The organism is Sphingobium sp. LSP13-1-1.1 (assembly GCF_040676415.1).
Lineage (GTDB): Bacteria > Pseudomonadota > Alphaproteobacteria > Sphingomonadales > Sphingomonadaceae > Sphingobium.
The window spans coordinates 1-105,742 of record NZ_JBEGHU010000006.1; the positions used below are offsets into that span (position 1 = coordinate 1).

At 64.3% G+C, this 105,742-nt stretch carries 105 protein-coding genes, 1 tRNA gene and 2 pseudogenes; 56 read left to right on the forward strand and 52 right to left on the reverse strand.

Annotated elements, in window-relative coordinates:
• Positions 1 to 158 precede the first annotated feature (158 nt).
• From MRBLSP13_RS05365 to MRBLSP13_RS05400, 8 genes and pseudogenes are all read right to left on the reverse strand, one after another.
• Positions 159 to 401: pseudogene (locus MRBLSP13_RS05365) on the reverse strand (YkvA family protein); the annotation flags it as partial.
• A gap of 92 nt (positions 402 to 493) precedes the next feature.
• Positions 494 to 772, reverse strand: a complete 279-nt coding sequence (locus tag MRBLSP13_RS05370; RefSeq protein ID WP_363738199.1) for a hypothetical protein — start codon at positions 770 to 772, stop codon at positions 494 to 496.
• Positions 773 to 855: 83 nt separating this feature from the next.
• Entirely contained in the window at positions 856 to 1,344 is a 489-nt protein-coding gene (locus MRBLSP13_RS05375; RefSeq protein ID WP_363738197.1) for a hypothetical protein, read from the reverse strand.
• Positions 1,345 to 1,424: 80 nt separating this feature from the next.
• On the reverse strand, positions 1,425 to 1,901 hold the full coding sequence (locus tag MRBLSP13_RS05380) for a hypothetical protein (protein WP_363738195.1): 477 nt from the start codon (positions 1,899 to 1,901) through the stop codon (positions 1,425 to 1,427).
• A 195-nt stretch (positions 1,902 to 2,096) separates the two neighbouring features.
• Positions 2,097 to 2,324 (reverse strand): excisionase family DNA-binding protein, encoded by a 228-nt coding sequence (locus tag MRBLSP13_RS05385; protein ID WP_363753185.1) that lies wholly within the window; start codon positions 2,322 to 2,324, stop codon positions 2,097 to 2,099.
• A complete protein-coding gene (locus tag MRBLSP13_RS05390; RefSeq protein WP_363753188.1) occupies positions 2,321 to 2,740 on the reverse strand; it encodes a hypothetical protein in 420 nt (139 codons plus the stop codon). The genes MRBLSP13_RS05385 and MRBLSP13_RS05390 overlap by 4 nt, the downstream gene beginning before the upstream one ends.
• 150 nt (positions 2,741 to 2,890) lie before the next feature.
• Positions 2,891 to 4,951, reverse strand: coding sequence for a relaxase/mobilization nuclease RlxS (rlxS, locus tag MRBLSP13_RS05395; RefSeq protein ID WP_363738190.1), 2,061 nt, complete (start codon positions 4,949 to 4,951; stop codon positions 2,891 to 2,893).
• Positions 4,952 to 5,468: 517 nt separating this feature from the next.
• A pseudogene (locus MRBLSP13_RS05400) lies at positions 5,469 to 6,543 on the reverse strand (IS110 family transposase).
• Positions 6,544 to 6,726: 183 nt separating this feature from the next.
• On the opposite strand from MRBLSP13_RS05400, the gene MRBLSP13_RS05405 reads away from it, so the two are divergent.
• Positions 6,727 to 7,089 (forward strand): hypothetical protein, encoded by a 363-nt coding sequence (locus MRBLSP13_RS05405; protein ID WP_363738188.1) that lies wholly within the window; start codon positions 6,727 to 6,729, stop codon positions 7,087 to 7,089.
• 49 nt (positions 7,090 to 7,138) lie between these two features.
• Here MRBLSP13_RS05405 and MRBLSP13_RS05410 read toward each other — a convergent pair whose 3' ends face one another.
• From MRBLSP13_RS05410 to MRBLSP13_RS05430, 5 genes are all read right to left on the reverse strand, one after another.
• Positions 7,139 to 8,050 carry a HEPN domain-containing protein gene (locus tag MRBLSP13_RS05410; RefSeq protein ID WP_363738187.1) on the reverse strand — a complete coding sequence of 304 codons (912 nt, stop codon included), beginning with the start codon at positions 8,048 to 8,050 and terminating at the stop codon, positions 7,139 to 7,141.
• 90 nt (positions 8,051 to 8,140) lie between these two features.
• Entirely contained in the window at positions 8,141 to 8,386 is a 246-nt protein-coding gene (locus MRBLSP13_RS05415; RefSeq protein ID WP_363738185.1) for a sigma-70 region 4 domain-containing protein, read from the reverse strand.
• A 59-nt stretch (positions 8,387 to 8,445) separates the two neighbouring features.
• Positions 8,446 to 10,206: a ParB/RepB/Spo0J family partition protein gene (locus MRBLSP13_RS05420; protein WP_363738183.1), complete on the reverse strand. Its 1,761-nt coding sequence runs from the start codon at positions 10,204 to 10,206 to the stop codon at positions 8,446 to 8,448.
• Between the two features lie 582 nt (positions 10,207 to 10,788).
• The gene (locus tag MRBLSP13_RS05425) at positions 10,789 to 11,172 is read right to left on the reverse strand and encodes a TPM domain-containing protein (protein ID WP_363738181.1); all 384 of its coding nucleotides are present in this window, start codon (positions 11,170 to 11,172) and stop codon (positions 10,789 to 10,791) included.
• A gap of 334 nt (positions 11,173 to 11,506) precedes the next feature.
• Positions 11,507 to 13,732: a copper-transporting P-type ATPase gene (locus tag MRBLSP13_RS05430; protein ID WP_363753191.1), complete on the reverse strand. Its 2,226-nt coding sequence runs from the start codon at positions 13,730 to 13,732 to the stop codon at positions 11,507 to 11,509.
• Between the two features lie 50 nt (positions 13,733 to 13,782).
• Between MRBLSP13_RS05430 and MRBLSP13_RS05435 the strand changes: the two genes are divergently transcribed.
• From MRBLSP13_RS05435 to MRBLSP13_RS05485, 11 genes are all read left to right on the forward strand, one after another.
• Positions 13,783 to 14,079 carry a metal-sensitive transcriptional regulator gene (locus tag MRBLSP13_RS05435; protein WP_363753194.1) on the forward strand — a complete coding sequence of 99 codons (297 nt, stop codon included), beginning with the start codon at positions 13,783 to 13,785 and terminating at the stop codon, positions 14,077 to 14,079.
• 165 nt (positions 14,080 to 14,244) lie between these two features.
• Entirely contained in the window at positions 14,245 to 14,880 is a 636-nt protein-coding gene (locus MRBLSP13_RS05440; protein ID WP_363753196.1) for a hypothetical protein, read from the forward strand.
• Between the two features lie 543 nt (positions 14,881 to 15,423).
• Positions 15,424 to 17,901, forward strand: coding sequence for a TonB-dependent receptor (locus MRBLSP13_RS05445; RefSeq protein ID WP_363753198.1), 2,478 nt, complete (start codon positions 15,424 to 15,426; stop codon positions 17,899 to 17,901).
• Between the two features lie 80 nt (positions 17,902 to 17,981).
• The gene (locus MRBLSP13_RS05450) at positions 17,982 to 19,397 is read left to right on the forward strand and encodes an MFS transporter (protein WP_363753200.1); all 1,416 of its coding nucleotides are present in this window, start codon (positions 17,982 to 17,984) and stop codon (positions 19,395 to 19,397) included.
• A 22-nt stretch (positions 19,398 to 19,419) separates the two neighbouring features.
• Complete coding sequence (locus MRBLSP13_RS05455) at positions 19,420 to 20,565, forward strand: alpha/beta hydrolase family protein (RefSeq protein WP_363738171.1); 1,146 nt, start codon at positions 19,420 to 19,422, stop codon at positions 20,563 to 20,565.
• Positions 20,562 to 20,870, forward strand: coding sequence for a hypothetical protein (locus MRBLSP13_RS05460; protein ID WP_363738170.1), 309 nt, complete (start codon positions 20,562 to 20,564; stop codon positions 20,868 to 20,870). Before MRBLSP13_RS05455 ends, MRBLSP13_RS05460 begins: the two co-directional genes overlap by 4 nt.
• Positions 20,863 to 21,687, forward strand: coding sequence for a 2,3-dihydroxyphenylpropionate 1,2-dioxygenase (locus MRBLSP13_RS05465; RefSeq protein ID WP_363738168.1), 825 nt, complete (start codon positions 20,863 to 20,865; stop codon positions 21,685 to 21,687). The genes MRBLSP13_RS05460 and MRBLSP13_RS05465 overlap by 8 nt, the downstream gene beginning before the upstream one ends.
• On the forward strand, positions 21,684 to 22,463 hold the full coding sequence (locus MRBLSP13_RS05470) for an alpha/beta fold hydrolase (RefSeq protein WP_363753203.1): 780 nt from the start codon (positions 21,684 to 21,686) through the stop codon (positions 22,461 to 22,463). Before MRBLSP13_RS05465 ends, MRBLSP13_RS05470 begins: the two co-directional genes overlap by 4 nt.
• Positions 22,464 to 22,467: 4 nt before the next feature.
• Entirely contained in the window at positions 22,468 to 23,598 is a 1,131-nt protein-coding gene (locus MRBLSP13_RS05475) for an FAD-dependent oxidoreductase (RefSeq protein WP_363753206.1), read from the forward strand.
• The gene (locus MRBLSP13_RS05480; protein ID WP_363753209.1) at positions 23,598 to 24,257 is read left to right on the forward strand and encodes an aspartate/glutamate racemase family protein; all 660 of its coding nucleotides are present in this window, start codon (positions 23,598 to 23,600) and stop codon (positions 24,255 to 24,257) included. The genes MRBLSP13_RS05475 and MRBLSP13_RS05480 overlap by 1 nt, the downstream gene beginning before the upstream one ends.
• A 63-nt stretch (positions 24,258 to 24,320) precedes the next feature.
• Positions 24,321 to 25,304 carry a helix-turn-helix domain-containing protein gene (locus tag MRBLSP13_RS05485; protein WP_363753212.1) on the forward strand — a complete coding sequence of 328 codons (984 nt, stop codon included), beginning with the start codon at positions 24,321 to 24,323 and terminating at the stop codon, positions 25,302 to 25,304.
• Between the two features lie 150 nt (positions 25,305 to 25,454).
• On the opposite strand, the gene MRBLSP13_RS05490 is transcribed toward MRBLSP13_RS05485, so the two are convergent.
• A complete protein-coding gene (locus tag MRBLSP13_RS05490; RefSeq protein ID WP_363753215.1) occupies positions 25,455 to 26,150 on the reverse strand; it encodes a TetR/AcrR family transcriptional regulator in 696 nt (231 codons plus the stop codon).
• 107 nt (positions 26,151 to 26,257) lie between these two features.
• Between MRBLSP13_RS05490 and MRBLSP13_RS05495 the strand changes: the two genes are divergently transcribed.
• The 6 genes from MRBLSP13_RS05495 (at position 26,258) to MRBLSP13_RS05520 (ending at position 32,379) form a co-directional block, all read left to right on the forward strand.
• Positions 26,258 to 28,639 (forward strand): xanthine dehydrogenase family protein molybdopterin-binding subunit, encoded by a 2,382-nt coding sequence (locus MRBLSP13_RS05495; RefSeq protein WP_363753218.1) that lies wholly within the window; start codon positions 26,258 to 26,260, stop codon positions 28,637 to 28,639.
• The gene (locus tag MRBLSP13_RS05500; RefSeq protein ID WP_363738155.1) at positions 28,636 to 29,295 is read left to right on the forward strand and encodes an SRPBCC family protein; all 660 of its coding nucleotides are present in this window, start codon (positions 28,636 to 28,638) and stop codon (positions 29,293 to 29,295) included. The genes MRBLSP13_RS05495 and MRBLSP13_RS05500 overlap by 4 nt, the downstream gene beginning before the upstream one ends.
• A gap of 2 nt (positions 29,296 to 29,297) precedes the next feature.
• Positions 29,298 to 29,771, forward strand: a complete 474-nt coding sequence (locus MRBLSP13_RS05505; protein ID WP_363738153.1) for a (2Fe-2S)-binding protein — start codon at positions 29,298 to 29,300, stop codon at positions 29,769 to 29,771.
• Positions 29,768 to 30,580: an FAD binding domain-containing protein gene (locus MRBLSP13_RS05510; RefSeq protein ID WP_363738151.1), complete on the forward strand. Its 813-nt coding sequence runs from the start codon at positions 29,768 to 29,770 to the stop codon at positions 30,578 to 30,580. The genes MRBLSP13_RS05505 and MRBLSP13_RS05510 overlap by 4 nt, the downstream gene beginning before the upstream one ends.
• Complete coding sequence (locus MRBLSP13_RS05515) at positions 30,570 to 31,358, forward strand: SDR family NAD(P)-dependent oxidoreductase (RefSeq protein ID WP_363753221.1); 789 nt, start codon at positions 30,570 to 30,572, stop codon at positions 31,356 to 31,358. Before MRBLSP13_RS05510 ends, MRBLSP13_RS05515 begins: the two co-directional genes overlap by 11 nt.
• Positions 31,359 to 31,419: 61 nt before the next feature.
• Entirely contained in the window at positions 31,420 to 32,379 is a 960-nt protein-coding gene (locus tag MRBLSP13_RS05520; protein ID WP_363738149.1) for an XdhC family protein, read from the forward strand.
• 179 nt (positions 32,380 to 32,558) lie between these two features.
• Here the strand turns inward: MRBLSP13_RS05520 and MRBLSP13_RS05525 are convergent, their stop codons facing one another.
• Positions 32,559 to 33,701: a tyrosine-type recombinase/integrase gene (locus MRBLSP13_RS05525; protein ID WP_363753224.1), complete on the reverse strand. Its 1,143-nt coding sequence runs from the start codon at positions 33,699 to 33,701 to the stop codon at positions 32,559 to 32,561.
• A gap of 144 nt (positions 33,702 to 33,845) precedes the next feature.
• A tRNA-Ser gene (locus tag MRBLSP13_RS05530) sits at positions 33,846 to 33,935 on the reverse strand.
• 122 nt (positions 33,936 to 34,057) lie between these two features.
• Here MRBLSP13_RS05530 and hspQ point away from each other — a divergent pair.
• From hspQ to MRBLSP13_RS05545, 3 genes are all read left to right on the forward strand, one after another.
• Positions 34,058 to 34,429 carry a heat shock protein HspQ gene (hspQ, locus tag MRBLSP13_RS05535; RefSeq protein ID WP_133653889.1) on the forward strand — a complete coding sequence of 124 codons (372 nt, stop codon included), beginning with the start codon at positions 34,058 to 34,060 and terminating at the stop codon, positions 34,427 to 34,429.
• On the forward strand, positions 34,386 to 35,159 hold the full coding sequence (locus tag MRBLSP13_RS05540) for a GDSL-type esterase/lipase family protein (RefSeq protein ID WP_363738146.1): 774 nt from the start codon (positions 34,386 to 34,388) through the stop codon (positions 35,157 to 35,159). Before hspQ ends, MRBLSP13_RS05540 begins: the two co-directional genes overlap by 44 nt.
• Positions 35,160 to 35,278: 119 nt before the next feature.
• Entirely contained in the window at positions 35,279 to 37,222 is a 1,944-nt protein-coding gene (locus MRBLSP13_RS05545; RefSeq protein WP_414714698.1) for an OPT family oligopeptide transporter, read from the forward strand.
• Positions 37,223 to 37,309: 87 nt separating this feature from the next.
• Here MRBLSP13_RS05545 and MRBLSP13_RS05550 read toward each other — a convergent pair whose 3' ends face one another.
• The gene (locus MRBLSP13_RS05550) at positions 37,310 to 40,075 is read right to left on the reverse strand and encodes a TonB-dependent receptor (RefSeq protein WP_363753230.1); all 2,766 of its coding nucleotides are present in this window, start codon (positions 40,073 to 40,075) and stop codon (positions 37,310 to 37,312) included.
• Between the two features lie 179 nt (positions 40,076 to 40,254).
• Here MRBLSP13_RS05550 and MRBLSP13_RS05555 point away from each other — a divergent pair, with 179 nt between their 5' ends.
• Positions 40,255 to 41,328, forward strand: a complete 1,074-nt coding sequence (locus MRBLSP13_RS05555) for a phytase (protein ID WP_363753233.1) — start codon at positions 40,255 to 40,257, stop codon at positions 41,326 to 41,328.
• Between the two features lie 41 nt (positions 41,329 to 41,369).
• Here the strand turns inward: MRBLSP13_RS05555 and MRBLSP13_RS05560 are convergent, their stop codons facing one another.
• Both MRBLSP13_RS05560 and queF read right to left on the reverse strand, forming a co-directional pair.
• Positions 41,370 to 44,045: a M1 family metallopeptidase gene (locus tag MRBLSP13_RS05560; protein ID WP_363753236.1), complete on the reverse strand. Its 2,676-nt coding sequence runs from the start codon at positions 44,043 to 44,045 to the stop codon at positions 41,370 to 41,372.
• Positions 44,046 to 44,252: 207 nt separating this feature from the next.
• Positions 44,253 to 44,711 (reverse strand): preQ(1) synthase, encoded by a 459-nt coding sequence (queF, locus tag MRBLSP13_RS05565; protein WP_363753239.1) that lies wholly within the window; start codon positions 44,709 to 44,711, stop codon positions 44,253 to 44,255.
• Between the two features lie 101 nt (positions 44,712 to 44,812).
• Here queF and MRBLSP13_RS05570 point away from each other — a divergent pair, with 101 nt between their 5' ends.
• The 13 genes from MRBLSP13_RS05570 to MRBLSP13_RS05630 all read left to right on the forward strand — a co-directional run bounded on the left by MRBLSP13_RS05570 (position 44,813) and on the right by MRBLSP13_RS05630 (position 55,958).
• Positions 44,813 to 46,072, forward strand: coding sequence for a hypothetical protein (locus tag MRBLSP13_RS05570; protein ID WP_363753242.1), 1,260 nt, complete (start codon positions 44,813 to 44,815; stop codon positions 46,070 to 46,072).
• A 143-nt stretch (positions 46,073 to 46,215) separates the two neighbouring features.
• Positions 46,216 to 47,064 carry a 3-mercaptopyruvate sulfurtransferase gene (sseA, locus tag MRBLSP13_RS05575; RefSeq protein ID WP_363753245.1) on the forward strand — a complete coding sequence of 283 codons (849 nt, stop codon included), beginning with the start codon at positions 46,216 to 46,218 and terminating at the stop codon, positions 47,062 to 47,064.
• Entirely contained in the window at positions 47,061 to 48,284 is a 1,224-nt protein-coding gene (gene metC / locus MRBLSP13_RS05580; protein ID WP_363753248.1) for a cystathionine beta-lyase, read from the forward strand. Before sseA ends, metC begins: the two co-directional genes overlap by 4 nt.
• Positions 48,281 to 49,540, forward strand: coding sequence for a mechanosensitive ion channel family protein (locus tag MRBLSP13_RS05585; RefSeq protein ID WP_363738132.1), 1,260 nt, complete (start codon positions 48,281 to 48,283; stop codon positions 49,538 to 49,540). Before metC ends, MRBLSP13_RS05585 begins: the two co-directional genes overlap by 4 nt.
• A gap of 252 nt (positions 49,541 to 49,792) precedes the next feature.
• Positions 49,793 to 50,551, forward strand: a complete 759-nt coding sequence (locus MRBLSP13_RS05590; RefSeq protein ID WP_363738130.1) for a TorF family putative porin — start codon at positions 49,793 to 49,795, stop codon at positions 50,549 to 50,551.
• A gap of 99 nt (positions 50,552 to 50,650) precedes the next feature.
• Positions 50,651 to 51,160, forward strand: a complete 510-nt coding sequence (locus tag MRBLSP13_RS05595) for a beta-carotene hydroxylase (RefSeq protein ID WP_363738128.1) — start codon at positions 50,651 to 50,653, stop codon at positions 51,158 to 51,160.
• Between the two features lie 92 nt (positions 51,161 to 51,252).
• Positions 51,253 to 51,924, forward strand: a complete 672-nt coding sequence (locus MRBLSP13_RS05600) for a queuosine precursor transporter (protein WP_133653902.1) — start codon at positions 51,253 to 51,255, stop codon at positions 51,922 to 51,924.
• Between the two features lie 25 nt (positions 51,925 to 51,949).
• Entirely contained in the window at positions 51,950 to 52,867 is a 918-nt protein-coding gene (gene argB, locus MRBLSP13_RS05605; protein WP_363753251.1) for an acetylglutamate kinase, read from the forward strand.
• Between the two features lie 241 nt (positions 52,868 to 53,108).
• Positions 53,109 to 53,399 (forward strand): YggT family protein, encoded by a 291-nt coding sequence (locus MRBLSP13_RS05610; protein WP_007688568.1) that lies wholly within the window; start codon positions 53,109 to 53,111, stop codon positions 53,397 to 53,399.
• Positions 53,396 to 53,731, forward strand: coding sequence for a DUF167 family protein (locus MRBLSP13_RS05615; RefSeq protein ID WP_363753254.1), 336 nt, complete (start codon positions 53,396 to 53,398; stop codon positions 53,729 to 53,731). Before MRBLSP13_RS05610 ends, MRBLSP13_RS05615 begins: the two co-directional genes overlap by 4 nt.
• Before the next feature lie 48 nt (positions 53,732 to 53,779).
• Positions 53,780 to 54,673: a bifunctional methylenetetrahydrofolate dehydrogenase/methenyltetrahydrofolate cyclohydrolase FolD gene (gene folD / locus MRBLSP13_RS05620; protein WP_133653905.1), complete on the forward strand. Its 894-nt coding sequence runs from the start codon at positions 53,780 to 53,782 to the stop codon at positions 54,671 to 54,673.
• Positions 54,670 to 55,344 (forward strand): hypothetical protein, encoded by a 675-nt coding sequence (locus tag MRBLSP13_RS05625; protein ID WP_363753257.1) that lies wholly within the window; start codon positions 54,670 to 54,672, stop codon positions 55,342 to 55,344. The genes folD and MRBLSP13_RS05625 overlap by 4 nt, the downstream gene beginning before the upstream one ends.
• Positions 55,341 to 55,958: a MarC family protein gene (locus tag MRBLSP13_RS05630; protein ID WP_363738120.1), complete on the forward strand. Its 618-nt coding sequence runs from the start codon at positions 55,341 to 55,343 to the stop codon at positions 55,956 to 55,958. The genes MRBLSP13_RS05625 and MRBLSP13_RS05630 overlap by 4 nt, the downstream gene beginning before the upstream one ends.
• A gap of 87 nt (positions 55,959 to 56,045) precedes the next feature.
• Here the strand turns inward: MRBLSP13_RS05630 and MRBLSP13_RS05635 are convergent, their stop codons facing one another.
• The 10 genes from MRBLSP13_RS05635 to coxB all read right to left on the reverse strand — a co-directional run bounded on the left by MRBLSP13_RS05635 (position 56,046) and on the right by coxB (position 64,787).
• Positions 56,046 to 56,927, reverse strand: a complete 882-nt coding sequence (locus MRBLSP13_RS05635; protein WP_363753260.1) for a class I SAM-dependent methyltransferase — start codon at positions 56,925 to 56,927, stop codon at positions 56,046 to 56,048.
• Position 56,928: 1 nt separating this feature from the next.
• Positions 56,929 to 58,329, reverse strand: coding sequence for a threonine synthase (gene thrC, locus MRBLSP13_RS05640; RefSeq protein WP_133653909.1), 1,401 nt, complete (start codon positions 58,327 to 58,329; stop codon positions 56,929 to 56,931).
• A 44-nt stretch (positions 58,330 to 58,373) separates the two neighbouring features.
• Positions 58,374 to 59,000 (reverse strand): SURF1 family protein, encoded by a 627-nt coding sequence (locus MRBLSP13_RS05645; protein WP_363753262.1) that lies wholly within the window; start codon positions 58,998 to 59,000, stop codon positions 58,374 to 58,376.
• Positions 58,997 to 59,407, reverse strand: coding sequence for a DUF983 domain-containing protein (locus MRBLSP13_RS05650; RefSeq protein WP_133653911.1), 411 nt, complete (start codon positions 59,405 to 59,407; stop codon positions 58,997 to 58,999). The genes MRBLSP13_RS05645 and MRBLSP13_RS05650 overlap by 4 nt, the downstream gene beginning before the upstream one ends.
• A 72-nt stretch (positions 59,408 to 59,479) precedes the next feature.
• Positions 59,480 to 60,310, reverse strand: a complete 831-nt coding sequence (locus MRBLSP13_RS05655) for a cytochrome c oxidase subunit 3 (RefSeq protein ID WP_363738115.1) — start codon at positions 60,308 to 60,310, stop codon at positions 59,480 to 59,482.
• Positions 60,311 to 60,346: 36 nt separating this feature from the next.
• On the reverse strand, positions 60,347 to 60,922 hold the full coding sequence (locus MRBLSP13_RS05660) for a cytochrome c oxidase assembly protein (RefSeq protein WP_363753265.1): 576 nt from the start codon (positions 60,920 to 60,922) through the stop codon (positions 60,347 to 60,349).
• A complete protein-coding gene (locus tag MRBLSP13_RS05665; protein WP_363738112.1) occupies positions 60,922 to 61,053 on the reverse strand; it encodes a hypothetical protein in 132 nt (43 codons plus the stop codon). The genes MRBLSP13_RS05660 and MRBLSP13_RS05665 overlap by 1 nt, the downstream gene beginning before the upstream one ends.
• Complete coding sequence (locus tag MRBLSP13_RS05670) at positions 61,050 to 61,970, reverse strand: heme o synthase (protein ID WP_363753268.1); 921 nt, start codon at positions 61,968 to 61,970, stop codon at positions 61,050 to 61,052. Before MRBLSP13_RS05670 ends, MRBLSP13_RS05665 begins: the two co-directional genes overlap by 4 nt.
• 117 nt (positions 61,971 to 62,087) lie before the next feature.
• The gene (gene ctaD / locus MRBLSP13_RS05675; RefSeq protein ID WP_363738108.1) at positions 62,088 to 63,755 is read right to left on the reverse strand and encodes a cytochrome c oxidase subunit I; all 1,668 of its coding nucleotides are present in this window, start codon (positions 63,753 to 63,755) and stop codon (positions 62,088 to 62,090) included.
• An 18-nt stretch (positions 63,756 to 63,773) separates the two neighbouring features.
• The gene (gene coxB / locus MRBLSP13_RS05680) at positions 63,774 to 64,787 is read right to left on the reverse strand and encodes a cytochrome c oxidase subunit II (RefSeq protein WP_363753271.1); all 1,014 of its coding nucleotides are present in this window, start codon (positions 64,785 to 64,787) and stop codon (positions 63,774 to 63,776) included.
• Between the two features lie 288 nt (positions 64,788 to 65,075).
• Between coxB and pyrE the strand changes: the two genes are divergently transcribed.
• From pyrE to MRBLSP13_RS05710, 6 genes are all read left to right on the forward strand, one after another.
• Positions 65,076 to 65,657, forward strand: a complete 582-nt coding sequence (gene pyrE / locus MRBLSP13_RS05685; RefSeq protein WP_363753348.1) for an orotate phosphoribosyltransferase — start codon at positions 65,076 to 65,078, stop codon at positions 65,655 to 65,657.
• A 2-nt stretch (positions 65,658 to 65,659) separates the two neighbouring features.
• Positions 65,660 to 66,397, forward strand: coding sequence for a pyridoxine 5'-phosphate synthase (locus tag MRBLSP13_RS05690; RefSeq protein ID WP_363753274.1), 738 nt, complete (start codon positions 65,660 to 65,662; stop codon positions 66,395 to 66,397).
• On the forward strand, positions 66,394 to 66,795 hold the full coding sequence (acpS, locus tag MRBLSP13_RS05695) for a holo-ACP synthase (RefSeq protein ID WP_363753277.1): 402 nt from the start codon (positions 66,394 to 66,396) through the stop codon (positions 66,793 to 66,795). Before MRBLSP13_RS05690 ends, acpS begins: the two co-directional genes overlap by 4 nt.
• Positions 66,796 to 66,826: 31 nt before the next feature.
• A complete protein-coding gene (gene lepB, locus MRBLSP13_RS05700; protein WP_363738100.1) occupies positions 66,827 to 67,717 on the forward strand; it encodes a signal peptidase I in 891 nt (296 codons plus the stop codon).
• Between the two features lie 21 nt (positions 67,718 to 67,738).
• Positions 67,739 to 68,821: an AI-2E family transporter gene (locus tag MRBLSP13_RS05705; protein ID WP_208108099.1), complete on the forward strand. Its 1,083-nt coding sequence runs from the start codon at positions 67,739 to 67,741 to the stop codon at positions 68,819 to 68,821.
• 233 nt (positions 68,822 to 69,054) lie between these two features.
• Entirely contained in the window at positions 69,055 to 69,954 is a 900-nt protein-coding gene (locus MRBLSP13_RS05710) for a dienelactone hydrolase family protein (RefSeq protein WP_363753280.1), read from the forward strand.
• 22 nt (positions 69,955 to 69,976) lie between these two features.
• Here the strand turns inward: MRBLSP13_RS05710 and MRBLSP13_RS05715 are convergent, their stop codons facing one another.
• Complete coding sequence (locus MRBLSP13_RS05715; protein WP_363753283.1) at positions 69,977 to 70,513, reverse strand: peroxiredoxin; 537 nt, start codon at positions 70,511 to 70,513, stop codon at positions 69,977 to 69,979.
• Between the two features lie 203 nt (positions 70,514 to 70,716).
• Between MRBLSP13_RS05715 and MRBLSP13_RS05720 the strand changes: the two genes are divergently transcribed.
• The 4 genes from MRBLSP13_RS05720 (at position 70,717) to MRBLSP13_RS05735 (ending at position 73,807) form a co-directional block, all read left to right on the forward strand.
• On the forward strand, positions 70,717 to 71,259 hold the full coding sequence (locus MRBLSP13_RS05720) for a hypothetical protein (RefSeq protein WP_363753286.1): 543 nt from the start codon (positions 70,717 to 70,719) through the stop codon (positions 71,257 to 71,259).
• An 83-nt stretch (positions 71,260 to 71,342) separates the two neighbouring features.
• A complete protein-coding gene (gene recF / locus MRBLSP13_RS05725) occupies positions 71,343 to 72,410 on the forward strand; it encodes a DNA replication/repair protein RecF (protein ID WP_363753289.1) in 1,068 nt (355 codons plus the stop codon).
• A 105-nt stretch (positions 72,411 to 72,515) separates the two neighbouring features.
• Complete coding sequence (locus tag MRBLSP13_RS05730; protein WP_363753292.1) at positions 72,516 to 73,046, forward strand: CHAP domain-containing protein; 531 nt, start codon at positions 72,516 to 72,518, stop codon at positions 73,044 to 73,046.
• Positions 73,047 to 73,120: 74 nt separating this feature from the next.
• Complete coding sequence (locus MRBLSP13_RS05735; protein WP_363738088.1) at positions 73,121 to 73,807, forward strand: CHAP domain-containing protein; 687 nt, start codon at positions 73,121 to 73,123, stop codon at positions 73,805 to 73,807.
• Positions 73,808 to 73,892: 85 nt separating this feature from the next.
• Here the strand turns inward: MRBLSP13_RS05735 and MRBLSP13_RS05740 are convergent, their stop codons facing one another.
• From MRBLSP13_RS05740 to dapA, 9 genes are all read right to left on the reverse strand, one after another.
• A complete protein-coding gene (locus tag MRBLSP13_RS05740; protein ID WP_133653925.1) occupies positions 73,893 to 74,168 on the reverse strand; it encodes a DUF3297 family protein in 276 nt (91 codons plus the stop codon).
• Positions 74,169 to 74,199: 31 nt separating this feature from the next.
• Positions 74,200 to 75,057, reverse strand: a complete 858-nt coding sequence (locus MRBLSP13_RS05745) for a S1 family peptidase (protein WP_363738086.1) — start codon at positions 75,055 to 75,057, stop codon at positions 74,200 to 74,202.
• Between the two features lie 3 nt (positions 75,058 to 75,060).
• The gene (locus tag MRBLSP13_RS05750; protein ID WP_133653927.1) at positions 75,061 to 75,483 is read right to left on the reverse strand and encodes a DUF350 domain-containing protein; all 423 of its coding nucleotides are present in this window, start codon (positions 75,481 to 75,483) and stop codon (positions 75,061 to 75,063) included.
• A 428-nt stretch (positions 75,484 to 75,911) separates the two neighbouring features.
• On the reverse strand, positions 75,912 to 76,985 hold the full coding sequence (recA, locus tag MRBLSP13_RS05755; RefSeq protein WP_363738085.1) for a recombinase RecA: 1,074 nt from the start codon (positions 76,983 to 76,985) through the stop codon (positions 75,912 to 75,914).
• Positions 76,986 to 77,084: 99 nt separating this feature from the next.
• A complete protein-coding gene (locus MRBLSP13_RS05760) occupies positions 77,085 to 77,444 on the reverse strand; it encodes a response regulator (RefSeq protein ID WP_363738083.1) in 360 nt (119 codons plus the stop codon).
• A 91-nt stretch (positions 77,445 to 77,535) separates the two neighbouring features.
• Complete coding sequence (locus MRBLSP13_RS05765; RefSeq protein ID WP_363753295.1) at positions 77,536 to 79,962, reverse strand: hybrid sensor histidine kinase/response regulator; 2,427 nt, start codon at positions 79,960 to 79,962, stop codon at positions 77,536 to 77,538.
• 48 nt (positions 79,963 to 80,010) lie between these two features.
• Positions 80,011 to 80,601, reverse strand: a complete 591-nt coding sequence (locus MRBLSP13_RS05770; protein ID WP_363753298.1) for a DUF2062 domain-containing protein — start codon at positions 80,599 to 80,601, stop codon at positions 80,011 to 80,013.
• A gap of 17 nt (positions 80,602 to 80,618) precedes the next feature.
• Complete coding sequence (gene smpB, locus MRBLSP13_RS05775) at positions 80,619 to 81,101, reverse strand: SsrA-binding protein SmpB (RefSeq protein WP_007683053.1); 483 nt, start codon at positions 81,099 to 81,101, stop codon at positions 80,619 to 80,621.
• A 43-nt stretch (positions 81,102 to 81,144) separates the two neighbouring features.
• Positions 81,145 to 82,023, reverse strand: coding sequence for a 4-hydroxy-tetrahydrodipicolinate synthase (dapA, locus tag MRBLSP13_RS05780; protein ID WP_363753301.1), 879 nt, complete (start codon positions 82,021 to 82,023; stop codon positions 81,145 to 81,147).
• A 169-nt stretch (positions 82,024 to 82,192) separates the two neighbouring features.
• On the opposite strand from dapA, the gene MRBLSP13_RS05785 reads away from it, so the two are divergent.
• Together MRBLSP13_RS05785 and greB are read left to right on the forward strand one after the other, a co-directional pair.
• The gene (locus tag MRBLSP13_RS05785) at positions 82,193 to 84,229 is read left to right on the forward strand and encodes a lytic transglycosylase domain-containing protein (RefSeq protein WP_363753304.1); all 2,037 of its coding nucleotides are present in this window, start codon (positions 82,193 to 82,195) and stop codon (positions 84,227 to 84,229) included.
• 62 nt (positions 84,230 to 84,291) lie between these two features.
• A complete protein-coding gene (gene greB / locus MRBLSP13_RS05790) occupies positions 84,292 to 84,777 on the forward strand; it encodes a transcription elongation factor GreB (protein WP_363738077.1) in 486 nt (161 codons plus the stop codon).
• Between the two features lie 45 nt (positions 84,778 to 84,822).
• Here greB and MRBLSP13_RS05795 read toward each other — a convergent pair whose 3' ends face one another.
• The 5 genes from MRBLSP13_RS05795 to aspS all read right to left on the reverse strand — a co-directional run bounded on the left by MRBLSP13_RS05795 (position 84,823) and on the right by aspS (position 90,527).
• Positions 84,823 to 85,008, reverse strand: a complete 186-nt coding sequence (locus MRBLSP13_RS05795; protein ID WP_133653934.1) for a hypothetical protein — start codon at positions 85,006 to 85,008, stop codon at positions 84,823 to 84,825.
• Positions 85,009 to 85,075: 67 nt separating this feature from the next.
• Entirely contained in the window at positions 85,076 to 86,389 is a 1,314-nt protein-coding gene (locus tag MRBLSP13_RS05800) for a methyl-accepting chemotaxis protein (RefSeq protein WP_363753351.1), read from the reverse strand.
• Positions 86,390 to 86,475: 86 nt separating this feature from the next.
• A complete protein-coding gene (locus MRBLSP13_RS05805) occupies positions 86,476 to 87,258 on the reverse strand; it encodes a polyphosphate kinase 2 family protein (RefSeq protein ID WP_363753307.1) in 783 nt (260 codons plus the stop codon).
• Positions 87,255 to 88,634, reverse strand: a complete 1,380-nt coding sequence (locus MRBLSP13_RS05810; protein ID WP_363753310.1) for an APC family permease — start codon at positions 88,632 to 88,634, stop codon at positions 87,255 to 87,257. The genes MRBLSP13_RS05805 and MRBLSP13_RS05810 overlap by 4 nt, the downstream gene beginning before the upstream one ends.
• 108 nt (positions 88,635 to 88,742) lie before the next feature.
• Complete coding sequence (gene aspS, locus MRBLSP13_RS05815; RefSeq protein ID WP_363753313.1) at positions 88,743 to 90,527, reverse strand: aspartate--tRNA ligase; 1,785 nt, start codon at positions 90,525 to 90,527, stop codon at positions 88,743 to 88,745.
• A gap of 128 nt (positions 90,528 to 90,655) precedes the next feature.
• Between aspS and rnd the strand changes: the two genes are divergently transcribed.
• The 3 genes from rnd (at position 90,656) to MRBLSP13_RS05830 (ending at position 92,859) form a co-directional block, all read left to right on the forward strand.
• The gene (rnd, locus tag MRBLSP13_RS05820; protein ID WP_133653938.1) at positions 90,656 to 91,822 is read left to right on the forward strand and encodes a ribonuclease D; all 1,167 of its coding nucleotides are present in this window, start codon (positions 90,656 to 90,658) and stop codon (positions 91,820 to 91,822) included.
• A gap of 12 nt (positions 91,823 to 91,834) precedes the next feature.
• Positions 91,835 to 92,131, forward strand: a complete 297-nt coding sequence (locus tag MRBLSP13_RS05825; protein WP_363753316.1) for an I78 family peptidase inhibitor — start codon at positions 91,835 to 91,837, stop codon at positions 92,129 to 92,131.
• Between the two features lie 338 nt (positions 92,132 to 92,469).
• Positions 92,470 to 92,859, forward strand: coding sequence for a DUF1801 domain-containing protein (locus tag MRBLSP13_RS05830; RefSeq protein ID WP_363753319.1), 390 nt, complete (start codon positions 92,470 to 92,472; stop codon positions 92,857 to 92,859).
• Positions 92,860 to 92,942: 83 nt separating this feature from the next.
• Here MRBLSP13_RS05830 and MRBLSP13_RS05835 read toward each other — a convergent pair whose 3' ends face one another.
• The 3 genes from MRBLSP13_RS05835 to lepA form a co-directional block, all read right to left on the reverse strand.
• On the reverse strand, positions 92,943 to 93,626 hold the full coding sequence (locus MRBLSP13_RS05835) for a hypothetical protein (protein WP_363738237.1): 684 nt from the start codon (positions 93,624 to 93,626) through the stop codon (positions 92,943 to 92,945).
• 173 nt (positions 93,627 to 93,799) lie between these two features.
• Positions 93,800 to 94,186: a PH domain-containing protein gene (locus MRBLSP13_RS05840; RefSeq protein WP_044660367.1), complete on the reverse strand. Its 387-nt coding sequence runs from the start codon at positions 94,184 to 94,186 to the stop codon at positions 93,800 to 93,802.
• A 104-nt stretch (positions 94,187 to 94,290) separates the two neighbouring features.
• Positions 94,291 to 96,096, reverse strand: coding sequence for a translation elongation factor 4 (gene lepA, locus MRBLSP13_RS05845; protein WP_363738065.1), 1,806 nt, complete (start codon positions 96,094 to 96,096; stop codon positions 94,291 to 94,293).
• A 188-nt stretch (positions 96,097 to 96,284) separates the two neighbouring features.
• On the opposite strand from lepA, the gene MRBLSP13_RS05850 reads away from it, so the two are divergent.
• Positions 96,285 to 97,055, forward strand: coding sequence for a CsgG/HfaB family protein (locus tag MRBLSP13_RS05850; protein ID WP_133653964.1), 771 nt, complete (start codon positions 96,285 to 96,287; stop codon positions 97,053 to 97,055).
• A 124-nt stretch (positions 97,056 to 97,179) separates the two neighbouring features.
• On the opposite strand, the gene MRBLSP13_RS05855 is transcribed toward MRBLSP13_RS05850, so the two are convergent.
• Positions 97,180 to 97,632 (reverse strand): DUF6456 domain-containing protein, encoded by a 453-nt coding sequence (locus MRBLSP13_RS05855; RefSeq protein ID WP_363753321.1) that lies wholly within the window; start codon positions 97,630 to 97,632, stop codon positions 97,180 to 97,182.
• 95 nt (positions 97,633 to 97,727) lie between these two features.
• On the opposite strand from MRBLSP13_RS05855, the gene MRBLSP13_RS05860 reads away from it, so the two are divergent.
• The 3 genes from MRBLSP13_RS05860 to modA all read left to right on the forward strand — a co-directional run bounded on the left by MRBLSP13_RS05860 (position 97,728) and on the right by modA (position 100,474).
• Positions 97,728 to 98,291, forward strand: a complete 564-nt coding sequence (locus MRBLSP13_RS05860; RefSeq protein WP_133653944.1) for a helix-turn-helix domain-containing protein — start codon at positions 97,728 to 97,730, stop codon at positions 98,289 to 98,291.
• 130 nt (positions 98,292 to 98,421) lie between these two features.
• Positions 98,422 to 99,597, forward strand: coding sequence for a glycosyltransferase (locus tag MRBLSP13_RS05865; RefSeq protein ID WP_363753324.1), 1,176 nt, complete (start codon positions 98,422 to 98,424; stop codon positions 99,595 to 99,597).
• A 103-nt stretch (positions 99,598 to 99,700) separates the two neighbouring features.
• Positions 99,701 to 100,474, forward strand: a complete 774-nt coding sequence (gene modA, locus MRBLSP13_RS05870; protein ID WP_363753327.1) for a molybdate ABC transporter substrate-binding protein — start codon at positions 99,701 to 99,703, stop codon at positions 100,472 to 100,474.
• A 38-nt stretch (positions 100,475 to 100,512) separates the two neighbouring features.
• Here modA and MRBLSP13_RS05875 read toward each other — a convergent pair whose 3' ends face one another.
• On the reverse strand, positions 100,513 to 101,259 hold the full coding sequence (locus MRBLSP13_RS05875) for an HAD-IIB family hydrolase (RefSeq protein WP_363753330.1): 747 nt from the start codon (positions 101,257 to 101,259) through the stop codon (positions 100,513 to 100,515).
• Positions 101,260 to 101,381: 122 nt separating this feature from the next.
• Between MRBLSP13_RS05875 and modB the strand changes: the two genes are divergently transcribed.
• Complete coding sequence (gene modB / locus MRBLSP13_RS05880) at positions 101,382 to 102,080, forward strand: molybdate ABC transporter permease subunit (RefSeq protein ID WP_363753333.1); 699 nt, start codon at positions 101,382 to 101,384, stop codon at positions 102,078 to 102,080.
• Complete coding sequence (locus MRBLSP13_RS05885; RefSeq protein WP_363753336.1) at positions 102,070 to 102,678, forward strand: ATP-binding cassette domain-containing protein; 609 nt, start codon at positions 102,070 to 102,072, stop codon at positions 102,676 to 102,678. Before modB ends, MRBLSP13_RS05885 begins: the two co-directional genes overlap by 11 nt.
• Positions 102,679 to 102,720: 42 nt before the next feature.
• Here MRBLSP13_RS05885 and MRBLSP13_RS05890 read toward each other — a convergent pair whose 3' ends face one another.
• The 3 genes from MRBLSP13_RS05890 to MRBLSP13_RS05900 all read right to left on the reverse strand — a co-directional run.
• Positions 102,721 to 104,358 (reverse strand): beta-3-deoxy-D-manno-oct-2-ulosonic acid transferase, encoded by a 1,638-nt coding sequence (locus tag MRBLSP13_RS05890; RefSeq protein WP_363753339.1) that lies wholly within the window; start codon positions 104,356 to 104,358, stop codon positions 102,721 to 102,723.
• Between the two features lie 269 nt (positions 104,359 to 104,627).
• Positions 104,628 to 105,068 carry an HIT family protein gene (locus tag MRBLSP13_RS05895; protein ID WP_363753342.1) on the reverse strand — a complete coding sequence of 147 codons (441 nt, stop codon included), beginning with the start codon at positions 105,066 to 105,068 and terminating at the stop codon, positions 104,628 to 104,630.
• 108 nt (positions 105,069 to 105,176) lie between these two features.
• Positions 105,177 to 105,742: 3-oxoacid CoA-transferase subunit B (locus tag MRBLSP13_RS05900; RefSeq protein ID WP_363753345.1), on the reverse strand; the 566-nt coding region annotated here is incomplete at its 5' end.

Here is a 105,742-nt window from a genome sequence, read left to right on the forward strand (position 1 = left end):
GTGATAGCCGCCCAGCGGGATGGATGCTCGGCTTCTTGGTCCAGCACCAGGCGGACTGCCCGCTCGCGCACCTCCGGTGCAAACTTGTTCGTTGTCTTGCTCATCTTAGACCCTACCTCTCAGGAGTTAGGGCCTCCGGCAATCCCGGGGCGGTTCATACGGAGGTCGGCCATGACATCATCAGGGATAAGCTTGATCGCAGCCAAAATTCCCAACGGCACGATCAGCAGGTCGTCAAGATAGCCGAGTATCGGGATGAAATCTGGTATGAGGTCGATAGGCGACAGCGCATATGCAGCTACGGCCGCCGCGAGCACTTTGGCATACCATGGCACACGTGGATCGCGCGGAGCCAGCCAAAGGGCAATGACGTCACGCTTAATGTCACGCGCCCATTTCCTCAGCCATGCTATCCGTTCCTTTTTCATGGAACCATCATGAGCGCCCATGCAAATGTCTGCAAATGGTCGATCTTGCTCGGGCCGTTGTGGGATCAGCGGCTTGTCTCGATCCGCTTTCGATAGAGGGCATCAGGCGCTTTCGCAGCCTCGATCCGAATGCGGCGATGACGTATGCCGACTAAGAGCGGGACGCCGATGAGCAAGATACCCACGACAGCTTCGATCACCGATGGCAGCCATCCCGCAATGAGCGCACTGCCATAAACCAGCGCGAAAAATCCAAACCACATAAAAGCGGCAAGGTCTGTGAGAAGCATGGGCTTGCGCCCTTGATAGCGCATATATGCAAACCGCCAGAATGCAGCCTTCATGCTTCCTCGCATCAACTCCTGTCGTCTTGTGTCGGCTCTTGGGGCACGGCGCAATAGGAAAGAGCATCTGATTCTGGTCGGGGTCAGCCCCAGCCACTATCCTCCAGCAGTTCCTTGCGCTCATCGTCGGCAAGCATTGCCATCCGGCCGAGGCTCATGCGGCCTTTACCGAAGGCCAAGACGGCAATGATGCTGTCTATTAATTCGGCTTCTGCTGCTCCCGGTAGCTCTTTCAATGCGAGCCTTTGCAGTTTCTGCCAAGCCGCTTCGTAATCTTCCAGCAGCCAATCAGGCAAACTCGGACTATTCGGGTTGAGACGCGCCTCTTCGATCGTTGCTGCGATGGCGTAGGTATTCCAGTCGGGAACGGACCGCGCTTCATGCACTTCCGCGAGCAGCGGCACAGCCGCGTATGATGCCTCCCCTACGTCGCCTTGATGATGCAGTTCCTGCCAAAGCTCATCCCAAGCGGCCTTAGCATCGCCTTCTCGCAGTTTGCCAATCGCGTTGCGCGGGTCGTAGGGTGTTCGATAGCCGCCGCACAGTCCTGCCCACTTTTTCTCATTCGCCATTCCTAGCTCCCGGCAATGACCCGTGCGAATGGCAAGTTTAAGGCGCATCGGTGCATATCGCTACCGCCTTCTTGTGGTCGCTATCGGGCATAGGGCTGGCCCCTCCAAGGCATCCACCAAAACCAGATCGGTGGTGAAGCTCCCTTTTGATTGGGACCGAACGCAAAATCCCCTTTTCCGTTCTGAACATCGGTTAACGCGGTCAGGATGTCGTCGCACCGTTCCTCTCCCACAAACAGCTCTAAGCGGTCGTTCGTCACCTGCAACTGAAGGTCAGAAAAGGACGGGTCAAAAATGATCCGAAGCTTTTCGAAATCATCGTTCTTCGGATCGCCATAGCCCGGCACGGAGGAAATCGATGGTGTCGGCCGACGAAGCTTGATGGTCCTATGAACTGCCTCAGCAGCGGATCGCATGTATGTGAGCAATTCAACTAATGCGCCGCACGCGGCCGGTTCGGCTGAAAAGTGCCACCCCTTATGAGAACTTCGGGAGGCCGAGTAGCGCCAGACAAAAACCTGTCCGCGCATCTGCCAGTTCGCGACATCCTCGTTCATTCGACCATCCTAGCAGGCATCACAAGCGTCCGCTATCGGCGCACGTCGCGTCCTCGCTCAATGGCAAAAAGTGGTCGACGGCCGACCGTCTGCTTTTCTCACGCCTGAACCTGAATGAATGACCGCTTCCAGGAAACAAAAATTTCCGGTTGGACGGGGACAAGTGGCGCATTTCTGTCGGACGGCTTTTTCAAATCAGCGCTCCTCTAGACGGCGTACCAATGCCTTGATCCCTTCGACCGGGACCAGCGTAGCGCTGCCAAGCTTGAGCGTCCGGATCTCCCCCTCAGCAATGAGTTCATAGAATTTGCTGCGCCTGATCGCCAGCATCCGGCAGGCATCGGGAACACGCACGGTGATCGGTTCGATCCTGTCCTGCGATGGAAGGTCGGTATCCTTGAACGGTCGATGCTCACGGCTCATTGCAGACTCCTCAGCTTCCGGGTGGTGGGATCGTCGGTGGCCGGAGCGGCGCTGCCCGCAAACCGATCGGCAATCTCGTCGATGAGCTGGGCGAACAGCTTGGCCCCTGCGGCCTGCGCCGCTTCATTGACCGGGTGCATGGCGCCAGTGACGAGCTGATGCCGGACCATCCGCGCCAGCACCTCCCAGACCAGCGCCTGGTTCCGCCTGAGCCAGTCGGTGTTGCGCTCGATTTTGGTCAGGCGAATGCCAATGGCCTCGTCGGACTTCGGCGCCTGCCGCCGGTTGAACCAGGCATTGAGCGCCTCGACCAGGATTTCCGACCGCGCCCGGCCCGAACTTGTCGCCAGATGCTCGAGCCGCCTGCTCATCTCCTCGGGCAGGAACAGTTGGTGCCGGGTCTTGTAGCTCTTCATCGGGCGCTTGCCTGTTTGGGATGTCCGGTGGCAGCGGACCAGCCCAGCGCAAGGGGGAACACAGGAGCGATCCGCTGCCATGGATGATTATGGCCGTCCGGCCCCTGTCTGGACATGGGGCAGATAGGGGCAAATCGGCCCGGTTCGGCCCTACATGCCGCCGATACTGGGACCGCCGCGACCCCGGCCGATGGTCCAACTGATCGGCCGGTCCTCGCGCATCAGCCCGGAAAGCTGCTTGCCCACATGGCGGTCCAGCTCGTCACGCCAGGGGACAAGCGTGAACTCATGGCTGCGCTCAATCAGCGCGAACCGGCCGGATGTCATGTCGATCCGTCGCCTGAGTGTCCCCTCCACCCGTTCGCCCGGCACCGTCTCGGCAAAGGGCAGGCCCATTTCCTTCGAGAGTTGCCCGGCCACGGTCCGCACCTCACGCTCGCGCAAGATGCGCAGCAGATTGCGGCGATAGATGACCTCGTCCCCCTGCCGTTCGGCCAGTTGCTGATCGACCAGCCATTGCTGGCGCAGCGCCAGCGCCTTGCGCACCTCCTGCCCATAGCCGCTGTTGGCAATGGCGGTCTTGTCGGTTGCCGTCAGCTCCCGGTCAAGCCAGGTAGCGGCCTGAACGCCAGTCTGCTGGAGGATCGGCGCTGAGGACAACATTTCGATCTTTACCGGCTCGGCCCGCAGCTTGCGCTGCTCATGGGCGCGAACGGTGTCGAGATGATCAGGCCCGATATTCCATGTCCCGTCGGCTTCGCGCTCCGGCTTGCCGGTTGCCTTGCGGATGGCCTCCAGCCGCCGGACATGGGTTTCGACAAATGCCTCGCTGGCATCGGGATCATGATTGAGGTGAATGCCCAGGCTGTAGCGTCCGGCGTTCGCTTCGGCGATCCGGGCGACCGTGCGATCGACGCTGCGCGGTTCTGCTTGTCTGGGTGTCAGGCTCACCATGCCGCCGACCGGCGTGGGTTCGGCGCTGGTCCCGACATCGACATAATGGCTCCGCCCGTCGATGCCGTCGACAATGAGATAGCGGCGCTCATGATCGTCATCGGCGGCGCCCCGTTTCATGACCTTGCCGATGATGGGACCCGTGACCTGCTCGGGCGCCGGATCGATGCCATGCACGACATAGCGGCCGGGATTGATCCGGGCTGCTTCCTTCTCCCGCGTCATCTCCCGATGCATGAGGCGGATGATATCGCCACGCATCCCCATGTCGGTCAGGGTCTTTTCCATCTGCGGGGCCAGCGACCAGGAAAGCGGTCCGGTGGGCTCCGCCAGTTCCATCCGCTCCAGCACCCGCGCCCTGGCGACGAGCAATTGCTGCTGGCCCGCATCGATGCCTTGCAGCCCCTCCATCCGGCGCAGGTCGATGACATGGTTTTTTGCTTGGGCCAGCATCATCCGGTCGAGCCGGGTGAGGCGTTCGGCCTGCACCTCCTGTTCGAGTTGCTGGCGCACCTCGATCTCGCTTTGTGGGCCCAGGGCCCGGGTCATGATCTCCGATGCCCGATAGCGGATGCCATGGGCGATATAGTCGCCCGCTATGTTGAGCGTCTTGCCGTCTTCGGTCACGCCCCGGATCAGGATATGGCTATGGGGATGGCCGGTATCGAAATGATCGACCGCCACCCAGTCGAGAGTCGTGCCCAGATCCTCTTCCATTTTCGCCATCAGATCGCGGGTGAAATCGCGCAGCGTATCGAAGGCGGGGCCGTCCTCCGGCGCGACGATCAGGCGGAACTGATGACGGTCATCCAGACCCCGTTCGGCAAAGGCCCGAGAGTCGGCCTCGTCGGCGAAGGTCGAGTAAAAGCGTCCCGGTTCGCCTTCACGGCTGACGCCATCGCGTTCGAGATAGCGCAGGTGCGTCCCCACGGCGCCGGCTTTGCCGGCCAGCTTCACCACCCGCGCTTTCACCGTCACGCGCCGGGGCCGCACGCGCATGCCGCTGCCCCGGTCGAAGGACCAGCCCGAACCGCGTGTCACGGCGGCCGCGATCCGCGCGCCGCGGCCGCGCGCATTGAAGCGGCCGGTACGAGGACCAGAACCAACACCAGCATCACCTAACCGACGCGGATTGCCGCCGCGCCGGGCGACCTGCTTCATGATCTCCGAGCGCAGCTTCGGTGCTTGCGGTGGGCGGGCGCTGTCGCGCCGCGAACGCCCGACGCGGGGCTCGAAGCTATCGTCATCCTGTGCCATCCTGGAGGATATGGCGAGAAACGCCCCAAGGCCTCAAATATCTCGCGCAAAAGCCCAGCTTCGCTGCGGCTTTGCGAGCAAACAGTGTCGGTTTTCCATCTCTCAGGAGACAGGCCGTCTCCAGCAAAAAGGATGTGCAGACAGGGGCTTGGCCGGGCAAATGCGACGAAGCGTTCCGGCCTTTATCTTGCTTTACTAATCGGGCATGGCACTGGGTGGATTTTTACGCCTGTTCTTCTCACATACTACGAGTCTCCGGGGACTGTAAATATAGTCCCTGTGCGTTCACTGTCGTCCGCGGGCGTATCTCTCACAGGCTTCATGCGTTACTTCGTGCTCAACACGTCGGCCGGCACATGCTCTCGTTCGTGTGAACCGGGCAGTCCAAGCATATACAGCGCTCTCACCCTGGCGGGGGAAGCAGGCAAGATGGCGGACATACCCCGTTCTGCGGCCCTGTGAGGGGCACTTCCCGCGCGCGGGAACGGGTTGGTTTAACGTGTGACGGAATCCTCCTTCAGTAGCTCAGCAACAGGCCGGTTTCGGGGTCGCACTGGCGCTTCTCGGTGATTTTGGCGCCGGATTTCCATTCGAACTCACCGCCGTCGATCCAGACGCGATGAAGGATCACCGCCAGCTTGCGAGCGACCGCGACGATCGCGCACATCAGGCTCGTTCGCTTCGCGATCCGCATGCCCCAGGCCTTGAGCGCGGAGTAGCGTTTGACCCGCATCAGCAGCGCGGCAGCGGCCTCGCACAGGGCTCCGCGCATGTTCACATCGCCCATTTTCGAGACGTGTCCGTTCCAGTCGATCGTCCCCGACTGGTGGCGCCTGGGCGTCAGTCCGAAGTGCGCGCCAACGTTGCGCGAGCGGCGGAACCGGTGCGGATCGTCGATCGCCGCCTTGAATGACAGGGCGGTGATCGGACCGACGCCCGGCACCGTCATCAACCGCCGGCACACCGGGTCGTTGGCGACGAAGTTGAGCACCAGGCGGTGCAGTTTGTCGAAAGCTTCGAGCGTCGCCACGCGGGCCGCCAGCATGTGGTCGATCATCGCCTGGAACACATATTCCTCGTCCTGCATGAGTTCCCGGACACGACCTTCGAACTTGCTCGAAGTGATCGGCCCGACACGCAACCCGTAGGCGCGCAGGGCTCCCCGGATGTGGTTCTGCAGGTCGATAAGCTTGCGCTTCAGGAGCTTGCGGTTCGACAGCAGCGTGCGCAACCGCTGGTTCGCGATGCCCTTCACGTGGACCATGCGGAACCAACCAAGGCGCATCATCTGCGATCCCCATCGCGTCGTTGCGGTCGGTCTTGTTGCGCATTGCTGCCAATGAACTATGCATGTGCCGCGTCTCGACGACGATCACCGGCAGCTCGCAATCCTTCAGCTCGCGCGCCAGCCAGATGCCGATCGAGGAGGCTTCGACGCCGATCCGTTTGACGCCGGAATAGTCGGCCAGGATCGCCGTGACCGACTCGGGATCGGTCGCCACTTTCGCTTCGCGCACGCGCTTTCCATCGGCGTCGACAATGCACACGCTGGTCTCTTCCAGCGATACGTCCAGTCCAACATGCAGGTCCATCGCAAGGCCTCCTGATCGCCAAAAACTGCGGCGATCCTACCGGCTCTCACACTCTGCGTCGCTCGCGGCGACGCGCTCCCGCCCGATTACGAGAGCCATCATCTCTTAACCCGGCACCCCTTCCTTATGTTCCCTATATGTTCCATTCTCAAGCCCGTAGCGATTCTCAGGGAAGGGCCAGGCATGGGCGTGCAGATCGAGGCAATGGACGGCGGCAGGCTGAGGCTGAGCGGCGATGTCGAGACCGTTCTCGACCTGCCTGCCAGCGCGGTAACGGACGGCTTTTCCTTCGCCTTTTCCGATGGGACATTGCTGCGCTGCCATCATGATATTGGCAGCGGGCGCTGCCATTTCACGCTCGCGGCGGAGGGCGCAGCCATCGTCAGGATCGTGCGTGATGGACGTTATGACCGTGCGCAGATTGAATGGAAAATCGAGTGGATGACACTCGCCTGCGGCAGCAGGACGCTGTGCCCGATCCATGCAAAACCGCAGGATGACGGGCGGCAGTTGGTGCAGGATATCGAGGCAAAACAGGCGGCTTAGGCTGCGATCCGATGAATGGATTGGGTGCTTTTCCGCCTTGCGGCGATGATCAGGCGGCTTTCGCCAAGCTTTCAATCCGGCTTTCGCAAGCCTCACGGACGAGGCTGTGCAGCAGCGCGACGCGCTGCGCGATCCAGTCCAGCTCCTCTTCGGTGATGCGATAGGCACGCGAGTAGCGGGCCTTAATATAAGCATCGCGCAGCAGGGAATAGCATCGCTTCTCGAACCGGGTTTCACGGGGCCAAACGGCTTTGAGCGACGGCTCCAGTTCCTCGGCCAGATCACGCAACCGGTTCAGATTATGGCTCTTGGGGCTGTACAAAGTGCGGACGAGAAACAGGCAGTGGTAGAAGCGTTCGGTAGCTTGATGGAACTGGAAGGCGGCCTCTTTTGGACGGCCCTGCCGCACCGCATAGAGTGCAGTATCAAGGAACCCTTCGGCGCTTTCGAACCATTCGTCGAAATAGTCCTGTGTTTCCTTCAGCGCCTGCTCTGCCGATAGCGGCTGCGGCTCGACAAAGGGGTGGCCCGGCTCCTCGAACAGGGCGATGCCGTCGCGCAATATGTCCATGAAGAAATAGCGACCCAGCCGCAGCTTCTCGTTCACATCGTCGAGGCTGTGATAGATCAGGCTGACCGGCGTGCGCAGGATTGTGCCCGCCGACAGGTCGGCGAGAAGCTGCGCCTCAGTCTTCTCCCAAAACTCCGCAATGTCGGTCAGATCGTCATGATTGACGACGATCAGCAGGTCATAATCGGAGAAATAGCGGCCCACCGGGTCTTCGACCCAATCGCCCCGCGCATAGCTGCCGAACAGGATGATCTTGAGCAGCCTGCCGTTACGATAGCGCGGCTGGGTGCGCTGCGCGGTGGCACGGGCAAAGCCCTCGCGCACGGTCTCGACCACATGCGCCAGTTCGCGCCGCTTGCCTTCGGGCAGATGGTCGAGGCTGGTCTTCATGGCCCTAGTCCTAACCTGCTATCGCAAATCCGCCAACCTCGCCGCGTAGCAGCGACGAGGTTGACGGCATGAAATCTCTCCGCCTCGCAATCATTTGCGCCACCATCGGCGCGGTGGCGATGCTTCTCCATGGCGCAGATGGTAACCGATATGGGCGATGGCGCGGCCCATCTGCCGCTCGACGGCCCGGACGGAAAGGCCGGTTATTCTGGCGACCTCCTCATAGGTCATGGCATCGAGCCGCACCGCGAGGAATATCTCCCGGCGCAGGCGCGGCATTGTCAGCAGCGCCGCCTCCAGACGTTCCAGCCGATCAGGATCAGGGGTGTCGGTCATGACAGGTCTCCCGTTCAAAGGAAGGACCGGCGGCCCGAAAGACCGCCGGTCAGGACAGGTCATGCGGCCTGCTGCAAGGATGCGGGATCGGCATGGGGTTCATCTGTGGCCTCGGACGACGAGGCCATTACTTCGGCGGTGCTGACCGTACGGCTGACGCTGCCGACGCCACCCCGCTGCGTGTAGCTGCTGGGAGGAAAATACAGCCAGCGCGGCACCCAACCCTCGACCTTGGCGCGTCCGTTGGTGCCTGTCAGACAGTCACGGATGATCTGCTTCTTGGTCTTGCCGGTTTCCTTCGCATTGGCCTCGGCAATATCCTTGCCCGCCACCTCGGCCAGCATGGCGTCGATCACCTCACGGTCGCGCAGACTATCGAGCAAGGCATCGTCTGCCTGCCAGACCTGCGCCATGTCGATAGCGAGTTGGACGCCCAGCGCATCGACAAGATCGCACCTGGCATCCAATGTCTCGCCCATCGCCACTGAGAGAATGGCCATGACGGTGGCATCGTCCAAGGTGCAGAGCTTGGCATAGAGGCTGGTCAGTCCATCGCTGCCGTCTGTGATGGTCGGGCTATCGGGATCGAAGTCCAGCACCGCCAACAGCCTGCGCCGCTCGGCATCTAACTGCGCCTCGGATGGGCTGTTCTCGACGCTCTCGGCAATCGCATCGGCGGCGCGCTGCGACTCCGTTCGGATTGTCCACAGCGGCGATCCCGCGATCATATGCGCCACTGCCAACCGGAGGCAGAGGCCGGGTTCGCCAATCATCCGCGCCCGGACGGCGGCATGGCGGTGAAGGTCGATATAATCCTGCTGGCCGCTCGTCACTTCGGGGCGCGAGGGTTTGTTGGTGGCTTCACCGCTCTCCCCCTGCCTCTCCAGCTTGCGGGCTTCCTTGGTCGTGAGATACCCCTCATAAAAGGCGACATCGCCGCGAGGGCTGGTGACAATATAGACCTTGCCGCCCTTGCGCTTGGGGCAGCGCTCATATTCCCAGCCATGGAAGGGTTCGCCCTGTGGGAGCAGGATGACATCGTGCCACCCGGCATCCCGATATTCCTCGACCCGCGTTTCTATTGCCGCATTCTGGGCCTGCCAGAAGGCTGCGACATCCGCGAAATAGCGCTCCTCCCCGAACAGGTCGGAAACGATGCCGCCGTCATAGCTCTCCACATCGAACAGCGCCGCCTTGATGGGGATCGTCACCCCTCCGAACAGCCACGCCTTCAACGCCGAGCCGGTCGGCACATAGGCGCTCTCGTCATCGAGCAGGGCCAGCCAGTCGCGCTGCTGGGATTTCGAAGCAAGGGTCAAGTGCCGCACGGTTACCGTGTCGATCTTCCCGGATCGATAGAGATTGCGGATGCGGGGCAGCAGATTGCCCAAGGCCAGCGTCCGTTTCACCTGCAACGCGGTCAGCCCGAAGGTCAGCGACAGTTCCTCGACGCTCCGTCCCTCCCGCATCAATCGCGTGAAGGTCTCGCACTGGGTCATTTCATCAGGATCGAGCCGGGCGATATTCTCGATCAGCGAGGCTTCCAGCGCCGCCGCATCGTCCCCTGCCTCGATCACCGCGCAGGGCAGCGCCTCGGCTTCACCGCTTTCTTGCGCCACGGCAAGCGCCGCCTGATAGCGCCGCTTGCCTGCCACGATCTCATAGGTGTCCGGACTGCCATTCACCCGCACGATCAGCGGCACCAGCACGCCCCGCGCCCTGACGGACGGGAGGATATTGGACAGGTCCGCCTTGCCCTTGCCGCGCATGTTGACGGCAGAGACGGCGAGCTTTGCGATGTCGATATGCTTGAGTTCCATGGTCCTTCACTCCTTCAAACCGCCGCAACCGGCGCCGGAATGGCGGGTGGGCGGCAGGAGCGAACCGGCAGGCCCGCCGGCAGAGCCGGGCTGCATCCACAGGACCGGAACGGAGGTGGAGGACTCCGGTGAAGCCGGAGTTGCGGCCCGGCGCGGCGGGCCTAAAGGGCAGCGACGCCCACCCGCCAGATCGACGCCGCCAAGGCCTACGCCGACGCACCACGAGTGCGGCGACCGCCGGGACGGTGCGCAGCACCGGCCCTCATGCGTTACTGATCGTCACCCGAATGGGCCGAGACGCCAAGGGCGGCTCGGTGGAGCGAAGCGGAATAGAGCGGGGTCGCGCCAGCGGCGCGGAACGCCCATCAAACCTGCAAGGGGACATTTGCGACAGTCAGGTTCGGAACGTGACAGCGTCGAATTCGACCGTCGCCCGAGAGCGGGCCGACGTCCGTTCGCGCAACAGAGCGGCCGTTCAGCGGACCAAATCGTCTCTTCCAAACCGGTCGTCCGTTCAGGCAGTTAGATTTCAGGCCGTGCCTGGAGCGCCTTCATCGGCAGAAAAGTTGGGGGGAGTGGACATTATTCCAAGCGCGCAATCAACGCATCCGTGCCCGCTTCAATGCCGCCGGAGAGATCTCCTTTTCGGAAGCTCGGAAGGATTTTCTGATCGATAATTTGTTGGCAGACCCCATCAGGCAGTCGCTTCTCCAAGCCATAGCCAACTGCTATTCGGACCTTGCGCTCTTTTGGCGCGACCAGAAGAACCACGCCGTCATCATAGCCTTTGCGCCCAATTCCCCAGCTGTTCGCTAAGTCTCTCGTGTAATTGGCGACATCGCGTCCATCAAGCGAGGGCACTGTTACAACGACCAGTTGATGCTGCGTTTTCTGCTCTAGCTTCGCTAGCCTGCCACTCAGGGTGGCCTGTTCTTGGGGCGATAGGATATGAGCCGTATCGGTCACGCGGCCAGCCAGTGGCACGGCTGCCATAGAGGTCGCAGAATTTTCGCTTTCAGTTCCAGCGGCTGGAGCACTGGTCGCCTGCCCATTCGAGCATGCAAGCGTGAACAGCACTGATGCGCAGGCAATTCCTCGAAGCGATCGTCTCATGCGGGCATCGTGAGGTGCAGTTGTGGGACCGTCAATGTCCGTTTTGTCGGCGGCTCCGGAAAGTCTGGTTCCCGGTAAAAATGTTGAAATGCTGCCCTTTGCTCGCGGCCCGGGCGGGCCGACGGGAGCCGCCGACATCTCGGTCGTTGGCGAATCCGAAACGATGCCTTATCATCGAGTCTGTGGGTTACAGCTTGAAACCACGCAATCTCAGCGAGTTGGTCACCACCGAAACCGACGAAGCGCTCATCGCGAAAGCGGCGAACATGGGGCTGATGAGGATGCCGAGAAACGGATAGAGCGCACCAGCGGCAATTGGTACGCCCGCCCCATTATAGACTAGCGCGAAGAACAGGTTTTGCCGGATATTGCGCATGGCCGCATGTGCCAAGCGCCGCGCGCGGACAATGCCATCGAGATCGCCCTTTACCAGCGTGATTCCGGCGCTTTCGATCGCGACATCGGCGCCGGTGCCCATGGCAATGCCGACATCGGCCTGAGCGAGCGCGGGCGCGTCGTTGACGCCATCACCCGCCATCGCGACCTTACGACCCTGTTCCTGCAATTCGCGGATGATGCAGGCCTTGTCTTCCGGCAGCACATCGGCGCGGATGTTGTCGATGCCGAGCCGTGCGGCAACGGCCCTGGCCGTTCGCTCATTGTCACCGGTCGCCATGATGATTGTCAGGCCAAGCGCGTGAAGGGCCTTCAGCGCATCGGGCGTCGTCGCCTTGACCGGATCGGAGACGCTGATCATTCCGGTGACGGCGCCCTCGACGGCGACGAACATTACTGTCTCACCTTTGCTGCGCCGCGCCTCGGCCTTTTCGGCAAAGTCTTTCGCGTCGAGTGCAAGATCGGTGATCAGCTTCAGATTGCCCAGCACAACCTGCTTTCCGTCAACCATGCCCTTGACGCCCTTGCCAGTGACTGCCTCGAAGTCATTGGCGGAGCCGAGCGCGATGCCGTGCTGCTCCGCACCCTCGACGATGGCTTCGGCCAATGGATGTTCGGACCCTTTTTCAAGCGTTGCCGCAAACCGGAGCACCTCCTCCTCGTCGAAGCCGGATTCGGGAATTACGGCGACAAGCCTGGGCTTACCCTCGGTCAGCGTGCCGGTCTTGTCGACGATCAGCGTATCTACCTTTTCGAAGCGTTCGAGCGCCTCCGCATTTTTGATCAGCACGCCGGCCTGCGCACCGCGACCTGTGGCCGTCATAATCGACATCGGCGTCGCGAGGCCCAGTGCGCACGGGCAGGCGATGATCAGCACGGAAACCGCCGCGATCAGCGCATAGGAAAGTGCGGGCGCCGGACCCCATATCGCCCAGCCGATAAAGGCCAGCACCGCAACACCGATCACGGTGGGGACGAACCAGCCCGCCACCTTGTCGGCATATTTCTGGATCGGCGCGCGTGATCGCTGTGCCTGCGCAACCATGGCGACAATCTGGCTGAGCATCGTGTCCGCGCCTACCCGGCGTGCCTCAATCACGAGGCTGCCGGTCCCGTTGATAGTCGCGCCGGTGACGGGATCTCCAACCGTCTTTTCAACCGGAACCGGCTCGCCCGTGATCATACTTTCGTCAATCGAACTATGGCCATCGACCACTTCGCTATCGACCGGCACCTTTTCGCCGGGACGCACGCGCAGGCGATCGCCGACATGGACATGCTCAAGCGGAATTTCCTCTTCGCTGCCATCGTCACGGATGACGCGCGCGGTCTTGGCGGCAAGATCGAGCAAGGCGCGGATCGCCTTGCCGGTCCCCTCGCGGGCACACAATTCCATCACTTGCCCCAACAGCACAAGCACGACAATTACCGCCGCCGCTTCAAAATAGACGGGCACGGTTCCGTGCATGTCCCGGAAGCCTGATGGAAATATCGACGGCGCGATCACGGCCACGACGCTGAATGTCCAGGAGGCGATCACGCCCATGGCAATCAGCGAGAACATGTTGAGGTTCCATGAGAGGAAAGATTTCCAGCCGCGTTCCAGGAACGGCCAGCCGCACCACAGAACGACCAGCGTCCCGAGTGCGAGTTCGAGCTCTTGCGCGGCGTGTTCGCCCAGCGCTCCCCTGATCCAGCCAAGGCCGACCATCGGCCCCATCGCAAGTACCAGCAGCGGCACGGTGAGGACAGCGCCGATCCAGAAACGGCGGATAAAATCGACCAGCTCGGGATTGGTGCCTTCATCAGCCATGGCGGCGGATTCTAGTTCAAGAGCCATGCCGCAGATCGGGCAGGAACCGGGTCCGGTTTGCCGCACTTCGGGATGCATGGGGCAGGTGTAGACTGGTCCGGCATAGCCTGCGGACACTCTGTCATAGCGTCCGTCCTTCGGTGCCACACTACCATGCGCGTGGCCCGCATGGGCATGGTGATGTCCGCAATGATGGTCGCTCATGACCGCAAAGCCTCTTGCAATATACTATAGAGGGGTATAGTAATATTCGCATGCTTTTGCAAGGTGAACATCTGATGCGCAACAAGTTCGACAAGCAGATCGCGCGGATGCGCCGCATAGAGGGGCAGGCGCGCGGCATCGCGAAGATGATGGAGGAGGACCGCTACTGCATCGATATCCTTCAGCAGTTCGCGGCGGTAGAAGCGGCATTGCGGTCAACGCGTGCCGAAGTGCTCAAGGTACATGCGGCACATTGCGTAGAGGAAGCCATCGCATCGGGTGATAAACACGACCAGAAGCAGAAATTTTCCGAACTTGTGTCGCTGTTCGAGAAACAAGTGCGCTGATCATGCTTCTTCGTTCGCCGACAAAGGCCACGTTGCGGCGCTCCTCCAACGTACTTGAAAGCAGTCCTACATTCACTTTTCAGGCTGGTAAGAGATGAGCGCCCCCAACCGCAGATGCGGATCTGCAGCCTGGCTATTGGGAGCAAAAGCGGACGTTGCAAATTCGTGCGAAATCGTGAAGCCGAGGTGACCGTCACCAGAAATCGATTCAATACCCGTTATGCCCAGCAGGACCGCCCGGTGATCGGTCTGCGGCGGCAGGCCGACGCGGCGGTTGTGCCGGTTTCGATCTCGTCGGACACGCGCGATGAAACTACGCGCAAGAAGGAGATCCATACAGTGTTACTGGCCGCGCTCGACCGCGCGCCAGGTACCGACATCGAACTGGTCTCCGGGACAGCGCAATTGTCCCCCGTAACCAAGGCGAATTACCTGGAACTGCAGTTCCAGTACGCGGGCCGGGTCGACACCAGTAAGATCGACGTCATGCTGAGGGTAAAGCTGGCTGGCTCGGCCGCGGCCACCGAGAAGAAACTGACCGATTTCATCAAGGCTATCTCGGGCTCCGGCCGCGCGACGATCGACAAGACCGGCGGCCTGACGCTCGCCATCGTCAATCCCGACCAGTACCGCGACGAGATCTACCGTCGCATCGCCGCGGGAGCGAACCGTGCAGTCGGCTTCTATGGCGCGGACTATGCCGTGAATGTCAGCGGCCTCGACCGGGCCGTCGCCTGGTCTCAAGTCAGCAACACCGAGGTATTTCTGTATATTCCGTACGGCTTTTCAGTTGGGAAGTAGGGCACTTGGGGATGCCGGCGAAAGCCGCCGACAGAGCTGCCGTTCGCAAGCCTCAATCAAATCATTGAAGCTGCCATACATTCAGGTCTCGAAATGTCCCTGGCCCGTTCAATTCGCCATGGGTTTCCGCCTGGCGGGCAAGTCCAAGCGCTCGAACCCAAGGTCAGGGTCGGCGAAGCAGTTCAAACCGATGAAGGCTTTAGCAAGCTAGTGAGCAAGACGATGAGCCGCGGCACCAGTCAAGGCTGGGGGGATCGGGTATCGATGCCCCACAACACATTCAATCGGTCAACGATCAGCATCATACGATGCCGGTCGAAGGGAAGCATCCATCGCATCAGTTCAATCAGATTCGTCCGCCCTTTGGGGTCGCCCGGCATCCAAGCGGGTCCAGCCCATCGCCGAGCCGCACGGCGAGAATAGATTTGCCGCAATGAGAAACAAGAATAGTCCGCGCCATTTGCCTAATGCTCGGACTGATAAATCGCTGCTCGCGCACATCCTCCGGCCGTCCACAGAAGCAGCGAAGTAGGGGAGAATGAAATGCCAAAGCGCTTCAGGGCCATTTTCTGGGTTTCCGCTGCACCGCTTGCGCTGATCGCTTCTGGTCAGGCATTCGCGCAGGAGGCTGCACAGCAGTCGGCGTCATCGACGGCGTCGCCGCAGGAAGTATCCAGCCAGCTGGCCGACATCGTGGTGACTGCCGAGCGTCGGTCGAGCAGCTTGCAGCGCACGCCGATCGCCATTCAGGCAGTGGACGGTGGCGCCCTTCAGGAAGCCAATGTGTCCAAGCCCGTAGACCTCGTGAAGCTGGTGCCGGGGCTGTCGGTCAGTCGCGGCTTCGGCGGGCTGAACAATATTTATGTCCGCGGCATCGGTGCGCAGATCATAAACGCGTTCGGTGACATGGCTGTGGCGCAGAGCATCGACGGCGCCTATGTCGCGCGCGGCACTGCGCTTTCCGGCGCTTTCCTCGACGTTGCGCGGATCGAAGTCCTGAAGGGGCCGCAAGGCACGCTGTACGGCCGCAACGCGACGGGCGGCGCAATCAACTACATCACCAATCATCCGGACTTTGAAACCAGCGCGCATTTCGATGCGCAGTACGGAAATTACGACGCCGTTGATCTGAAGGGCGTCGTCAACCTTCCCTTCAACGACAAAATTGCGATGCGCGCCGCGGTCGGTTTCATCAAGCATGACGGCTACATCGAGCGCACCGGAATGGATGACCAGAACACCGTCGCGAGCCGCGTTTCGCTGCGCTTTGAACCGAGCAGCGACTTCAGCATCTACATCGCGGGCGATTATTCGCGCGACCATGGCAATGGCGTCGGCCAGGTAGTGATGAACACCACGGCAACCCATGCCACGGCGATCACCGCTGATGCGTGGCAGGGGCCGCCGCTCGGCTTCTACGCGCCGGCGAACTATGATGGAACACTTCAGAATCCAGGTGTAGGATGTACCCTGCTGCCCGGCGCGAACCAGTGCGTTCCGCCCAACACCGTCACCTACAATCCCAATCTTTATGGCGCAGGCGTCGGCGGCTATGCGCTCAATCCCGACACTGTGGGCCGCTGGGCACCGGGGAGCTTCCTGAACAACAGCACCTGGGGGGTGTCCGGGCAATTCGATTGGCGTGGCCCGGGCTTCACCTTTACCTTCCTCCCGGCATATCGGCACACCCTGGCAAATTGGGTCAATCCGGCCGGCGGCTACCAGACCATCATCCGCACGCCCGCTGACCAGCAGAGCTACGAGGCGCGCCTCGCGTCCGATGGTAACGGCCCGCTCAAGTGGCTTGTCGGTCTCTATTATTTCCGCGAGACCCAGGATCCGTTCGAGCGGTACTGGAACTTCAATCAGGTGCCCGGCGGCCTTATCACCAACCAGGGTTATATCCGTCGCGACTATCACCTCGCCGACACCAGCTATGCAGCGTTCGGCCAGGTGACCTATTCGATCACGCCAGAGTTGCGCCTGACCGGCGGCCTGCGCCATACCTACGAGAAGAAGTCGATCTCCGGTCTCTTCCGCATCGGCCAGCCGGCCTACACCGATATCGGGGGGACACCGTTCTGCCCGGTTGGTGTCGCGGGCACGACCTATAATCTGCCGACGTCGGAGTGCATCGTTCCCAGCAACGACAGCCGCTCGTGGAAGGCGACGAACTGGAAGATCGGGGTGGACTACGACATCGGGCCGCGCTCGATGGTCTACGCCAACGTCTCGACCGGCTTCCATGCCGGCGGTTTCAACGATGGCGTGAATGCACCGGCCGGTACGTTCAATTACAAGAACAGCTACGAGCCGGAAAGTATCACCGCCTATGCGCTGGGTACCAAGAACCGGTTCCTCGACAATCGGCTGCAGTTGAACGTCGAGCTGTTCTACTGGAGCTTCAAGAAAAAGCAGAACGGCGCGCTGAGCGTGCTCTATCCGCCGGTGGTCGGCTTCCCGATCCTCAATGTCGGCAATCTGAAGGAATATGGCGCCGACGTGGAAGCGACCTTCCTTGCCACGCCGGACGATCTGCTGACCGCCAATCTGTCCTACCTGCATTCGCGGTTCGACAATTATGTGTTCACGCCCACTTCGCAGGTCACCTGCCCCGCAATCGGCATGAACCCGATCCTGCACATCCCGATCGTCGACTGCGCTGGCAAGCCGGTACCGAATGCCCCGATGTGGAACGCCTCGCTGTCCTGGCAGCATACGTTCCATCTGCCGGGCGACAGCACGATCGTGGCGGGGGTGCGCAGCAACATCCAGTCCGACACGGATCTGACGATCGGCGCACCGGCGTTCGCACATCAGAAGGCCTATCAGATCACCGACCTGACGCTGACCTACAAGGCGGCCGAGGATCGCTGGAGTTTGTCCGCCTACGTCAACAATGTCACCAACAGCCAGGTGTTCAACAACGCCCAGCAGAGCTTCAACAGCGGCGACAGGACGTGGTGGGGCAATATCCTGCCACCGCGGACTTATGGCGTTCGGGCGTCGGTCAACTTCTAGCCCGCCTGCCTTGCCGGCCGTCGCGATACAGGGACGGCCGGCATTTCTCACACAGAAATGTACAGGGCCTCGTTTCCGACATGGGTGATTTCGCTTCTCATATGGCCCTGACCGGCGAAAGCATCATTGCCAGGCTGGAGGACGCGCCTCTCACCAGTTGGCAGATCAAACTCAGGCTCGTCGTCGGTACTGCCACCTTCTTCAACGCCTTCGAAGTTCTGGCGATCGCTTATGCCTTGCCTGAATTGAAGGCCCAATGGCATCTGACACAAGCTCAGTCCGGTTTCCTGCTGTCGGCCTTGTTCGTCGGGGAAATCATCGGCGCGCTCCTGTTCGGCATGATCGCGGAGACGCGCGGCAGGCGGGCGGCGTTGATCGGTTGCACCGCGCTATATTCCGCGATGAGCTTGGCAGCTTCACTGGCCCCGAATTATCATTGGCTGGTCGCGGCCCGCCTCCTCACCGGCATTGGCCTCGGCGCGGAAGTTCCCATCGCAGTCACCTACATCTCGGAAATTGCCAAGGCCCAAGGACGCGGGCGTTTCGTGCTGTTGTACGAACTGGTCTTTCCGCTCGGCCTGCTCGCGGGCGCGTTGCTGGGCTGGTGGTTTATCCTGCATTTCGGCTGGCGGCCGTTTCTGGCGATTGGCGCCCTGCCAGCGGTTTTGGTGCTGCCGATGATGATCCGTTTCGTGCCGGAATCGCCCCGATGGCTCGTGCACCGGGGCCGTCTGTCGGAAGCCGACGCCATAGTGCGGCGCATTGAAGCGGCGAGCGCGGGGTCCACGACACCGGGTTCTACCTTGTGGAACACAACCGAAGCCCGCGTCACGGATTTACCAGGCAAGTCGAACGACAAGCCAATCTTTCCGTTCAGCTTCGCCATCCTCAGCGGCTTGTTTTCTCAGGGCTATGGCCGACGCACAGCCATGCTGTGGACGATGTACTTCTGCTGCTTCTTCATGAACTACGGCTTGGTTACTTGGCTGCCCACGCTCTACCACGGGCTGTTTCACCTGTCTCTCAGCGACAGCCTGCGCAATGCGATGATCACGCAAGCGGCGGGTTTCTCGGGGACGCTGACCACGGCGCTGGCGATCGACCTTGTCGGGCGACGGATTTGGTTCAGCACTGCGTTTCTGCTGGCCGCGGCCGCGTTTTTCAACCTGGGAGTCAACGGGCTGGAGAGCGCGAACCACATGCTCGTGGGCGGATGCATCAGCTTCTATTTCGTCTCGGCAATCTCGATCGGAATGATCCTGTACGCCCCCGAGCTCTACCCGACCCGTATGCGCGTGATCGGCGTGTCGCTTGGATATGCGGTGTCGATCCTGGCCGGCATCGTTGCGCCGATGGCCGTCGGTCTGATCGTCGATACGGCGGGGCTGGGGATGATCTTCGCGATCTTCGCCTGTCTCGGCGCGCTGGCAGGGGCAATCTGTCTGATCTTCGCCGTCGAGACGCGCAATCGCTCTCTTGAACTGATTTCACCTTGAGCCGCAAAGCGGAGAAACCCCGATGCCGAATGCCGATACCGTTCATGAACGCCCCAGGACGCTCGAAGAAGCCAAAGCCTGGATGCTGGATCGCACCCGAAAGCGCATCCACCCGATGAACAACCTGAGCTACGAGGACACAGAAGGCGTCGTCGCCCAGTTGCAGGGCCTTGATCCGGTCAACTGGGCTGCGGCCTGGACCGCCGCCGGCGAGGCTGCCTTTGCCGCCGGCGTCGCTGCGCGCGAGGCCGGCAAGCTCGAGGACGCCAAGGCGCAGTTCCTGCGGGCGGACGGCTTCTTCTTCCTGGGTCGGTTTCCTTGCCCCAATCATCCCGACAAGCTGGCAAGCGCAGCACGCGAGCGCGACGCTTATCTCGCTGCAGGCGCCTTGTTCGATCCGCCGATCGAGCGGGTCAGCGTTCCGTTTCAGGGCGAAGAAGGCGACGGCGATGAGGTTGTGTTCCTGCTGCGGCGCCCGAAGGGCATAGAGCGACCGCCGGTCATCGTCATGTGGGGTGGTGTCGACGCCTGGAAGGAGCAGATGACTGCGGCGAGCGACCTTGCGCTCAAGCAGGGGGTAGCAACAGTCGCGATAGATGGGCCGGGAACCGGGGAATCGCCAGTCAAGGGTCGGCCCGGCGCCGAACAGCAGTTTCTGCCGGTCTTCGACTGGCTGGCCGCGCGCGACGATCTGTCGGGCCGGTTGCCCGGATGCCTCGGCCGTTCGTTCGGCGGCTACTGGGCAACGCGGCTGGCCCACCTCTATCCCGATCGGATCGCCTGCGGCGTCAACTGGGGCGGTGGCGCCCACTTCATGTTCCAGCGCGATTGGATCGAAAGCTCGCGTTATCCCGACAGCTACCTGATGGAGCTCGTCGAGACGCGGATGCGGATGCTCGGCGCTCGCACAGAAGGCGAATATGTAGAATTCTTCGAGCGCCTGTCGCTGCTCGATGCCGGCATGCTGGACGGCCCCTGCGCCCCAATGCTGCTGGTGAACGGGCGAGAGGACAAACAATGTCCGGTTGCCGACATCGACCTGCTCGTCGGCCACGGAGAACCCAAGTCGGTGCGGATGTTCCCCGGCGGGCACATGGGGATCACTCCACAAACCCTTCCGCTGATCATCGACTGGACATGCCGCATGGTGAAGGAGCGCGCCCAATGATCAACAATTGGCTACAGGCCATTCCGACGGGCGAGGCCTATCAGATCAACCGGGTTCTTTACCGGATCCAGCATGACCGGGACGAGGAGAAACGCTATTTCGCCAATCCCGACGTCTATATCGCAAGCTATCCGGAACTGACCCCGGCGGCAACCGCGGCACTCGAGCACACCGACGTCACGCAGCTCTATCTGCTGGGTGCCAACCCCTATCTGCTGCGCGCTTACTGCCTGCAACTCCGGATCCCGGAACAGGAGTATCTCGCCGCGCTGAGGAAGGCTGGCAAGGAGCTGGAAAATGGCTGAAATTGCAGGGATCTTCGCCGTCAGCCACACCCCGGTGATGACCAATCTGCCGCACGCGCCGGCAGAGGAGGTGGCGCGTCAGGTGTTCGACGAGTTTCGCCGGACGGGCGAAGAAATCGCCCGACTGGACCCGGACGCGATCGTGCTCGTGTCCAACGATCATCTTCACAACTTCTTTCTTGGCAACATGCCGGCGTTCTGCATCGGCATCGCCGACACCTATGACGGCCCGATCGAGGGCTGGCTCAAGGTCGACCGCAAGACCATTCCGGGCGCGCGCAGCCTTTCCGCGCACATATTGCAACATTGCCTGGACAGCGGCTTCGACCCGGCGTTTTCGCTCGAACTCGTGCTCGATCACGGCATGGTCACGCCGCTCACGCTGGCCGGCATTTGCGGCGACTTTCCGGTGGTGCCGATCCTGGTGAATTGCGTCCAGCCACCCCTGCCGAGGATGATGCGCTGCATCGAGCTTGGCCGGGCAATGGCCGAGGCAATTCGTTCCTACGATGGCGCCGAACGGGTCGTGGTGCTCGCCACCGGCGGCATCGCTCACGACGTCGGCACGCCGCGCATGGGCTACGTCAACGAACAATTCGACCGGCGCTTCCTCGAACTGCTCGGCGGAACCGACGAAGATGCGCTGACCTCATTTTCCGAGGCGGAAGTCAATAGCGCCGGCAACGGCGCCGAGGAAATCCGCAACTGGCTCGTCGCGCATGGCATTGCTGGTTGCCGCAACTTCGAACTGAACCACTACGAGCCGGTCAGCGAATGGTACACGGGCATCGCTCTGGGCCGATGGAGGGGTGAATGAGTGCGGTGCTTTCGGGCCGCACCGCCGGAGCCAATACGCGGCCAGCGGTCGTGCTGTTGCATGCGATCGCTACATCCTCAGCGTTGTGGGATCCGCAGATCGAGGTCTTGGCGGAGCGCTTCCACGTTATAGCCCTTGACCTGCCCGGCCATGGGAGAAGCGCGGCGCCGCCGTTTGCCGGATCCATCGAGGATTATGCTGTCGCAGTCCTGGCAACGCTGGATGCCATGGGCGTGGAGCGGTTCGGTGTGGTTGGCCTCTCGTTCGGCAGCTCTATCGCGCAGGCCATGGCGGTGATGGCGCGCGAACGGGTGACCTCGGCGGTGCTGGCCGGGGGCACGGCATATCCGCCGCCGCCTGTCCAGGAAATGTGGCGTAGTCGCGCCGCTGGAGCGCGCCGCGATGGAATGGGCGGCCAGGTAGACGACATACTGGCGCGATGGTTTACGCCGGCGTTCCTCGTATCTGCAAAGGCGCGTGTCGATACGATCCGCCAGCTGGTCCTCGCGACACCGGCCGAGGGTTATGCGCTTGCGGCCGAGGCGATCGCCGGGCTGGACAACCGGGCCATACTCTCGCGGATCGCCTGCCCGACGCTGGTTGTTGCCGGTGAGCACGACGTGGCGGTGCCGATCGAGGCGCTGGAGACGATCGCACGGGCAGTCCCGAACAGCCATCTGGAGCGTGTGAACGCGGCCCATCTTATGAACGTGGAGGCAGCACGGCAATTCACCGACCTTGTCGGTGGGCACCTGTCCTCCACCATTGAGAGTTGATGCCATGAACAAGCTGAATGATCTGAAGGCTCTGATCGTTGGTGGCGGGGTCGGCGGCATGGCGACTGCCCTGTGCCTGCGTCAGTTGGGTGTTGCCGTCGATCTGATCGACAAGGATCCCGAATGGCGGGTCACGGGCGCCGGTATCACCGTGACTCGGCCGACCCTGCGCGCGATCAAGGCACTCAACCTGCTCGAGGAATTTCTTGAAGTCGGGTTTGCCGGAAACGGAATCCAGGTCTGCAACGTCAACGGGCAGCCGGTCACGCACCTGCCGGACCCTGAGCTGGGGGAGGATCTGCCCGGCAGCGGTGGCGTGATGCGGCCCGACCTTCACCGGATCATGTCGAGCCGGGTGCGCGATGTCGGCACCGATGTTCGCCTGGGTTGCACGGTCGACGGCTTTGACCAGGGCGACCATGCCGTCGAGGCGCGGTTCAGCGACGGCCAGACGCGCACCTACGACTTCGTGGTCGGCGCGGACGGTGTCTTCTCCGCGACACGCGCGGCGATCTTTCCGGATGCCGACCAGGCCGAATATACCGGGCAGACCGTGTGGCGCCTGTACACGACGCGGCCCGCGGGCATCGACCGGCGGCACTTTTTCCTTGGGGGCCCGCACAAGATCGGGCTGTCGCCGGTATCCCAGACCCACATGTACATGTTCCTGCTTCAGGTTGGCCCGCGGCCGCCAATCTACCCCGTCGACGAACTGCACGTCCGCTTGCAGGAGCTGATGGCAAGCTATGGGGGGATTCTGGCCGGGATCCGCGATAGCTTGACGGTGGATTCGGTCATCAATGTGCGCCCTCTTGAGGCATTCCTGTTGCCTGCGCCCTGGTACAGCGGGCGCATCATCCTGGTCGGCGATGCGGCTCATCCGACAACCCCGCAGCTGGCTTCGGGGGCCGGCATGGCGATCGAGGACGGCCTCGTGCTGGCCGACGAATTGCGACGTTCCGGGGGAGACGTGGCGCGCATGTTCGCGGCGTTCATGGCCCGTCGCTATGACCGCTGTCGGCTGGTCACCGAAAATTCGATTGAGATCGGCCGGCGCGAGCAGGATGGGCGGCCTCCCGAGGAGCAGACCATCCTTGTCGAGCAGTCGCTGGCCAAGCTGGCGGAACCGATCTGATGGCACCGCCCAGGATTGCGCTGATCTCAGCCCTGCGGCTGTCGCTCGATCCCATCACGGAGAGCTTCCGGCGATTGTGGCCAGAGGCGGAACGCGTCCATATTCTCGATGACAGCCTGTCGGTCGACCGCGCGGCCGATGGAATCCTGACGGAGTCCATGATCGGGCGCTTTGTCGAATTGTCGCGCTATGCGATCAGGTTCGCGCGCGCCGACGCTATCCTGTTTACCTGCTCGGCCTTTGGCGAGGCGATCGAGACGGTGGCGGGGATGATGGACATTCCCGTGCTGAAGCCGAACGAGGCGATGATCGACGAGGCTGTCGCGCTGGGGCGGCCAGTCGGCCTCCTCGCCACGTTCGCGCCGACTCTCGGTTCCATGCTTGGTGAATTTCCAGGATCGCTTGATGTCGAACCCCGTCTTGCCGTCGGGGCGTTGGAGGCAGCGGAGGCCGGGGATTTTGCCGAGCATGACCGCCTGTCTGCGGTCGCGGCACAGGGTTTCAGTTCCGAACGCGTAGTCGCACTGGCCCAATTCAGCCTGGCCAGGGCAGCACCGGAAATTGCGCGGGTCACGGGCGCGACGGTACTCACCACCCCGGACTGTGCGGTCAGAGCCTTGCGGCGCAAATTTGGACAGGTCACAGATTTTTCTGGATAGATGTACTATTTTCCGGTAATTCTCCTTGCGAAAATGGAATTGCTTGCGGGGAGAGGGGCAATAATGGCCGAGGCTGCGCTCCGGGCGGAAACCTTCACTACAGCTGGTGTGCCCAGCGGTCGGCGATCATCCAAGTTTCGCAAGGACATGGCCTCGCTGTTCTCGATCGGACTGAATATTCGGCCCGTGGGCTCGCAGGCGCTGGAGTGCGCGGTCGATGGATTTGCGCGGCCCGGCCTGCGTTTCGCCAAGTTGCGCTTTTCTCCGCATATCACCGAACCCGCCAGTTCGCAGCCAAGCCCGGTTCCCAGCTATCTGGTGAGCGTTCACCGCGAGGGTACCGCATTTGTCAGCCAGGGAGGGCGAGAAAGCATGATCCACCCCGGCGACATGTTTCTCGTCGATCCTGCTCGACCGTTCATGATAGAAACCGGCGAAATTTGCACCACGTCCATCTACGTTCCCTGCGCGGCGCTGCGTTGCTATTTTCCCAATGTCGACAGCTGCACGGCGATTGCGATGCAGACGAATACAGGTCCGGCCGCGTTATTCAGAGCGTATAGCGACGAACTCTTTCGTGTCGGCATGCAACTCAACGCCGATGCAGCCGAAAAGGTGGCTGACACGATACCGTTGATCCTCTCGACCGTGCTTTGCGGCATGGCTGAGGATTTTTCTCCGGTGTCGGCGGGCGGCCAGGCTGCCCATCGCCAACGGGTTTTGACGTTCATCCGGCAGAATCTGGCGGACGCCGACCTTTCCCCTTCTCTGATCGCCCGCAACGTCGGACTGTCGCTGCGCTATCTCTACGAATTGTTTGAGGGTGAGGCTGAGCCCTTGATGCGGCGCATCTGGCGCGAGCGACTGGAGCGCTGCAAGGGAGAAATCGTGCATCCGCAAATGACGGATATATCGATCGGAGAAATCGCCTTTCGTTGGGGTTTCAACGATGCGTCGCATTTCAGCCGAGCGTTCCGGCGTCAGTTCGGGGTTGCTCCGCGCCAGGCGCGCCTGGCCGCGCTCAGGCGTGATCTGTCGGTGAACTAGCGCGATTTCCAAGCGATCGGAACCGATCGCTGATTAAGAAATCGCGGCAAACAAGGATTCCAGAGCGGCGAGCTGATTCAATCAGATCGAAACCCGCTCTGGATTTCAAGATCACGGCAGACGGCTATCGCCTCGAGGAAATCGTCCGGTTCAATTTGATGGGGCATTTTCAGACGGAAGTCCGATGTCCGCCTTTCCTGAAAATGCTTTGGCATCGGGCATCGAGGGCGATTGCGCAGCGAGAGCGCGCATGCCGCCGGCAAGGAACGCAATGGCCTGATCATAATTTTCCGAGAGACGATCGCTCGACATCTTCCCGTTGGACAGGCGGTCCAGTAGCTTGGTCGACGCGAACAATCCCACCATGACGGAAATCAGGTGGACATAACCCTGTGTCGCCGTGTCAAGGGTAAGTCGCGGTTCCACCTCGCGCATGAGCGAGATGAACTTTCGACCCGTTTCGCCAAACAGGCGGTCCACCAATGGCGCCCAGCGCGCATCCTGAGCGATGTGCGCCAATATCTGCGCGTATCTGCGCCAACCGTCAGACCCTCCTTCGACCTTGTCGCGAAAGGGATCGAGGAATGCGTCGAGCAAAGCTTCGATTGTCGGATCAACCAGATCGCTCAGTCTTTCTTTCCGCCTTTGGGTGAGTTCTTCTGCGCGGCGCGCGACAACTGCTTCGAACAGCAATTCCTTATTGGGGTAGTGATAAGTAACGACCCCGAGGTGCTGGGCTGCTGCGTCCGCTACTTGACGGATCGAGACGGCTTCGTAGCCGGACAGGGCGAATTGGGCTTCGGCCGCGTTCAGGATCGCCTGCCTGGTGCGCTCGCCCTTGCGCATTGCCTTTTCATTTTCTCGTACGGTCATACAGAAATCTCTTGCCTCTTTCGTACACGGCCTTAAATTCAATATCGCACCGCCGTCAAGCCGTGGGGATGTCCACGCCAATGATCGACCAAGGCGGTAACGAGCGGGGAGGAAAAGTGTCCGGTTTTGGCATTGGCCAGGCGGTCCGGCGTCGCGAGGATCGTCGCTTTCTGACGGGCGCCGGCAGCTACGTCGGTGACGTCAAGCGGGCTCGCATGGCGCATATGTGCGTGATCTATTCGGACCAGGCGCATGCGGACATTGTCCGCATCGACGTCAAGGCCGCAATGGAGTCGCCGGGCGTGCTTCTGGTCCTCACCGGACAGGATGCCGAGAATGAAGGTCTTGGCGGCCTGCCGCCCTATTTCATGCCGGAGGACGCCGGCGGCCCGCCCGGCTTTCGCACCATCCGCCCCATTCTGGTGTCCGATCGGGTCCGCTGTGTCGGTGACAGGGTAGTCGCCGTGGTAGCGGAGACCGCCGACCAGGCCCGCGACGCGGCGGAACGCGTCGAGATAGAATATTCCCCCCGTCCTTGCGTCACGACGCCGGACGGCGCTGCGGCGTCCGATGCGCCGGAAATCTGGCCTGGTTGCGAAGGGAACCGCAGTTTTACACTGGCATTTGGCGACCCCGAACGCACGGACGAGGCGTTCGCCCGCAGCGCTTTCGTCGTGCGGCTTGACTTGCGCAACAACCGCCTCTCGGCCAACTCGATCGAGCCGCGATGTGCGCTGGGCGAGTTCGTCATGAATGATGGCGATGGTCAGTACATCCTGCACACCAGCTCGCAAAACCCGCACGGCGTCCGCAAGATGCTGGCGAATTCGGTCCTCGCCATTCCCGAAACGTGCCTGCGCGTCATCTCTCCCGATGTCGGTGGCGGGTTCGGAATGAAAGCCGACCCCTATCCCGAGGATGCGCTGGTTCTATGGGCCGCGCGCAAGCTGGGGCGGCCGGTAAGGTGGATTGCCAGTCGTTCGGAATCACTGGCGGGCGATAATCATGGTCGCGACCAGGTTGCTTCGGCGCAGATGGCCTTCGACGAAAATGGCCGGGCCATAGGCCTGCGCGTACGCGCCTATCACGCGCTGGGCGCCTATGTCGCTTCGGCCACGGTTGCGCCGATCACCTTTTCGATGCGCATGTTGCCCGGGGTCTACGACATCCCCGCCATTGATGTGCGGACGTCGGCCATGTTCACCAATTGCTCGCCCACGGGTCCGTATCGCGGCGCAGGCCGGCCCGAGGCATGCTTCATGCTTGAGCGGCTGATGGATGAAGCGGGCCGCGTTTCGGGATTGGGGCAGGTGGAGATCCGGCGCCGGAACCTGATCGCCGAGCAGGCCTTGCCATATGCGACCCCCACCGGCTTCACCTATGATAGTGGCGATTTCGCCGGAATGATGGATAAATGCCTCGAACTGGCCGACTGGGAAGGCTTCGCGGCGCGCAGGCAGGCGTCAGAAGGCCGAGGGCTCGTTCGCGGACGCGCTGTCACCTGCTATATCGAGAGCGCAGGCGTGTTCAACGAGCGCATGGAACTGCGCTTCGACCCGTCTGGTGGAGTATCGATCCTCGCCGGCACTCATTCGCACGGCCAGGGGCATGCGACCGCCTTTGCGCAGCTGATACACGACTGGCTCGGTATCCCCTCTGAACAGATCCGACATGTTCAGGGCGATACGGATGCAGTGACATTCGGTCGCGGGACCTATGCCGCCCGTAGCTCCATGCTGGCAAGTACAGCGCTTCGGGCCGCAGCCGACGAGGCGATCGCGCGCTGTTCGCCTATGGCGGCAAGCATCCTTGAGGTGGACCTCGATGCCGTGGAATTCGGCGAAGGCCTTTTCCGGGCCAAGGCCACGAACCGCACTGTCTCGTTGCAGCAGGTGGTCAGGGGCTTCTTCGCGCCGATGGGCGTGCCGGGCGGCCAGTCCCTGGGTTTATCGACCGTAGGCACGGCCGGCGGTGAAGCGCCGAACTTCCCGAACGGCGCGCACGTCTGCGAGGTCGAGGTCGACCCCGAAACCGGTGCCATCCGGATAGACCGCTACACCGTCGTCGATGACGTGGGCAAGGCGATCAACCCGATGATTTGCGAGGGCCAGATCATTGGCGGCATCGCCCAAGGCGTCGGGCAGGCTCTGGTCGAGGAGGTCGTCTACGACCCGGCCACCGGCCAACTGCTGAGCGGCAGCTTTTCAGACTATGGAATGTTGAGGACAGACACGATGCCAACCATAGCCGCGAGGCTTGAGGAAATTCCATGCAAGACCAACCCCGTCGGGGTCAAGGGCGTGGGGGAATCCGGCACGATCGCCGCGCCGCCCACGGTGGTCAACGCGGTGCTTGATGCGCTGCGCCCGCTTGGCGTCACCGACCTGCAAATGCCGCTGACTTCGGCGCGCATATGGTCCGCGATCGATGCCGCCGCCTCGCGCAAGGCAGAACCGGCGTGAAGCTCGTCGGTGAAGCGCTGATCCGCGCCGAGCGCGAGCTGGTCTGGCAGGCGATCAACGATCCCGATATCCTGCGCCAATGCATCCCGGGGTGCGAGGAAATCACGCGCGAGACACCGGTCGACTGGGTGGCGACGGTGGTGACCCGCGTCGGGCCGGTAAAGGCCAGGTTCAATGGTCGAATCCGGCTTGAGGATCTCCAGGCGCCGGAAAGCTGCCGCATCGTCGGCGAAGGATCAGGCGGCGCGGCCGGTTTCGCCAAGGGGGCCGCGCTGGTCCGCCTTGCGCAGGAGACGGAGGGCACGCGGCTTACCTATGATGTCAGCAGCGAGATCGGCGGCAAGCTGGCCCAGATCGGCTCGCGCCTGATCGAGGCTTTCGCCAAAAAATATGCGGCTGAGTTCTTCGACAAGTTCGGAGCGATCGTCGAAGCCGGAACGGCCCCGGATATATCCGCAATTCCGGGCGAAGCGCCGGCTGCACCGATCCCCGCCGGAGATGGGCGGGTGCCCTTGCCTGTTGCAGGCGCGCAGCCCCGTCCCGCACCGGCTGTCGCGGAATCCGCCCGGCGGTGGTTCGATGCCCAGTCGTTCACGATCCTGGTGCTGGCAGCGCTGTTGGTCTTCATGACCGTCATGTACACACTCAAGCCCTGATCATGGAAAAGCTCTACCCACTTTCGCTTGCTGTGAACGGCCGGGAAGTCAGCGAGATGGTCAGCGCGCGGCTGCTGCTGGTCGATTTCCTGCGCGATGTTCTGGGTCTGACGGGCACGCACATCGGCTGTGATACCACCCAATGCGGTGCCTGCACCGTTCATTGCGACGGGCAGGCCGTGAAGAGTTGCACGATGCTGGCGCTCCAGGCGCAAGGGCAGGCGGTCACCACGATCGAGGGGCTCGGTCCACGGGGCGATCACCCGCTGCAGCAGGCGTTTCGCGAGGAGCACGGCCTTCAGTGCGGTTATTGCACGCCCGGCATGATCATGGCTGCCGCCGCGCTTCTGGACACGAACCCCTCGCCGGACGAGGCTGCGGTCCGCCATGCGCTGGAAGGCAATCTGTGCCGCTGCACCGGGTACCAGCCGATCATCGCGGCCGTGATTTCCGCCAGCCGGAAGACCGGCCAATGAGAGAATTCGTCTATTCTCGCCCTGAAACTCTTTCGGACATTCTCGATATCCTTGCGGGCGATTCCGATGCCAGGCCGCTGGCCGGAGGCATGACCTTGCTGCCGACCATGAAGCAGCGGCTTGCCGGTCCTTCGGAGCTGGTGGACCTGGCGGGGGTTCCACTGCTGAGCGAGATCGAGGAAGACGAAGGCGAACTGCAGATCGGCGCCATGGCAACGCACGCTGCCGTCGCAGGCAGCGCGCTCGTGCAGTCCCGGCTTCCCGGGCTTTCGCTGCTGGCCGACGGCATCGGTGACGTCCAGGTCCGTAACCGGGGTACGATCGGCGGCTCGATCGCCAACAACGATCCGGCGGCCGATTACCCGGCGGCGATCCTCGCGCTCGATGCGGTGGTCGTCACAGACCGCCGCGAGTTGCCTGCCGACGCCTTCCTGACAGGATTGTTCGAGACCGCGCTGGAACCGGGCGAGCTTGTCCTGCAGGTGCGCATCCCCACTGACCAGGCATTTTCCTATGCCAAGTTCCGGCACCCGGTTTCGGGTTACGCCATGACCGCCGTGGCCGTCGCCCATGGCCCCCGTGGCTGGCGGGTCGCAGTCACCGGAGCGGGCGCGGGGGCATTCCGGATGCCGGACGTCGAGCAACAATTGTTGCGCGACGGCAGCCCCGAAGGCATCGATCGACTGACCTTCGATCTGCCGGAACTCATCAGCGATTTTCACGCGGGCGCGGACTACCGGGCCAATCTTGTGCGCGTGATGACACGGCGGGCGGTACATGCTCTGCTTGGAGGACAAAATGCCGACTGAGCTTCCCCGGTCGGGCCGTCTTGCCGCCAAGGTCGTCGCGATGACTGGCGCCACGGGGGGACTTGGCCTGGCGACCGCGCGATTGATGGCGCGCGAAGGCGCGAAACTGGCTCTGACCGACATTGACGAGCAGGCGCTGGATATTCTGAAAATGGATTTGATGGCCGAAGGAACCGAGGTCGTTGCGGTTCCGGGTGACGCGACCCAGCCGGAAACCCACGCCGCGTTGGTCAGCCTGGCCATGGAACGGTTTGGCGCCCTGCACGCCTGGTGCAATATCGCCGGCATTCTGGGGCCCGGCGATCTGGCCGACGTCACGCTGGCCCAGTTCGACCGTGTGATGCACGTCAACTGCTTCTCGCAACTCATCGCCATGCAGAAGGCCGCGCCGGCCATCCGCGCTTCGGGCGGCGGGGCGATCGTCAACGTCTCGTCGGTCGGGGGGCTGGTATCGCTGCCCCACATGAGCGTCTATTGTGCTTCCAAGGCGGCGATCATCGGCATGACGCGGGCATTGGCGGCCGAACTGGCGCCCGACATCCGATGCAATGTCATCTGTCCGGGCGGAATCGACACCGGCATGGCGCAAGGGCTTCTGGCCGGGTTACCGCCGGAGGACCGAGCGGATCTGCTGGCCAAGTTGACCGGTCGCCAGCACCTCAAGCGCTTTGCCCACCCCGCCGAGATCGCGAAAACCATCCTGCACCTCGCGTCGGACGAATCTTCGTTCATGACGGGATCGGTCATCGCCGCGGACGGCGGCCACACGAGTTGGTAGACAAGGCCAAGGCGCTCGCAACGTTGATGCGGTTTTCGGTGGCGGCTCGTCTGGTCGGCGGATGACGAACGGGCCGCACTGCATCGACATGGTCAGCCACCCACGGGACGTCGCCCGATTTGTCGTCGAATGCGCCGAGGCCCGGATCGGCGTGGCGCTGGTTTTCGTCACTGCGGTCGATGGGGGCAGCATGCGCGAGCCCGGCCTGCGAATGGCGGCCAGCATTACGGGCACCACAGCAGGCTATGTGTCGAACGGCTGCGTCGAGGCGGACCTGGTGGCGCAAGCGCGCAAGGCAATCGTCGAAAATCGGCCGGCGGCCGTACAATATGGGCGGGGCAGCGGCAGGATCGACGTGGTGTTGCCGTGCGGAGGCCGAATCGAACTGTTGATATATCCCGTCGCGGATCATCATCTGCCGGCCCTGCGGGCCATGATTGAGGCGGAACGGGAGGCCGGGGCGATCGCACTGGCAACGGACGGCTCGCTCCGGTGGTACCCCGGAATGGAACCTGCCTCGCCCGGCACAGCGGCCTATGTGGTTCGACCGAAGATCCGGCTATTGATCGTGGGATCCGGCGTGGAGGCGCTGGTCCTGGCGCGTCTGGCTGCGGCAGCCGATGTGCAGGTCGAGCTGGTCTCGCCGGATGACATCACGCTGACCAAGGCACGCGATGCCGGAATTTCCGTGCGGGAACTGCGGGGGCTTTCGTCGCCCGTTGATTTGCGCATCGACGGGGGCACTGCGATAGCCCTGATGTTCCACGATCATGAATGGGAGCAAATGGTGCTGCGCCGGGCGTTGGGCAGCGACGCCTTCTATGTAGGTGCGCTCGGTAGCCGGCGAGCTCATGCCCGCCGCGTTGAAGGCCTGGTCGCTTCCGGGTGCAGCAATGAAGGCATCGCAAGGATCAAGGCGCCGATTGGTCTGGTTCACCAGCTGCGCGATCCGCATTTAATCGCCGCATCGGTGATCGCGGAAATTGCAGCCGCTTTTCAGGAGCGGTTCACGGCGTTCTAAGTACCAACGTGCGCTAAGGCTGAACAAACGACAGCTTCAACGGGCTGCCGCTCGGAAGCGGACTAACTGGAACGTCGACAAAGCGGATATAATGACCGGCCCGCACGCGGCAATGAAATGTCCGCTGCCGGTGAGCGAAATTTGGCCGCTGAGCGGCCAGGAAGGGTCGCAGCCAATCATCACTTCCCGCAATAAGCTCCCCATTCGTCCATCAGCTTCCTCCTCTTCTCGAGAAGGTTGCCTCGCCGATACGCAGCTTCCGTTTTGTCCCTAACGCGGTGCGCCAACGCCGCTTCCGCAATTTCGCCGGGATGGTTGGTCTCCTCGCTGACCCAGTCCTTGAAGGCAGAGCGAAATCCGTGGGCGGTCGCGTCCTCCTTCATCTCGCGAAGCAGCTTCGTGAGCGTCATGTCGCTCATTGGCATGTCCCCCCTGGCACCGAGAAACACGAGCGATCGCGATCCGATCCGCAGTTCGCGGCAACGCTCGATGATGGCGATTGCTGGTGCCGACAGCGGAATGACATGCTCGCGCGCCGCCTTCATCCGCGCGGCCGGGATCGTCCAGAGCTTCTCCTCCAGGTCGAATTCTTCCCACGCCGCCCCGCGAACCTCGCCGGATCGCACGGCGGTCAGGATGGCAAAGCGCAGCGCCAGACGGCTAAAGGATTCCCGCTCGGCGAGCTTGACCATGAAGGCCGGGACCCTTGCATAGGGCATGGCCGCAAAATGCCCCTCCTTCTTGGGTTGGCGGGGGAGCCCTTTGGTGATCGCCCTCATCGGCGCCTCGCTCTCGCGGTAGCCCGAAGCATAGGCCCAGTCGAGCACGGTGCCGATCCGCTGCCGAACCCGCCGCGCCGTCTCCGGCTTGGCAAGCCAGATGTCCGACAGCAGGTTACGGATCATCGGGCCGGTGATCTCGTGAACCTGCACATGGCCGATATGCGGGAACACATAGGCTTCGAGCGTCTGGAGCCACTGCTTCTCGTGCTTCTCGTTGCGCCATGTCCTGCTGTGGGCCGCAATCACCCGGGCAGCCGCTTGGCAGAATGTGGAAATGCCTTGGGCCTTGCGCCGCTCGAAGATCGGATCCAGGCCGAGTTCGACCCAGGTGCGGATTTCCCGTGCCCGTTCGCGCGCAGTCGCTAATGACACTTTCGAAGCGCTGCCGAGGCCAAAGTCACGCCGGTTGCCATTTTTCTGCACCCGACAGACCCAGCTCTTCCCACCACCGGGCTGAACCACGAGGAAAAGGCCATCGCCATCACCTAACCTTCCAGGGCGTGTTGCTGCCTTCACAGCGCTGGCGGAGAGCTTTCCCATGCGACCAAATCTCCCACATTCTTTCCCACATTTCCAATCGGTCACTGGTGGACTGGCAGGGATGGACGTGGATACGAATCACGCTGAAAGCCGCAGAAAAGCTAGGCTTCAGCGATTCGGAACGGATGTGAAAGGACAGGATGGTGGCGGAGAGGGAGGGATTCGAACCCTCGGTACCGTTGCCGGCACGCCGCATTTCGAGTGCGGTGCATTCGACCACTCTGCCACCTCTCCGCAGAAGGTTCGGCGCGTGCCGTCCCGGTCGAGCGGCGGCCATTAGCGAATGATTTTCACCTTGCCAAGCAGCGGCGAGCATTTTTCTTGTTTCGCACCGCAAGCATCCTAAATTGTGTCACATGAACGACGCGATTCAGATTTTCGGAACCGATGTTACAGCCCCGCCCATCGTCCACGCCGGCTTCAGCATCGGCGATGTCGTGCAGCACCGCCTTTTCGGCTTTCGCGGGGTGGTGTTCGATATCGATCCCGTCTTCGCCAATACGGAAGAATGGTATCAGGCCATTCCCGAGGAGGTCAGGCCGGACAAGCATCAGCCCTTCTACCATCTGCTCGCCGAAAATGGCGAAAGCAGCTATGTCGCCTATGTCAGCCAGCAAAACCTGATCGCGGACGACAGCGAGGAGCCTGTCGATCATCCCGCCATCTCCGGCATGTTCGGCACCTATGCCAACGGCAAATATCAACTCCGCCCCCTGCATCGCCACTAGGGGCCGCCTCCGGGCGGGCCGGGCGCTGATCGGCCTTGCGCTGCTGCTGGGGGCTGGCGGCCTGCTGCACGCGGCCGAACAGGCACCGGCGCTCAAGGTCAATGCCGATCCCGCCTTTCCGTTCTCGCGCGAGATCGAGGCATTTGCCAAGGCCAACGAGGCCGGTCCCGCAATCACGGACGCCACGCTGTTCCTGGGCAGCTCCAGCATTCGCCTATGGGACATCGGCGGCAGCTTCCCTGACATCGGCGCCATCAACCGGGGCTTCGGCGGCGCGACCACCCCTGATGTCCTGCATTATTACAAGCGCCTGCTGCCCAGGGCGAAGCCGCGTTCCATCCTGGTCTATGTCGGGGAAAATGATCTGGCCGCCGGTGCCAGCCCGGCCGAGGTGGCGAACAATGTGCTGGCCCTGCTCAGGCAACTGCGCACCGATTATCCCAAGGCGCATATCGCCTATCTGTCCTTGAAGCCCAGCCCCATGCGCTGGACGCTCTGGCCGAAAATGGCGGCGGTCAACATGACCGTGGCGGCGCGGGCGCGGGTAAGCCGTTTCGACTATCTGGATGTTGGCCGCGTATTGCTGGCGCCGGACGGCCTGCCCGACGCATCTCTGTTCCGGCCTGACGGGCTGCACATGAATCCGCGCGGCTACACGCTCTGGACGCGGTTGGTCGATGCTTATCTGGATGCCGCCGTCGCCGGCGACACCAGGGGCGCCGCCTCGTGACGCTTCGCGCGCACTTTCCGATTGATCCACAGCCAAGCAACATTATTACCAGACATCGGTAAAACAGCCGCAGGCAAGGGGACAGACGAGTGACAAGTGATTCGGCCAAGGCGGCCCCCATGGCGGAGCTGACGCTTCGCGGCGTCATATTGGGCGCGCTCATCACTTTGCTGTTCACGGCCGCCAACGTCTATCTGGGCCTCAAGATCGGACTGACCTTCGCCACCTCCATCCCTGCCGCCGTCATCTCCATGGCCGTGCTGCGGCTGTTCGCGACCGGTACGATCCTGGAAAACAACATCGTCCAGACCATCGCATCGGCGGCCGGCACGCTGTCGGCCATCATCTTCGTGTTGCCGGGCCTGGTCATCATCGGCTGGTGGCAGGGCTTTCCCTATTGGCTGAGCGCCTTCACCATTGCGCTGGGCGGCATATTGGGCGTCATGTATTCCGTGCCGCTGCGCCGCGCGCTGGTGACAGGTTCCGACCTGCCCTATCCCGAGGGCGTGGCCGCCGCCGAAGTGCTGAAAGTCGGCGCCGGTTCGCGCGAGGGGCTGGAGGAGAACAAGCGCGGCCTGGCCGCCATCGTCGCCAGCTCCGTCGCCGCAGCCGCCTTCGCGATCCTGGCCAAGACCAGGCTGATCGCGGAGGAAGCCGCAACCTACTTCAAATTCGGCGCGGGCGCGTCCAGCGTTTCCACCAGCTTTTCCATGGCGCTGATCGGCGTCGGGCATCTGGTGGGCCTGTCGGTGGGCATCGCCATGTTCTTCGGCCTGCTGATAAGCTGGGTCGGCCTGGTGCCCTACCTTACCGCCCCTCTTCCGACGGGCGCCGATCTGAGCGAACTCGTCGGCACCACCTTCCGGATGAAGGCGCGCTTCATCGGTGCCGGCACCATCGGCATCGCCGCCATCTGGACCCTGCTCAAGATATTGGGACCGATCGTCAGCGGCATCCGGTCCGCCATGACGGCGGCGAAGGTCCGCAAGTCCGGCAATGCCGGCCTGCTCGACCTTAGCGAACGCGATCTTCCCATCGGCGTCGTCGGCGGCACCATCCTCGCTTCGCTGCTGCCGATCGCGGTGCTGCTCTGGATCTTCGCGCAGGGCGGGCCGATCGCGCTCAACCCCGTGCCGATCATCGTGCTGACGCTGGCCTATATCCTGGTGGCGGGCATCGTCATCGCATCGGTCTGCGGCTATATGGCGGGGCTGATCGGCGCATCGAACAGTCCGATTTCCGGCGTCGGCATTCTCGCGGTGCTGGGCGCCTCGCTGATCCTGGCGGCCATCTACGGGTCGGGCGGCGATCCGAAGCAGGCGCAGGCGCTGATCGCCTATGCGCTGTTCGTCACTGCCATCGTCTTCGGCGTCGCAACCATTTCCAACGACAATCTTCAGGATCTGAAGACCGGCCAGCTGGTTGGCGCAACGCCGTGGAAGCAGCAGATCGCGCTGGTGCTGGGCGTGATCTTCGGCGCGCTGGTGATCCCCCCGGTGCTGGACCTGCTGAACAGCGCCTTCGGCTTCGCGGGCGCGCCCGGCGCCAAGGCGACCGCCCTCCCCGCGCCGCAGGCCGCGCTGATCTCCGCCCTGGCGAAGGGCGTGCTGGGCGGCGATCTCGACTGGGGCCTGATCGGCTTCGGCGCGGGCATCGGCGTGATCGTCGTCGCCATCGACGAACTGCTGGGCAAGGCGGGCAGGCTCCGCCTGCCGCCTTTAGCGGTCGGCATGGGCATCTACCTGCCGATGGCGCTGACCCTGCTGATTCCGGTCGGCGCGGTGATCGGGCATCTCTACAATCGTTGGGCGCTGCGCCAGTCCAGCCCCGAATTTGCCGAGCGCATGGGGGTGCTGATGGCGACCGGCTTCATCGTCGGGGAAAGCCTGTTCGGCGTCGCCTTTGCCGGGATCGTCGCGGCGACGGACAGCGACGCCCCCATGGCGCTGGTGGCGGAGAACCCCTGGGCCGTGCCGCTGTCGGTAATCGCCTTCTTCGGCGTGATCTGGGCGCTTTACGCGCGCCTTCGTCGCTGGGCCAGCGCACCTTTGGGACCAGCCTGACAAACCTCCGACAGGGGCCGAAGGATGAAATGAAGGGGGCCACCTCAGGTGACCCCCTAATTTCTTTATTCCTGAAGCTTCTGCGGATCAGAAGTTGAACCGGATGCCGCCGGTATAACGGCGACCGAAACGTTCCCACTCGATCGTCTGGTTGCTGCTGTTGGGCGCCTGCACGCCGCTTGCGCGCAGCAGGCTGCCCGGATCGGAGAAACGGCGGCCCGGATGGTTGAGCAGGTTCGATGCGTCGAAATAGATCTCGAAATTCCGGGTGATCGCATAGCGCGCCGAGAAGTCCAGTTCGTCGTCCGAATCCCAATAGGTGTCGCCCGCATCGGCCAGGCTACCCACCGTGTCGAGCCATTTGCTGCGGTTCTGATATTGCAGGCGGATCGACAGGCCATATTTCTCGTAATAGCCGCCAATATTGTAGACGAAGTCCGACGTGCCGGGCAGCCGCAGCTTGCGGTTGCCCAGATCGACCTTGCTGTTGTTCAGCGTGATGTTGGCCGAAACGCCAAAGCCGCCCAGGAATTCTGGCAGGCCCAGATCGTCCGTCCATGGCTCAAGCTGCAACTGCGCAGCCGCTTCCAGACCATAAATGCGGCCCGAACCACCATTGACGAGGCCGCTGAACGTATAGCCGGACCGGTCGATGCCGTTGCTGTTGAGCGCGGCCGAATTGAAGGTGCGGGAGGAGGTGTAGAGGAAATCCTCGATCTTCTTGTAGAAGGTGCCGATCATCAGATAGCCCTGCGGACGCAGATACCATTCGAAATAGGCGTCGACGCCATAGGCGCGCTCGGGCTTGATCGCCGGATTGCCGCCCGAGATCGTCTCATTGCTGTCGTTGACGACGACATTGGGCCGCAACTGGTCATAATCGGCGCGCGCCGCGCCGCTGTTGAAGGACAGGCGCAGCTTCTTCGTGTCGTCGATATTATAGTTGATGTGCATGCTGGGGAAGGCCAGCGTCTGCGTGGCCTCTGCCGTGACGAGACCGCTGACCCCCGCAATGGTGCCGACGGCTGAACCCCGGTTCTTGATATGCTCGACGCGCACGCCGCCGACCACCGAACCCCAGTCGTAGCGGAAGGTACCCATCAGGTAACCGGCGATGATCTCCTCCCGCACATCGTAATTATTGCCGGTGTTCGGCGCGAAGGCATAGGCCGCTTGCGCCGCCTTCGACGCGGCGCGCATCTTGTCCGTGTCGAAATAATGGAAGGTGTAGCCCATCGGGATCTCGCCCAGGAACTTCTGGTCGGTCGAGAACTGGTTATAGTCCGTGGGCAGGACGGTCGCGGCCTGCGCGGCGTTCAGCGTGATCTGCCGTTCGTCCGCGATCTTCGTGCGGCGGTCATATTGGATCCCGCCCTTCAGCGTCGCATGTTCCAGCTCACGCGCCAGAACCAGGCGACCCGTATACGCCTTGGTCGTGTCCACCGCGTCCAGCACCGTGAAGCCGGAAAGCGGCTTGGTGAAGCTGTCGACGTCCACGACCCGCGCACCGGCGGCATAGCGGGTCGGGCCGGCCAGTTGCAGCGTGCGGTAGAGCGTCAGGCGCGACAGGTTCGGGTCGGAAAAATCATAGGCGACGGTCGGCCGCAGGTTGCGCGTGCCCGGGCTGTCCCAGGTCGCCTCCCCCACGACCGATCGGTCGTCCTTCGATTCGGTATAGTTGCCGACCCAGCTCAGCCTCCAGCCGTCGGCAAATTCATGATCGCCCGCCAGCGTATTGGTGAAGACCGACTGGCGAAAGGCGCGCAGCGTGGAACGCTGGCGGATGTCGATGCCATAGACCGTGCCCTGCTGCGGCGTGTTGCCGATGCAGACGTCGGCATAGCCCGAAGTGGCCGGCGTCGCGTTGGGCGTAATCGTGCAGGCAGCGCTGCTGCTCGACAGGTCGGATTCCCTGTCGTCCAGATCGAAGCGGTAATTGTCCCGCGCCTCGTCATCGGTGAAGATGGTATAGATCGACCGCAGCGAGATGGTGTTCCGCGCGTCCGGCTTCCAATCCAGGCGGCCGGAAACCGACCAGTTCTTGCGGGTCAGACGATAGAGCTTGTTTTCGGCTTCATGGGCCCAAAAGCGCGTTTCGTTGCCAGGGCGGGCATCCCGGCTGACGCGCTCATAATCGGTCTCGAAATTATCCGTGACCATGTTGCGCTCATAATAGCTGCCCGACAGCAGCACGCCGATCTCACCGATGCCGGTCTGGAAGCGGTCGGAAACGACCAGCGCGCCTTCATATTCCTTCCTGTCGCCCAGTTCGGCAAAGCCAAGGCCGCCCTTCCCCGCCAGATGGAAGCCGTCATAATCGAAGGCCGACCGCGTGATGACGTTGACGTTGCCGGCGACCGTTTCGCCCGGCATGTCGGGCGTCACCGCCTTCGACACGATGATCTTGCCGGCAATGGCCGACGGGATGGAATCGAAACGGGCGTCGCGGCCTTCCGGGCTCACCACGTTGATGCCGTCGAACGACAGGGTGGTCCAGGTCTTGGGCGCGCCGCGCAGATTGATGTAGCGGGCCTGGCCCTGGTCGCGCTCGACGCTGATGCCGGGCAGGCGGCTGGCGGCCTGCGCGATGTTCTGGTCAGGCAGGCGACCGACCGAGTCGGACGCCGCCACCGTGACCAGCGAGTCGCTGTTTTTCTGGATTTCCAGGGCCGCCGCCTCGGACTCCGCGATCGGGCGGGTGCCGGTGACGACGATCGCTCCCATATCGTCATCCACGGCCGGCGCCTGGGCCATGACCTGAGACGAAGCCAAGGCCCAACCGGCAACGCCGCAGCTCAGCGCAAGACGAACGAACGGTGCGCCGGCGCGCGGCCAGACGAAATCATGTTGCATAGGATCCCCTGTTGAAACGGCCCGTTAAAAATGGGCCTGGCGGCGCACGTAGAGCGGCGGAAATACAATCCCGTGAAATTATGGTGACAGAACAGTGACATGCCAGGCGCTACTCGCCCTCTTCCGTCACAGCCCCGTCATAAAGCGCGTCCAAGAGGTGCCGCAAACGGGGGCATTCCATGACCAGACAATCCACTGCCGGCCTTTGCGCCGCTTTCCTGCTCGGCGCCTGCGCCAGCGCGGCGCCAGAGCGCCCGCTGATGGAACGCATCGCCAACGCCACGCCGGCCGTCACCGTGACGGCCCGCGGAGAAACCACGCCCGTCGGCACGCCCAATGCCGATGCGGCAGATGATCCGGCGATCTGGCGCAACGCCGCCGATCCGGCGCAGAGCCTGATCGTGGGCACCGACAAGAAGGCGGGCCTTTACGTCTACGCGCTGGATGGGAAGACCCGCGACTTTCTCGACGCGGGCCGGGTCAACAATGTCGATCTGCGCGACGGGGTGATGATCAATGGCCGGAGCGGGATATTGGTCGTCGCGAGTGACCGCAACGACATTGCCCATGCCAGGCTGGCGCTGTTCCGCCTCGATCCCGCCTCAGCCAGGTTGAGCGCCCTGAGCAAGGTGGACGCCGGCCAGGGCGAGGCCTATGGCATCTGCCTCTACCGCGCGACGGAAGCGACCTATGCCTTCATCGTGCTGAAGGACGGCACGGTGAACCAGGTCGCGCTCGACACTTCCGGGGCCACGCCCATGGGCCGCATCGTGCGGAGCCTGAAGCTTGGCACCCAGTCGGAAGGCTGCGCGGTCGACGACCGCACCGGCATCGCCTATGTGGCGGAGGAGGATGTCGGCCTCTGGCGCTTCGATGCCCGTGCCGACGCCCCCACCACCCTGACCAGGATAGCGGCGGCGGACGGCAGGAACCTCGTCATGGATGCCGAAGGCGTCGCCATCGCGCCAATGGGCGAGAAGGACGGCTATGTCCTGGTCTCCAGCCAGGGGGACAATGCCTATGTCGCCTATCGGCTGTCGGACGACAGCTATGCCGGCCGCTTTCGCGTGGTCGACGGCAGCATTGGCGGGTCGGAGGAAACCGATGGCATCGACCTGATGCTGGGCGATTTCGGACCGGGCTATCCCGGCGGGCTGTTCGTGGCGCAGGACGGGCACAACGCCACGGCGGCGCAGAATTTCAAGCTGGTGGCCTGGGACGACATCGCCAGGGCACTCGACCTGCCCCGTTGATCCGGAAAGTCCCTCCCGTTTCCGGGAGGGACCATCGGCGCCTATTTCTTCGCGAACCATCCGATCAGCGCGGGCTTCAGCCGTGCCCGGGTCTCGATCCGTGTCTTGATCGCGGCGATGGAGCGATCCACCACCTTGCGCGATTCCGGCGTCAGATATTGGGTGGCATAGGCGTCCAGCTTCGTCACCATCGCCGGATCGGCGGAATTGCCGCCAAGCCGCGCAATCGCCTGGCTGCGCGCCGACACGTCGATCATCGCCTCATATTGCTCGCGATGCGCCAGCACATAGTCGACGGCCAACATCGGATGCTCGCCGCCCACGGCGGATATGATGGCCGCGCTGGTCGTCTTGCCCGGCTCGTCGGTCATCGCCAGGTCGAGCGCCCTGGCAGCCAGCTTCTCATCCTTGGCCGCGCCCAGCAGGGCGAAGGTGGTGCTCTTTTCGAGGTCCGACTTGGCGCCGTTGGCCATGGCGCGCAGCTTGTCCCAGGTCGCGGCATCGGCATTTTCCGCGATGATGCGGAGCCAGACATTGCGCAGCGGACCATCAAGCGCGGACGGATTGGTCGCCAGCGCAGCGAAACGCTTGTTCGCTTCCGCGACCACCGCCTTGTCGCCCATGCCGCCCAGCGTCGACACCAGGGCCGAGCGCAACACCGGCACCTGGGGATTCTCGCCCGGCTTGGCATCGAATCCGACGCTTGCCAGCACCGGGCTCAGCTTCTTCGACGCATAGGCCGCGACCCGCGCCTGGCTCGCCTTGTCGCTCTCCAGCATGGTGTGGGCACTGTCGAGATAGCCCGGCACCTCCGCCAGCACGGCGGGGCTGGCGGTCGCGGGCACGGCATCGATCAGGTCGAGGGCCAGTCCCATGGGCTGATAGCCGCCGAGGCCCAGCTGGAAATTGTCCGCCATCAGGCCGATCTGGTCCATGGACGTCAATTTGGTGAAGTCCCTGACCAGGGATCTGAGATTCGCTTCCGGATAGAGCGAGCGGTAATAGCCCGTCTGCCCGGCGTTGATCAGATAGGCGCCACAACCCGGCAGCGTCACCTGCGCCGATCCGTTCAGGATCAGGCGCTGCTGCGTCCCGCCGCCCCCTTGGCCGATCGCCTGCGCCATCACCGGCACATTCCATTTGAGCGGCGCCTTGTCCTTCCGGTCACGGCTGAATTCTCCCTGCGACAGTGACAGGATGGTCGATCCGCCCTGACATTGCGCGCTGTCCACCTTGACCAGCGGGATGCCCGGCTGGCTCGTGAAATCATGTGCGATGCCGACCACGCCCTTGGCGCCCGCGCCCTCGACCGCCTTCCACAGGTCGTCGGTCACGGTGTTCCCATAGGCGTGCTGCTTCATATAGGCGCGGATGCCCGAACGCCACGCATCTTCCCCCGCAAAGCCCTCGAGCATGGTGATGACGGCCTCGCCCTTTTCATAGGTGATGTCGTCAAAGGCCTGGTTCACCTCATCGACGGTGTGGATCTTCTGGAGGATCGGGTGGGTCGTCACCAGCGAATCCAGGCTCATAGCCCGCTCGCGGCCATTGACGCGGGACAGCAGCATTTCCCATTCGGGGTTCAGCTTGTCGGTGACCTTGGTCGCCATCCAGCTTGCGAAACCTTCGTTCAGCCAGAGATCATCCCACCAGGCCATGGTGACCAGATCGCCGAACCACTGGTGCGCCATTTCATGGGCGACGATCGAATAGATGGTCCGACGCGTGCTTTCCGACGTGAAGCGCGGATCGACCAGCAAGGCCCGCTCGAAGGTGAAGATCGCGCCCCAATTCTCCATGGCGGAGAAGAACTGGCTCTGCCCCGGCCCCGCGACATTGTCCAGCTTGGGCAAGGGGAAAGGCACGCCGAAATAGTCGTTATAATAAGGCAGGATCGCCGCCGACGCATCGAGCGCGAGTTGCGCCTTGCCGGTGTTGCCCTTGCCGGTGATCACGCCGACTTCGGTTGCGCCGGCCATTTTCGTTGCGCGTTCCAGTTCGCCCAGGCCGAAGAAGAGGAGGTAGGATGACATTTTCGGGCTGGTGCCAAAGGTCACCAGCTTCCTGTCCGACCCGGCATCGGCGCTGCTCTTGACCGGCATGTTGCTGACGGCAAGCTGATCGGCGGGGACGACGGCGCTGAGATCGAAGGTCGCCTTGTAGCTCGGCTCATCGAAGCTCGGCACGAAGCGACGGGCGTCGGGCGCCTCGAACTGGGTGAAGAGGGCGCGCTTCGCCTTGCCGGCATTGTCGGTATAATCGAGCGCGAACAGGCCGTTCGCCTGCTGGTTGATGACACCTGCATAGTCGATGTCGAGCTTGTAGCTGCCTGGCTGGAGCGGCTTGCCGAAATCGAAGGTGACGGTCTGCGCGGCGGCGTCGATCCGGGCGGTCCCCTTTGCGGCCTTACCCTTTGCCGCCTTGTCGTTCACCGGGGTCAGCGTCACCGAACTTATCGTCAGGTCCGCCGCGTTCAGCACCAGGGCAGGCATCGCCTGAGTCACGGTGACATCGATGGTGGTCCTGCCCGTGAACTTCAGATTGGCCGCATCGGGAGTCACCTCAATCGCATAATGGCTGGGCGCGGCGCCGCGCGGCAGTTGCGTGGTCACACCCGCGGCGGGGCCGGACGGGGCCACCGGCTGCGCCCATGCCGGGACAGCCACGGCCAGCGGCGCGGCCGCCAGCATCAGCGGAAGGATTTTCGAAAAGGACATGAGGTTCGCAACTCCGACAGGTTGGAACGGCGCGGCGAAAGTCGCGCGCCAGGATGTCAGGGGGATCGTCCGTTTCACCTCGTCGGTCAAGCCGGGCGCCCCGCCGCACATGTCGTTGGTCGAAACTTGTTGTTCGTTTGTCAAACAAAAGCGGAGGTGAAGCTTCCTGCCGCCACGCCGGCAGGAACGCCATTCCCTCCGGGCGCGTTAACCCCGCCCGCGATAACCCGGCACGTCCTGCGGGGGGAGCCACAGCCCCGCCGGCGGCTCGCCTGATTGCCAGAACACGTCGATGGGAATGCCCCCGCGCGGATACCAATAGCCGCCGATGCGCAGCCATATCGGGTTCATCTCCGCGAACAGCCTTTCGCCGATCCCGACCGTGCAATCCTCATGGAAGGCGGCATGGTTGCGAAAGGCGCTGAGGAACAGCTTCAGCGATTTGGATTCGACGATGGTCGCCGCGGGCGCATAGTCGATCACCAGATGCGCGAAATCGGGTTGCCCCGTCACCGGACAGAGGGACGTGAATTCCGGCGCGGTGAAGCGCACCAGATAGGGCTTCCCCGGACGCGGATTGGACACATAATCCAGCACGGCCTCTTCGGGACGTGCGGGCAGGGCACTGGTTCGGCCCAGATGAAGTGGAGTCGGCATGTCAGTCATGGCAGGCCATCTACGCCATTGCACGGCAGATGTCATCGTCACGCCTCTCTTGCCTTTCGTTCATGGCGGGTTCACCTGGGCAAATGCCTTGGCTGCCACCCATGGGGTTCCGTTTTTCGCTTCTGCTCGCCGCGCCGCTGCTGCTGGCCGCGCCTGCCTTCGCCCAGCAGGAAAATAGCAGCGATCCGGTCTTCAACCTGCCGCGCACCGCACCGCCGCCGCAGGCCAATCCCAAAGCGCAGGGGCCGGAACTGAACGTGTTCCGCGGCGCGCCCACGCCGGTGACGCCGCCGCCGGTCGTGACGCCAACGATCCAGCTTCCGCCCATCGCTGTCCCGGCACCGGCTCAACCCCAGACAGAGACACAACCGCAAAGCCAGCCCAACCAGCGTCCCACCGGGGCAGCGCGCACGCCGCAACCCGCGCCGCAAAGTGGGACCCCGGCCGAAGGCCCAGCCCGCAGCGAAGCACCTCCCCCATCATCGCTGGCCCCATCATCGCCGGTCGAAAATCAAGGCCCTCCCCCCGCCGCCAATGACGCGGCGCCCGGCCCGCCGCCTGCCCAGCCCGCCGTCGTGGAGCAGCCCGCGCCCGCATGGCCGTGGATCGCCGCAGCCGCAGGGGCCGCCATCCTGCTGATCGGGGCCTTTTTCTGGCTGCGCCGCCGCAAGGAAGACGCGGTGGAGGACCAGCCCCACGAAGCCGAAGCGGCACCGCCGCCCATGCCGGCTCCACCCCAGCCCCAGCCCCAGCCCCAGCCCCAGCCCCAGCCCAGGGCGGTACCTGCCTCGCCCAAACCAGCAACCGCGCAGGCTACCGCACCGGCAACCAGCGACCGGCCATGGATCGAACTTGCCATGGAAGTGCAGGCCGCCCGCCTGACATTATTGGGCGCGACCATCGGCTATCGGCTGATGCTCCACAATCGCGGCAACCGTGCGGCGGAGGATATTCTGGTCCGCAGCCTGATCACCAATGCCGATCCACAGCAGCAGCAGGCGCTTTTCCAGCCCTTCTTCGCAGGTGAAACCGGCCTTCCGGTTCATTCGGTCGTGTCGATCGCGCCGGGCGAGACTCAGGCGCTCATCGGGGAAATGCGGCTTGACGCGCAGGCGATCGCCGCGATCCCCATGGGCGAGCGGGCGCTGCTGATCCCCTTGATCGCCTTCGACGCGCATTATCGCTGGACGGGCACCAGTACGAGTGACAGTGAAGGCGCCGGACGCACCGGGCGCGTCTTCATCATCGGGGAGGAACGATCGCCGCCGGTCGAACGCCTCTCCCCCTTCCGGCTGGATCTTGGCCCGCGCCAATATCCTGCCCCCGGCAGCCGCGCGACCGCGCTCAGCCTCTCCAGCTAAGGTGAACGGCCCTTCCCACCTCCGCTGAAGCCGTCATATCGTCAAAAGCGGAAAACCGGTTCCCACTTCTCCCCGCGATGCTCTAGAACAGGTCTGCGCCACCCGTCGCAGGTGGCCGAACGAGCGAGGGAGCAAGGGCGCGCATGGACATATTGGTGACGACCGACTGGCTTGAGGGGGAATTGGGCAAGCCCGACCTCCGGATCGTCGACGCCAGCCTGTTCCTGCCCGGTGTGCCCCGCAATCCCCAGGCCGAGTTCGAGGCCGCCCATATCCCCGGCGCCGTCTTCCTCGACCTTCCCAGCCTGGCCGACCCCGACGATCCGCGCCCCGGCATGCTGCCGACCGATGATTTCATGACCGAGCGTTGCCGGCGCCTTGGCATCGACGCGGACAGCCGCATCATCGTCTATGACAACAGCCCGACCCACAGCGCGGCGCGCGGCTGGTGGATGATGCGCCTCTATGGCGTGGGCAAGGGCGCGGCGATCCTCGACGGCGGCCTTTCGAAATGGCTGGCGGAGGGACGGCCGACGGAAAGCGGCATGCCCGAAACGGCGCCCGGCAATGCCATCGCAAGGCGCGACACAGGCCAGGTCCGCACCAAGGAGGATATTCTCGCCAATCTCGAAAGCGGGTCGGAACAGGTACTGGATGCACGGGGCGCCGCGCGCTTCACGGGCGAGGAACGGGAACCCCGCCCCGGCATGGCGTCGGGCCATATTCCGGGCAGCCGCAACATCCCCTCCTCCGCCTTCTACCATGCCGACAACAGCATGAAGCAGGGCGGGGAACTGCGCCGCCTGTTTGTCGACGCCGGGACGGATTTCGACCGCCCGATCATCACCAGCTGCGGCAGCGGCGTGACGGCCGCGATCCTGCTCGCGGGCCTGGAACTGCTCGGCAAGACCGACGTCACCCTCTATGATGGAAGCTGGTCCGAATGGGGGCTGGACCCAGCCACGCCGAAAGCGACCGGTCCCGCCGCATGACCCGGAAGTCGGGCAAGAGCGGGGACCGCAAGCCCCTGACCCAAATCGCCCAGGCGGGCCGCAAGCCCGAATGGACCGGCATGCCCGGCCAGCCCGGAGGCATCGTCAACCCGCCGGTCTGGCGTGCCTCGACCATTCTTTACGACGATGTCGCGCATCTGCGCGGCGCGGCAGGGCGCAGCACGCATGAACGGCTGTTCTACGGCCGCAAGGGCACGCCCACGGCATGGAGCCTGGCCGATGCCCTCACCGAAATGGAGCCGGGCGCCGAAGGCACCATGCTCTATCCGTCGGGAGTCGCGGCCATTGCCTGCGCGTTGATGGCGGTGCTGAAACCCGGCGACCAGCTTCTGATGGTCGACAGCGCCTATGACCCGACGCGCAATTTCTGCGAGCAGATGCTCCGTCCACTGGGCGTGGAGACGGTTTATTACGATCCGACCGTGGGCGCGGGGATCGCGGCGCTCATCACCGACGCCACCCGCGCCATCTTCATGGAAAGCCCCGGCAGCCTGACCTTCGAGGTGCAGGACGTGCCCGCCATCACCGCCATTGCGCGGGACAGGGGCATAACGACGCTGATCGACAACACATGGGGCACCCCCTATTTCTTCCCGGCGCTCGGCCATGGCGTCGACATCAGCATTCTCGCCTGCACCAAATATATCGTCGGCCATAGCGACGTGATGATGGGGTCGGTCACGGCCACTCCCGCCTTCTTTCCCAGGATCCGCCAGACCGCCTATCTTTTCGGGCAGATGACCAGCCCCGACGATGCCTGGCTCGCGGCGCGCGGTCTGCGGACATTGGGCGTCCGGCTCAACCAGCATCAGGCGAGCGCGCTGCGCATCGCGCAATGGCTGTCGCAGCAGCCCGACGTCGCCCGCGTCCTCCACCCGGCCCTGCCCTCCTGTCCCGGCCATGCGCTTTGGGATCGCGATTTCACCGGTTCAAGCGGCCTGTTCAGCTTCGTCCTCAAGGGCGGCGATGAAGCGGCCCGTGCCGCCCTGATCGACGGCCTCGCGCATTTTGGCATCGGCTATAGCTGGGGCGGCTTCGAAAGCCTCGCGCTTCCGGTCGATCCCGCCCGCTACCGCACGGCCACCGCCTGGCAGGCGGAGGGGCCGGTCGTCCGCCTCCAGATCGGGCTGGAGGACGCCGACGACCTCATCGCCGATCTCGACGCGGGCCTTGCCCGCTTCCGGGCCGCGCGCGGATGACGCCGGGCTTGCCCGAACTTCTGCCGCTGTTGCCGGGCGATCCGGCCATCGTCCATCCCTTGGTCGCGCTGGCGCTGGCCATCGCCATCCATTTGATTGCCGGCGCGATCGCCCGCATCGCCGCGCCGCGCCTGCGCCGCCGATTCCGCGGCCTGGGGGAGGCGCTGGCGGGGCATTTGCGCCCGATCCTGCGCCACGGCATCGCCGCAGCCGTCACGGCGCTGGCGGTCGCCTTCTGGCCGGTCGGGGATCTGGCGCATCTGGTGCTGAGCGCCGCGCTCGCCCTGTCGCTTTCGCTGCTCGCCGTGCATGTCCTGCGCAGCCTCGCCATTCCGCGCCTTGCCGTGCTGCCGATCGCCTTGCTGCTGTTCGTCATGGTTCTTTCCGGCAGCAGCGGTGGCTTCGCTCCCGTGGCGGACATGCTCGACGGCGTCGGCCTGGACCTTGGCAAGCGGCGCGTCACCTTGTTGGGGCTGGTCAGCATGGCTGCGATCTGCGTCGCGCTGTTCGCCCTGGTGCGCCTTGCCAACCGCATCATCGGGCGCAGCATCACGCACGCCCATGGCCTGGACGCCACGCAGAAGCTGCTGGCGCAGAAGCTGGCCGCCATCGTCGTGGTGGTCGCGGCCTTCTTCATCGGCGTGGACCTGCTCGGCGTCGACCTCACCGCCTTCACCGTCTTCTCCGGCGCGCTGGGCCTCGCCGTCGGCTTCGGCCTGCAAAAGACCTTCGGCAATCTGATCGCCGGCATCATCCTGCTGATGGACCGGTCGATCAAGCCGGGCGACGTCATCGTCGTCGGCGACAGCTTCGGCTGGGTGAACAAGATCGGCGTGCGCGCCGTCAGCGTCATCACCCGCGACGGCAAGGAACATCTGATCCCGAACGAGAATCTGATGACGCAGGAGGTGGAGAACTGGTCCTATTCCGACCGCAATGTCCGCGTCCGCATTCCCGTCGGCATCGGTTATGACAGCGACCTCCAGCTCGCGCAGGAACTGATGCTGCGCGCCGCGCAGGAAAGTCCCCGCGTGCTTCGCAATCCCAAACCCAATGTCTGGCTCACCGCCTTTGGCGAAAACCGCGTTGAACATGACATATTGGTGTGGATCAGCGACCCGGAAAGCGGCATCGGCAGTGTGAAATCGGATGTGCTCGGCCGGCTGTGGCGGCTGTTCCGCGACCATGGCATCACCATCCCCTATCCGCAGCGCGTCATTCATGCACCGCGCGACGCGGCACCGCCCCTGCCGTAGCGCAACGATCCCCAATTGCGGCAAAAAGCGCGCGCGACGCCGCGCCGTGCCACAATCATGCCTAAATTTGTTGCAGACCAGCAACATTACAGACGCAAACGTCATCGTTCCGCAATAAAATCTTGTGCGCTGCAACGGCGGCGGGCATCTCCTCCTTCGTTGAGGCAACCCGGTCCATCCCGCACAGGGCAATAGAGATCCGGGACCATGACGCAGGTGGGACCATCGCAGATACCATCAAGGGGACATCATATGCGTAAGTCCATACTCGGCCTCTCGGCCCTTGCCCTTGCCGCCATGTCGGCACCCGCTTTCGCTCAGGACGAGCCCACGCCCGATCTCACCGTGACCGGCACGGCCGCCGTGGTGACCGACTATCGCTTCCGCGGCATCTCGCAGACCGACAAGCGTTTCGCGCTGCAGGGCAGCATCACCCTGACGCACAGCTCGGGCTTCTACGTCTCGACCTGGGGCAGCTCGATCGATGATTATGTCGCCAATGGCAGCGACCAGGAACTCGACCTGATCGCCGGCTATTCCAAGACCGTCGGCGCGGCGACCTTCGACGTCGGCGTTCTCTATTACTACTATCCCGGTTCGGCCGGCGCGAACACCGATTTCGTCGAGCCCTATGCCTCCATCAAGGGCACGTTCGGCCCGGCGACCGCCAAGGTGACCGCCAATTATGCGCCCAAGCAGAAGGCGCTCACCGTCGACGGCATTCACAAGGAAGACAATCTGTACCTCGCCGGTGACCTCTCGGCCAGCATCCCGAACACCCCGCTGGGCGTGACGGCGCATCTGGCCCACAGCTTCGGGCCCAGCTATCTGGTCCCGGTCGGCAAGGGCTACACCGACTGGAGCGTCGGCGCGACCTATACGTGGAGCCATCTGACCTTCGGCGTCAGCTATGTCGACACGGACACCCATTTCCGTCCCAAGGCTGCTGCGGGCAACTTCCGCGATGCGGCCAGGGGCGCAGTGGTCGGTTCGGTCACCGCATCCTTCTGATCGCCTGAAAAGGGATGAAGAGGCCGCGCTCCCCGTGGGCGCGGCCTTTTTTGCGCTTTGCGGCTCGCCTGGGCGCGGGCCGCACCCTATAAAGGGCGCATGACCGCCTTCTCGCTGATCCTCCTCTTCCTCGTGACCGTCGCCGCGATGGAGGGCTTCGCCTATGTCATGCACCGTTGGGTCATGCACGGGCCGGGCTGGTTCCTGCACGCCAGCCACCATCGGGAACGCCCCGGCCGCTGGGAAGCGAACGACCTCTATTTCGTGATCTTCGCCATGCCCTCCATCCTGCTGCTGCTGGGGGGCGTGCAATGGCATTGGGGCGATTGGGCGACGGCGACCGGCGCCGGCATCGCGGCCTATGGCGCCATCTATCTGGGTTTCCACGACATCATCGTCCATCGCCGCGTCCGCCATCGCCATGTGCCGCGCTCCGCCTATATGAAGCGCATCGTCCAGGCCCATCGCCTGCATCATGCGGTCGAGACGAAGCAGGGCTGCGTCAGCTTCGGCTTTCTCGTGGCGCCCAGTCCGGATGCGCTGAAACGCGCCCTCGCCCGCAACGGCAAGGCCGGACTGCGCGCCGCCAAGGGCGTTCTGGAGGGCTGAAGCCCATGCGTGCGGCGCTGGACAGCCCTTCGCCGAAGCCGCGCCTCCTCTAACCGCTTTCCACTCCGCCCAAAGCCCGGTAAGTGCCGGCAATGGCTTCGCATCCCGCACCGATCGCGCGTTCGCTCTTCGTATTTTCGATCTTCTACGGCGGCATGGTCTGCATTGCCGGCGTGCTCGGCAACAAGCAGGTGACGCTGGGGCCCCTGTCGGCCATCGGTCCCTGGTTCGGCCTCGGCCCGCTGGCGGTGGAGGCGGGCATCTTCGCCTTCCTGCTGCTGGTGACGATTTCCAGCGCGGTGGCGGAACTGCACGGCCCGGCCGTCGCCAACCGGCTGGTGCGGATCGGCTTCCTGCCGCTGATCGCATCCATATTGCTTTCCATCGCCGTGCTGTCCGTACCCGCCGCGAGCGACATGGACCCGGCGCGGCGCGATGCCTTTGCGCTGATGATGGGCGGCACGCCCCGGATCTGGCTCGGCGGGATCATCGCCTATGGCATTTCCCAGACCTTGAACGTCACCCTCTTCGCCGCACTCAAGGGGCGCGAGGGCAGCCGCCTGCTCTGGCTGCGCGCCGCGGTGGCGAGCATATTGTCGCAGATCGCGGACACGCTGCTCTTCGTCTCCATCGCCTTTTACGGGGTGTTCCCGATCGGAGAGCTGCTGCTGGGGCAGATGCTGGCGAAGGTCACGCTGTCGGCGCTGCTGGTGCCGCCCGTCCTCTATGCGCTGGTCGCGCTGGGGCGCCGCCTGGACCGTTAGCTTGCGGCGACGCGCATAGTGCCCTATGCGCCCGCGCATGAACAGCAAGCACGCCCCCGATCCGGCGCTCCTCGTCAAGGCCGAAACGCTCGTCGAGGCGCTTCCCTATATGCAGCGCTATGCGGGCAAGACCTTCGTCGTCAAATATGGCGGCCATGCCATGGGCGATCCCGAGGCGGCGCGCGATTTCGCCGAGGACGTCGTGCTGATGAAGGCGGTCGGCATCAATGTCGTCGTCGTCCACGGCGGCGGTCCGCAGATCGGCGCGATGCTGAAGAAGCTGGGCGTCGAGTCGCAGTTCGTCGGCGGCCTGCGCGTCACCGACAAGGAAACCGCGCAGATCGCGGAAATGGTGCTGGCCGGATCGATCAACAAGGAAATCGTCGGCTGGATATCCGGCGCGGGCGGCCGGGCCGTCGGCATTTCGGGCAAGGATGGCGGGCTGGTCCTGTGCGAAAAGGTGCTGGGCAAGCGTGAGGCGGACCCCAATTCCGGCATAGAGCGCAATGTCGACCTGGGCTTTGTCGGCGATCCGGTGAGGGTCGACCGCAGCATCCTGGACACGCTGACCCAGAATGGCATCATTCCGGTGGTCGCGCCCGTGGGCATCGGCGCGGATGGGCACACCTACAATGTCAATGCCGACACCATGGCGGGCGCCATCGCCGCGGAATTGCAGGCAGCCCGCTTCTTCCTCCTCACCGACGTCGCCGGCGTTCTGGACAAGCAGGGCCAGTTGCTGACCGACCTGGACCCGCATGCGATCAGGGGGCTGGAAGAGGACGGCACCATCAGCGGCGGCATGATCCCCAAGCTGGAAACCTGCGTCCGGGCGGTCGAAGGCGGGGTGGACGCCGCCGTCATCCTGGACGGACGGGTGCCGCACGCAATGCTGCTGGAAATCTTCACCGATCGCGGTGCGGGTACGTTAGTCCGCCGGTGAACCGGGCCCCTTCGGGCTTGAAGCAAAGCGCATGGGCGGCCCGCCAGCGTGCCGCATGGCAGGCGGCGGTCGGGGGCGCCGTGCGCGGCGTCGCGAAAATCCATGGGGCGCGGTGCGGCAACGGGCCTGATGAAGTCCGCACCCAGGCTATCTTATGGGTTTTCCGCAATTTCCGGGCGTTCAGATGTTCCATCTGACTTGAAATCGCTTTAGAGCGATTGGCCATCAATTCGGAGATCGCATGGCCTACGCCCTCTATCAGATCATCGTCATCCTGCTCGATGTGCTGTGGTGGATCATCATCATCCAGGCCATCATGAGCTGGCTGATCGCCTTCAATGTCGTCAATCTTTCCAATGATTTCGTGCGCACGGTGATGGTCGCGCTGGATCGGATGACGGCGCCGATATACAATCCGATCCGCCGGGTGCTGCCGGACCTGGGGGCGCTCGACCTCTCGCCCATGGTCGTGCTGCTGGGCATTCTGATCATCCGCCAGGCCATATTGCCGCCGCTGTTCGGCCTGGTGTGACGGTCTGGCACCGGGACGGCGACGATCTCATCCTCTCGGTCCGGTTGACGCCGGGCGCGACGCGGGAAGAGATTGGCGGCGTCTGGACGGACGACAAGGGCGCAACCTGGCTGCGTGCACGCGTACGCGCCGTGCCGGAAAAGGGAAAGGCCAATGCGGCGCTGGTCGCATTGCTGGCGAAGCGGCTGGAGTGGCCACGCAGCGCGATTTCACTGGAATCGGGTGACACCAACCGGCTAAAGCGGCTGCGGATCAAGGGGGGCGGTGAGGCGTTGACGCTGGAGCATTTCCAATCGAGATGCGAGCAGCTGACATCTCAGGAAATGCGGTAGCCGCAGCGCCGGGCTTTGCGCCATCATCAAGGAACAGGTTGAAGCATCATGACCATCGGCAAGATCATCGACGGCAAGGCCTTTGCGGAGACGCTTCGTGGCAAGGTCGCGGACGGGGTCGGCGCTTTCATCGCGAAGACCGGGCGCAAGCCGGGGCTGGCGGTGGTGCTGGTGGGCGAGGATCCGGCCAGTTCCGTCTATGTCCGCAACAAGGGCAAGATGACCGTCGCCGCCGGCATGGAAAGCATGGAATTCAAGCTGCCCGCCTCCATAGGCGAGGAGGAATTGCTGGACCTGGTCGAGGAACTGAATGCCGACGACCGGGTCGACGGCATCCTCGTCCAACTGCCGCTGCCATCGCACATCAACGAGGCATCGGTGATCGGCACGATCGATCCCGCCAAGGATGTCGACGGTTTCCATGTCGTCAATTCGGGCCTGCTCGCCACCGGGCAGGAGGCGCTGGTGCCCTGCACGCCGCTGGGCTGCATCATGCTGCTCAAGGATGAACTGGGCGATCTTTCGGGTCTGGAAGCTGTCGTCGTCGGCCGATCCAACATCGTCGGCAAGCCGATGGCGCAATTGCTGCTGGCGGAAAACTGCACCGTCACCATCGCGCACAGCCGCACGCGGGACATCGCCTCCGTCGTGCATCGCGCCGACATCGTGGTCGCGGCCGTGGGCCGGGCGGAAATGGTGAAGGGCGAGTGGATCAGGCCCGGCGCGACAGTGATCGACGTCGGCATCAACCGCGTCACCGATACGGAGGACGGCAAGAGCCGGATCGTCGGCGACGTCGCCACGGCCGAAGCGCTGGCCCATGTCCGCGCCATCACTCCGGTGCCGGGGGGCGTCGGCCCGATGACCATAGCCGTCCTGCTGCGCAATACGCTGGTCGCGGCCCATGCGCGAGCGGGGCTCGCAAAGCCGGAGGGGCTGTGAAGGCGCGCGCCGCGTTCCTGATCCTGACATTGCTGGCGCTGGCGGGCGCGCGCCCGCCCATGCGCTATCAGCCTGACCCCAGTTCCGTGTTCGCGGCCGAACTCGCCTTCAACCGGCTCGCGCAGCAGAAGGGGCAATGGACCGCCTTCCGCGAAACGGCGGCGGACGAGGCGGTGATGTTCGTGCCGCAGCGGGCGTTGGCGAAGCAATGGCTGAAGGGACGCGCCGACCCGCCTGCCCCGGTAAGCTGGACCCCCTCGACCATCTATGTGTCCTGCGACGGCAATCTGGCGGCCAGCACCGGCGGCTGGAAGCGGCCGGACGGATCGGTCGGCTATTTCACCACTATCTGGCAGCGGGACAAGAAGGGCGAGTGGAAATGGATCATGGACCATGGCGACACGCTCGCCAGCGCCCGTGAAGCGCCCGAATTCCTCATCGGCAAGGTCGCGACCTGCAAGCGCGGCCGCGCCGGGGACGGCCCTCGACCCGCCGCCTCGCCGCCGGACCGCAAGGCGACAAAGGGCGAGACACCGCCAGCCCCTCGCGATGAAAGCCTGAGCTGGAACGCCGATGTCGCTGCCGACGGCAGCCGCCGCGTGACCGTACGCATGTGGAACGGGACCGACTATGACATGGTGATCGACGACAGGGTGGCCGCGACGCAATGACGGAACTGTTCATCTCCGCCTTCGTCACCCTGTTCGTCGTGATCGATCCGCCGGGCTGCGCGCCGATCTATGCCAGCCTCACCACCGGGGCGACGCAGATCCAGCGCCGCAGCATGGCGATCCGCGCCGTGGCCATCGCCGCGGGCATCCTGCTGCTGTTCGCGCTGTGGGGCAAGCAGTTGCTGGGCACCCTGGGGATCGCACTGGACAGTTTCCGCATCGCGGGCGGCATCATGCTGTTCATCATCGCCATGGACATGGTGTTCGAAAAGCGCACCCAGCGGCGAGAGGACCGGGCGCAGAAGATCGCCGAAACGCCCGAGGTCGAGGATGTGTCGGTCTTCCCCATGGCGATGCCGATGATCGCCGGGCCGGGTTCGATCGCCACGGTCATGCTGCTGATGTCGCGGGCGGAGGGGTTGAGCGAGCGGCTGGTGGTGATCGGCGCGGTGGTCGTGACGCTGGCGCTGATGCTGGGGTCGCTGCTGGCGGCGGGGCCGATCATGGCTTTGCTCGGGTCCAAGATCGAGGCGGTGATCACAAGGCTGCTGGGCGTCCTGCTGGCCGCGCTGGCCGCGCAATTCGTGATCGATGGACTGAAGGCGAGTTTCTGAGCATTGCGGGGAAAAGCGGCCATGCTTTTCCCTTTCAAACGATGCGACGCCAGAGGCCGGAGCGTCACCGCCTGGCACAAAATCGCCTCAGCGGCTCCAGCGGGCCCAGATCGCAGTAGGCAGCATCAATCCGCGCGCCTCTTCGCGCACCACCAGTTCACCCGCTTCGACGGTGCCCGGCAGATCGGCGAACGCCTGGCGCAACAATTCCCCGATCGCCAGCGCCGACATGCGGACGGCATAGACGGTCAGGAACAGGAAACGGCTGTCCGCGTCCAGCAATTGCCGGCAATGCGCGATCAGCCCCGGCAGATCCTCCTCCAGCCGCCACACTTCCCCATCGGGGCCCCGGCCATATTTGGGGGGATCGAGCAATATGCCGTCATAGCGGCGCCCGCGGCGTACCTCGCGCGCCACGAACTTTGCGGCATCGTCGACGATCCAGCGAACCGGCCGATCCTCCAGCCCGGACAACGCCGCATTGGCCCGCGCCTGCGCCACCGACTTCTTGGACGCGTCGACATGCACCATCTGCGCGCCCGCCGCCGCCATCGCCAGCGTGCCCACGCCGGTATAGCCGAACAGGTTCATCACCTGCGCCTGATCCCCTGCGCTGACCTTGTCCGCGATCCGGCCGCGCATCCATTCCCAGACCGGCGCCATGTCGGGAAAGAAGCCGAGATGACGGAAGGGAGTGCAGCTCGACTGGAAGGTGACTTCGCGCCACTCCAACGGCCAGCCTTCAGCAGGCACCGGTCGCTCATAGAACCAGCGCCCGCCGCCCTCCTCGTCGGAACCGGGGACGAATTCGCCGTCGGCCTGCCAGTCATCCTGCGCCGGAGCCCACATCGCCTGCGGTTCCGGCCGGATGAAGCGGAAACGGCCATAGCGCTCCAGCTTTCGCCCGTGGCCCGAATCGATCAGGCCATAATCGGACCAGGGCTCACCGATAAGGGTCTGGAGTTTCACATCAGCCCCTCGGCGTCGCGCGCTCCGCGACATAGGCCGTGACCGCGTCGAAGGTGCCGGGCAGCTTGGCATAGGCCTCTTCCCGTGCGAACAGGTCACCCACGCGCGAGGGCAAGGAGGGGCGAATGCCCGTGGCGCGCTCGACCGCCGTGGGGAATTTCGCAGCATGCGCCGTCGCCAGCGTGACCACAGGCACCGCCGGGTCGAGCTCGGCCGACCGCGCCGCCGCCAGGCCGACCGCGCTGTGTGGATCGATCACCTGCCCGGCCGCATCATAGGCCCAGCGCATGGCCATGGTCATGGCGTCGGCATCGATCCGCGCGGACGTGAACAGCGCCGCCGCGCCGTCCCGCTGCGCATTGGTGAGGCGCATCGCCCTGCTCGTTTCGAAACCCCTCATCTGTTCGGCCAGCGCCTTGCCATCGCGCCCGCCCGCATCGAACAGCAGTCGCTCGAAGTTCGAGCTGACCTGGATGTCCATGCTGGGAGTAGCCGTCGCCACCACCTGCCCCTGGCTGTAGTCGCCATCGGACAGGGCGCGGTGGAGGATGTCGTTGACATTGGTCGCCACCATCAGCTTCGCGACGGGCAATCCCATCTTCGCCGCGACATAGCCCGCGAACACGTCGCCAAAATTGCCTGTCGGGACGGAGAAGGCGACGGAACGTTCCGGCGCCCCCAGGCGGACGGCGGCGTAGAAATAATAAACGACCTGCGCCATCAACCGCGCCCAGTTGATGCTGTTCACCGCCGACAGGTTGAAGCGGCGCGCGAAATCGGCGTCGTTGAACATCGCCTTCACCAGCGCCTGCGCATCGTCGAAGCTGCCGTCAATGGCGATGTTGTGGACATTGGGTGCCCGCACCGTCGTCATCTGCCGCCGCTGCACATCCGACACACGGCCTTCCGGGTGCAGCATGAAGATATCGATCTTGGCACGGCCGGCGACCGCATCGATCGCCGCCGACCCGGTATCGCCGGATGTCGCGCCGACGATGGTCAGATGATCGTCCCGGCGTGACAGGAAACGCTCGAACAAATGGCCGAGCAGTTGCAGGGCCACGTCCTTGAACGCCAACGTCGGCCCGTGGAACAGTTCCAGCAGCCAGTGGCGATGGTCAAGCTGCACCAGCGGCGTCACCGCATCATGGCTGAACCGGCCATAGGCGGCGGTGCACAGTTCCCGCAATTCCTCTTCGCCCAGTGATCCGGCGACAAAAGGCGCCATGACCCGCACTGCCGTTTCCACATAGGAGAGGCCCGCCAGCGCACGTATCTGCTCAGCGGAAAAGCTGGGCCAGCTTTCCGGCACATAGAGCCCGCCATCGGACGCCAGCCCCGCCAGCGTCACATCCTCGAACCCGAGCGCGGGCGCGCTCCCTCTGGTGCTTACATAGTGCATGATGGGGTAGCGCGGTAACGCCGGACGCGCCTCCGGGCAAGCTTTTAAGGTCGCGGCTTCCGCTTGCGCAGCGCGAGGACATAGATGATCGCCGCGATCCCAGCGAAGAAGAACCACTGCACCGCATAGGCCAGGTGATTGTTCGGCACGTCAGCCACATTGGGCGGGGCCAGCGGCTTGAGGCCAGGCACCGGCTCTCCGGCGATCAGCATGGGCCGCAAGGGCATGGCCTTGCCGCCGATCCGCGACAGGAGCGAACGATGGTCCGGCTCCTCCCCGATCCAGCCGCGCATCTGCCCCCCCCGCCACTGGGGTTTGGCGTCCGGCGTCCTGGCGACGCCCGCCGCGACCAGCACCCCCGGCCCCTCGATACCCGTCGCGCATTCGGCGATGTAGCGGTAGCCGACCGACCCATCGGCCGCCCGTCCAGCTTCGCTGTGCCAGCGGACGACACGCAGGCAATGGGCGGAGGAGCGCCGAAACAGAAGGTCTGCGGGCACAGGCGGATAGGCCGGAAAGGTGACGGCGGGCCGGGCCGGATTCGCCGCGACGAGGCTCAGCATCGCCTCCTTCTCCGCCCTGCGTTGAAGCTGCCAGATGCCGAGGCCGACCATCACCAGCACCGCCGCCGCCACGATCAGCGTCGGGACATGGGGGAAGCGCCGGCTCATGGCTGGCGTTCCCTTTCGGTCAACCGCCCCTCGCGCGCCTTGTTGCGATATTCGAGGATGAGCAGCGCGCCCTTCGCCACGCGCAGGCTGCCGATCACCGCGACCACGGTCAGCGGCGTCCAGAGTAGGATATGCAGCCAGAGCGGCGGATGGACCTTCAATTCCAATATCAACGCCATCGCCACCATCAGCGCGCCGATGATCAGCGTCAGGAACGCCGCGGGCCCGTCGCCGACATTGAACTGGCCATAGTCCAGCCCGCAGTTCCTGCATGACGCGGCAAAGCCCACAGGCCCCGCGAACAGAGTCGGCGCGCCGCATTGCGGACAGGCGCCCCGGGCCGAAGCGATCAACAGCGGCTGCGGCTCAGGGGATTGTGGGTCTGGCGGGGACATGGGCTCAGGCATAATGCCCCCGGCCGGAAAAGAAAACGGCCGGAGCAAGTCCGGCCGTTTTCCGTAAATCGATCGGCGAAAGGATCAACCGCCGTGCACCGGCGCGCCCCAGCCGCCCCACACATAGATGGCGACGAAAAGGAACAACCACACCACATCGACGAAATGCCAGTACCAGGCAGCCGCCTCGAAACCGAAATGCTGGCGCGGGGTGAAGTCGCCCTTGTGCGCGCGGATCAGGTTCACCAGCAGGAAGATGGTGCCGATCAGGACGTGGAAGCCGTGGAACCCGGTCGCCATGTAGAAGGCCGAGCTGTACGGACTGCCGCCGAAGGGGAACGGCGCATGGGCATATTCATAGGCCTGGATCGACGAGAAGAGGGCGCCCAGGATAACCGTCAGCGTCAATCCCTTCTTCAGGCCGTCGCGATCACCATGAATCAGCGCATGGTGCGCCCAGGTGACGGTCGTGCCCGAACAGAGCAGGATCAGCGTGTTGAGCAGCGGCAGTTCGAAGGCGTTCATCACCTCGATGCCCTTGGACGGGAACATGCCCTCGATCGGCGCCAGCTGGCTGGGGAAGAGCGAGAAGTCGAAGAACGACCAGAACCAGCCCACGAAGAACATGACTTCCGATGCGATGAACAGAATCATGCCGTAGCGCAGGTGAAGCTGCACCACCGGCGTATGATCGCCCGCATGAGCCTCCGCAATGACGTTGGCCCACCAGCTGTACATGGTGAACAGGACGCCAGCGACGCCGATCAGGAACACCCAGCCGCCGCCGGCGGGCAGCGCATCGGGATGCATCCACATGATCGCGCCGAAAGCCATGACCAGCGCCGACATGGAGCCGAAAAACGGCCAGATGCTGGGCGGAAGAATATGATAATCGTGGTTCTTGGCGCCTGCCATGACGTTTCTCATCCCCGTTCGCGTTATGATTGTGCCTTAGCTTGGCTTCTTGTCCTGCTCAACAGGATAGAAGGTGTAGCTGAGCGTGATTTCCTGCGTGTCCTTATTGTCGGCATCCGTCAATATCTTGGGATCGACATAATAGATCACCGGCATGCGCACCTGTTCACCCGGCTTCAGCGTTTGCTGGGTGAAACAGAAGCACTGGATCTTGGTGAAATAGGCCCCTGCCTGGAGCGGCGTGACGTTGAAGCTGGCGGAGCCGGTGACCGGCTTGTCCGACATGTTCTTCGCGATGAATATCGCCATGGTGCGCGCGCCGACCGTCACCATCTGGGTGCTGCGCTCCGGGTAGAATTTCCACGGCATACCGGGCGCTACGTTGGAATCGAAACGGATCGACATGCGATGCCCGACCGCTTCTGCCACCTGCACGCCGGCAGCGGCGCGCTGCGTGGTGCCGCCAAAGCCCGTCCGCTGGCAGAAGATCCGGTAGAGCGGCACCGAAGCGAACCCCAGGCCCAGCATCGCCAGGCCTACGCCGGCCATGCCGATCATGGTGCGCCGGTTGCGGCGATCCCGGTCGAAGGGTGAAGGCGGAAGGCTCGCCATCAATGACCCCCACCGATCTTGGCGATGGTGATCGCGTAGAAGAGAATGACCAGAGCGCCCAGCAGCAGCCCCGTCACGATGGCGCGCGCCTTCTGCCGCGCGCGAATCTGGCCGTCTTCCTCTGGGGTCATGCGGCCACCCAGCGGTCGACGACCACCGCGCCGAAAAGGAGGAACAGGTACAGGATCGAATATTTGAACAAACGCTTTTCCGGCGCCATCCGCGCAGGATCACTCTCGCGCCGGCGCAACACCTGGAAGGCCAGCAATGCGAACAGCGCCGTCCCGAGCAGCGCCGTCGTGCCATAGATGGGGCCTGTCAGGCGCAACAGGACCGGGGCCATGGCGGCCACGGCCATGATGGCGGTGTAGAACCAGATATGGCGCCGCGTCGCCACTTCACCCGAAACCACCGGCAGCATGGGAATGCCGGCGGCGGCATAATCCGTCTTCACGAACAGGGCCAGTGCCCAGAAATGAGGCGGAGTCCAGAAGAAGATCAGCATGAACAGCGCAATCGGAAGCGCGCTGATGTCGCCCGTGACCGCCGCCCAGCCGATGACCGGCGGAAAGGCGCCCGCCGCACCGCCGATGACGATATTCTGTGCCGTGCGGGGCTTGAGCCAGATGGTGTAGACGAACAGGTAGAAGAGGATCGACACGGCCAGTACGGCAGCCGCGAGCCAGTTAGCCGCGATACCCATCAGCAGGACCGAGAAGAAGGACAGGCCCACGCCGAAATGCAGCGCGGACTGGCGATCCATCCGGCCCGCGGGCAACGGACGGTTGGCCGTGCGCTTCATCTTCGCATCGATATCGGCTTCATACCACTGGTTGAGCGCGGCGGCCGCGCCCGCCCCCAGAGCAATGCACAGGATTGCGGTGAAGGCGAGGACCGGATGCATATGTTCGGGCGCCGCGAGCAAGCCGCACAGCCCGGTGAAGACGACCAGCGTCATCACCCGCGGCTTGGTCAGCGCGACGAAGTCCCGCCAGTGCGCGGGAATCGTGAAAGCCGAACCTTCGGACATGATCGGCGAACTTGCCATAATCTCCTCACGCGGCGTCCCGGCGCGACGGCCACGCCGGGACTGCCCTGATTCCAGGACTGGCGGCCTTTACCCCAATCCTTGCGTCCCGGCAAACCGGGACGCCCCCGCCGATGATCAGTCGATGACCGGCAGCGTTTCGAACTGGTGGAAGGGCGGCGGGCTGGACAGCGTCCATTCCAGCGTGGTGGCGCCCTCACCCCAGGGATTACCCTCCGCCTTCTTGCCGGCGACCAGCGACCAGACAAGGTTGACGAAGAAGATCAGCATGCCCGCGGTCATGACTTCATAGCCGTGGCTCGCCACCTTGTTCCAATAGGCGAACGCTTCCGGATAATCGGGGTAGCGACGCGGCATGCCCGACAGGCCCAGGAAGTGCATCGGGAAGAACAGCATGTTCACGCCGACGAAGAACACCCAGAAGTGGAGATGGCCCAGAAATTCATTGTACATGCGACCCGACATTTTCGGGAACCAGTAGTAGAACCCCGCGAACAGGCCGAACACTGCACCCAGCGAAAGGACGTAGTGGAAGTGCGCGACCACATAATAGGTGTCGTGCAGCACGTCGTCGACGCCGCCATTGGCCAGCACCACGCCGGTGACGCCGCCCACAGTGAACAGGAAGATGAAGCCCAGCGCCCAGACCATCGGGGTCTTGTAGCTGATGGAACCGCCCCAGATCGTCGCGATCCAGGAGAAGATCTTGATGCCGGTCGGCACCGCGATCACCATGGTGGCGGCGGTGAAGTACATCTTCACGTTCACCGACATGCCGGTGGTGAACATGTGGTGCGCCCAGACAACGAAGCCGACCACGCCGATCGCGACCATGGCATAGGCCATGCCGAGATAGCCGAAGACCGGCTTGCGGCTGAAGGTCGAGACGATCTGGCTGATGATGCCGAAGCCCGGCAGGATCATGATGTACACTTCGGGGTGGCCGAAGAACCAGAAGAGATGCTGGTACAGTTCAGGATCGCCGCCACCGGCCGCGTCATAGAAGGTCGTGCCGAAATTGCGGTCGGTCAGCAGCATGGTTATCGCCGCAGCGAGAACCGGCAGCGCGAGCAGCAGCAGGAAGGCGGTGACCAGCACCGACCAGACGAACAGCGGCATCTTGTGCAGCGTCATGCCCGGTGCGCGCATGTTCAGGATGGTTGTGATGAAGTTGACCGCGCCCAGGATCGAGCTCGCACCCGCGATGTGGAGCGACAGGATCGCCATGTCGACCGCCGGACCCGCCGAACCGCTGGTCGACAGCGGGGCATAGACCGTCCAGCCGGTGCCCGCGCCATTGCCGGTGCCGCCGGGCACGAAGGTCGAGCCGAGCAGCAGGGCGAAGGCGGGGATGAGCAGCCAGAAGCTGATGTTGTTCATCCGCGGAAAGGCCATGTCCGGCGCGCCGATCATGATCGGCACGAACCAGTTGCCAAAGCCGCCGATCATAGCGGGCATCACCATGAAGAAGACCATGATGAGGCCGTGGGCGGTGATCAGCACGTTCCAGAGGTGATAGGCCTGGTCCAGCGTGGCGGTGGGGCCATCGCTGAACTGCGCCCAGGTCTGGAGATACTGGATGCCCGGCTGCGCCAGTTCGGCACGCATCAGGCCCGAGATCGCGCCGCCGATGATACCGGCAATGATCGCGAAGATCAGATAGAGTGTGCCGATATCCTTGTGGTTGGTCGACATGAACCAACGCTGGAAGAAGGCCGGCTTGTGATCGGCGTCATGATGCTCATGAGCATGATCGCCGTGATGATCTGCGGTAATGGTGGTCATGGCGTCTATGCCCTTACATCAAAGCTTGGCGGCAGGAGCGGCAGCGGGCGCGGCGGCCTCCGCCGTGGTCGCGGCGGCGGCGCCCTTCAGCGTACCGCCCTGCGAGAGCAGCCACTGGTCGAACTGCGCGGGCTCCAGCGCCTCGATCGCGATCGGCATGAAGCCATGGCGCGCGCCGCACAGTTCCGAGCACTGGCCGTAATAGACGCCTGGCTCCTCGATGGTGAAGCTCTTCTCATTGAGGCGGCCCGGCACGGCGTCCATCTTCACCCAGAGCGAGGGGACCGCGAAGCTGTGGATCACGTCGGCGCCTGTGATGATCAGCTTGATCGGGCGACCGACCGGCAGGACCAGGCGGTTGTCCGGCGCCAGCAGATAGGGCTCGCCATTCGCTTCCGCCTTGTCGCGGGGCAGCAGGTTCGAAACGAATTCCGGAATGCCGTTGTCGGGATATTCATAGCCCCAATACCATTGGTAGCCGGTGACCTTGACGGTCAGCGCATCCTTGGGCGCGGGCTTGTACTGGTCTGCCAGCAGGCCGATCGAGGGAATAGCGATGGCGAGCAGGATCACGACCGGGACCACGGTCCAGATCACCTCGATCACCGTGTTGTGCGAGGTCTTGGACGGCGTCGGGTTGGCGCTGCGGCGGAAGCGGACCATGACATAGAGCATCAGGACCAGAACGAAGATCGAGATGATGGTGATGATCGGCAGCAGCATCTTGTCATGCAGCCAGCGCGCGGTGTGCCCGGTTGGCGAGAACTGCTTCTGAAGAGTGATTTCACCCGGCATCGGCATGCCCTTGCCCAAAGTGGGCTTCATCCGCGGCGGCGCGGCCACCTTGGCCGCTGGCGCGGCCTGCGCGGCGGGCGCCGCTGCATTGCCGGCCGAATCAGCGGCTGCGGCTTCGTTCCCGGCGGCCGGAGCCGCCACCGCGGCATTGTCCTGGGCCAGCACCGGACCGTTCATGGCGAGCGTGGGCACAAAGGCCAACAACCCGGCGAGAACGAGCGATTTCACCTTGTTCATAAGCGTCTTCTTACCCCGTAACCCCTTGGCGCCGCAGCAACGAAGACACACGCATACACGTCCCCCCCGCCCGTATCGGTCTGCCGCGGCTTATAAGCATCTTTTTTTACGCCTCAAGCTTCCACAACCAGATTTTCTTCGCTGTTGCAACGCCTAGTTGGTGAGCCTATCTCGCACCCCGCGCGCAATTGCGCATATATGGGGCGAGATCATGGGGCGACCCATGGTGAAAAGGCGTGCCGCATCGCGCCCGAGCGGGGCGGCGTGGGCGAATGGATCAAGACAAGAATGACCGACGAGGAAGTATTAGCGGAATTCAGGGCTGCGGGCGCGTTGCTGGAGGGGCATTTCATCCTTTCCTCGGGCCGCCGCAGCGCCAATTATCTTCAGTGCGCGCGCGTGTTGATGAACGCGGAGCGGGCCGGACGGCTGGCGCGCGCCGTGGTGCAGAAGCTGCCCCGCGAATTGCGGCAGGACATCGATCTGGTGGTGTCCCCTGCGATGGGTGGGCTCATCATCGGCCATGAAATCGGCCGCGCGCTCGACAAGGACGCCGTTTTCCTGGAACGTCCCGAGGGCACGTTCGAACTGCGCCGCGGCTTCGCCATCACGCCGGGACAGAAGGTGCTGATGGTGGAGGACGTCGTCACCACCGGCCTCTCCTCCCGCCAGGCGATCGAGGCGGTAGAGGCGGAGGGCGGCATCGTCATCGCGGAAGCCGCGCTGGTCGACCGTTCCGCCGGAGAAGTGGATCTGGGCGTTCCCTTCTACCCGCTCGTCAGCATCAATTTCCCCGTCTATGACGCGGACCAGGTCCCGCCCGAACTGGCGGCGATCCCCGCGATCAAGCCCGGCAGCCGGAAGCAGTAGCCATGTCGCAAACCCCCGCTCATCTGCGCCTGGGCGTCAACATCGATCATGTGGCGACCATTCGCAACGCGCGCGGGGGAACGCATCCCGACCCGGTCAAGGCGGCGCTGCTGGCGGCCAAGGCGGGCGCGGACGGCATCACCGCCCATCTGCGCGAGGATCGGCGGCACATTCGCGATGAGGATATCGCCACGCTGATGGCGGCGCTGACGGTGCCGCTGAACCTGGAAATGGCAGCGACGCAGGAAATGCTGGGCATCGCGCTCCGGCATCGGCCGCATGCCGCCTGCATCGTGCCGGAAAAGCGCGAGGAGCGGACCACCGAGGGCGGGCTGGACGCCGCCGGGCAGATCGACGCTCTCCGCCCCATCGTCGGCGCGCTGGGCGATGCCGGGGTGCGCGTCAGCCTGTTCATCGAACCTGACGCCGCGCAGATCGAGGCAGCCATTCGACTGGGCGCTCCCGTGGTCGAACTGCATACGGGCCGCTACGCGCATCTGGAGGGTTCCGAACGAGCGGAGGAGCTGCGGCGGCTGGCCGATGCGGCGGCACTGGCGGCGAAGAACGGCATCGAACCGCATGCGGGCCATGGCCTGACCTTCGACAATGTCGGGCCGGTCGCCGCGATCCCGCAGGTCGCCGAACTCAATATCGGCCATTTCCTGATCGGGGAGGCGATCTTCAGCGGGCTGGAGAGCAGCATTCGCGAAATGCGCCGCCAGATGGATCTGGCCCGTTGATCGTCGGCTTCGGTTCCGACCTCTGCAATATCGAGCGGATCCAGAATTCGCTCGACCGCTTCGGGGAGCGGTTCGAGAATCGCGTGTTCACCGATGTGGAGCGGGCGAAGGCCAACCGCCGTCCCTTCACCAAGGCGGGCACGCTCGCCAAGCGCTTCGCGGCAAAGGAAGCGTTTTCGAAGGCCGTGGGCACCGGCTTCAAACGGGGCGTCTTCATGAAGGACATCGGCGTCGTCAACAGCCCAAGCGGCGCCCCGACGCTGCAGCTGAGCGGCGGAGCACTCGCCCGACTCGAATCGCTGCTGCCGGCCGGACATCGGCCCGTCGTTCACCTGACGCTCACCGACGATCATCCATGGGCACAAGCCTTTGTGATTATCGAAGCCTTGCCATTATAAGCGCCGCATCTCTCCAGCCGGAAATCCTCCCATGACGGCAGCCGACATGACCGAAAACGATTCTGCCCCATCCGACCAGCCCGGCCCGGTTTCCGAGCCGGAAAAGGCGTCCGTGAACTGGTGGCACGAGGCGAAAAGCATCACCCTGCTGATCCTGGCGGTGCTGGCCTTCCACAGTTTCGTGGCCAAGCCCTTCTACATTCCCAGCGAATCGATGATGCCCGTGCTGCTGAAGGGCGACCGGCTGGTGGTCAGCAAATATCCCTATGGCTGGTCCTACGTCTCGCCCAGCTTCCATCCGCTGCCCTTCCTGAAGGGCCGGATCTTCGGCCGCATGCCCGACCGTGGCGATATCGTCATCGTTTCGCCGCAGGACAAGCGGGAGGATTATATCAAGCGGGTCATCGGCCTGCCTGGCGACATATTGGAGGTGCGGGGCGGACAGGTCGTGCTGAACGGCGTGCCGGTGCCGCAAAGGGTACTGAAGCCCATCCGCATCCCTGTTGACGGCAACGCCCCCTGCCCACCCGCGCAATTCCCCGGCGCGCTGGTCACGGATGCGAACGGCAAAAGCTGGTGCGAACTGCCGGTGCGGCAGGAAGTGCTGCCCAACGGCAAGAGCTATGTCATCATCGATATGGGCCCAAGCACGCTCGACTGGTACGGCCCGGTGCGGATCCCCCCGAATCACGTCTTCCTGATGGGCGACAATCGCGACAACAGCGCCGACAGCCGCGCGCCGCTGGAGGAGAACGGACTGGGCGGACCAGTGCCGTGGGAAGCCATTGGCGGCCGGGCGGAGTTCATCACCTTCTCGCTCGACGGCGATTCATCCTGGAACCCGCTAAGCTGGCTCCATGCGCTGCGCGGTGGCCGTGCCGGGAACAGCCTGCGCCCGGCGAGCGTTACTCCACCGAAATAAGCCTTGCACAGGGGGCCAGGATTGAGCGGGACGAAAATCCACATTGAGGAACCCGGCCCCAGCGAATTGCGCAGCCCGCTGGTCCAGCATGAAATCAAGCGCGCGGGGGTCTGGTTCGCCATCGGCATCGCCATCGCGCTGCTCGTGCTGCTCGCGCAGCCGATCATGCTCATCATGGGCGCATTGGTGCTGACCACGATGATGGACGGCGGTACCCGGCTGCTGGGCCGGGTCCTGCCGATCGGGCGCGGCTGGCGACTGGCCTTGGTGCTGATCGCCGCCCTCGCCTTCCTGATCTATACCTTCTACCTGACGGGATCGAGCCTGGCTGCGCAGGCACAGGCGATGCGGGTCATCGTCGAGACGCAGATCAACCGCATTGGCCAATGGCTGCAACAGCTCGGCATCACCACCACGCCGGAGGATTTCAAGAGCCTGGCGCAACAGGCGATGAGTTCGCTCGGACGGGTAACGGCGGCGGTGGGGACGATGGTCGGTGCGGTCACCAGCGGGGTGATGATGCTGGTGCTCGCCATCTTCATCGCGATAGAACCCAAGCTCTATGAGCGCGGCGTCGCCTGGATGCTGCCGATGGACAGGCGCGGTCGCTTCTACGCCATTGCCGACCGGATGGGCTGGACGCTCCGGCGGCTGATGTTCGGCCGGCTGATCGGCATGACGGTGGAGGGCGTGGGAACCTGGCTGCTGCTTTGGGCCGGCGGGGTGCCGATGGCCGGGCTGCTCGGCATATTGACCGGACTGTTCGCCTTCCTCCCCAATATCGGGTCGATCATCTCCGGCGTGCTGATCGTGCTGGTCGGCTTTTCGGCGGGCGTGAATGCCGGGCTATATGCGTTCGGCGTCTATCTGGTCGTGCAGATCGTCGACGGTTACCTGATCGTGCCGATGGTGGCCAAGCGCGCCACCGATCTGGCTCCCGCGCTCGTGCTGGCGGCGCAAATCCTGTTCGGCGCGCTGTTCGGGATCATGGGTCTGTTTCTCGCCGACCCGATCATCGCGATGATCAAGGTCTATCTGGAGGAGCGGTCGAAGGCACTGGAAGCGGAGAATGAGAGGAGCGCGGCCGTCCCGGTCACGGGATGATCATTCCTTTTGCTCTTGGATTATAAGGGGACTTCAAGCATCGTGCTAAAAACCGGACAGCGATCATCCGATTGACGATGCGACGACGAAAATTCGGAGGGCATGGCCGCGTCCGATCTGACGCGGCGCGCCAGGATCAACGACTCGGAAAAATGCGGCATCCGGGGACAGGGCGTTCTCGCTCCATGTGAAAAGGCTCAGGCTCTGCCGCGATGGCTTGAGGAGAGACGCGCATGACCAACGGACAGGATCAGCCCCAACGCTTGCCAGAGGACAGAAACTGGATCGGCTCGACCGGACTCGACCGGCGCAAGCTGCTGGTGGGCGGGGCATTCGCTGCCGGGTTCGCTGCCGCCTGCCGCCCCGTGTCCAGCAGCGCGGTCCAGACTTCCGGCGAAGGATTGAAGGAAGAGGCCGTGTCGATCAGGGCGAGCGACGGCTTCGCCATGCCTGCTTTCGTCGCCCGGCCTGCCGCCGCCAGGGCCGCACCGATCATCGTCGTGGTGCATGAGATATTCGGCGTGCACGAGTGGATACGCGATCTTTGCCGCCGCTTCGCCCAGGCGGGCTATTATGCCATCGCGCCCGACCTGTTCGCGCGCCATGGAGATGCGACCAAGGTCGCGGACTTCAAGCAACTGATTGGCACCATCGTTTCCAAGGCTTCCGATGAACAGGTGTTGAAGGACATCGACGCCACCTATGCCTGGGCGGGCAGCCATGGCGGCGACGGCAGGCGGCGGGGCATGACGGGCTTCTGCTGGGGCGGGCGCGTGGTTTGGCTCTACGCCGCCCATAGCAGGGAACTGGACGCGGGCGTCGCCTTCTATGGCCGGCTGATCAGCGACAAGACGGAATTGCAGCCGCTGAGCGTCATCGAGCAGGTGAGCCAGCTCAAGGCCCCGGTGCTCGGCCAATATGGCGCGCTCGACAAGGGCATTCCGGTGGCCGACGTAGAGAAGATGCAGGCCGCGCTGAAGATCGCCGGCAAATCGCCGCCCGACGCGATCACCGTCTATCCCGGCGCCGACCACGGCTTCATGGCCGACTATCGTCCCAGCTACAACGAAGCCGCCGCCAAGGCCGCCTGGCAGGCGACGCTCGACTGGTTCGGCAAATATGTGAAAAAATAAGGGCGTCGCCGGCGCGAACGCCCTATTTCTGCTTCATCGCCTGAACGGCCGCCAGCGTGCTCTTCACATGGCCGGCATAGTTCATCTCGCTATGGACGAAGGCGATGCGGCCACTCGGCGCAATGACATAGGAGGTACGGTCCGTCATGCCCGGCTGCATCTTCAGCGCCACGTCATAGCCCGACACGATGGCCGGCCCGGCCGATGCCACGGCGAACTTGCCCGCGCATTCCTTCGTGGAGAAGGCGACGAGATCGTTCACCGGATCGCCCGACATGCCGATGACGGTTGCGCCCGCTTTCCTGAAATCCTCGATATGTTCGGCAAATTCCCGCGCTTCGGCGGAACAGCCGGGCGTGAACGCCTTCGGGAAGAAATACAGCACCACCGGGCCGCGCTTCAACTGATGCGACAGCGTCAGCGTGAAGGTCTTGCCCGCGAGCGCGCCGCGGGTGGTGAAGTCGGGCGCCTTGGCCCCGACGGCCAGCGCGGCCATGGCGCCCTGCGAACCGGCGGCGGCAGCGGCAAGGGCGAGCGCGATCTTCAGGCTTCTCATCATCGCTTTCCTCTTCTTCCAGGCATATTCGCTCAGGCTCGGGCAGGCGACGCCGACATGCCATCGCGTTCGGCCATGGTGATGACCGCAACGCTCGACGCGCGCAAGCCCGCCAGTGCGCTCGCTTCCACCGCGAGCAAAGAAAACATCTCCCTTCCCGGCCCGGCCGTGGCATAACCCCCCTCTCGACCTGGAGGACAGCAGGAATGAAGCAGGAAGGCGGGCGGCCCGGAACCCATTGGCGAAGCGCCGGTTTTCTTCCCATGCGCGCAATGATCCTCCTGCCGCTGCTTGTCCTTGCGGCGTGCAACGACAAGCCGGGTGACCAGCCCGGCATGGCCACCAATATCGTCGATGAGGCGATGAACGACATCCAGCAGGTGCCGCAGGACGCGAACGAGATTCAGACCGCCGAGCCCGCACCGGAAATTCCCTCGTCGCCGGCGACGGTGGGATCGACCATTCCCGCCAGCCTGCAGGGGCGCTGGACCGGGCTGGACGAAAGCTGCGCCGATCGCGCCGCCGACCTTGAACTGACGATCACGCCCACCAGCCTCGTCTTCCTGGAAAGCGAGGGGAAGGCGACCGGCGTGTCGCACGGTCCGGACGGACGCATCCGCATCGACGCCGCCTTTACCGGCGAAGGGCAGAGCTGGAAGAGGAAACTGGAACTGCGCCCGTCGGCGGGCGGCCGCGAATTGACGGTGATCGACGGGGGCCGGGCTGTGACACGCAAGCGGTGTAGCTGATTTCCCGATCCTTGCCGTCGCAGGAACCGGAGGCGCTCTACTCCGCGCTTTCCCAAAGCCTTCGCACTGGATAGAGCCACCCCATGATCGGCCGTCTTACCTTGAGCGATTTCCGCAACCATGCGGATGCGCTGATCATGCCCGATCACAGCTTCATCGTGCTGACGGGCGACAATGGCGCGGGCAAGACCAACATATTGGAGGCCGTGTCGATGCTGGCTCCCGGACGCGGCTTGCGAGGCGCGGCCCTGCGCGACATGGTCCGGCAGGACGGGGCTGGCGGCTTCGGCATTGCGGCGGAAGTGGACGGCGTGATGCTGGGCACGGGGGTTCTCGCTTCCGCGCCCGACCGGCGGCAGGTGCGGATCGGCGGCGTTGCCTCCTCCGCCAACGCGCTGGCCGATCATCTCTCCATCGTCTGGCTGACGCCCGCCATGGACCGCCTGTTCATGGACAGCCCCGGCGGGCGGCGGCGTTTCCTGGACCGGCTGACGCTGGCGCTGCATCCCGCCCATGCCGTGCACAGCGCCCGTTATGAGGCGGCGATGCGCGCGCGCAACCGGCTGCTGAACGATCTGTCCGCCGCCGATCCCTCCTGGCTGAGCGCACTGGAAACGCAGATGGACGAACATGGCGCCGCCCTGGCCGCTGCCCGTGCCGATCTGGTCAGCCGCCTTCAGGCTGCGCTGCAGGGCCAGCCCGACCAGCCCTTCGCCCGTCCCCTGCTGGCGATCGAGGAAGAAGCGAGCGAGGAGCCCCTGGGGCTTCGCCTCGCGCGCGAGCGCCGCCGCGATGCCGCCGCCGGCCGCACCCTGTCCGGCCCGCACCGCCAGGATCTCGCCGTTGTCCATGCTGCCAAGGCGCAGGCCGCCGCGCTCTGTTCGACCGGTGAGCAGAAGGCGCTGCTGCTCTCCATCCTGCTCGCCCACGCCGCGCTGGTCTCGGCGCATCGCGGCCAGCCCCCGGTGCTGTTGCTCGACGAAGTGGCGGCGCATCTCGACCCGTCGCGACGGGCTGCGCTGTTCGACCGGCTGCGCGAACCCGGCGGTCAGGTCTGGATGACGGGAACGGAAGGCAATCTTTTCAATGAGTTGGGTAAAGCCAGCCGATTTTGCGTAACGGCTGGCCAGGTCGTTCGTTCCGCAGATTGACGCGTCGCAACAACGATTCGTCGCTGGGCGCTTCCCAACAAGTCCGGCGTCTGCCCTAAAGCCTCCACGGGGTCAGTCGTTCCAGAAGTCGGGGGTCGCATTTCTATGATCGGTGGTTTTCGCGCTATTGTCGCAGCGGCAACGCTTGTGCTTGGCGCCCTGATCACGACCCCGGCCGCCGCGGGTGTCCTGCAATGCGCTCCTTTCGCCCGCCAGGTTTCCGGCATCGCGCTGTACGGCAATGCCAATAGCTGGTGGGGCCAGGCCGAGGGCCGCTATGAGCGCGGCCATGAACCGCGGGTCGGTGCCGTCCTCGCCTTCGCCGCGAGCCGTTCCATGCCGGTCGGCCATGTCGCGATGGTCAGCAAGGTGATCAACGAGCGCGAAGTGCTGCTGACCCATGCCAACTGGTCCTATCGCGGCGGCATTGAGCGCAATGTCCGCGCTATCGACGTTTCCCCCAACAACGACTGGACCAACGTGCGCGTATGGTATGGCCCGATCGGGGATCTGGGTCTGCGGCCGAACGCCGCCAAGGGCTTCATTTACGCGCAAAAGTCGACCGCTGCTCCGGTGCAGATCGCCATGGCGGATCGCGCGACCGTCGGCGTCGACGGTGCCCAGACTGCTTTCTGACATTTTAACCATTTCCTAAACGCCAGCGCCTAGTTTCAGGGCCGGTGGGGCGATTCTGACTTTTTTGGGGTCGCATGAAATTGGGAAAAACGCGCTGGGCGGCCTTGTTGCTGGCCGGCCTGATGATCACGACGCCGGCGCCGGGCGCGACCATGCTGCAATGCGTGCCCTATGCGCGCACCGTATCGGGCGTTCAGATCCATGGCGACGCATTGACCTGGTGGGACCAGGCGGAAAATCACTATAAACGCGGCCATTCACCGCGCAGGGGCGCAGTGCTGGCCTTCCGTCCCGTCGGCCCGATGGTGCTGGGTCATGTCGCAGTGGTCAGCCGGGTCCTGGATGACCGGCGCGTGCTGATCCGGCACGCCAACTGGTCGGTACCTGGCGCGATCGAAGAAGACGTTCTCGCGATCGACGTGTCCGAAGCAGGCGACTGGAGCGCGGTGCGCGTCTGGCACAGTCCGACCAACCAGATGGGCGCGCGCAGCAACCCGACCTTCGGTTTCATCTATCCCGACAAGCCGCAATTGCATGAGTTCCAGCCCGACCCCGCACTGGGCGACAGCGTTCGTCTTGCGAGCATGAACGTGGCGAAGGACGATCCGGAGCCGGAGGCGCCGTCGGCGCGGACGGTCGTTGCCCGACAGCCGCGCCTGACGATTGACCTGCGCGCCATCCGCTATGCCGATTCGACGCCCTCGACCCGCTCGCTGCGCGACATCATCGCGGAGGTGAAACGGGACGCGGCCTTGCGTTGAGGCGCGGGGATCGCTGGCGCCTTCGCGTCGAAAGACGCCACCCCAACCAGGAGAGCGCGTCTTTCGTCCACCGCGATCGAAAAGACTATTCCGCCTTGTCCGCGCTTTGCCCGGCGTCCTCCGCAGGATTCTCGAACCAGGCTTCGACCGGGCCGGAGAGCTTGATCGTCAGCGGCTGCCCATGACGGTCGCGCGTCTTCCCGGCCGCGACGCGAATCCAGCCTTCCGAGATGGAATATTCCTCGACGTCATTGCGGACCCGGTCCTTGAAGCGGATGCCGATGCCCCGCTGCAGCACGTCCATGTCGAAAAAGGGGCTCTTCGGGTTGGTGGAAAGGCGGTCGGGGGGCGTATCGCTCATGATGGTCCAGATCCTGTGAATTTGGCGCGACCTAGCCCTTGGGGCTACCTGCCGTCAACTGCTCCGGCCCATCATCCACATCGCAGAAGATGCGCCGGATCACCCCCTGCGCCAACCAGGATTCGAAGCGGGCGTGCGCATCGGCGACGTCCAGGAAGGGGTAGGCCACCGGCCGTTCCGTCACCGCCCGGCTGGCGACGACCAGCCGCATCATGGCATCGGGTGCCGTCGTCAATATCCGCCCGCGCCGGTCCGTGGCGGCGCTGTTGACGCCCACGACATGCCCGTCCTCGGCAAAGACGGGTCCGCCGCTGATGCCGGACAAGGTGCCGTCCCCCATGGGGATGCGCGCATGTTCGGCCCAGGCGAGCACCGGCTGCGTCTCCTCCCCCACCCCGCGCCGGGCGCGCGCTGCACCAATAAGCTCCGATATGACCAGCGTCGGCTGGCCGCCGGGAAAACCCATATGATAGCCGACCGATCCAGGCGGCGGCATGCGGTCCGACAGCGGCAGGGCCTGGTCGCTCGCAACGCCGCCGCGCACCAGCGAGGCGTCCGCTTCCCGGCTTTCCACCAGCCGCGACACGGGTCGGGCAAAGCCGCCCTGCTCTATGCCGACGCGGGTGCAGCCATGGGTGACATGCTCGGCGGTCAGCCAGGCGCCGGAACGATCGATTGAGAAGGTCGTGCCCATGCTGTCGGCGGGCGCCTCTGCCCGTTCCTCGATGACGAAGCTCTCATCGCTCCATTGCGGCATCGGGCGGCGGGGAGAGCGGGGGTCGAACGCCTCGACACGCAGCGGTGTAGGCCTGGTCACCTCGCTGATCCACAGCAGCGCCAGGATGATGCCAAGCAGGCCTGGCAGACAGCCGAAGCGCCCGCGCGCCATGGCTCAGCCCGCGACCGCGCCGGCAGTAAGGCAGGCGATGGCGACCTTCATCATGGCAAGGAAGATGGCGGCGGACCGTTCGTCCGCCTCGATTCGGGTGGGTAGCGAGCCCAGCAGGAAATCGACCATGCGAAAGGCGATGAGTTGCAGGATCAGGGTGACGCTCCCCCAGATCATGATGTCCCAGACATTCACCGAACCCGCGAGGCAAAAGCCCAGCGGCACCGCGAGTCCGATCGCTGCCCCGCCCAGCGAGATCGCCGCCGCCGCATTGCCCTCCCGGATCAGCGCAAATTCATCATGCGGCGTGATCCACATATAGAGTGCCAGCGCCGCCAGCCAGGCCAGGGTGGCAGAGGCCAGGTGGAGCAGGAAGATCGGCAATCCGGAGAGCAGGCTCTGGATGACAGGCATGGGATCGGTCATTGCTTCAGGATGCCGCAAGCGATGGAGCTGCGCAATTGCGGTCGACGGCTGGAACGGCCGGACAGTAGACGGCGCTCGCGATTCCCGCCCCTTCGCACACCACCCCCAGCGAAAGGCGCCGAATGAGACAGGCCGCTCCACAGCGCCGACTTCAAGCGTCGTCATGTTCCTCCGGGCGCGCGCTGCGCTCTTGCCTCCGCAGGAGCGCAGCGCGCCCAGAGCCGATCAACATCCAGTTCTGAGGGACGACAGATAGCCGGGATCGGGTTGAGGTCGCCCACAGACAGCGCCCGGTTCATGCTAATTTGACCCACGGTAAAAGGCCCACCGCGCCAGTGGCGCAGCGGGCCTTTTCAGTGCGTGAAGCAGCAGGCGGGCAGAACCGCGCTGGAGCCTTCCGGTTGATCTGGCCGGAAAGCTGTCAGCGTTTATTCGCCATCATCCTCCGCCTCGGGTCCGGCCATCATCCCTTCGGCGACTTCCTCGGTCTTGCCGCGGATCGCCTTTTCCAGCTTGTCCGCCATTTCGGGATGTTCTTTCAGATAGGTTTTCGCATTCTCGCGACCCTGGCCGATACGGACCGAGTCATAGGAGAACCAGGCGCCCGATTTCTCGACCAGACCGGCCTTCACGCCGATATCAAGCAGTTCGCCGATCTTGGACACGCCTTCGCCATACATGATGTCGAATTCGACCTGCTTGAAGGGCGGCGCGACCTTGTTCTTGACCACCTTCACGCGGGTCGCGTTGCCGACAATGTCCTCACGGTCCTTGATCTGGCCGGTGCGGCGGATGTCGAGGCGGACCGAGGCGTAGAATTTGAGCGCATTGCCGCCGGTCGTCGTTTCGGGATTGCCGTACATGACGCCGATCTTCATGCGGACCTGGTTGATGAAGATCACCAGACAGCGCGAGCGGGAGATGGAGCCGGTCAGCTTGCGCAGCGCCTGGCTCATCAGGCGGGCCTGCAGGCCGACATGGCTGTCGCCCATCTCGCCCTCGATTTCGGCGCGCGGCACCAGCGCGGCGACCGAGTCGATCACCAGCACGTCGATCGCGTTCGAACGCACCAGCGTATCGACGATCTCCAGCGCCTGCTCGCCCGTGTCGGGCTGCGACACGATCAGTTCGTCGATATCGACGCCCAGCTTCCTGGCATAGACCGGATCAAGCGCATGTTCCGCATCGACAAAGGCCGCGATGCCGCCGGTCTTCTGCGCCTCTGCAATGGCGTGCAGCGCCAGCGTGGTCTTGCCCGAGCTTTCGGGTCCATAAATCTCGACAATGCGTCCGCGCGGCAGGCCGCCAATGCCGAGCGCGATGTCCAGTCCCAGCGATCCGCTCGAGATCGCCTCGATCTCGATCTTCTCGCGGCTGCCCAGCTTCATGGCCGAACCTTTGCCGAAGGCGCGGTCGATCTGGGAAAGGGCCGCTTCCAATGCTTTCTGTCTGTCCATTGTCCCTGTCTTCTTGGAATCGATGAGTGAGAGCATTGCGGTCATCGGCCTATCCCCTGTCAAGCGGAACGCGCCGGTCCGGATGGCGCGTGGCCATCATGTATCCTGTTTGTTCTTATGGAACAAGGGGTGAACGAAATTTTCTTAAGCGGTGCCCAACGCCTTGTTCAGCGCACGTTCCACCGCCCCGATGGTGAAGGGTTTGGCCAAAGTCGGCCGGTCGGCGTGGCCCGTCGGCAGGTCGTCGGCCATGCCGCCAGTCGCAAAGATGAAGGGTATGCCGCTCTGCGCCAATATATCCGCCACGGGCCAGCTTTTCTCGCCATGCAGGTTGCAATCGAGCAGCGCCGCATCAAAGCCGCCCTCGCGCGCCCTGGCGCAGGCGTCATCGACCGATTCGGCGATGGCGTGGAGCCGATAGCCGAGCGTATCGAGATAATCCTCCAGCATCATCCCGATCATTGCCTCATCCTCGACGACCAGGATGGTCTTGCCATCAGACATGCTTGCGGTCCCCAATCTTACCCATCGCAACCCCAAAGGCCTTTTCCCACAGGCATAATCGACAAACCGCGCAGAAGTTCATTGTCCAAATTCACTCCGCCGTCGGCCGCATCGCCAATGCATCCCGTGCCGCTTCCGCCAACTGGCTGACAGAAAAGGGTTTTGGCAGGAAAGCCACATTGGCGATGTCGATCGATTTGCGCAACTGTTCCTCGGCATAGCCCGACATGAACAGCACCGGCAGGTCGGGATGGCTCGCCCGCGCTCGCGCCACCATCGACGGACCATCCATGTTCGGCATCACGACGTCGGAAATGAGCAGGTCGATCTTCTCGTCCCCGCCCAGAACCTCCAGCCCCTGTTCGCCGTCATTGGCGGTCAGCACCTTATAGCCCTGGCGCGACAAGGCCCTTTCCGCGACGGCGCGCACCATATCCTCATCCTCCACCAGCAACACGGTGCCCGTGCCCCAGGTTTCACTGCGACGGGCCGGGGCCTTGGGCTGGGCCGCCTGATCGACATCGGCGCCCTGATAGACCGGCAGGTAGATGACGAAGCTCGCCCCGCGCCCCAGTTCGGACTCGGCGAAGATGAACCCGCCCGACTGTTTGACGATGCCGTAGACGGTGGAAAGGCCAAGCCCCGTTCCCTTGCCCAGTTCCTTCGTGGTGAAGAAGGGTTCGAAGATCTTGGAAAGAATGTCGGGCGGGATGCCCAGCCCCGTGTCGGACACCCGTACCGCCGTATAGTCGGCCGGCGGCAATATGTCCGACCGCATCTCCCTTACCTTGGCGGCGGGCACGCCATAGGTCTGGATGTTGAGCGTGCCGCCGTCCGGCATGGCATCGCGGGCATTGACGGCCAGGTTGACGATCACCTGCTCCAACTGGCCGGGATCGGCCCGCACCGCCCCCAGATTGCGGCCATGGCTGACCTCCAGCTTGACGCTCTCGCCCAGCAGCCGCTTCAACAGGTTGGATACGTCGGCGACGATGTCGGGCAACTGCAATATCTGCGGCCGCAGCGTCTGCTGGCGCGAGAAGGCGAGCAACTGGCGGGTCAGCCCCGCGGCGCGATTGCTGTTCGACTTGATCTGCTGGATGTCGTCATAGTCGCTGTCGCCGGGCGTATGGCGCATCAGCATCAGGTCGCAATGGCCGATGATGGCGGTCAGTATATTGTTGAAGTCGTGCGCCACGCCGCCCGCCAGCTGGCCGATCGCCTGCATCTTGGTCGCCTGCGCCACCTGCCGCTTGAGCTTGCTCTCCTCGCTGTTGTCCTTGAGCGAGAGCAGCACCGCCGCCTCGCCCAGGCCCCGAACGCCGGCCAGGCTGAGCGCGATCGGCTCGTCGGGCTGGTTGCGCATGCGCACGGCGACGTCGCCCGACATTTGCGGCCCCACCGCAAAGCGTCGAACGGCATCGGCCACCGCCGCCTGGTCCTCCCGCACCACCAGGTCGCCGGGATAGCTTGGCTTCTCCTCTGGCTTGACGCCCGCGGCCCGCGAAAAGGCCTTGTTCATGAACAGCACGCGTCCATCGCGATCCGCCATCGCCAGGCCGAAGGGCAGCAGCGACAACAGCGTCTCGATATAGGAAAGCGCCGACGTGCCGCCCGCATTGCCCGCCGGCTCATCGATCAGCAACAGCAGCATGGGCCCATCCTGCGCGCCCGATTGCGCGCCCGTCGGCTGGATGGCGCGCTTCAGCGGAACCTGCAACAGCCGCAGCGGAATGCCGCCCGATTCCTCCCGCGCCAGGAACAGCCGCCCCTTGTCGTCCACCCGCATGTGCGCGGCGAAATCGCGCCCGGTGATATTGGCGTCGATCCGGCCGGCCGCGCGCAGCAGGAAGGCGCCATTGGCGGCCCGGATGCGTCCTTCCCCGCCGATCATCACCGCCATGATGCCCGCTTCGCCCAATTGCCGCCCGGCCTCTCCGATCAGCAGGCGATGCACATCATCCAGGGCGCTTGGCTGGCGCACCGGGGAAAAGCGCCACAGCAGATAATCCTCCGAACGGCCGGTGCGGCAGAGGAAGGCATCCAGCCGCAACGCACCCTGGACGATGCCCTCGACCCGTGCTTCGCCGTCGCGCCACGCGGTGCGGGCGGCGTTGCCCAGACTGTCGGACAGGCTGCTGTCGCCGGTGATTTGCGGCGGCGTCGGAAAACCGGGAAACCATTCCCCGAACAGATCGCTGGCGCAGACCAGCCGGCCGGCACGATCGGTGACCGCGATCGCCATGTTGGAGGCGTCGGCCGCGGCCCGCGCCACGGTCCAGTCCGGCACGGCCTCGCCCATGGCCACTTCCTGCGGATAAAGCCGACGATACCAGCCGAGCAGCGCCGCCCCGGCCAGCACCGCCGCGCCGAAGCCGGCGCCCAGCGCCCAGTTGCCCGCGGCATAGACGACCAGCCCGGCTGACATCAGCGCCATCAGGATGAGCAGCGGCAGGGCAAGGGGCGACGATCGGTCGGCCGCCCAGGCGTCTCCATCCCTGATCACACGCGCGGACACGGCCCGGCTATCCCCCTGCATTCACAATGGACTGCCCGCTCCCGCCGGTCAGGCCGAAGCGATTTCCTCCAATGCGCTGCTTTCGCGTGCCTTGCCAATCCTCAATTTGCGCGCATGCCATTTCCGGCCCATGCGATGGCGCCAGATCCAGTCAGCCAGGAAGTAGCCGACCACCGCAAAGGCCAGCGAAATCAGCGCCAGCCCCAGCAACATGGCAGGCGCTGCTTCCGAAAAGAGCCAGGCGCACCATTCGCGGATCGAGGCATGCCGGTCGATCAGCGCCATGAAGCCCGAAGCATCCGCCGACCGCCCGAGCAGCCAGTTGCCCATATAGACGGACGCCATCAGGAACAGCGGCGTTGTCGCCGGATTGGAAAGGAAGGTCATCGCCGCCGCCAGCGGGATGTTCGCCCGGAACGGCAGCGCCAGCAGGGCCGCGCCCGCAATCTGCACGCCGGGGATCAGCAGGAAGATGCCCACCAGCAGCCCCAGTGCCACGCCGCGCGGCACCGAACGCCGCGTGAAGCGCCACAGCGAGGGTTCCAGCACCCGGTGCGCCACCGGGGCCAAAAAGCGGTTATGTTCCAGCGACTCACGGGTGGGCGCATTGGCGTGCCACCAGCGGGAGAGCCTCCCCATCCCTTCCTTGGCACCCATCAGCGATGCGCCTTCATGATGCGCTGCTGATCGCGCTTCCAGTCGCGTTCCTTGATCGTGTCGCGCTTGTCATGGGTCTTCTTGCCCTTGGCCAGCGCCAGCTCGACCTTCGCCTTGCCGCGGCTGTTGAAATAGATCGACAGCGGCACCAGCGTCATGCCCTTGCGCTCGACGGCGCCGTGCATGCGGGCGATCTCCCGCTGGTGCAGCAGCAGCTTGCGGGGGCGCTTGGGCTCATGGTTGAAGCGGTTGCCATGGCTGAATTCGGGGATGTTGCTGTTGACCAGCCACACCTGCTCGCCCTTCACCTCGGCATAGCTTTCCGCGATATTGCCCTCGCCAAAGCGCAGGGACTTCACCTCGGTTCCTTGCAGGGCGATGCCCGCCTCGAACACATCCTCCAGGAAATATTCGAAACGGGCGCGCCGGTTCTCGGCGACGATCTTCTTCTTGTCGAAGGCTTCGGGACGGGGACGGGCCATTATTCTCTATCAACTCGCTTCATCATATAGGCCCGCAGGGCGCTCAAACCAGTCCCGCGATCTCCAGCGCCCTGTCGACGGCGGTCCGGCTCGATTCCGACGGCCAGGTGATCGGCAGGCGGACGTCGCCGGGCATGTCGGGCCGAACGCGCGTAAGGGCATATTTGACGGGGCCGGGTGAAGCATCGCTGAACAGCGCGTCATGCAGCGGGTAGAGACGATCCTGGATCGCGAGGGCGCCATGCCAGTCGCCGCTCGCCATCGCCTGCTGGAATTCGGCGCACAGGCGCGGCGCGACATTGGCCGTGACCGAAATGCAGCCCTTGCCGCCCATCGCGTTGAAACCCAAGGCCGTTTCGTCATTGCCGGAAAGCTGGCAGAAATCGGCGCGGCAGGCGAGGCGCTGTGCGCTGACCCGCCCCAGATTCCCGGTGGCGTCCTTGATGCCGACGATCGTCTGGAATTCCTCCGACAGGCGGTGGATCACCGGGACGCCGATGTCGGTGATCGTGCGGCTGGGCACGTTGTAGAGGATGATCGGCAGGGAACAGCGCTCGGCCAGATAGGCAAAATGCTGGTAGACCCCTTCCTGATTGGGCTTGTTGTAATAGGGCGCGACCACCAGCGCCGCATCGGCGCCCGCGGCCTGCGCGGCGAACATGTGCTCCAGCGCGATTCGCGTGTCGTTGGAACCGCATCCTGCGATCACCGGCACGCGGCCCGCCGCCTGGTCGACGCAGACGGCGATGACGCGATTATGTTCCTCGACCGTCATGGTCGCGCTTTCGCCCGTGGTGCCGCAGGGAACGAGCGCGCTGCTGCCTTCCTCGATCTGCCAGTCGACGAAGGCGCGGAAAGCCGCCTCGTCCACTGCCCCGTTGCGAAAGGGCGTGATCAGCGCCGGAATCGACCCGGAAAACATGCAACAAACTCCTTCAACTCACCGGGATTCCGGGGCATAATAGCGTGAAACACGCGAAGGGCGCGCTATAGCGCGTCATTCAGGGCCTGATAAGGATGCAATTGCGATAATGTCCAGTAGGGTGTCGCTCTTCTGCCTTGAAACTGCTTCGGAAGCCCTCACGGTTCGTATGCCTCTGATTGCCCTTTTGCTTTTCACAGCCGGCGCCAGCGCCCAGACCGAAACCACTGCCCCTGCGCCGGATGCGGCCTATCCGCCCGGCGCCGTGGTTCAGGCGGTCCCCAGCTCCAGCGAACCCAGCCCCTGGCAGCGCGCGCAGAGCCGAATCGGCGTGGCGAGCGATCCTTCGATCTCCGGCACGATCAGCCAGTGGCGCGCGCTCCAGCAGAGCGACGGCCTGGGCTCCTCCACCTATATGAGCTTCATCATGGCCAATCCGGGCTGGCCGGGCGAGGACCGGATGCGGCGGCTGGCGGAAACCGGCATCAATCCCAACAGCTACGATCCCGCGCAGGTCATCGCCTTCTTCACCCGCTTCCCGCCGCGCACCGCGACCGGCAATGCCCGCTACGCGCTGGCGCTGATGCAGCAGGGTCGCATGGGCGAGGCGCGGGTCGCCGCCCGCAACGCATGGATCGGCGGCACGCTCTCGCCCGATGACGAGGCGCGACTGCTTTCCCTCTTCGGTTCGGGCTGGACCGCGGTCGAGCATGACCTGCGCGCCGACGCGCTGCTGTGGAAGGGCGACATCATCGGCGCGCAGCGCAGGCTCGCCTATGTCTCGCCGGCGCGCCGCCCGGTCTATGAGGCGCGGATCGCCTTCCGCCAGAAGGCGCCCGACGCGGCTATGAAGATGCAGTTGGCGGAGGCCGTGGGCGCGACCGACGCCGGCTTCGTCGCTGACAAGGCGACATGGCTGCTCAACACGGGCAACTGGGTCGCCGGTCGCCAGTATCTCGCCAACCGCCCGGCCTTGGCCTTCCGTCCGGGCGATCCGGAAAAATGGTATGAAGCGCTGCTGACGCAGGCGCGCGCCGCCGCCAATGACAGCCAGTGGAGCTTCGCCTATGGCATCGCCAGCAAGCTGGACGACGCCTATCTGCCCGGCACCGACGTCAACACCCGGCCCATAGGCGAGCGCGACGACTATACCAGCCTGGCCTGGCTTGCGGGATCGACGGCCTTCTACAATCTGGGCAGGCCGCTGGACGCGATGGAGATGTTCCGCCGCTACGCCACCGCCGCCAAGTCGCCGCAGACGCAATCCAAGGGCTTCTACTGGGCGGGCCGCGCCGCGCTCCAGGCCGGGGACACGGCAACCGCCAACAGCTATTTCGCCCGCGCCGGCTCCTTTCCCGACCAGTTTTACGGGCAGCTCGCGCTCGAACGGCTGGGCCGGCCGATCCCGGCCCCCGCCACCGTCGAACGCCCGGTCGAGATCTCCGCCGCGGAACGCGCGGCCTTCGCCAACCGCTCGGTCGTCCGCGCGGTGAAGGCGCTGGGCCAGATGGGCTATTGGGAAGACCAGAGCAAATTCGCCCGCGCCATCGCCAATAATGCCGACAGCGATGCAGATCATTATCTGGCGGTGGAACTCGCGCAGAGCATCGGTCGGCCGGACATGGGCGTGATGGTCGGCCGCCGCGCCGTGTCGAGCGGCCTCACCGGCTATGGCGAAAGCGCCTTCCCACGCGTACCTGTCCCGTCCGAGGCGCAATTTAACTGGACCATGGTCCATGCCATCGCCCGCCAGGAAAGCCAGTTCGACCGTCAGATCGTCAGCCATGCGGGCGCCCGCGGGCTGATGCAGCTCATGCCCGGCACCGCCCGCGAACAGGCGGGAAAGCTGGGGATGAGCTATGATGCCAGCTCGCTCAACGACCCCAGCTACAACATCATGCTCGGCTCCGCCTATTTCCAGCGGATGCTTAACTATTATGGCGGCAGCTATCCCTTGGCGGTGGCGGCCTATAATGCCGGGCCGGGCAATGTGAATCGCTGGATCGCGGCCAATGGCGACCCGCGCCTGCCCGGCGCCGACATGCTGCGCTGGATCGAGCAGATCCCGCTGTTCGAGACGCGCAACTATGTCCAGCGCGTGCTGGAAAACGCCGTCGTCTATGAGGCGATGAACCCGCAGCGCGCCCGTTTCCGGGGCACCACGACGCCGCTGTCCAGATATCTGGGCAAGCAGACGCCGGGCTGAACCCTCTGGGGAACCCACGGGGCTTCGACAAGGGCGGTTCGGAAAGCTAGGCAGGGTTCGTCATGAGCACCCCTCACCCCAATTACATCACCCCCGAAGGCTTCGCGAAGCTGCGCGCCGAATATGACCATCTGCTCGGCGTCGAGCGCCCCCGGATCGTGGAGGTGGTGAGCTGGGCTGCAGGCAATGGCGATCGCAGCGAAAATGGCGACTATCTCTACGGCCGCAAGCGGATGCGGGAGATCGATGGCCAGTTGAAGCGCCTTTCCCGCAAGATGAAGGACGCCAGGGTCGTCGACCCGCGCCAGCAACCGGACAAGGGCAAGGTCTATTTCGGCGCGACCGTCACCATCGCGGACGAGGATGACCGGCACCGCACCGTGACGCTGGTCGGCAATGACGAGACGGATGCCGCTGCGGGCCGCATCGGCTGGAGCACGCCGATAGCCCGCGCGTTGCGAGGCGCCGCCGTGGGCGACCTGCGCCGCGTGATGCTGCCCGCGGGCGAGAGGGAATATGAGGTGATGGCGATCAGCTATCCGGCGTGATCGCCCTTTGCGGAAACAGGCGCGCGGCGCGCCGGCCTTCCCACTCTAATCATGCGGCCTCAGCGAATGGTTGAGCCGTTCCATCACTTCCCCGATCGGTTCGGTGACGGTGACGCTGCGTCCCTCTCCAAAGCGGATGCGGGTGCCGTCGGTCACCGATGACACGAAGGTGACCTGCGCGGCATTGACGGCGGTTTCGGTCCGGTCGGCGCCCACGAACATGACGAGCATGCATCCTCTCCTTCTTTCTGGAAGAAGAGCCTAGCCCGAATTCCTCCCGACGCCAGCCCTTTTCCCTTCATGCCGCCTGAATTGCCTGGATGAACGCGCTGGCACGATCATCCAGCCGATGCGCCTCTTCCGACAGGCGCGTCGCCGCGTCGCGCATGGCCTGGGCATCCTCCACCGCCGATCCCGCATTGACGCTGATCTGGCTGGCGCTGGCGCGAACATGCCCGCTCGCCTCGCCCGCCTCCGCCACGCTGTCCGCAATGGCCCGGCTGAACGCGCCATGCCGCGCCACCGCCTCGAACACGGAGGCGGAAAGCCGGTCCGCGGTCGCGATCGCTGCATCCATATGCGCATGCCCCTCCGCCACCTGGCCGACGGTGGTACGGATATGGTCGATCCGCCGTGCAATCTCCGCCGCCGCGTCGCGGGTCTGTCCCGCCAGCGTCTTCACCTCCCGCGCGACCACCGCAAAGCCTCGACCCGCATCGCCGGCCCGCGCCGCCTCTATCCCCGCATTGAGCGCCAGCGTCGTCGTCGCCCGCGCAATCGCATCGATCAGCGCGGTCACTTCCCCAATGCCGTCGGCCTGCGCGCTCAGCGTCCGTGTCTGCGCCGCGCCGGATTGCGTCTGGTCGACGGCGGCGCGAATGGCGGCGCCCGCCTCTCGCACTTCATCCTCCATCGCCTGGAACAGCAGCCCCAGCTCCCGCCCGGATGCGGCGATGCCGGCCAGATTGTCCGCCGTCTGCGCCGCCGCCACGGCCATGCCGGCCGAGGCACGCCCATTATGCGCGGACCGCCCTGCCGCATCCTCGGACAGGCGCGACAGCATGTCCGCTATCGCCACCATGTCGCCGATCAGGGCCCGGATATCACCCCGGAACACCGCGCTCTCGCGCGTCACCCGTTCCAGCCGCTCCACCCGCGCCAGCGCCACCCGAGCATCGCGCTCCGCCGCCAGCTTGAGCAGAAGCTGCCCTCCCGCAATTCCGGCATAACGATCGCCATCGACCACGATCAGCCCCTCGCAACCCTGCCCCTGCGCCGCATAGAGATCGATCAGCACCTCTATGCTGGCGCACCGCTCGACCGTGGCGCAGTGCCGGACATGATCGTCCAGCCGCCCGCCAAAACTGGGATTGCGTAACAGGGCATGGCCGAAGGGATTGAACAGGATGCGCCGCATGTCCCGTTCATAGATCGCCCCCACGGGCCGGTCGGCGGCATCGAGCACCGGCAACAGGCGGAGCGCCGGGTCATGCTGGAAATGGTCGACCGCCTCGCACAGCGGCCGCCCCAGCCGAATCGCGGGGCTGGGCGTCACCAGGGTCGGACCAGCCGAATGGGCCAGGGAACGGTCGAGCAAGGACGGCGCGTACATGGGCACCGATTAAGCCCCCAATGGTAAATGAGCCGTTAGCATTTGATGACAGTTTTGTTACAAGTCACTGATTAAAAGAGATTTTTCTATGGAACCTTATAGCCATAGGCCTTGGCGGCCAGCTTCACCACTTCCGGATCGGCTTCGGGAAAATTCATCGGCACCAGCTTTTCCAATCGCTTGGCGACATGGGAAAGCGCCGCGATCCGTCCCGCCCGGCGGTGATTATTGTCGATCACCTGCCAGGGCGCTGCCTTGGTGTCGGTCTTGCGGAACATGTCGTGCATGGCGTCGAGATAATCGGCCCGCCGGGCGCGGTTGCGATAATCGTCCGCGCCGGTCTTCCACCGCTTCCAGGGGGTGTCGAGCCGCTGGGCGAGCTGCTCGTCCTGCGTTTCCTGGGTGATGTGGACGAACAGCTTGACGATATTGGTCCCGGCATCGACCTGCTGCTTTTCGAAGGCATTGATCTCCTCATAGGCGCGCTTCCACTCGCCCTTGGAGCAAAAGCCCTCGACCCGCTCGACCAGCACCCGGCCATACCAGCTCCGGTCGAAGATCGCGATGTTGCGCCCCGCCGGCAGCCGCGTCCAGAAGCGCCAGAGGAAATGCCTGTCCCGCTCCTCCTCGGTCGGGGCGGAAATGGGGTGCACCTTGTAATAGCGCGGATCCCAGTCGGCGGTCATGCGCTTGATGATGCCGCCCTTGCCCGCCGCGTCCCACCCTTCCAGCAGGATGACGCTGCGCCGGTCGTGGATGATGTGCGCGACCTGGATCTTGGCGAGCCGCTGCTGCAATTCGGCCAGCTTCGCCTCATAATCGCCCTTGAACATCGCGCCCTTCTCATAATCGGCAAGGTCGATGGTCATGTCTGCACCTTCCATTGGCCACGGCGGCAAAGCACGAGCTTATACCAAAGGACCGAACCCGCAATCTGCGCGGCGGTTGCAATCAGTCCTGGCCGCCCCTCCCCGACGTCCAGCCAGCTCGTCCAGACGACATAGGCCAGCGCGAGCAGGGTAACGGCCGGTGCAAGCGGATAAAGCGGCATGCGATAGGGCGCATGGGCGCTCGCCCCGCCGCGCCGCCCGGCCATGGCGGCCAGCGCGATGCCGCCATAGATCGCCACCAGCCCCGTACCGTTCAGCACCAGCAGCATCGACATCGGCAGGAAGCAGGCAAGCGTCCCCATCCCGCCGACGATCAGCGTGCCGATCCAGGGCGAATCAAAACGCGGATGGATCGCCACCAGCCAGTCGTCGATGCGCGGAATCCAGGCGCGGTCCCGCCCCGTCGAATAGAAGAAGCGCGCGCAGGCCAGGATGCAGGCGATGATGGCGTTGACGATGGCGAGCACGATGCCAACCGACACCAGCGCCGAAAGGCCAGCGCTTCCCCGGTGCCGCACCAGCAGGCCAAAGGGATCATCGACGGTCAGCAGGGTGGCAAGGTCGATCCGCGCCAGCAGCAGCGCCAGCAACGGCACCCCTTCGAACAGCAGCGCGAGCGCCAGGGCGGCGAGGATGGTCCGGGCGATCCTTTTCGGCGCCTCGTGCATCTCCTCGCCGAAATAGACCGCCATGCCATAGCCGTTGAGCGCGAAGATCGCGATCGTCGTCGCCACCCCGACGGAGGCCGCGCTGGCCGGGGCAAAACCCTGCCCCGTCGCCACCATTGGATGGGTCAGGAATTGCAGCGCCGGCCGCGCATGATCGGCAAAGCCCAGCACCATCACCACCGCCACCGCCGCCAGCTCGACCAGCAGGAACAGCCCGGTGATGACCGCATTCACGCGGATGTTGAGGATCGCCACCAGCGTCGACCCGATCATCACCGCGACGGCGACCGGCACGGCGGGGAGTCCCGGCACCACCGTCGCCATGACCGAGGCGATGCCCAGCGCCGCGACGGGCGGGAAGAGCACATTGTTGAAGACATTGACGCCCAGCATGACAAAACCGGCCATGGGGCCCAGCGTCTGCGCCACCGCGACATATTCCCCGCCCGCCACCGGCCAGGCGGAGGAGAGCTCGGCATAGATGAAGGCGGTGGCGACGCAGATCAGGCTGGCCAGGATCATCGCCCAGATCGCGCCCGTCCCGGCCGCCTGCAACATGCCGGGAATGATGACGAAGACGGAGGATGCCGGGGTGGTCGCGGACAGGGTCAGGAACAGCACGCCCGCCACGCCCAGGCTGCGCGCCAGGGCCGGCGGCTTGTCCGGCAGCATCTGTTCGTCGAGCATGATCTGGTCCCCTCTCCTCCCTTACATAGAAGGGAAGGAGAAGAGACAAGCCCCACGCACGACATGCTCCCGCGAGGGCAGGAGCACAGCTTCCTCAAATCGGGGCAATCAGGCCTTGGCCTGCGGCTCCACGACCCGGATATTGAGTTCGCGCAGCTGCTTGAACTCTGCCGCGCTGGGTGCACCCATCAGCAGGTCTTCCGCGCGCTGGTTCATCGGGAACAGCGTGATCTCGCGCAGATTCTGCGCCCCGCACAGCAGCATGACGACGCGATCCACGCCGGCCGCCATGCCGCCATGGGGCGGGGCGCCATATTGGAAGGCGCGATAGAGGCCGCCGAAGCGCTCCTCCACATCCTGTTGCGACAGGCCGACCTTCTCGAACGCCTTGACCATCAGTTCCGGCGACTGGTTGCGGATCGAACCCGAAGCGATCTCATAACCGTTGCAGACCATGTCATATTGATAGGCCTTGAGGCTCAGGGGGTCCTGGTTCTCCAGCGCATCCAGCCCGCCCTGCGGCATGGAGAAGGGGTTGTGCGCGAAGTCGATCGACTTCGTATCCTCGTCATATTCGTAGAAGGGGAAGTCGACGATCCAGCACAGCTCGAAACGATCCTTGTCGATCAGGTCGAGCTGCTCGCCCACGCGGATGCGCGCAAGGCCCGCCAGCTTGGCCGCCTGGCTTTCCTTGCCCGCGGCGAAGAACACGCCGTCATTGGGGCCAAGGCCCAGCGCCTCGATCAGCTTTGCCGTCCGTTCCTCACCATGATTCTTGGCGATCGGGCCGCCGGGCACGCCGTCCTTGATGTTGATATAGCCCAGCCCCGAAAAGCCTTCGCTGCGCGCCCAATTGTTCATGTCGTCGAAGAATTTGCGGCTGCCCGCGCCCGCACCCGGCGCGGGAATGGCGCGAATCACGCTGCCGCTCTCCACCAGCGAAGCGAAAATGCCGAAGCCGCTGCCGTGGAAATGCTCCGTCACGTCCTGGATGATGATCGGGTTGCGCAGGTCAGGCTTGTCCGACCCATATTTCATCATCGCCTCGGCATGGGGAATGCGCGGGAAGCTGCCCGCGGGCGTCACCGGCTTGCCGTCGGCGAACGCCTCGAACACCTGGGCGATCACCGGCTCCATCGTGTTCCACACGTCTTCCTGCGTGACGAAGCTCATTTCCAGGTCAAGCTGGTAGAATTCGCCCGGCAGGCGGTCGGCGCGCGGGTCTTCGTCGCGGAAGCAGGGCGCGATCTGGAAATAACGGTCGAAGCCGGCGACCATCAACAGCTGCTTGTACTGCTGCGGCGCCTGCGGCAGCGCGTAGAATTTGCCCGCATGGATGCGGCTCGGCACCAGGAAGTCGCGCGCGCCTTCTGGCGAGGAAGCGGTCAGGATCGGCGTCGAATATTCGGTGAAGCCCGCATCCTCCATGCGGCGGCGCATGTCGCGGATGATCTGCGTGCGCTTGACGATGTTCGCGTGCAGCGTCTCGCGCCGCAGGTCGAGGAAGCGGTAGCGCAGGCGGATATCCTCAGGATATTCCTGCTCGCCCGCCACGGGAAGCGGCAGGTCGGCGGCAGCGGACAGCAGCACGGCGTCCAGCGCGCGGATTTCGATCTCGCCGGTGGGCAGGTTCGGGTTCACCGCTTCCTGCGCGCGGGCGACGACCTTGCCCGTCACCGTCACGACGCTTTCGGCCCGCAGCGATTCGATCACCCTGAACACCGGACCGTCGACCTCGGTGACGATCTGCACCATGCCATAATGGTCGCGCAGGTCGATGAAGACCAGGTCGCCATGGTCCCGCTTGCGATGCACCCAGCCGGACACCCGCACCTCATTGCCGACCTCCGCCGTCGTAAGGGCGCCGCAGGTGTGGGTGCGATAGGCATGCATGGCGTTTTTGGTCTTTCAGCTTCGTTTTACGGAAATGACAAATTGTTGCGGCGCCGCTATGGGCAGTGCTGTCAAGCATTGACGAGCCCGTGCGCGACGGGCCAGCCCATAATAAGATCGAAGACCATATGCAAATCCATCCGCTGATTACCGACAGCAAGACTCTCGCTCAATTCTGCGCCCGGATCGCCAAATCGCCCTATATTGCGGTCGATACCGAATTCATGCGCGAAAACAGCTATTGGCCCGATCTCTGCCTGGTGCAGGTTGCGGACGAACATGAGGCGGCGGCCATCGATCCCAAGGCGCCCGGCCTCGACCTTTCGCCCCTGCTCGACCTGATGGTCGACAATGAGGATGTGCTGAAGGTCTTCCATGCGGGCGGGCAGGATCTGGAGATCATCTACAACCTGACCGGCAAGACGCCCCATCCCATGTTCGACACGCAGATCGCGGCGATGGCGCTGGGGCTGGGCGAGCAGATCGGCTATGGCAATCTGGTCGACGCCTGGCTCGGCGTGCAGCTCGACAAGGGCGCGCGCTTCACCGACTGGGCGCGCCGCCCGCTCGACAAGCGGCAGATCGATTATGCGATCGGCGACGTCACTTACCTGATCCAGATATTCCCCAAGATGCTGGAGGAGCTGCGCCGCACCGGCCGCGGCGACTGGCTGGACCAGGAGATGGAGCGGATCAGCGACCCCTCCAATTATGAGAACAAGCCGGACGAGGCCTGGCAACGCGTGCGCATCGCCAGCCGCAAGGCCGATGTGCTGGGCCGGCTCAAGGCGCTTGCCGCCTGGCGCGAGTTGGAGGCGCAGGACAAGAACCTGCCGCGCGGCCGCATCGTCAAGGACGAGACGCTGGCCGACATCGCCAGCCACCCACCCCGCACGCAGGAGGATCTGGGCAAGGTGCGCGGCCTGTCCGCCACCTGGAAGACCAACGATATCGGCAACCGCCTGATGCTCGCCCTTGCCGAACACAAGCCGCTGGGCAAGGACGAAATGCCCGAGCGCGACCCCAAAAGGCCGGGCCTGGGCAAGGACGGCGCGCTGGTGGCGGACCTTCTGAAGCTGCTGCTGAAAATCCGTTCGCGCGACATCAATGTCGCCGCGCGCCTCATCGCCCGCAGCGACGACATCGACGCACTGGCGGCGGGCGTGCGGGACGACCTCGCCATACTGGAAGGCTGGCGCTATGAACAGTTCGGCCGCGACGCGGTCGACCTGGTCGAGGGGCGCCTGGCCTTCGCGGTCAAGAATGGCCGTCTCAAGATGACGCGCACGCAATAGGAGTTCAGGACGATGCGGACCGCCGTGCTGCCCCTTCTTTCCCTGCTTGCCGCCTGTGCGGGCGCGAGCGGCCAGGGCCCCGCCACGCCTCCACCCACCGCCGAAGGGTCATGCCGCAACGAGGGGCTGGACCGCTTCATCGGCCAGACCGCGAGTGCGGCGATCGGCGCGGACATGCTCAGGGCTTCCGGCGCACGCACGCTGCGCTGGAGCGCGCCGGGCATGGCGATGACCATGGATTTCCGCCCCGACCGGCTGACGGTCAGCTATGACGGCAAGATGGTGATCACGACCGCGCGATGCGGCTGAAGATCGCGATGGAATAAAACTTTACGCACAACCGTATTCGATGTGGTGCCGGTCGCAATCCTCCCGATCGCGGCCGGCCGTCCCCACGGGTGGTCCCCAAAGGGCAGCGTAGCGGTGGGGCCGGGAGGCAGGCCCCTCCCGGCACCATCGCTACGCCATTTTCGTTCGCCGCGATCGGTCCAAAGCGGGTTTCGATCTGATTGAATCAGATCGCCGCTCCGGATTCCTTCTTTCCGCGATTTCTTAACCAGCGATCGGTTCCGATCGCCTGGAAATCGCTCTAAAGCGTTCTTCCGGCTGATGAAATCGCCTTGCGCAGCCGGCGAAAGGACCGCTCGATGAACGACACCCCCATTCCCTCCGCATTGATCGACCAACGCATTGCGGAACTCGGCGACTGGCGCGGCGAAACGCTCGCCCATGTTCGCGCGCTGATCAGGGAAGCCGATCCCGAGGTGGTCGAGGAATGGAAATGGCGCGGCGTTCCTGTCTGGTCGCATGACGGCATCCTCTGCACCGGCGAAAGCTACAAGGCGGTGGTCAAGCTGACCTTCGCGAAGGGCGCGGCGCTGGCGGACCCGGCGGGCCTGTTCAACGCCAGCCTCGACGGCAATGTGCGCCGCGCCATCGATCTGAGGGAGGATGAGCCGATCGATGCGGACGCGTTCAAGGCGCTGATCCACGCCGCAGTCGCCCTCAACCGGAGCAAGCAGAAGAAGAAGGGTTGAGATCGGGAGCCGGCGCTCCTCTCCTCGCTGGCGTACGCATCTCAGGGTCGATCACATGCTGCGAGAATGCAGCGCGCGCCTGATCAACATTCCAGCCCTATCAACGTTCCGCTTCCGATCCGGCCGACATAGCGCTTGCCGTCAATCTCCAGCCAGTCCGGCGTCACCTCCAGCCGGCGACCGCGAATGGTGGTGCGCAGATGCTCGACGGCGATCCGGTTGCGCGCGACGATGCGCAACACCGCCAGCCCCTCGCCACGCGCCGCCATCATGCTGTAACGGTCGCCGCGCAGCAGGAAATGCCAGCTACCGTCGGTCGGTATCCATTCATTGCCGTTCACCACCTGAACCGGCTCGCCATCCGCGCCGCCCATGCGCACGCTGATCCGCGTCGCGCCATTGCTCCGGCGGGGCGGAGCGAAGATCAGGATCGGCTCTCCCTCCAGCGTCAGCGGAATCGGCGTATCCCTCAAAAGTTGCGATCCGCCCATGATCAGCGATGGCAGATCCGGTGAAAAGGGCAGGCGGTCCCGCGCGAAATGACGCTGCCGCACCACCGGATTGGCGTGGAACCCCTGCACCTGCATCGGCGTCAGGCGACCTTCCTCGACCAGCCCGTGACAGGTCGGGCAGAGCAGCGTCACCCCATGACCTTCGGGCAGGCGAAGATAGCGGTAGATGGTCACGCCGCACCGGACGCAGGCGAAACCGCAAGCCTGACGTATCTCGTCCTGCTGCTGCGCGGTCAGTTCTGGCAGCGACGGCATCACACGCAAGCCCATGCACGACGACCCCTTGCTATCGCCTGCCCGCGCCACTGCGGACCGGCGTTCCTCCGGCGTCCTTCCTGCTGGCCGTGGGCGCTCCAACGCGCCCCTTCTCGCTATTGCGCTATCGTTGGAATAAATGCGGACAAGTCAAGAGGCTGCTCACCGATCTCCTACCGCTGGGGCAGCAGGTCGAGGTTGCGCGATGCGGCGATCGCCCGGATGCGGTCGGGCCGCGGCATGGATTTGATGGCGATTTCCGCCATGTCGCCGGCGCTGAACAGCTCGACATTGCCGACGTTGAAGATCCGCTGGCCCAGCGTCTGGGTGATGCGCACGCTGCGGATGCTGGAAAGCGCGATCTCCGTCCGCTGCTTGGCGAGCAGACCCCGTTCCAGCAGCACTTCCCTGTCGGAAAGCGCCAGACGCTCCCCCTTGTGCAACACCCACCACACACCGATGGCAAGGATGCCGACAACGGAAATCAGCAGCAGGATGAACAGGAAGGGATGGGCGCGGAACATCGCGGGATGCTCGTCATACAGCCATGTCTCGCTCATGCCGGTTTCCTATAGCTTGCCGCCTGCATTGACCATGGACGCCCCGCCGCCGTCAAGGGCGCGGGACACTGCAACTGCAACCGTCTGGCGGCGGAAGGAACAGCCTAGCTGTCATCCCCCATGCGCAGCGCGGCGATGAACGCTTCCTGGGGAATCTGGACCGAGCCATATTCCCGCATCCGCTTCTTGCCTTCCTTCTGCTTCTCCAGCAGCTTCTTCTTGCGCGTGATGTCGCCGCCATAGCATTTCGCGGTCACATCCTTGCGCATCGCCGCGATCGTCTCGCGCGCGATCACCTTGCCGCCGATCGCCGCCTGGATCGGAATCTTGAACAGGTGCCGGGGGATCAGGTCCTTCAACCGTTCGCACATGCCGCGCCCGCGCGATTCGGCGGTGCCACGGTGGACGATCATGCTGAGCGCGTCGACCGGCTCATTGTTGACGAGGATGCTCATCTTGACCAGGTCGCCTTCCCGCGCCCCGATCTGGTGATAGTCGAAGCTGGCATAGCCGCGCGAAATCGACTTCAGCCGGTCGTAGAAATCGAACACCACCTCGTTGAGCGGCAGTTCATAGGTCACCTGAGCGCGCCCGCCGACATAGGTCAGGTTCTTCTGGATGCCGCGCCGATCCTGGCACAGCTTCAGGATCGAACCCAGATATTCGTCGGGGCAATAGATCACCGCCTCGATCCACGGCTCCTCGATATAGTCGATATGGTTGGCGTCGGGCATGTCCGCCGGATTGTGCAGGTGCCGGATCGTCCCGTCGTTCATGTGGATTTCGTACACGACCGACGGGGCGGTGGTGATGAGGTCCAGGTCATATTCACGGCTCAACCGCTCCTGGATGATCTCCAGGTGCAGCAGCCCCAGGAAGCCGCAGCGGAAGCCGAAACCCAGGGCCGCCGACGTCTCCATCTCGAAGGAGAAGCTGGCATCGTTCAGCCGCAGCTTGGAGATCGATTCGCGCAGCTTCTCGAAATCATTGGCGTCCACCGGGAACAGGCCGCAGAAAACCACCGGCTGCACTTCCTTGAAGCCGGGCAGCGGCTCCTTCGCCGGATTCTTGACCGTGGTGATGGTGTCGCCGACGCGGGTCTGGCTGATATCCTTGATCTGCGCGGTGATGAAGCCGATCTCGCCCGGCCCCAGCTCGCTCAGTTGCTCGATCTTCGGCCGGAAGCAGCCGACACGGTCGATCAGATGCTCGGTGCCGCCGATCATGAACTTGATGTTCTGGCCCTTCTTGATCACGCCGTTGACGACGCGCACCAGGATGACGACGCCCAGATAGGGGTCGTACCAGCTGTCGACCAGCATCGCCTCCAGCGGCGCTTCGCGATCACCCTTGGGCGCGGGGATCTTGGCGACCACCGCTTCCAATATGTCGTCAATGCCGATCCCGGCCTTGGCGCTCGCCAGCACCGCCTCCGATGCGTCGAGGCCGATCACTTCCTCGATCTCCGCCTTCACCTTCTCCGGCTCGGCGGCGGGCAGGTCGATCTTGTTGATGACGGGCACGATCTCATGATCATGCTCGATCGACTGGTAGACATTGGCGAGCGTCTGCGCCTCCACCCCTTGCGCGGCGTCCACCACCAGCAGCGCGCCCTCGCACGCGGCAAGCGATCGGCTCACCTCATAGGCGAAGTCGACATGGCCCGGCGTGTCCATCAGGTTCAGTTCGTAGGTCTCACCGTTTTTCGCGACATAGTCGAGGCGCACGGTCTGCGCCTTGATGGTGATGCCGCGCTCCTTCTCGATATCCATGTTGTCGAGCACCTGCGCGCTCATCTCGCGGTCGGTCAGGCCCCCGGTGCGCTGGATCAGGCGGTCGGCCAGGGTCGACTTGCCATGGTCGATATGGGCGATGATCGAAAAGTTGCGGATGTGCGAAAGGTCGGTCATGGCCCGCGCCGATAGCAGTCATTTGCGGGCCTGTCAGCAGGCTCTCGCCGTGAGCCCGCCCGTTAAGGCTATGGCGGCGATAACCGTTTGCATTGCTTGCGCGTCTGCGCGGTTGTGCTAGAGGATGGGTCCAATATCGGGGCGCTACAAATCAAAACCAGTTCAGCAACTTTCAGGGGTGCATGACAATGCGTGTGTTCGCGAAGTTCATCGCTGCCGCAGCCGGCCTGGCTGTCGCGGCTTCTCCGGCGATGGCCGCCGACAAGGGTTCGTCCGCCCGCCAGCAGCAGGCGAAGAAAACCGCCGAAATTCCTCATTGCACCCGGCGCCTCGGCACGGTGGCGATCGTCGAGCCGGACAACCAGTGGTGGCGGGAACTGAACCTGGGCAGCCCGGAGGCGATCCTCAAGGTGTTCATCCAGCAGTCGGGCTGCTTCGGCATCGTCAATCGCGGCCGCGCCATGGCCAGCCGCAATATGGAGCGCGCCATGGCCGACTCCGGCGAGCTTCAGGCCGGGTCGAACCTGGGCAAGGGACAGGTGAAGGCGGCTGACTATTATCTTCAGCCCGACATCGTCTCCTCCAACAAGAATTCAGGCGGCAACGCGCTGGGTGGAATGCTGGGTGGAATGCTGGGCGGCCGTACCTTCGGCGCGCTCGCTGGCGGCATCTCGATCAAGAAGAGCGAGGCCAATGTGACGCTGTCGATCGTCAACGCCCGCACGACCGAGGAAGAGGCGCTGACCGAGGGCTATGCCCGCAAGTCGGACCTGAGCTTCGGCGGCGGCGGCGGCGCGGGCTGGTGGGGCGGTTTCGCCGCGGCCGGCGGCGGCGGCTACCAGAATACGGAGATCGGCCAGGTGATCGTGCTCGCCTATCTGGACGCCTATACCAAGCTGGTGACGCAGCTCGGCGGCTTGCCCGCCAATGCTGCGGCGGCGGCGCCGCGCGCCCAGTAAGCAGGCTGGCGACACCCGCGACCATCGCGGAAAAGGGGCGCTGCCGGAACCCGGTCAGCGCCCCTTTCCTGTTTCTCCAAGGGCAGATTTCGATCTGATTGAACCAGATCGGTCGGAAATCGCTTCAGCTGATGCGGTACCATGCCGCCACGCGATCCAGCGCCAGCGTCAGCACCAGCTTGCCGGCGCGCGTCGGCCAGCCCAGCGCCCTTTCCGCCGCACTCAATCCCTCGCCCGCGCAGACGACCCGCCACAGCACGTCGGCCAGGCCCGGACCCGCAGCGCGAATCGCACCGTCGAATCGCTCCCGGGCGGACAATTGCGCCAGGCCCGGCTCGGCCGCCGCTGCGCCGCCGCGCTGCCGCCCCGGCGCAGCGTCCCAGCGCATCGTGACGCGCGGCCCCAGTCCCGCCTTTTCCCAATCGACCCGCAGCCTGTCCCCGGCGAGATAATGCCGCTCGCTCAAATGCCCGCGCGCATGCAGCCAGGCGAGCGGCGATTCGTGCAGGTTGACCGCGACCTTCTGCGCGCGGCCGAAGGGATCCTCTATGGTCTGTTCGATGCATTGCGTGGCCATGGCGCTTCTCCCTGCAGGAATCGGAAGCGGGGGCTTGCCATGCCAGCCTGTTTGTAGGAAAGCATTAAAACCAAATAGGTAAAGCAGGACATATCATGATCACCCGTATCCGGGAGGTACGCAAGGCCAAGGGGCTGACGCTGGAACAAGTCGGCGCCCTGTGCATCCCGCCCACCACGGCCCAGACCATCGGCCGCCTGGAAACCGGCACCCGAACCGTATCGGTCAACTGGCTGAACCGCATCGCCCAGGCGCTGGGCGTCGCCTCTTCCGAACTGGTCGCCCTGCCCGGCCAGAATGTAGTTCCTGTCGCCGCACTGCTGGGTCCGGAGGGCGCCCGCGCGCCCACCCGCCCGCTCTCGCTTCCCCCGCCCGCCCCGGCCGATGCGATGCTGGGCGTGCAGGTGTCGGGCAGCATCGGGGATTACCGTAGCGGTGATGAAATCTGGTGCCGCCGCATCACGCCGGAGGAATTTTCCAGCGTGCTGAACCGCGACCTGCTGCTGCCGCGCCACGCCGGACGCTTCCTGTTCGGGCGGCTGATCGGGCGGGAGGATGACCGGCTGCACATCCTCCCGCTGGGCAGCGGCACGCGCCAGCAGGTGATAAGTGACCCACCTTGGGGCGCCGTGGCGGTCCAACTGGTCAGACGACTGTAGACAAAGGCGGTTTCATCCTTAACCCTGTCCTGATCATGTCTGCCGAAAACAGATCCGCCCATGCATTTTCACGTCAGGCCGCCTTGCCTGACGATTCGGACAATGCGGGAAAAAGAGATAGTTGGATGCGATGGCCCTGAACGTCCTGATGCTGTCGACCCTGTTCCCGGACATGAGCCGCCCGAATTTCGGGGTCTTTGTGGAACGGCAGGCACGCGAACTGGCGAGCCGGGACGGCGTCAGCGTCACCGTAGTCGCGCCGCTCGGCATTCCGCCATGGCCGCTGTCGATGGCGAAGCGCTACGCCGCCCTGCGCGCCCTGCCGGCCAAGGAGAGATGGCAGGACCTGACCGTCCACCGCCCGGTCTTCCCGATCGTTCCCAAATTCGGCGGCCGTTTCAACGTCCACAGCATGACGCGCGCCATATTGCCGCTGGTCAGGCACCTCCATGCGCAGCAGCCCTTCGACGTCATCGACGCCAGCTTCTTCTTCCCCGACGGCCCGGTGGCGCAGCGCCTGTCCCGCGCGCTCGGCATTCCCTATTCGGTGAAGGCCCGCGGCGCCGACATCCATTATTGGGGCACGCGCAGAGGCACCCGCAAGATGGTGAAGCGCGCCGCCGACGATGCCGCCGGACTGCTTGCCGTGTCGGGTGCGATGCGCCGATCGATGGCGCACATGGGCATCGATGCCGACAAGATCCGGGTTCATTATACCGGCGTCGACCTTGATCGCTTCGAAATAAGCGATCGCGCCGCTGCCAAGGAAAGCCTGGGTTTCGAAGGGCCGGTGGTGCTGTGCGTCGGCGCGCTCATTCCCCGCAAGGGGCAGGAGTTGCTCGTCCGCGCACTGCCGCAACTGCCGGGCGTCACGCTGCTGTTCGCCGGACAGGGGCAATATCGCCGGGCGCTGGAAAAGCAGGCGGAGGAGCTGGGCGTCGACCGGCGCATCGGCTTTCTGGGGTCGGTTCCGCACGACCGTCTGCCGCGCATCTATGCCGCGGCCGACGTCATGGCGCTTCCCTCCTCGTCCGAAGGCCTCGCCAATGCCTGGGTCGAGGCGCTGGCTTGCGGCACCCCCATCGTGATCAGCGATGTCGGCGGCGCGCGCGAACTGCTCGACCGTCCGGAGGCCGGGCGGATCGTCGCCCGCGAACCCGAAGCGCTGGCTGCCGCCATAAGCGAAATTCTGGTCGAGCCGCCCGAACGGGAGGCGGTGCGCCAGGCCGCACTGCGTTTCACCTGGGCCGCGAATGGCGACACCCTGCTGGAACATCTGCGCTCCATCGCCGGCCAGCCGGGCTGATCACGCCTTGCCGTCCACGCCGGCGTCGTGACATCCTCATGCGCCTCCGCCTGACCAATGGCAGAACGAGACAAATGGGCGCGGATCTGGCAGAAGCGCGGCCATGCCGAAACTGATTCTCCGCGCTCTCGCCTGTATCTCTATATTCTTCTATATATCATGGGTGCCAGCCATGGCGCAGCAGCGTGGCCCGCTGGTGCTGGCCGCCGCCAGCCTGCAGGAGGCGATGACCGCCGCCGCCAATGCCTGGGTAGCCCAGCGCCATGCCCGGCCGGTCCTGTCCTTTGCCGCCTCCTCCGCCCTGGCGCGGCAGATCAGGAGCGGCGCCCCGGCCGACCTGTTCGTCTCGGCCGATGAAGAGTGGATGGACGATGTGGAGAAGGCCGGCTTCGTCCAGCGCGGCAGCAGGGCCGACATGGCGGGCAACCGCCTGGTGCTGATCGCCCCGGCGCGCGCGCCGCTGCGGCTTCGGATCACGCGCGGCATGCCGATCGCCAGGGCGCTGGGCGGCTCGCGGCTGGCCATGGCCAATCCCGACAGCGTGCCCGCGGGCAAATATGGCAGGGCCGCGCTGACCGCGCTGGGCGTCTGGCCCGACGTCGCGAACCGGCTGGCGCTGGGCGACAATGTGCGATCCGCGCTGACCCTGGTGGAACGGGGCGAAGCCCGGCTGGGCATCGTCTATGCGACCGACGCCCGGGCATCGAAGGCGGTTGTGCTGGTCGACAGCTTTCCGGCGGGCAGCCACGCGCCGATCCGCTATCCGCTCGCCCGCCTGAGCGCGAGCCGGAACCCGGAGGCGGAAGGCTTCCGCCGCTTCCTGCTGTCGCGGGCGGGACAGGATATTCTCGCACGCTACGGGTTCAGCCGGCGTTGATCCCACCCTCCCGCCAGCGCGAGAGGGATGTTCATGCCCTATTTCTGACAGGCGACGATCGCGTCGATCACCGCCAGCGTTTCCTGCGGATCGCGCACACGCACCGTGTCCAGCCCCAGTTCCTTGGCCGGATAGTCGTTGCCACCGGGGAAGATCGCATCGCCGATGAACATCATCGCCTCCAGCGCGATCCCGCTGGCATCGCGCAGCTTTTTGAGGCCATAGGCCTTGTCCACCCCCTCCCGCGTGATGTCGATGGAGGTCGCGCCGCCCATGTTGATGGACAGCCCCGGCAGGCGCTGGCGCAGGTCGGCCTGGATCACCTTGCGCTTGGCGAAGTCGGGATCCCATATTTCCTTGGCATGGATGGGCGCCTGCTGGCCGAGCGCGGAAAAGGTGATCTGGCTGCCGCGATCCTCGATCCGTTCGCCCCACACCTCTTCCGGCACGAAGCCCGTCGCCTCCAGCGAGGCGTCGAACGCCGCCAGGATCGCCTGCTTCTGCGCCTCCTCGAACAGTTCGGCATAGACCGGCGCCCACTGCCCTTCGCGATGGGTGTACAGCTTGGTGCCCGTCGTCGGCATCAGCCACAGGCGCGAACGGTCGGCACGCTCCGGCAGTCGGCTCGCCACCTGCTTGTCGAATTGCGGCCAGTCGCCGCCGGAGATCACCGCGACATGCGCCACCTGCAACAACCGCGCCAGCGCGTCGCCCATCGGCTCGCCCAGCGGCTGCTTGCTCTCCGCCAGCGTTCCGTCAAGGTCGAAGGCGATCAGGTCTTTCATGCGCATGCTCCGGTCTGAAGGGCCGTTCGCCTTTGCCCTCTGGCTCCCTGCGACGCAATGCCGATGACGGGGTTGATGATGGGGGCTGGTGTTTTCCCCTATCCTGCCCGAAAGAGGGCGGCATGATCCTCTCTCCCGAAGAATGGGGCATCGTTACGCTCTCGCTCCGGGTCAGCCTGGTGGCCGTCGGGCTGATGCTGCCGGTCGCCTTCGCCTTCGCCTGGCTGCTTGCCCGTTGGCGCTTTCCCGGCAAGCTGCTCGTCGACGCGCTCGTCCACCTGCCGCTGGTCGTGCCGCCGGTCGTCACCGGATGGCTGCTGCTCGTCCTCTTCGGCGCGAACGGTCCTTTGGGCAGGCTGTTCGAACAGGCGTTCGGCCTCAGCTTCATGTTCCGCTGGACCGGCGCGGCGCTTGCCTCCGCGATCATGGCGATGCCGCTGATGGTGCGCGCGATGCGGCTGTCGATCGAGGGCATAGACCGGCGGCTGGAACAGGCAGCGCAGACGCTGGGCGCGGGCCGGTGGCGCGTGTTCCTCACCATTTCGCTGCCGCTGTCGCTGCCCGGCATAGTGGCGGGACTGGTGCTCGGCTTCGCCCGCTCCATCGGGGAATTCGGCGCCACCATCACCTTCGTTTCCGACGTTCCGGGCGAAACCCGCACCCTGCCCATCGCCATCTATTCCGCCTTGCAGTTGCCGGGCGCGGAAGCGGCGGTGACCCGGCTTGCCGTCATTTCGATCCTGCTGTCACTCGGCGCGCTCGTGACATCGGAGGCATTGGCGCGTCGGGCGAGCGGCGGACGGACCAACCATGTCCTTTGAAATTGCCATCGACCATCGCATCGGCGACCGTCCCATCCACCTGCGGGCACAGGCCGGCGCAGGCCTTGTCGCCCTTTTCGGCCCCTCCGGCGCGGGCAAGACCAGCATCCTCAACATGGTCGCGGGCATCCTGACTCCCGATAACGGCCGGATCGCGGTGGACGGCGAGACGCTGTTCGACAGCAGCGCGGGCATCGACATTCCCGTTGCCCGGCGGCATGCCGGCTATGTCTTCCAGGACGGACGCCTGTTCCCGCATATGCGCGTGCGCGCCAATCTGCTCTACGGCCGCCATGGCGACGCGCCGCTATCGTTCGACGCGGTCCTGGACTTTCTGGGCATCGGCCATCTGCTCGACCGCTGGCCGGCGACCCTCTCGGGCGGGGAGGCGCAGCGCGTGGCGATCGGGCGGGCGCTGTTGTCCGGACCCCGTTTCCTGCTGCTGGATGAGCCACTCTCCTCGCTCGATCCGGGACGGCGCGAGGAAATCCTGACCGTGATCGAACGGATGAAGCGCGATCTCGCCATGCCGATGCTCTATGTCAGCCACGACCGCTACGAAGTCGACCGGCTGGCCGATCAGATCATCGCCCTTTGACGGGAAAGGCGACGGAGGAAGAGCAAGGTCCTGCGCCGGGCATCAACGATGGAAATAATCCGCGGACAAAGTCATGAATCTCTGCAACTTCCCCTGCAAGGTACGCAGCCGGATCAACCATGACGTCGGGGACGGCGCCCCGCTTGCCAAGCGCTCGACCATGATTTCAGGTCCGCATGGCAAACGCGTGACCGGGTCCAGATAGCGTGGGTAGAGAATCAAGGCTCCCGCCACGAGCTGATGGAGCGTGAGCCGGCGCCCGCGGCGTTCATTGGGCACCGCCAGATCACGCGTCAGCCCCCAGCCGGCATAGAAGGGCATGCCGTGGACCGTCACCGGCCGGCCGCGCATCAGCGCCTCGAACCCGGTGAGGGAGGAGAGGACATGGACCTCGTCCACCGTCTGCACCAGCTCCATCAGCGGCGACCCGGTATCGATGGCATCGGCGTGCCCCAGCACCGCCGCATCGCTCAGATGCCCCTTGCGCAGGCCCGCCTGCACGTCGGGATGCGGGCGATAAACGATATAGGCATCTGGCTCGGCCGCCCGCACCCGCTCCAACAGGTCGAGATTGCCCGTCACCCCCGCGCCGCCATATTCGACCGACAGATCATCCTCGACCTGCCCGACCGCCAGCACCGTGCGGCGACCGTGAGGCAGATCGATCATCTGCCCCCCGCCCGCGCCATATTTCGTGACGCCCGACGCCTGGATCATCGTCAGAAGCCGTGCCGCCCGCCGTTCCAGCGCGGGCGTGAAGACCGTGGTCGACAACAGCCTTTCCATATCGCTGGCCGAACGCGCATCATAATAGATGCCTGTCCGGTCGATCACCACCGATCCGGGCGGATGCAGCGCCGCGCCAAGCCCCTTCGACCGCAGGAAGCCATCCTCTACCCGGGCAATGGCCACGCCCTGCCGGCGCGCTTCCTCCAGCATGTCCGGCGTCACGCGCGATGGCCAGACCGCCAGCACGCCATCCCGCCTGGCGGCCCGCCGCAAACCCTTGCGCGCAGGCAGGAAGGGCGGTGACCCCACACCGTCCCACAGGAACCGCCGGATCGCCTCCCGCTTCCAGAGCGCCATGCCGCTTGCCGCCGCAATGCCGTGATTGCCGTCCAGATGACGTCGCCAGTCGGCCAGTTGCGCGACCGCCTGCGCGGCGTCGACATCCTCCCCGCTGAAACAGTCGTGATAGGTCGCCGCCGCGATCGCCGCGCGCGCGCTGTCGCGCAGGGTCGCCGGCTCGATGGCCGCACCGTCCGCGCCGAAGACCGGCACATGCAGCAGCCCGGCGATGATCGCCAGTTCGTCGTCCGCCGCGGCATGGACAGAGCGCGCGCCCGCGACCAGGGTCCAAAGGTCGGTGGGTTCCGGCAGGGCGTGGCCGGGATCGGGGCCGGCACCGCCCCCCGATTTCCCCACTATCCCGATCTCCCGCCGCGTCAGCCCGCTCAGCATGGCGTGCGGGACAGCCACGCCGGCCTGTGCGACCAGCCTGATACCGTCGGGCCTGTGCCCCCAGAAGGTGCCGCCGACCCGCGCCTCCGCAACGGCATCAAGCAGCGCGTCAGGGACGGCGGCAACGCCTTCCCCATCCCGCCGCACGCGGCTTATCGCCGCACTCGCGGGCGCGACGCCCGGAAAGGGGGGAGAGCGCAGAAATGGTGTCGCGTTCACGTTGAAAAGCCGTCCCCCGTCACGACTATATTAGCGCGAATGGAGCGACGCTTCAGCCACTCGAAAACGCAATCCATACAACAGCTTCTGTGATGGCCCGGGACAAGGACGTCAAGCGGAAGCGCGAAGCGTCATTTCGTCCCGCATGCCGGTGACGATGTCGAGATAATCCCGCCATGTCGACGCCCGCCATGCCGCGATCCGCGCCAGCCCGGAACCTTGAACGGCCTGAGCGCCATGTCAGCGCGCTTTCACGAGCATTTGGCGCATCAGAACTGGGCGCGTATCTCTTCGGCCAGCTTCTGCAGTTCCACCGGATCGGCAAAATCGCCCTGCGCATGGGCGACGAAGCCGCGCTGCTGCCCTTCCCAGCGCGGCACGATATGGAAATGCAGGTGGAACACGGTCTGCCCGGCGGGCGCGCCGTTGAACTGCGCGACATGGATGCCGTCGGGATCCAGCGCCTTGCGGGTGGCGTTGGCGACCTTCTTCACCGTCGCAATCACCTGCGCCAGCGCCTCATCCTCGGCTTCCAATATGTTCCGCGCCTTCGACCATTTGGAAATGACCAGGCTATGCCCCTTGGACTGCGGTTGGATGTCGAGGAAGGCATAGCTGTGCTCATCCTCGTAAAGCCTGATCGAAGGGATCTTCCCTGCCAGGATCAGGGCAAAGACATTGCCCTCGTCATAAGTGCCGTCGAGGCTCATCGTGCTTCCTCAGAGCGATTTCCAACTGATCCGACTGGATCGCCGATCGGGAAATCGCGGTAAACAAAAAAGCTTGGCGCTTCGATGCGAATGAATCCGATCGAAGCCCTAAGCCAGATAATGCGCGCTTGTCCTTTCGGCGACGTCGTCTTCTGTCACGCCTGGAGCGAGCTGGACGAGGCGGAAGGGGCTGTCATGGTCGGGCCGCTGGAAGACGCAGAGGTCGGTGACGATCATGTCGACCACATTCCTGCCGGTCAGCGGCAGGGTGCAGGCCGGGATGAACTTGGGGCTGCCGTCCTTGGACGTGTGTTCCATGACGACGATGATCTTCTTGACGCCCGCGACCAGGTCCATCGCGCCGCCCATGCCCTTGATCATCTTGCCGGGGATCATCCAGTTGGCGATGTCGCCATTTTCCGCAACCTCCATCGCGCCCAGAACGGTGAGGTCGATATGCCCGCCGCGGATCATCGCGAAGCTGTCCGCGCTGGAGAAATAGCAGCTCTGCGGCAATTCGCTGATCGTCTGCTTGCCCGCATTGATGAGGTCGGCATCCTCCTCCCCCTCATAGGGAAAGGGGCCGATGCCCAGCATGCCGTTCTCCGACTGCAGCGTCACTTCCACGCCGGCGGGGATATGGTTGGCCACCAGCGTCGGTATGCCGATCCCCA

Excerpts from the sequence above, each read along its gene's own strand:
- MRBLSP13_RS05490 (WP_363753215.1), bottom strand. The coding sequence starts at position 26,150 with ATGCGCAAGGGCGAGCGCACCAGGCAGGCGATCCTGAACGCGGCCGAA.
- MRBLSP13_RS05445 (WP_363753198.1), top strand. The coding sequence starts at position 15,424 with ATGCCAAAGCGCTTCAGGGCCATTTTCTGGGTTTCCGCTGCACCGCTT.
- MRBLSP13_RS05660 (WP_363753265.1), bottom strand. The coding sequence starts at position 60,922 with ATGGCGAGCCTTCCGCCTTCACCCTTCGACCGGGATCGCCGCAACCGG.
- MRBLSP13_RS05795 (WP_133653934.1), bottom strand. The coding sequence starts at position 85,008 with ATGCTCGTCATGTTCGTGGGCGCCGACCGGACCGAAACCGCCGTCAAT.
- MRBLSP13_RS05390 (WP_363753188.1), bottom strand. The coding sequence starts at position 2,740 with ATGAAGAGCTACAAGACCCGGCACCAACTGTTCCTGCCCGAGGAGATG.
- rnd (WP_133653938.1), top strand. The coding sequence starts at position 90,656 with ATGCAAATCCATCCGCTGATTACCGACAGCAAGACTCTCGCTCAATTC.
- MRBLSP13_RS05510 (WP_363738151.1), top strand. The coding sequence starts at position 29,768 with ATGAGAGAATTCGTCTATTCTCGCCCTGAAACTCTTTCGGACATTCTC.
- MRBLSP13_RS05895 (WP_363753342.1), bottom strand. The coding sequence starts at position 105,068 with ATGAGCCTCGACGGCACTTATGACGAGGGCAATGTCTTTGCCCTGATC.
- MRBLSP13_RS05750 (WP_133653927.1), bottom strand. The coding sequence starts at position 75,483 with ATGACCGATCCCATGCCTGTCATCCAGAGCCTGCTCTCCGGATTGCCG.
- MRBLSP13_RS05485 (WP_363753212.1), top strand. The coding sequence starts at position 24,321 with ATGGCCGAGGCTGCGCTCCGGGCGGAAACCTTCACTACAGCTGGTGTG.
- MRBLSP13_RS05600 (WP_133653902.1), top strand. The coding sequence starts at position 51,253 with ATGGCTTCGCATCCCGCACCGATCGCGCGTTCGCTCTTCGTATTTTCG.
- MRBLSP13_RS05770 (WP_363753298.1), bottom strand. The coding sequence starts at position 80,601 with ATGGGGAGGCTCTCCCGCTGGTGGCACGCCAATGCGCCCACCCGTGAG.
- modB (WP_363753333.1), top strand. The coding sequence starts at position 101,382 with ATGATCCTCTCTCCCGAAGAATGGGGCATCGTTACGCTCTCGCTCCGG.
- recA (WP_363738085.1), bottom strand. The coding sequence starts at position 76,985 with ATGACCGCAATGCTCTCACTCATCGATTCCAAGAAGACAGGGACAATG.
- MRBLSP13_RS05555 (WP_363753233.1), top strand. The coding sequence starts at position 40,255 with ATGACCAGACAATCCACTGCCGGCCTTTGCGCCGCTTTCCTGCTCGGC.
- MRBLSP13_RS05415 (WP_363738185.1), bottom strand. The coding sequence starts at position 8,386 with ATGACCGACACCCCTGATCCTGATCGGCTGGAACGTCTGGAGGCGGCG.
- MRBLSP13_RS05865 (WP_363753324.1), top strand. The coding sequence starts at position 98,422 with ATGGCCCTGAACGTCCTGATGCTGTCGACCCTGTTCCCGGACATGAGC.
- MRBLSP13_RS05520 (WP_363738149.1), top strand. The coding sequence starts at position 31,420 with ATGACGAACGGGCCGCACTGCATCGACATGGTCAGCCACCCACGGGAC.
- MRBLSP13_RS05470 (WP_363753203.1), top strand. The coding sequence starts at position 21,684 with ATGAGTGCGGTGCTTTCGGGCCGCACCGCCGGAGCCAATACGCGGCCA.
- MRBLSP13_RS05670 (WP_363753268.1), bottom strand. The coding sequence starts at position 61,970 with ATGGCAAGTTCGCCGATCATGTCCGAAGGTTCGGCTTTCACGATTCCC.
- MRBLSP13_RS05545 (WP_414714698.1), top strand. The coding sequence starts at position 35,279 with ATGGCGGAGCTGACGCTTCGCGGCGTCATATTGGGCGCGCTCATCACT.
- coxB (WP_363753271.1), bottom strand. The coding sequence starts at position 64,787 with ATGAACAAGGTGAAATCGCTCGTTCTCGCCGGGTTGTTGGCCTTTGTG.
- MRBLSP13_RS05370 (WP_363738199.1), bottom strand. The coding sequence starts at position 772 with ATGAAGGCTGCATTCTGGCGGTTTGCATATATGCGCTATCAAGGGCGC.
- MRBLSP13_RS05740 (WP_133653925.1), bottom strand. The coding sequence starts at position 74,168 with ATGAGCGATACGCCCCCCGACCGCCTTTCCACCAACCCGAAGAGCCCC.
- folD (WP_133653905.1), top strand. The coding sequence starts at position 53,780 with ATGACCATCGGCAAGATCATCGACGGCAAGGCCTTTGCGGAGACGCTT.
- MRBLSP13_RS05800 (WP_363753351.1), bottom strand. The coding sequence starts at position 86,389 with ATGTACGCGCCGTCCTTGCTCGACCGTTCCCTGGCCCATTCGGCTGGT.
- MRBLSP13_RS05550 (WP_363753230.1), bottom strand. The coding sequence starts at position 40,075 with ATGCAACATGATTTCGTCTGGCCGCGCGCCGGCGCACCGTTCGTTCGT.
- MRBLSP13_RS05690 (WP_363753274.1), top strand. The coding sequence starts at position 65,660 with ATGTCGCAAACCCCCGCTCATCTGCGCCTGGGCGTCAACATCGATCAT.
- MRBLSP13_RS05385 (WP_363753185.1), bottom strand. The coding sequence starts at position 2,324 with ATGAGCCGTGAGCATCGACCGTTCAAGGATACCGACCTTCCATCGCAG.
- MRBLSP13_RS05655 (WP_363738115.1), bottom strand. The coding sequence starts at position 60,310 with ATGGCAGGCGCCAAGAACCACGATTATCATATTCTTCCGCCCAGCATC.
- MRBLSP13_RS05665 (WP_363738112.1), bottom strand. The coding sequence starts at position 61,053 with ATGACCCCAGAGGAAGACGGCCAGATTCGCGCGCGGCAGAAGGCGCGC.
- aspS (WP_363753313.1), bottom strand. The coding sequence starts at position 90,527 with ATGCATGCCTATCGCACCCACACCTGCGGCGCCCTTACGACGGCGGAG.
- MRBLSP13_RS05850 (WP_133653964.1), top strand. The coding sequence starts at position 96,285 with ATGCGTGTGTTCGCGAAGTTCATCGCTGCCGCAGCCGGCCTGGCTGTC.
- metC (WP_363753248.1), top strand. The coding sequence starts at position 47,061 with ATGACCCGGAAGTCGGGCAAGAGCGGGGACCGCAAGCCCCTGACCCAA.
- MRBLSP13_RS05410 (WP_363738187.1), bottom strand. The coding sequence starts at position 8,050 with ATGAAGACCAGCCTCGACCATCTGCCCGAAGGCAAGCGGCGCGAACTG.
- modA (WP_363753327.1), top strand. The coding sequence starts at position 99,701 with ATGCCGAAACTGATTCTCCGCGCTCTCGCCTGTATCTCTATATTCTTC.
- ctaD (WP_363738108.1), bottom strand. The coding sequence starts at position 63,755 with ATGACCACCATTACCGCAGATCATCACGGCGATCATGCTCATGAGCAT.
- smpB (WP_007683053.1), bottom strand. The coding sequence starts at position 81,101 with ATGGCCCGTCCCCGTCCCGAAGCCTTCGACAAGAAGAAGATCGTCGCC.
- MRBLSP13_RS05590 (WP_363738130.1), top strand. The coding sequence starts at position 49,793 with ATGCGTAAGTCCATACTCGGCCTCTCGGCCCTTGCCCTTGCCGCCATG.
- rlxS (WP_363738190.1), bottom strand. The coding sequence starts at position 4,951 with ATGGCACAGGATGACGATAGCTTCGAGCCCCGCGTCGGGCGTTCGCGG.
- MRBLSP13_RS05525 (WP_363753224.1), bottom strand. The coding sequence starts at position 33,701 with ATGGGAAAGCTCTCCGCCAGCGCTGTGAAGGCAGCAACACGCCCTGGA.
- MRBLSP13_RS05630 (WP_363738120.1), top strand. The coding sequence starts at position 55,341 with ATGACGGAACTGTTCATCTCCGCCTTCGTCACCCTGTTCGTCGTGATC.
- MRBLSP13_RS05825 (WP_363753316.1), top strand. The coding sequence starts at position 91,835 with ATGCGGACCGCCGTGCTGCCCCTTCTTTCCCTGCTTGCCGCCTGTGCG.
- MRBLSP13_RS05540 (WP_363738146.1), top strand. The coding sequence starts at position 34,386 with ATGCCAACGGCAAATATCAACTCCGCCCCCTGCATCGCCACTAGGGGC.
- MRBLSP13_RS05875 (WP_363753330.1), bottom strand. The coding sequence starts at position 101,259 with ATGAAAGACCTGATCGCCTTCGACCTTGACGGAACGCTGGCGGAGAGC.
- MRBLSP13_RS05745 (WP_363738086.1), bottom strand. The coding sequence starts at position 75,057 with ATGGCGCGCGGGCGCTTCGGCTGTCTGCCAGGCCTGCTTGGCATCATC.
- argB (WP_363753251.1), top strand. The coding sequence starts at position 51,950 with ATGCGCCCGCGCATGAACAGCAAGCACGCCCCCGATCCGGCGCTCCTC.
- MRBLSP13_RS05465 (WP_363738168.1), top strand. The coding sequence starts at position 20,863 with ATGGCTGAAATTGCAGGGATCTTCGCCGTCAGCCACACCCCGGTGATG.
- thrC (WP_133653909.1), bottom strand. The coding sequence starts at position 58,329 with ATGCACTATGTAAGCACCAGAGGGAGCGCGCCCGCGCTCGGGTTCGAG.
- lepB (WP_363738100.1), top strand. The coding sequence starts at position 66,827 with ATGACGGCAGCCGACATGACCGAAAACGATTCTGCCCCATCCGACCAG.
- recF (WP_363753289.1), top strand. The coding sequence starts at position 71,343 with ATGATCGGCCGTCTTACCTTGAGCGATTTCCGCAACCATGCGGATGCG.
- MRBLSP13_RS05715 (WP_363753283.1), bottom strand. The coding sequence starts at position 70,513 with ATGATGAGAAGCCTGAAGATCGCGCTCGCCCTTGCCGCTGCCGCCGCC.
- MRBLSP13_RS05860 (WP_133653944.1), top strand. The coding sequence starts at position 97,728 with ATGATCACCCGTATCCGGGAGGTACGCAAGGCCAAGGGGCTGACGCTG.
- MRBLSP13_RS05785 (WP_363753304.1), top strand. The coding sequence starts at position 82,193 with ATGCCTCTGATTGCCCTTTTGCTTTTCACAGCCGGCGCCAGCGCCCAG.
- MRBLSP13_RS05710 (WP_363753280.1), top strand. The coding sequence starts at position 69,055 with ATGACCAACGGACAGGATCAGCCCCAACGCTTGCCAGAGGACAGAAAC.
- sseA (WP_363753245.1), top strand. The coding sequence starts at position 46,216 with ATGGACATATTGGTGACGACCGACTGGCTTGAGGGGGAATTGGGCAAG.
- MRBLSP13_RS05480 (WP_363753209.1), top strand. The coding sequence starts at position 23,598 with ATGGCACCGCCCAGGATTGCGCTGATCTCAGCCCTGCGGCTGTCGCTC.
- hspQ (WP_133653889.1), top strand. The coding sequence starts at position 34,058 with ATGAACGACGCGATTCAGATTTTCGGAACCGATGTTACAGCCCCGCCC.
- greB (WP_363738077.1), top strand. The coding sequence starts at position 84,292 with ATGAGCACCCCTCACCCCAATTACATCACCCCCGAAGGCTTCGCGAAG.
- MRBLSP13_RS05495 (WP_363753218.1), top strand. The coding sequence starts at position 26,258 with ATGATCGACCAAGGCGGTAACGAGCGGGGAGGAAAAGTGTCCGGTTTT.
- MRBLSP13_RS05610 (WP_007688568.1), top strand. The coding sequence starts at position 53,109 with ATGGCCTACGCCCTCTATCAGATCATCGTCATCCTGCTCGATGTGCTG.
- MRBLSP13_RS05595 (WP_363738128.1), top strand. The coding sequence starts at position 50,651 with ATGACCGCCTTCTCGCTGATCCTCCTCTTCCTCGTGACCGTCGCCGCG.
- MRBLSP13_RS05735 (WP_363738088.1), top strand. The coding sequence starts at position 73,121 with ATGAAATTGGGAAAAACGCGCTGGGCGGCCTTGTTGCTGGCCGGCCTG.
- MRBLSP13_RS05585 (WP_363738132.1), top strand. The coding sequence starts at position 48,281 with ATGACGCCGGGCTTGCCCGAACTTCTGCCGCTGTTGCCGGGCGATCCG.
- MRBLSP13_RS05805 (WP_363753307.1), bottom strand. The coding sequence starts at position 87,258 with ATGACCATCGACCTTGCCGATTATGAGAAGGGCGCGATGTTCAAGGGC.
- MRBLSP13_RS05430 (WP_363753191.1), bottom strand. The coding sequence starts at position 13,732 with ATGAGCGACCATCATTGCGGACATCACCATGCCCATGCGGGCCACGCG.
- MRBLSP13_RS05840 (WP_044660367.1), bottom strand. The coding sequence starts at position 94,186 with ATGAGCGAGACATGGCTGTATGACGAGCATCCCGCGATGTTCCGCGCC.
- MRBLSP13_RS05375 (WP_363738197.1), bottom strand. The coding sequence starts at position 1,344 with ATGGCGAATGAGAAAAAGTGGGCAGGACTGTGCGGCGGCTATCGAACA.
- MRBLSP13_RS05450 (WP_363753200.1), top strand. The coding sequence starts at position 17,982 with ATGGGTGATTTCGCTTCTCATATGGCCCTGACCGGCGAAAGCATCATT.
- MRBLSP13_RS05570 (WP_363753242.1), top strand. The coding sequence starts at position 44,813 with ATGGGGTTCCGTTTTTCGCTTCTGCTCGCCGCGCCGCTGCTGCTGGCC.
- MRBLSP13_RS05830 (WP_363753319.1), top strand. The coding sequence starts at position 92,470 with ATGAACGACACCCCCATTCCCTCCGCATTGATCGACCAACGCATTGCG.
- MRBLSP13_RS05650 (WP_133653911.1), bottom strand. The coding sequence starts at position 59,407 with ATGCCTGAGCCCATGTCCCCGCCAGACCCACAATCCCCTGAGCCGCAG.
- MRBLSP13_RS05420 (WP_363738183.1), bottom strand. The coding sequence starts at position 10,206 with ATGGAACTCAAGCATATCGACATCGCAAAGCTCGCCGTCTCTGCCGTC.
- MRBLSP13_RS05405 (WP_363738188.1), top strand. The coding sequence starts at position 6,727 with ATGGGCGTGCAGATCGAGGCAATGGACGGCGGCAGGCTGAGGCTGAGC.
- MRBLSP13_RS05475 (WP_363753206.1), top strand. The coding sequence starts at position 22,468 with ATGAACAAGCTGAATGATCTGAAGGCTCTGATCGTTGGTGGCGGGGTC.
- MRBLSP13_RS05505 (WP_363738153.1), top strand. The coding sequence starts at position 29,298 with ATGGAAAAGCTCTACCCACTTTCGCTTGCTGTGAACGGCCGGGAAGTC.
- MRBLSP13_RS05380 (WP_363738195.1), bottom strand. The coding sequence starts at position 1,901 with ATGAACGAGGATGTCGCGAACTGGCAGATGCGCGGACAGGTTTTTGTC.
- MRBLSP13_RS05835 (WP_363738237.1), bottom strand. The coding sequence starts at position 93,626 with ATGCCGTCGCTGCCAGAACTGACCGCGCAGCAGCAGGACGAGATACGT.
- lepA (WP_363738065.1), bottom strand. The coding sequence starts at position 96,096 with ATGACCGACCTTTCGCACATCCGCAACTTTTCGATCATCGCCCATATC.
- MRBLSP13_RS05730 (WP_363753292.1), top strand. The coding sequence starts at position 72,516 with ATGATCGGTGGTTTTCGCGCTATTGTCGCAGCGGCAACGCTTGTGCTT.
- dapA (WP_363753301.1), bottom strand. The coding sequence starts at position 82,023 with ATGTTTTCCGGGTCGATTCCGGCGCTGATCACGCCCTTTCGCAACGGG.
- pyrE (WP_363753348.1), top strand. The coding sequence starts at position 65,076 with ATGACCGACGAGGAAGTATTAGCGGAATTCAGGGCTGCGGGCGCGTTG.
- queF (WP_363753239.1), bottom strand. The coding sequence starts at position 44,711 with ATGACTGACATGCCGACTCCACTTCATCTGGGCCGAACCAGTGCCCTG.
- MRBLSP13_RS05435 (WP_363753194.1), top strand. The coding sequence starts at position 13,783 with ATGCTTTTGCAAGGTGAACATCTGATGCGCAACAAGTTCGACAAGCAG.
- MRBLSP13_RS05810 (WP_363753310.1), bottom strand. The coding sequence starts at position 88,634 with ATGCTCGACGAACAGATGCTGCCGGACAAGCCGCCGGCCCTGGCGCGC.
- MRBLSP13_RS05515 (WP_363753221.1), top strand. The coding sequence starts at position 30,570 with ATGCCGACTGAGCTTCCCCGGTCGGGCCGTCTTGCCGCCAAGGTCGTC.
- MRBLSP13_RS05760 (WP_363738083.1), bottom strand. The coding sequence starts at position 77,444 with ATGTCTGATGGCAAGACCATCCTGGTCGTCGAGGATGAGGCAATGATC.
- MRBLSP13_RS05720 (WP_363753286.1), top strand. The coding sequence starts at position 70,717 with ATGAAGCAGGAAGGCGGGCGGCCCGGAACCCATTGGCGAAGCGCCGGT.
- MRBLSP13_RS05885 (WP_363753336.1), top strand. The coding sequence starts at position 102,070 with ATGTCCTTTGAAATTGCCATCGACCATCGCATCGGCGACCGTCCCATC.
- MRBLSP13_RS05460 (WP_363738170.1), top strand. The coding sequence starts at position 20,562 with ATGATCAACAATTGGCTACAGGCCATTCCGACGGGCGAGGCCTATCAG.
- MRBLSP13_RS05645 (WP_363753262.1), bottom strand. The coding sequence starts at position 59,000 with ATGAGCCGGCGCTTCCCCCATGTCCCGACGCTGATCGTGGCGGCGGCG.
- MRBLSP13_RS05455 (WP_363738171.1), top strand. The coding sequence starts at position 19,420 with ATGCCGAATGCCGATACCGTTCATGAACGCCCCAGGACGCTCGAAGAA.
- MRBLSP13_RS05855 (WP_363753321.1), bottom strand. The coding sequence starts at position 97,632 with ATGGCCACGCAATGCATCGAACAGACCATAGAGGATCCCTTCGGCCGC.
- MRBLSP13_RS05560 (WP_363753236.1), bottom strand. The coding sequence starts at position 44,045 with ATGTCCTTTTCGAAAATCCTTCCGCTGATGCTGGCGGCCGCGCCGCTG.